Source organism: Pseudomonas sp. B14(2022), assembly GCF_012030485.1.
Taxonomy (GTDB): Bacteria; Pseudomonadota; Gammaproteobacteria; order Pseudomonadales; family Pseudomonadaceae; genus Aquipseudomonas.
On record NZ_JAAUVM010000007.1, the window covers coordinates 170782 to 285675 of the forward strand.

The window sequence follows — 114894 nt, forward strand, 5'->3', positions numbered from 1 at the left end:
CCGCACAATCAATGCTGGTGACCGTGTGGAACCTGGGGATAGCCGGTGGCGGACTGGCAGGAGGCGTGTTGCTTCAGGGCTGGGGCGTCGCGGGCTTTCCATGGGCCGTTATGCTACTGATGCTACTGGCATGGGCCGGCGCATCACAGACAGCGCCCCAACAGCTGGCCCGGCCACCCCGCCAAGTCGAACGTTGAAATGCGCTCGTAGCCACAGGACTCATAAAAACGCACCAGATCCCCTGTCCCGCCGCCATAGCAGTCCACACGCAAACGCGTCACTCCTGCTGCACGGGCCTGGTCATCAGCAAAGGCCATCATGCGCCGGCCAAGGCCGCGAACACGGGGATCACGCGCGGCTATCAACAGGCGTACATACACCTCGGGCTCAGTCGCCGACGGTACATAAGGCATGGGATCGCCCAACACCAGCGCTCCACGGATACGGCCCGCGGGCTCTTCTACCACCCACGCCCCAGGCAATGCGCAGGCTTCAGCCACTTGCGCGACCCGCCGGGGCGACGCCGACCAGGGCTCGGTGCCCCACTGATGGGTATTGCCCATGCCAACGAACCAGGCGACCACCTCGTCGAACACCTGCAGCACGGCAGGAACGTCCGACGCACTGGCGCGGCGGATCAGCAAGCCATCCATTCCTAGAATCAACACGCTTGGAACTCCTGGGTCGACGATACCGAGCACCCAGTCTAGCCCACATAAAAAAGCCCCCGGTCTTTTCAGGCCGGGGGCTTCTTGTTCAAACCAACATCAGTATTTCTTGATATCAGCCTTGGTTTCCAACTGCTTGCGGTACGCCGCGAAGTCCTGCTGGCCAACACGGGAAGCGAGGAAGCGGCGATATTGCGCCTTTTCTTCGTCCGTTGGGGCAGCCGCTTCGTTGACGCCGTTCAAGCGCACGATCACCAGGCTGCCATCAGCCAGGGTCACGGTGGTGAAGGTCGGCTTGTCCTTGGCCGCAGGCTTGGGCATGCGGAACAGGGCTTGCAGCACGGCCGGGTCAATCGCTTCCTGGCTACGGGTAGCCGCTTCAGTGACTTTCCAGGCCTGGCCGTCGACCGGCTGGTTCAGCGGGGTCTTGCCATCACGCAGGCTGGCGATCAGCTCATCAGCGTGAGTCTTGGCAGCCGCGCTGGCGCGCTCCTTGGCCATCTGTGTGCGGATCGCCGCAGCAACGCTTTGCAGCGGCAGTTGCGCAGGTTTGCGGTGCTCTTTGGCACGCAGCACGATGATGGTTTCCGGGTCCAGCTCAATGGCGCTGCTGTTGGCCCCCTCATCCAGCACTTCCGGGCTGAACGCAGCGGTGACCACGGCACGGTTGGCCGCAACACCGTCACCACCTTCACGGCCAAACGGCGCGGAGGTGTGTACGGTCAGCTTCAGGTCAGACGCCGGTTGGGCCAGATCGGAGGCTTCGAATGCCGCATCTTCCAATTGCTTGGTTGCTTCGACAAAACGCTGCTCGACCTGTTGGGTCTTGAGCTCGCGGGTCAGCTTGTCTTTCAGGCTGGCAAACGTCGGCACTTGCGGTGCTTCAACGCCCAACAGCTTGATCAAGTGCCAACCGAAGGTGCTGCGCACCGGCGCCGAAACCTGGTCTTTGTTCAAGGCATACAAGGCGGCTTCGAAGTCCGGGTCGTAGACGCCCGGGCCGGCAAAGCCCAGATCACCGCCACTGTTGGCCGAACCTGGATCCTGGGAGAACTCCTTGGCCAGGGTTTCGAACTTCTCACCCTTGGCCAGGCGCGCCTGGATTTCTTCGATCTTGGCCTTCGCTTGCGCGTCGGTGACCTTGTCGTTGACTTCAATCAGGATGTGCGCGGCACGACGCTGTTCAGCGAGGTTGGCGGTTTCTTTCTGATAGGCAGCCTGCAGTTCATCGTCCTTCACGCTGACCTGGTCGAAGAAGGACGACTTCTTCAGTTCCAGGTAGTCGATGACCACCTGGTCCGGGGTCATGAACTCCTTGGCGTGCTGGTCATAGTAAGCCTTGACCTCGTCGTCGGTGAGTTTCACCGCCGCAGGGTTGGCCTTGATATTGACGGTGGCAAAATCGCGGGTCTGCTTTTCCAGACGGGCGAATGCCAGCACTTCGGCGTCGGTCACGAAACCGCTGCCGGCAATACCAGCGCGAACCTGGCCGATCAGCATTTCCTGGGTCAGCATCTGACGGAACTGCAGACGGCTGTAGCCCAGTTGACGGATCACCTGGTCAAAGCGTTCGGCGTTGAATTTGCCGTCCACCTGGAATTCCGGCGTCTGCAGGATTACCTGGTCCAGTGCAGCTTCAGAGAAGCCAAACTTGGAATCGGCGGCGCCTTGCAGCAGCAGCTTGCGATCGATCAGACCCTTGAGGGCCGCGTCGCGCAGCAGTTTTTCGTCCAGCAGCGAAGCATCGAAATCCTTGCCCAGCTGTTGCATCAGCTGGCGACGTTGCATGTCGACGGCCTGGCTCAGTTCAGTCTGGGTGATTTCTTCACCGTTGACCTTGGCCACGTCCTGCTTGGTGTTGGTCGAAGCCTGGAAAATGGCCTCGATACCGGTGAACGCCATCAATGCGACGATGATCCCGATAATGGTCTTGGCAATCCAGCCTTGTGAATTGTCCCTGATATTTTGCAGCATGCGTCCCCCAGAAACGGTTGAACTTCAAAAATTGGCAACCGTGGAGCGTGGGTAGAGTCCGGATAGAAGAAAGGCGCATCCGAGGATGCGCCTTCTCGTAACTGGCGGAGCGGACGGGGGGTTGAACCTACACCCCCGGCTTGGCGACCCGATGGATACCTGGGTCAGCTTTCGCTCCGCTGCCAGGCCAGACCTGCGTCCGACCCGGGTAGCAAAGGCTTGATCGAAGCTTAGTTAACGGCTTCTTTCAGGGCTTTACCGGCTTTGAAACCTGGTTTCTTGGCAGCAGCGATTTGCAGTGCTTTGCCAGTCTGTGGGTTGCGGCCAGTGCGAGCTGGGCGGTCAGTCACAGAGAAAGTACCGAAGCCTACCAGTACCACGGAGTCGCCGGCCTTCAGAGCGCCAGTGACGGATTCGATTACTGCATCCAGCGCACGGCCAGCAGCAGCTTTCGGGATATCAGCGGATGCAGCGATAGCATCAATCAGTTCCGACTTGTTCACTCTAAGTCCCCTTATATATCTATTGAGTATGATTCTAAGTTTTTTGGTAAACAGCAAAAATCAGTGCTGAATGGCCTACAGACACTTAAGAGCCGCTTTATAACAAGGGCTCTAAAAAGCTGTCAAGGAAGCCTCCAAGCTTATTCACATTAATGCGTGCTAATTCTTTCCTTGGAATCAGACTCTCGTTTTTCGTCCTTTGCAACTATCTCCGGAGCCACATCCGGCAAGGGCTCCGGCGCGTATTGCAGCGCAATTTGCAGGACCTCGTCAATCCATTTAACCGGTTTAATCTGAAGATCCTGCTTGATGTTGTCAGGAATTTCCTTCAAGTCGCGAACATTCTCTTCAGGAATGATCACAGTCTTGATGCCACCCCGGTGTGCAGCCAGCAATTTCTCTTTCAGGCCACCGATGGCCAATACTTGGCCACGCAGGGTGATTTCCCCGGTCATCGCTACATCGGCACGCACCGGTATGCCGGTCAATGCCGATACCAGGGCCGTGCACATGCCTACGCCGGCGCTAGGGCCATCTTTCGGTGTAGCCCCTTCCGGCATGTGGATGTGGGTGTCGTGCTTCTCGTGGAAGTCCAGGGGGATCCCCAGGCTCCTGGCGCGGCTGCGCACCACGGTCTGCGCGGCAGTAATGGATTCGACCATCACGTCACCGAGGGAGCCGGTCTTGATCAACTGGCCTTTGCCAGGGATCACCGCAGCTTCGATGGTCAGTAATTCGCCGCCCACCTGGGTCCACGCCAGACCAGTCACCTGCCCTACCTGATCCTGCTGCTCAGCCAGGCCGTAACGGAATTTACGCACGCCCAGGAAGTGCTCAAGCGCATCGGCAGTGACTTTCACCGAGAAGCGTTTTTCCAGCGCGTGCTCCTTGACCGCCTTGCGGCAAATCTTCGCGATCTGGCGCTCAAGGCCGCGTACACCGGCCTCGCGAGTGTAATAGCGCACGATGTCGCGGATCGACTCGACGTCGAATTCGATCTCGCCCTTCTTCAGGCCGTTGGCCGAAATCTGCTTGGGCGCGAGGTATTTGACGGCGATGTTGATCTTCTCGTCTTCGGTGTAACCCGGCAGACGAATCACCTCCATCCGATCCAGCAATGCCGGCGGAATGTTCATGGAGTTGGAGGTGCACAGGAACATTACGTCGGACAGGTCGTAGTCGACCTCCAGGTAATGGTCGTTGAAATTGTGGTTCTGCTCAGGATCGAGCACTTCCAGCAGGGCCGATGCCGGATCGCCACGCATGTCGCTGCCCATTTTGTCGATTTCATCGAGCAGGAACAGCGGGTTGCGTACGCCCACCTTTGTCATTTTTTGAATCAATCTTCCTGGCATCGAACCGATGTAAGTCCGGCGATGACCACGAATTTCCGCTTCATCGCGCACACCACCGAGGGCCATGCGCACGAATTTACGGTTGGTGGCATTGGCGATGGACTCGGCCAGGGAGGTTTTACCCACGCCAGGCGGGCCAACCAGGCACAACACTGGGCCACGAATCTTCTTCACACGCTTTTGCACGGCGAGGTATTCGAGGATGCGTTCCTTGACTTCTTCGAGGCCATAGTGGTCGGCATCGAGAATGTCTTCAGCACGCGCCAGGTCCAGGCGTACCTTGGTCTGGGCCTTCCACGGCACCTGCACCAGCCAGTCGATGTACGAGCGCACCACGGTGGCCTCGGCGGACATCGGCGACATCTGCTTGAGCTTGTTCAACTCGGCGGTGGCTTTGGTCAGGGCGTCTTTCGGCAGGCCGGCAGCATCGATGCGCTTTTTCAGCTCTTCGATTTCGTTGTGGCCTTCCTCGCTGTCGCCGAGTTCCTTCTGAATGGCCTTCATCTGCTCATTCAGGTAGTACTCGCGCTGGCTGCGCTCCATTTGCTTTTTGACACGACCACGGATGCGCTTCTCAACCTGGAGCAGATCAATTTCGGCATCCAGCAATGCCAGCACGTGTTCGACACGGGCCGACAGGTCAATGATTTCGAGGATGTCTTGCTTCTGCTCGATCTTCAGCGCCATGTGCGCGGCCATGGTATCGACCAGGCGGCTTGGCTCATCAATGCTATTGAGGGAAGACAGGACTTCAGCCGGGACTTTTTTGCCCAACTGCACATACTGCTCAAACTGCGAGAGCAGGCTGCGCACAAACACTTCGGACTCGCGCTCAGGGGCCTCGACTTCGTCGATCAGCACCACTTCAGCGCGCAGGTGGCCATCCACCTCCATGAAACGCTCTACCGCACCACGCTGCTCGCCTTCCACCAACACCTTGACGGTGCCATCGGGCAGCTTGAGCAATTGCAGGACAGTGGCAATGGTACCGACGCGATACAGGGCATCTTCGCCTGGATCATCATCGGCAGGATTTCTCTGGGCCAACAGCAGGATCTGCTTGTCGCCCGTCATCGCGGCCTCGAGGGCTTCGATAGACTTCTCGCGCCCCACGAACAGCGGGATAACCATGTGCGGATAGACGACGACATCACGCAACGGCAGGAGAGGCAATTCGATGGTTGTCTTCATGATTTCGCCTCTATGACAGTTGAAAAATAAGCTTGAAACCAAGATGGGGGCTGCGTGTAAAAAAAACAAGCTCAATGCGGGCAGTTACACGCAGTAAAAATCCTTATGAAAAACAAAGGGGCCCCTAGAGGCCCCTTCGTTTGTACCAAAACTGCGAAACGCTTACGCGTCTGGCGCAGCTTTGGCAGTCGGCTCACTGTTTTCGTAGATATACAGTGGCTTGGACTTACCTTCTATAACGCTTTCGTCGATCACCACTTTACTCACCTCGGACTGCGAGGGGATCTCGTACATGGTGTCGAGCAATACACCTTCGAGGATGGAACGCAGGCCACGTGCACCAGTCTTGCGCTCCAGTGCCCGCTTGGCCACCGATTTGAGCGCATCGGTACGGAACTCGAGGTCTACACCTTCCATCTCGAACAGCTTGGCGTATTGCTTGGTCAGGGCGTTTTTCGGCTCGGTGAGGATCTGAATCAGAGCCGCCTCATCCAACTCGTCCAACGTGGCCAGGACCGGCAGACGGCCAACGAATTCCGGGATCAGACCGAACTTGACCAGATCGTCAGGCTCGACTTCACGCAGGGACTCGCCCACTTTCTTGCCTTCTTCCTTACTGCGCACTTCCGCACTGAAACCGATGCCGCCACGGGTAGACCGTTGCTGAATAACCTTCTCCAGGCCGGAGAATGCACCGCCACAGATAAACAGGATGTTGCGCGTATCAACCTGAAGGAATTCCTGCTGCGGGTGCTTGCGGCCGCCTTGTGGCGGTACGGAAGCTACCGTGCCTTCGATCAGTTTCAACAGGGCCTGCTGCACGCCTTCACCGGAAACATCCCGAGTGATCGACGGGTTGTCGGACTTGCGCGAGATCTTGTCGATTTCGTCGATGTAGACAATACCCATCTGGGCCTTCTCTACGTCGTAGTCGCACTTCTGCAGCAGTTTCTGAATGATGTTCTCGACATCTTCGCCCACGTAGCCAGCCTCGGTGAGGGTGGTGGCGTCGGCGATGGTGAACGGAACGTTCAGCAGGCGAGCGAGGGTTTCCGCAAGCAGGGTCTTACCCGAGCCTGTAGGACCGATCAGCAAGATGTTGCTCTTACCGAGTTCGACTTCGTCGCCTTTCTTGTCACGCTGGTTCAAGCGCTTGTAGTGGTTGTATACCGCTACGGCCAGAACCTTCTTTGCACGCTCTTGACCAATCACATACTGATCAAGGATGCCGCTGATTTCTTTAGGCGAAGGCAATTTATGCGCGCTGCTTTCGGCCTGGGCTTCCTGCACCTCCTCACGGATGATGTCATTGCACAGGTCGACGCACTCGTCGCAGATAAAGACCGAGGGGCCGGCAATCAATTTGCGCACTTCATGCTGGCTTTTGCCACAGAAGGAGCAATAGAGCAGCTTGCCGTTGTCCTCGCCGTTGCGGGTGTCAGTCATTCGTTCGATCCAAATCCGATAGGCTTGCAACACAAGATGAAGGCTTATGCGGGCTTTTTCAAGCCCACAGGTGATCGGAAAACCCGACCAGCCCTATTTTGAGCGGCTTATATTAAGCGGGGCGCTTTTCGATCACTGCGTCGATCAACCCGTATTCACGTGCGGCTTCGGCGCTCATGAAGTTATCGCGGTTGGTGTCGCGCTCGATTTCTTCCAGGGTGTGCCCGCTATGCTTGGCCATCAGCGTGTTGAGACGTTCGCGGATGAAGAGGATTTCCTTGGCGTGGATTTCGATGTCCGACGCCTGGCCCTGGAAACCGCCCAGTGGCTGGTGAATCATCACGCGCGAGTTAGGCAGGCAGTAACGCTTGCCCTCGGCACCTGCGGTCAGCAGGAACGCGCCCATGCTGCAGGCCTGGCCAATGCAGGTAGTCGATACGTTCGGCTTGATGAACTGCATGGTGTCGTAGATCGACATGCCCGCGGTCACCGAACCGCCCGGTGAGTTGATATAGAGATGGATGTCCTTGTCCGGGTTTTCCGCTTCAAGGAACAGCAGTTGCGCACAGATCAGGTTGGCCATGTAGTCCTCTACCGGGCCCACCAGAAAGATCACTCGCTCCTTGAGCAGGCGCGAGTAGATGTCGTAGGCGCGCTCGCCACGGGCGGACTGCTCGACAACCATCGGGACCAGGCCGCCTGCGGCCTGGATATCAGAGTTCTGCTGAATATAGGAATTACGGAACATGCTCTGCAGTTACTCCCAAATAGTCATGTCTTGAAAACGCATAAGCCAGCGCGAGGCTGGCTTATGGTTGAATTTCCAACGAGTTGGACAATCAGTCGGCTTGTGCTGCTTCCGCCGGCTTGACTGCTTCTTCGTAAGAGACCGCTTTATCGGTCACCTTAGCCTTCTGCAGAACAGTATCCACAACTTGTTCTTCCAGCACAACCGAACGTACTTCGTTCAGTTGCTGGTCATTCTTGTAGTACCAAGCCACGACCTGCTCAGGCTCCTGGTAGGCCGAAGCCATTTCCTGAATCATTTCGCGGACGCGGTCTTCGTCAGGCTTGAGGTCGAACTGCTTGACCACTTCAGCCACGATCAGGCCCAGTACCACACGGCGCTTGGCTTGCTCTTCGAACAGCTCGGCCGGCAGTTGGTCTGGCTTGATGTTGCCGCCGAACTGCTGAACAGCCTGTACGCGCAGACGATCCACTTCGTTGGACAGCAGGGCCTTAGGCACTTCGATCGGGTTGGAGGCCAGCAGACCGTCCATGACCTGGTTCTTGACCTTGGACTTGATAGCCTGGCGCAGCTCGCGCTCCATGTTCTTGCGAACTTCGGTGCGGAAGCCTTCGATACCGGTTTCCTTGATGCCGAACTGATTGAAGAATTCTTCGTTCAGCTCTGGCAGCTTAGGCTCGGAAACGCTATTGACGGTCACGGTGAACTCGGCGGCTTTGCCGGCCAGGTCCAGATTCTGATAGTCAGCAGGGAATTCCAGGTTCAGGACCCGCTCTTCGCCAGCCTTGGCGCCAACCAGGCCGTCTTCGAAGCCAGGAATCATGCGATTGGAACCCAGCACCAGCTGAGTACCCTTGGCGGAGCCGCCAGCGAATGCTTCGCCGTCAACCTTGCCAACAAAATCGATGTTCAGCTGGTCTTCGTTCTGGGCAGCACGGTCGGCCACTTCGAAACGGGTGTTCTGCTTGCGCAGGATTTCCAGCATGTTGTCCAGGTCCGAATCAGCCACTTCGGCGCTCAGGCGCTCGATGGCGATACCGTCGAAACCGGCCACTTCGAACTCGGGGAACACTTCGAATACGGCAACGTATTCCAGGTCCTTGCCCGCTTCCAGGGACTTAGGTTCGATCGAAGGCGAACCAGCCGGGTTCAGCTTTTGCTCAACCACTGCTTCGTAGAAAGAAGCCTGGATCACGTCACCGACGGCTTCATTGCGCGCATCAGCACCAAAACGGCGCTTGATTTCGCTCATTGGCACCTTGCCCGGACGGAAACCAGCGATCTTGGCCTTTTGGGCAGTCTGCTGCAGACGCTTGTTGACCGCAGTCTCGATGCGCTCAGCCGGCACGGTGATGCTCATGCGGCGCTCGAGAGCAGTAGTATTTTCAACAGAAACTTGCATGGATATTCCTCGTTGCACAGACGTTAGCCGGCCATTTCCGACCCCAATCAAGGGCATGCATTCTAGTGGGTCAAACTCAAGAAGTCACCCTACTGGAAATACGCCCGTAAACAGCCGGCAATTTATCGGTACGAAGGCACTGTCGCGCCCCGCCCCGGTGACAAATAAAGCCAAACACGCCAGGGCTCTGCGCCGCCCCTCTATATATAGAAGGGATCGTCGCTACCTCCCTGACGCCCCACCCCGCAATAAGGGCAGATAGACAACGCAGCATCATCGAGACACATAAATACGATGAAACGCACCGCCATCGCGACCCAGAACCCGCAGCCACGAAAAACCGAACCGCCAAAACCAAAAAAGGCGCCAGACTGTTAAATCTGGCGCCTTTCGAATATGGGGTGGACGAAGGGGATCGAACCCTCGACAACGGGAGTCACAATCCCGTGCTCTACCAACTGAGCTACGCCCACCATATTGCGTTAACAAAGAAACCAAACTACTTCTTTGTCGAGCCTTACCCTGCGCATAGACCGAGTAAAGCTTTATTTGGTGCGGATGAAGAGACTCGAACTCTTACGCCTCGCGGCGCTGGAACCTAAATCCAGTGTGTCTACCAATTCCACCACATCCGCGCTTGAAGCTCTTAAAGCAAAGGCGCCAGACGATTAATCTGGCGCCTTTCAAAATATGGGGTGGACGAAGGGGATCGAACCCTCGACAACGGGAGTCACAATCCCGTGCTCTACCAACTGAGCTACGCCCACCATATAGCGCTACTTGTGCCAAAGCTGCCTAATGGCGCACCCGGCAGGACTCGAACCTGCGACCATCCGCTTAGAAGGCGGATGCTCTATCCAGCTGAGCTACGGGCGCCTTATTAATCTGTACTCTTGGAGGATTACAAACTAAGTGCTTCCAGCCTTGCAGAACAACGATTCTGCTCGACCTTCTTAACCAGTGCTAGGCTGTGCCCGACAAGTGCGACGAATAGTATAGAGGGCCTGGAAACCCGTCAAATCTTTTTTGAAAAAAATTCATTTTATTTAAGGGGTTAGGCCAATTTGCGGACCAAGCGCCTTTGCCCTCACGCCGTGGCGTGCGAGAATGCGCGCACTTTTCCTCCCCCTCTCGATGGTTAATCACGCGTAATGACTGCACAACTTATCGACGGCAAATCAATCGCCGCCAGCCTGCGCCAGCAGATCGCCAAACGAGTCACCGAGCGCAGCCAGCAAGGCTTGCGCACGCCTGGCCTCGCGGTGATCCTGGTCGGCAGCGATCCTGCCTCTCAGGTTTATGTCTCGCACAAGCGTAAAGACTGTGAAGAGGTCGGCTTTATTTCCAAGGCCTACGACCTGCCTGCCGACACCACCCAGCAGGCCCTGACCGACCTGATCGACAGCCTCAACGACGACCCGGCGATGGATGGCATCCTCCTGCAATTGCCATTGCCCGCGCACCTGGACGCGTCCAAGCTGCTCGAGCGCATCCGCCCTGACAAAGACGTCGACGGTTTCCATCCTTATAACGTCGGCCGCCTGGCCCAGCGTATCCCGCTGCTGCGCCCGTGCACGCCCAAAGGCATCATGACCCTGCTGGAAAGCACCGGTGTCGACCTGTACGGCCTCGATGCCGTCATCGTCGGCGCGTCCAACATCGTGGGCCGCCCCATGGCCATGGAATTGCTGCTGGCCGGTTGCACCGTCACCGTGACCCACCGTTTCACCAAGGATCTGGCCGGCCACGTTGGCCGAGCCGACCTGGTCGTCGTGGCCGCCGGGAAGCCGGGCCTGGTCAAGGGCGAATGGATCAAGGAAGGCGCCATCGTCATTGACGTGGGCATCAACCGCCAGGAAGACGGCAAGCTGGTCGGCGACGTGGTGTACGAGACCGCCCTGCCCCGCGCCGGCTGGATCACCCCGGTGCCGGGTGGCGTTGGCCCGATGACCCGTGCCTGCCTGCTGGAAAACACCCTGTACGCCGCAGAGACCCTGCACGGTTAATAACCAGCCGTACTGAAAAAGCCCTGCCTTATCGCAGGGCTTTTTATTGCCCGGAAGAAAACCTGTTTTTTCTTAGTTTTTAAGCACTTTCGTCTGGTTTTAGAAGAACATTCGACAGTCTCTCGTCCATACTCCTAAAATGTAACGCCATTTGTCACAAAACCCGTTTCCCAACGGTATTTCTTACTTTTTAGCGAGTTCATCCGCGTGAAAATTCGTCTTTCTATTGTCAGCCTATTTTTTGCTTTCACCGGCACCTTTGCACACGCTGCCGAATCCGCCCTGGCGCCGCGGGATCCATCCAAACTCCAGATCGCTTCCGGCAGCGCCATGCTGGTGGACCTGCAAACCAACAAGGTCATCTACGCCAGCAACCCCGACGTGGTGGTGCCTATCGCCTCGGTGAGCAAGCTGATGACGGGCCTGATCGTGCTTGAAGCCAAGCAGAACATGGACGAGTACATCGACATCAACATCACCGACACGCCGGAAATGAAAGGCGTGTTCTCCCGCGTGAAAATCGGCAGCCAGATGCCGCGCAAGGAGATGTTGCTGATCGCCCTGATGTCATCGGAAAACCGTGCCGCCGCGAGCCTGGCGCACCACTATCCGGGCGGCTACGCGGCCTTCATTGCTGCGATGAACGCCAAGGCCAAGGCCCTGGGCATGACCAGCACCCATTATGTCGAGCCCACCGGCCTGTCGATCCACAACGTGTCCACCGCCCGCGACTTGAGCAAGCTGCTGGCCTATGCGCAAAAATTTCCGATGCTGAGCCAGTTGAGCACCACCAAGGAAAAGACCGTGGCGTTCCGCAAGCCCAACTACACACTGGGTTTCTCCAACACCGACCACCTGATCAACCGCGCCAACTGGGATATCAAGCTGACCAAGACCGGCTTTACCAACCAGGCCGGTCATTGCCTGGTGCTGGTCACCCGCATGGGTAACCGTCCAGTATCGCTGGTAATCCTGGATGCTTTCGGCAAATTTACTCACTTTGCCGATGCCAGCCGAATCCGTAGCTGGGTCGAGACCGGCAAGGGTGGCTCGGTGCCGGACGTCGCGTTGCGCTACAAGGCTGACAAGAACCTGAAGAACCGTGCGAATGCGGCCGAAGTCCGCCGTTAAAGAACACCGAGAAACTCATGTGGGAGGCGTTTGCCTGCCCCCCACATTTTTATCTGTGCTCCGCCAACACTTTGAGCGCCTGCGCCGCCGCCCGCTCCTGCCCGGCCTGGGCCGTTGCGTTCGCCGAATCCCGCCAGCGCTGCGCATCCACATTGGCTGGCAATTGGCTCGGGCGCTGGGTGAGGATGGCCCAGTGCCCGGCGCTATTCCACTTCGACTCAAAGTCGCTGAAGCTCATCAGCAGGCGTCGGTCCATGCCTGAGCGCAACAGCACCGTGCTTTTCTGCTGGTTGAAACCCACCACGACCACGTAGTGCGCGTCAGACAACAGGCCGCCGCCAATCCGCGCCATCACCGGGTAACCCGCCGTCACCTGCGCCAATACCGCGGTCAGCTTGGCATCCAGCGGGTACACCATCAGCCCGTACTCACGGGCCAGCACCTGCATGTTGCGCTCCAGGTCCGCTTCACCGCCCGGCAAATGCAACGGCTTATCCAGCAAGCCCGGTGTCATCACAATGCCTTGTTGCGACAGCATGCTGGCTAACGCTGTAGGACCGCTCTGATAAGCCTCGCTGCGAAAGGTCGGCACACCATTGAGTTCGACACGTTCCGGCAGGCCCGGAAGTTTCGACGGGTGCCCGGAACACGCCGCGAGCCCCAGGGCACAGGCCAGCAACAAGGATGTTTTAAGGTTCGACCGTAACCGCAATTTTTTACTCTCTTGATCAACTGCCGGTGAGGGCCCTGATCATAGGACGCTCTGCCACGCGGGTATAGCCCATAGGCTCAGTAAAGCGTCGCGGATAGAGCAAACGAGTTGGACGAACACGACCATTGGTCAATAGCAGGCAACCACCGGGTAGCTAGACTGTCCATTGAGAAGACTGTGTGTGCCCCCTGCGGGGCGAAAGGAGGCCAAAATGAGCCTTGCAACAACGATTTTCCTGTTGATCTGCGGATGGCTGGCGGTAGCCGCCGCCATGTTGTGGGGGGTGTTGCGCATTACCCGTCGGCACCACCACCCCCACGTCAAACCTGCGGCACCTGCCAAGCCCCATAGAGCGGCGGTGCACCACGCCTAGCCGGGCATGCAACTGAAATCCTGAGTCGCTGCAACTTCCTTACCGTGCCCATCCCTCAGGGATGCGCGCACGGTGGTGCCCAGGCTCGACTCCACCAGGGTGTAATGCTCACCTGCCTTGAAATCCTTGTACTCGACCCGGCCCTGGCAGTCCTGCTGGTTGTCGTCGCCCGGCTCTTCCTCGAATAACGTCACGTCCAAGCGGTGATCCCCGGGTGTCACTTCGAAAAAGCGCCCGTCGTCGACACGCTTGCCGTCCACACGTTCAGCCATCAGATCGTTCGGCGCTTCTTCTTTCAAGCCAATCCAGGCTTCGCTGGGGTCCGCCTTGGGAATTGGGCCGGCACAGGCTGACAACAACAAAACAGCACCCAGGGCGGGGATCAACAATAAAGGTTTGAGTGACATGGCAGGGCTCCAAAGAACATCAGTTAAAGGACAAGTCGTCCGATGGGATGCAAGCTTGGGCAGCCACGCCTTGTAGAACAAATGAATCCATATGAAACGATCTTCAGCCCTCACCTAAATGTTCCTTCACCTGGCTGAAAGGCGCGTGTTAGGTGGGTCGGGCAAGACTGCCGGGGTTTGCAATCCTGCTCCCTCGGAGGTTCACGCATGCTCGGGCTGGTAAAGACCGCACTGCAAAAGCCGTACACGTTTATCGTGTTGGCCATATTCATCTGCATCATCGGGCCGATGGCGGCCCTGCGAACCCCCACTGACGTGTTTCCCGATATCGGCATCCCTGTGGTCGCCGTGGTCTGGCAGTACAACGGTCTGTCGCCGGACGCCATGGCCGGTCGGGTGATCTACACCTACGAACGCTCCCTGAGCACTACCGTCAACGACATCGAACATATCGAATCGCAATCCCTGCCCGGCATGGGCATCGTGAAGATTTTCTTCCAGCCCGGCGTCGACATCCGCACCGCCAACGCCCAAGTGACCGCCGTGTCACAAACCGTGCTCAAGCAGATGCCACCGGGTATCACGCCGCCGCTGATCCTCAACTACAGCGCCTCCACGGTGCCGATCCTGCAAATGGCGTTCTCCAGCCCGACGCTGTCGGAAGCCAGGATTCGCGACCTGGTGCAGAACAATATCCGCCTGCCTCTCAGCGCCCTGCCCGGCCTGGCCATGCCCACGCCAATGGGCGGCAAACAGCGGCAGATCACCCTCGACCTCGACCCCCAGGCGTTGGCAGCCAAAGGTTTGTCGGCCCAGGACGTGGGCAATGCCCTGGCGCTGCAGAACCAGATCATCCCGGTGGGCACCGCCAAACTCGGCCCCAACGAATACACGATCCTGCTCAACAACAGTCCCAAGGCCATCGATGAGCTCAACGACCTGCCGATCAAGACCGTCGACGGCGCGCTGATCACCATCGGCCAGGTCGCCCACGTGCGCGACGGCTCGCCGCCGCAGACCAACATCGTGCGCGTCGACGGCCATCGCGCGGTGCTGATGCCGGCGTTGAAAAACGGCAGCATTTCCACCCTGTCGATCATCGACGGTATCCGCCAGATGCTGCCGCGCATCAACGAAACCCTGCCGCCGTCACTGAAGACCTCGCTGCTGGGCGACGCCTCGGTATTCGTCAAGCAATCGGTGGGCAGCGTGGCCCAGGAAGGCATCATCGCCGCGCTGCTGACCAGTGCGATGATCCTGCTGTTCCTCGGCAGCTGGCGCTCCACGCTCATTATCGCGGCGTCAATTCCCCTGGCGGTACTGTCGGCCATTGCGCTGCTGGCGGTCAGCGGGCAAACCCTCAACGTCATGACCCTCGGCGGGCTGGCGTTGGCGGTCGGGATCCTGGTGGACGACGCCACGGTGACCATCGAAAACATCAACTGGCACCTGGAGCAAGGCAAGCCGGTGAAGACCGCGATCCTCGACGGTGCCGCGCAAATTGTCGGCCCGGCGTTCGTCTCGCTGCTGTGCATCTGCATCGTGTTCGTGCCGATGTTCCTGCTGCAAGGCATCGCCGGTTATCTGTTCCGGCCGATGGCGCTGGCGGTGATCTTCGCCATGGCCAGCTCATTCATTCTTTCGCGCACCCTGGTGCCGACGCTGGCGATGTTCCTGCTCAAGCCACATATACCGGAGCCAGGTGCCGGGCATCATCCTGAAGATGCATTCATCAACCACCATGAGGGCGAGCAGCACACGAAACCGCGCAATGCCGCGCTGCAAGCCGTGCTGAATTTCCAGCAAGGTTTCGAGCGCCACTTCTCGAATATCCGCGACACCTACCATGGCTTGCTGACGTTGGCCCTGGGTCATCGCAAGCGCTTTATCGTGGGTTTTCTGGCCTGTGTGCTCGCCTCATTCCTGCTGTTGCCCAGCCTTGGCCAGGACTTCTTCCCGGCAACGGATGCCGGTGCGCTGGCCCTGCATGTGCGCCTGCCGCTGGGCACGCGCATCGAAGAAAGCGCCGCCGCCTTCGACCGCATCGAAGCGCGGATCCGTGAGGTCATCCCTGCCGAGGAACTGGACACCATCGTCGACAACATTGGCATCCCGCTCAGCGGCATCGACATGGCCTACAGCAGCAGCGGCACCATCGGCCCGCAGGATGGCGACATTCAGGTCAGCCTGAAAAAACACCACGCGCCCACCGCCGACTACGTGAAAAAACTGCGTGAAGCGCTGCCGCAAAGCTTCCCCGGCAGCCACTTCGCGTTCCTGCCGGCGGACATCAGCAGCCAGATCCTCAACTTCGGCGCGCCGGCGCCGCTGGACGTGAAAATCTCCGGGCGCAGCGAGGCAGAAAACCGCGCCTATGCCATCGAGCTGGAACGTCGCCTGCAACACGTACCCGGCATCGCCGACCTGCGCATCCAGCAGTCCACCGGCTACCCGTCGCTGCAGGTGAATGTCGACCGCATGCGCGCCAACGGCCTGGGCATTACCGAGCGCGACGTGACCAACAGCATGGTTGCCTCCCTAGCCGGCAGTTCGCAGACCGCGCCGACCTTCTGGCTCAACCCGGCCACTGGCGTGTCCTATTCCATCGTCGCCGCCACCCCGCAATACCGGCTCGACAGCCTGCCGTCACTGGAAGCGCTGCCCGTCACCGGCGCCGATGGCCAGTCGCAGATCCTCGGCGGCGTGGCAACCATCTCCCGCGTGCAAAGCCCGGCAGTGGTGACCCACTACAACATCGAACCGACCCTGGACCTGTACGCCAACGTGCAGGGCCGCGACCTCGGCGGCGTGGCCCGCGACGTGCAAAAAGTGCTGGATGACACCGCGTCCCTACGTCCCAAAGGCGCGGTGATCAGCCTGCATGGGCAGATCGATGCGCTGCATGAAGCCTTCAGCGGCTTGAGCTTTGGCCTGCTCGGTGCGGTGGTGCTGATCTACCTGCTGATCGTGGTCAACTTCCAGTCGTGGGCCGACCCATTCGTAATCATCACCGCGTTGCCGGCGGCGCTCGCAGGCATCGTGTGGATGCTTTTCCTCAGCGGTACCTCATTGTCGGTGCCGGCGCTCACCGGAGCCATCTTGTGCATGGGCGTAGCCACGGCCAACTCGATCCTGGTGGTGAGCTTCTGCCGTGAGCGCCTAGCCGAACATGGTGATGCGTTGAAGGCCGCCATGGAGGCCGGTTACACGCGCTTCCGCCCGGTGTGCATGACCGCCCTGGCGATGATCATCGGCATGTTGCCCCTGGCGATTTCCGAGGAGCAGAACGCCCCGCTCGGGCGCGCCGTTATCGGCGGTTTGATCTTCGCCACTCTCGCCACGTTGTTGTTTGTTCCCGTGGTCTTCAGCCTGGTCCACGGTCGTCACCCTACTCGCGCAGTTGCAGGAGAAACCCCACATGTCGTCTGATCACAAACCCTCGCGCAAGCGTCTGATGCTCATGGGTGTCGGCGGCCTGACCCTGGCCGCCCTGCTGGTCGCCAACGGCCTGCATGCCCGTACGCTGCACGAACAATCGGTCACCGCCTGGACCGAGACCGCCGCCATTCCGCACGTGATGGTGTTCCAGCCCAAGCAGAATGTGGCCGGCGATACCTTGCGCCTGCCGGCGCACCTGGAAGCCTGGAGCAAGGCGCCGATCCACGCCCGGGTCAGCGGTTACCTGAAGGATTGGAAAGTCGATATCGGCAGCCACGTCAGCGCCGGGCAAGTCCTCGCGGAAATCGACAGCCCCGACCTTGATCAACAGCTGGCGCAGACCCATGCACGCCTGGTGCAGGAACAGGCCAACGCACGCCTGGCCGAAACCACCGCCACGCGTTGGCAAAACCTGCTGGCCAGCCATTCGGTATCGCGCCAGGAGGCGGATGAAAAAACCTCCAATGCCGCTGCCGCCAAGGCCAACGCCGAGGCCGCCGCTGCCGACTATGCACGGCTGTCGGCACTGGAAAGCTACAAGACCCTTCGCGCCCCGTTCGCCGGTACCATCACCGCGCGCAACACCGATATCGGCCAGTTGATCAAGGCCGACACCGACAGCGATCCGGAACTGTTCAACATCGCCGACACCCACCAATTGCGCCTCTATGTGCCGGTGCCGCAGAACTACGCGGCGGTCATCCATCCCGGCCTTGAAGCCGAGCTGACCGTGCCCGAGCATCCCGGCAAGCACTTCAAGGCGCGCCTGATCGGTGACTCCACCGCCATCGACCGCCGCTCCGGCACACTGCTCGCCCAGTTCGTCGCCGACAACCCCGACGGAGAACTGCTGCCCGGTGATTATGCCGAAGCCACCCTGCCGATTCCGGCCGATACCCATGGCGTGAGCATCCCGGCCAGCGCGCTGATCTTCCGCGCCCAGGGCACGCAGGTGGCGGTGCTGGATAGGCAGAACCATGTGCACCTGCAAGCCATCCATATCGGCCTCGACCTGGGCGAACGCCTGGTGATAGACCAAGGCTTGAAACCCGCCGACCGCATCGTCGACAACCCGCCCGATGCCCTGCGCGAAGGCGACCCGGTGCAACTGGCCGACGCCGGAGGTGCGCATGCGCCCAAGGCTTAAGGTGCGCATGCGCACAGGGCTTAAACCGCTCGCCGCGTTGATGCTGCTGGCACTGCAAGGCTGCTCGATGGCGCCGACCTACAAGGTGCCGTCGATCGACCTGCCGGCCAACTACCGCGAACAGACCAGCGATGGTCCCTGGCACAGCGCGCAGCCGTCCGACCAACTGGCCCCCGAATGGTGGAAGCTCTACAACGATTCGCGCCTGAATGACCTGCAGCAGCAACTGCTCAAGGCCAACCCGGACCTGGCGGCGGCGCTGGCGCACTTCGATGCTTCCCAGGCGTATGCCAGCCAACTGCACGCAGGCCTGTTCCCGCAGATCACCGCCAGCGCGCAACCGCTGCGCCAGCGGCAATCGGATTCGCGACCGTTGCGGGGGGATACGCAACCGTCGGTGTACAACAGCAACACCGCCGGTTTTTCGTTGAGTTATGACCTGGACCTGTGGGGCAAAATCCGCAACCAGGTCGCGGCCGGTGATGCCCAGGCGCAAGCGTCCGGGGATGACCTGGCGGTGGCGCGCCTGAGTTTGCAACGTCAGTTGGCGACCTTGTACGTGCAGCTCAATGGGCTGGATGCGCAGACCCGGATTCTCACTGGCTCATTGGACGATTTCAGCCAGGCGTTGCAACTGACCCGCAGCCGCTACGAGGGCCAGATAGCCTCGGAGCTGGACCTGACCCGTGCGCAAAATCAACTGGCGCAGGCCAAAGCGCAATTGGACGAGGTGCGCGCGCAACGCAACCTCACCGAGCACGCCATCGGTGAGTTGGTGGGCGTGGCAGCCAGCGACTTTACGCTGCCGCCCGGCCAGCAACTGATCGCCCTGCCGGGGGTTCCGTCGCAGCTGCCAAGCCACTTGCTGCAACGTCGCCCGGATATTGCGGCGGCAGAGCGCCGGGTGTTTGCGGCCAACGCGAATATCGGCGTGGCCAAGGCGGCGTGGTATCCGGACTTCAGCTTGACCGGGTTGATCGGCGGGCAAACGCAGGGCGTGGGGAATTTGCTCTCGGCGGGTAATCGGTATTGGGCGCTGGGGCCGTTGATGAATGTGCCGATCTTTGATGGCGGGCGCCTGAGTGCCAATGAACGCCAGGCCAAGGCCGAGTTTGAAGAGGCGTCCGCGCAGTATCGCAGCCGGGTGCTGAAGGCCGTGCGCGAGGTGGAAGATAACCTCGCGCAACTGCGGGATCTGCAGCAGGAAGCGCAGGATGAGCAAGCGGCGGCGGACGCGGCGCAACACACGCAATCGCTGGCGATGAACAGCTATCAAGCGGGTGCGGTGAGTTACCTGGATGTGGTGACAGCGCAGACGGCGGCGTTGCAAGCGCAGCGGACATTGCAGGCGGTGCAGACGCGGCAGTTGCAGGCCAGTGTAGGACTCGTGACTGCACTCGGCGGCGGCTGGCAACCGGGCGCCTGACATCCCCCCAGGCACAGTTCAGGCTAAATGCAGGAGAGAGCTTGCCCCCGATAGCGGTGGAACAGCCAGTTTATCCGTAGCTGGCCTACCGCAATCGGGGGCAAGCCCCCTCCCACACTGGTCCTGCGTCAGACACATAATGTATAAGCGCCGCTGAGCCAATGTGGGAGGGGGCTTGCCCCCGATTGCGCCATTCCAGACACATGCTGCCAAAAGCCTGCCCATCAACCTCTTGCTCTCCAATCTAGCCTCTCTAAGCACATCTTGAGAGGGCCAGGGAATGGCAGATTTACCCGCTTCACACCGCCTGCACATCGGTCGATTCAGCGAACCCAACCGTATCTACCTCATCACCACCAACACCCACGAACGCATACCGATATTCGACAATTTCCATCTCGCTCGCTTGGTGGTCTGGCAATTTCGGTTGGCGCAGTACCAAGGGCTCGCCAACTCGCTGGCTTGGGTGATTATGCCGGACCATTTCCATTGGCTGCTTGAACTGAAAAAAGGCTCGCTGGCGGACTTGATGTGCCAGGTGAAGTCAAAGAGCACCAGGACCGTCAATGGTGCAAGCGGACGCAAGGGACGGCTCTGGCAAGAAGGCTTCCATGACCGCGCACTGCGCAAGGAAGATGACTTGGTGAAAATGGCCCGGTATGTGGTGGCAAATCCATTGCGGGCGGGCTTGGTCGAGCGGATTGGCGACTACCCACTGTGGGATGCCATCTGGATTTAACGTCAAACACAGTTCAAATGTGGGAGGGGCTTGCTCCCGATTGCGGTAGGTCAGTCAGCTTATCTGTAACTGATACACCGCTATCGGGAGCAAGCCCCCTCCCACATTTTTTACCCGCATTTCAGGCGGCGAGTTTGCCGCTGGCGATGGCTGCCGATGCAGCCACCATGGCCCGCAACAGCACTGCACACCCAGCTGCCAGGTCATCCGGCGCGGCGTTCTCGATTTCGTTATGGCTGATACCCCCCTCACACGGCACAAAGATCATCCCCGCCGGCCCCAACTCGGCGACGAAAATCGCGTCGTGCCCTGCCCCGCTGACGATGTCCATGTTCGACAAGCCCAGCCCATTCGCGGCATCGCGCACGGCGTCAACGCAGCCTTTGTCGAAGTACAGCGGCGGGAAGTCAGCCGTGGGTTCCATTTCAAAACTCAGCCCATGCTTGGCACAGGTCTCGTCAATCACCGTGCGCACCTCGGCAATCATCGAATCCAACCGCGCCGGTTCCAAGTGACGGAAGTCCAGGGTCATGCGCACTTCGCCAGGAATGACGTTGCGTGAACCGGGATACGCCTGCAGGCAACCGACGGTCCCGCAGGCATGCGGCTGATGCCCCAGCGCCGCGGCATTGACCGCCGCCACCACCGCTGCCGCGCCTACCAGGGCGTCCTTGCGCAGGTGCATCGGCGTCGGCCCCGCATGCGCTTCAACGCCGCGCAGTTTCAGGTCGAACCACTTTTGCCCGAGGGCGCCGAGCACCACGCCGATGGTCTTCTTCTCATCCTCCAGAATCGGCCCTTGTTCGATATGCGCCTCGAAATACGCACCGACCTTGTGCCCACTCTCAGGACGGGTTCCCGCGTAGCCAATCGCATTCAGCGCATCACCCACTCTGACCCCGTCCGTATCGACCTTGGCCAAGGTATCCGCCAGGGTGAATTTCTCCGCAAATACCCCCGAGCCCATCATGCACGGTGGGAAGCGCGAGCCTTCCTCGTTGGTCCACACCACCACTTCCAAGGGCGCCTCGGTTTCGATCTTGAGGTCATTGAGCGTACGCAACACTTCCACCCCCGCCAGCACACCGAAGCAACCATCGAACTTGCCGCCCGTAGGCTGAGTGTCGATATGGCTGCCGGTCATCACCGGCGGCAGGTTGGGATTACGACCGGGACGGCGCGCGAAGATATTGCCGATACCGTCGACGGTCACGGTGCAACCGGCGTCTTCGCACCACTGCACAAACAGGTCGCGGGCCTTGCGGTCGAGGTCGGTGAGGGCCAGGCGGCACACGCCGCCCTTGGGGGTGGCACCGAGTTTGGCCAGGTCCATCAGCGACTGCCACAAGCGGTCGCGGTTGATGTGCTGGTGGGTCGATTGCAGAACGTCAAGGGCAGCGTTCATGGGGATCTCCTCAGGCGTGTATTTCTTATGAATTGACAACGACCGGGCTGGCTCCGCGCCTGGCATTCAGGCCGTAATACAACAACCCGCCCAAGGCCGAACCGGTAAACCAGCCGTAGCTGTAGAACCAGCTGAACGCATCACTGCCCAACGACAGCAACGTCAACACCACCGGCACGCCAAAGGCGATAAAGCCGCTCCAGTTCCACGCCGGGTACACGTCGTCGCGGTACAGACCGGCCAGGTCCAGTTGCTGTTTGCGGGTGATGAAGTAGTCCACCACCATGATCCCGGCGATCGGGCCCAGCAGGCTTGAGTAGCCCAGCAGCCAGTTGGAATATACGGTTTCCAGGCTCACATCCGAGACGATCAAGCCAAGTTTTTTCAGCAGTTCATGGCCCATCAGCACCAACCCCACCAAACCGGTGAGGATCACCGCCGTGGTGCGGTTGATCAGCTTGGGCGCGATGTTCTGGAAGTCGTTGGTGGGCGAGACGATGTTCGCGGCGGTGTTGGTGGACAAGGTCGCGACGATGATCAGCGCCATGGCCACGGCCACCCACACCGGGCTCTGGATATGGCCGATCAGGGTCACGGGATCGGACACACTGACGCCCACCAGTTTCACCGAGGCGGCGGTCATGATCACGCCGAGGGCGGCGAACAGGAACATGGTCAGCGGCAGGCCGAAAATCTGCCCGAGGATCTGGTCCTTCTGGCTTTTGGCGTAGCGGCTGAAGTCGGGAATATTCAGCGACAAGGTGGCCCAGAAGCCCACCATCGCGGTCAGGCCGGCCATGAAGTAACCGGTAAGGCTCGCGCCCTCGGGACGCTTGGGCGGGATCGCCATCAGTTCGCTGAGAGACACATTCGGCATCGCCCACACCAGCAGGCCAATACCCACCGCCACCAGCAACGGCGCCGACAGGGTTTCCAGGCGCTTGATCGACTCGGCGCCGCGCAGCACCACCCATAAATTCAGGCACCAGAACATCATGAAGCCGATCACTTCACCAGTGCCGCCGAGGGACTTCCACCCCTCGAAAATCGAGCCCAGGAACAGGTGAATCGCCAGCCCGCCAAACATCGTCTGGATACCAAACCAGCCGCACGCCACCAGCGCGCGGATCAGGCACGGCACGTTGGAGCCGAGGATGCCGAAGGACGAACGCAGCAACACCGGAAACGGAATGCCGTACTTGGTGCCGGGGAACGCGTTGAGGGTCAGCGGGATCAGCACCACGACATTGGCGAGCAAAATCGCCATCAGCGCCTCGCCCACCGACAACCCGAAATACGCGGTGAGCACACCGCCCAGGGTGTACGTGGGCACGCAGATCGACATGCCGACCCACAGCGCGGTGATGTGCCACTTGTTCCAGGTGCGTTCGTGCACCTTGGTCGGTGCCATGTCGTGGTTGTAGCGAGGGCTGTCGAGGACGTCGGGGCCGGCGTCGAGTTCGTACAGGCCGTTGCGCTCAATGACTTGCGATCTGTTCTGTTGCATGGCCGCTCCACGGTTTTTTCGAATTATTGTTGCTCACCCCGCGCTGAACGCTGGGTGGCCGGAGTACCTCGTAAACAACATGACATCACGGGTCCGGCCAGCCGCCACTGCACTCAATAACCGTGCCGACAACCGCTCTCGAACCCGCACCGCTTATATAACTCGCTGATGTTAATCAGCTTTCCGATTGTGCCTGCGGTACTTGCCGCGCTACTCAGGCTAAATAACGCGCTAATTATCCGAACGGTCAGGACTCAATCTGGTGCACCACAATTATTTTTATTTACCGACCCCGTCAAGAGGCATGTCTCAAGCGTCTGATTTGCAATAAGAAATGTTGCTCATATTGAGAACCTGTCAAGTGCGTCAAAATGGTGAGAGACCGCTACATTTTGGTGATTTTGTATTTTTATCCTTATAAATCAATAGATTAAATACTGCATAAGCTTATAAAAAATCTTCTTGCTCAATCGAAAAACTCGGGCTAGTTTCTATTCCTGTCACCGATGACAGGAATTAACCGACCATCGGCGCGTAGCAATACAACACTTAGAACTGGCACAAGCCGGTCAAGCCTGTGAGGAACTCGACATGTCGCTGTTGATCCGTGGCGCCACCGTTATTACCCATGATGAAAGTTACCGCGCCGATGTTTTATGCGCAGGCGGTCTGATTCGCGCTATTGGCACGGACCTGGATATTCCCGCCGGCACTGAACAACTCGACGGCAGCGGACAATATTTGATGCCCGGCGGCATCGACCCCCATACCCATATGCAACTGCCCTTCATGGGCACAGTGGCCAGTGAAGATTTTTTCAGCGGCACGGCGGCGGGTCTGGCCGGGGGCACCACCTCGATCATCGACTTCGTGATTCCCAACCCGCAGCAATCGTTGATGGAAGCGTTCCATCAGTGGCGGGGCTGGGCAGAAAAGTCTGCGTCCGACTACGGCTTTCATGTGGCGATCACCTGGTGGAGCGAACAGGTGCGCGAGGAAATGGCCGAGCTGGTCAGCCACCACGGCATCAACAGCTTCAAGCATTTCATGGCCTACAAGAACGCAATCATGGCGGCCGACGACACCCTGGTGGCCAGCTTCGAACGCTGCCTGGAACTCGGCGCCGTGCCCACCGTGCATGCGGAAAACGGCGAGCTGGTGTACCACCTGCAACGCAAGCTGATGGCCCAGGGCATCACCGGGCCGGAAGCGCACCCGCTGTCGCGCCCTTCCCAGGTGGAAGGCGAAGCGGCCAGCCGCGCAATCCGTATCGCCGAGACCATCGGCACGCCGCTGTACCTGGTGCACGTGTCTACCAAGGAGGCGCTGGATGAAATCACCTACGCCCGGGGCAAGGGCCAGGCGGTCTACGGCGAAGTGCTCGCCGGCCACCTGCTGCTGGACGACAGCGTCTACCAGCACCCCGACTGGCAAACCGCCGCCGGCTATGTGATGAGCCCGCCGTTCCGTCCACGCGGGCATCAGGAAGCGCTGTGGCATGGCCTGCAATCGGGCAACCTGCACACCACCGCCACCGACCACTGCTGCTTCTGCGCCGAGCAAAAAGCCGCCGGGCGTGACGATTTCAGCAAGATCCCCAACGGCACCGCCGGTATCGAAGACCGCATGGCGCTGCTGTGGCACGAAGGGGTCAACACCGGACGCCTGTCGATGCAGGAGTTCGTCGCGCTGACCTCCACCAACACCGCGAAAATCTTCAACCTCTACCCGCGCAAAGGCGCGATCCGCGTGGGTGCGGATGCCGATCTGGTGCTGTGGGACCCCGAAGGTACGCGGACCATTTCCGCCAAGACGCACCATCAGAAGGTCGACTTCAACATCTTCGAAGGCAAGACCGTGCGCGGCGTGCCGAGCCACACCATCAGCCAGGGCAAGCTGGTCTGGGCCGATGGCGACCTGCGCGCCGAGCGCGGCGCCGGGCGCTATGTGGAACGGCCGGCGTATCCGTCGGTGTTTGAGCAGTTGAGCAAGCGGGCGGAGCATTCCAGGCCGGTTGCTGTGAAGCGCTGAGACCGCTATCGGGGTCAAGCCCCCTCCCACACTTGACCGCATTCATTCAGATACAACTCGGTCGAATATGGGAGGGGGCTTGCCCCCGATGAGGCCAGTACAGGCAACAAAAATGCCCACTTAGAGGCAATCCAAAAAAACCGTGAGGCCAACACCGTGATCCAGACCCTGACCCACCTCCCCCATCCCCATGAAGACGGGGCCACCCTCGCCAGCCATTTCACCGACCTGGCGCCGCCTCTCAACGCGCGCCAGGCCCAACTGGAAGCCTCGCGCTGCCTGTATTGCTACGACGCCCCGTGTGTGAACGCGTGCCCCAGCGAAATCGACATCCCGTCGTTCATCCGCAATATCCACACCGACAACGTCCAGGGCGCGGCGCACAAGATTCTCTCGGCCAACATCCTTGGCGGCAGTTGCGCGCGAGTCTGCCCGACAGAGATCCTCTGCCAGCAAGCCTGTGTCCGTAACAACGCCGAAGAATGCGCGCCGGTGCTGATCGGCTTGTTACAGCGCTATGCGGTAGACAACGCACACTTCAGCGAACACCCGTTCCAGCGTGCCGCACCGACCGGCAAACGCATCGCCGTAGTCGGTGCGGGTCCCGCAGGGCTGGCCTGCGCTCATCGCGCAGCCCTGCACGGGCATGACGTGGTGATCTTCGAAGCGCGGGAAAAAGCCGGCGGCCTGAATGAATACGGGATCGCCAAGTACAAGCTGGTGGACGACTTCGCCCAGAAGGAACTGGATTTTCTCCTGCAGATCGGCGGCATCGAAATCCGCCACGGCCAGCGCCTGGGCGACAACCTGACCTTGAGCGAACTGCACCAGCAATTCGACTCGGTGTTCCTCGGCCTGGGCCTGGCTGCGAGCAAGCAACTCGGCTTACCCCATGAGGACGCGCCCGGCCTGCTCGCCGCCACCGACTATATCCGCGAACTGCGCCAGGCCGACGACCTGACCCAGCTGCCCCTGGCCGACCGCTGCATCGTGCTCGGCGCCGGCAATACCGCCATCGACATGGCCGTGCAAATGGCCCGGCTCGGCGCCCGTGATGTGAACCTCGTCTACCGCCGTGGCCTGGCCGACATGGGCGCCACCCACCATGAGCAGGACATCGCCAAGGCCAATCAGGTGCGCCTGTTGACCTGGGCCCAACCCGAAGAAGTCCTGCTCGACGACCAGGGCCACGTACGCGGCATGCGCTTCGCCCGCACCCGCCTGGAAAACGGCCGTCTTCACCCTACCGGAGAGACCTTCGAACTGGCCGCCGATGCCATCTTCAAGGCCATCGGGCAGGGTTTTGACGGCGAGGCCTTGCACGATCCCCTGGCGCAACAGCTGCACCGCGTCGGCGAGCGTATCTTCGTCGATGAACAGCTGCGCACCAGCATCCCTGGGGTCTATGCCGGCGGCGACTGCGTCAGCCTCGGCCAGGACCTCACCGTGCAGGCGGTGCAACACGGCAAGCTGGCCGCCGAAGCCATGCACGCCCAACTCATGCTGAATGTGGAGGCTGCGTAATGGCCGATCTCTCGATTGTGTTCGCCGGTATCAAGGCCCCCAACCCGTTCTGGCTGGCCTCCGCGCCACCCACCGACAAAGCCTACAACGTGGTGCGTGCGTTTGAAGCGGGCTGGGGCGGCGTGGTGTGGAAAACCCTGGGTGAAGACCCGGCGGCGGTCAATGTGTCATCGCGGTACTCGGCGCACTACGGCGCCAACCGTGAAGTGCTGGGCATCAATAATATCGAGCTGATCACCGACCGTTCCCTGGAGATCAACCTGCGGGAAATCACCCAGGTGAAAAAGGATTGGCCCGACCGCGCGCTGATCGTGTCGCTGATGGTGCCCTGCGTTGAGGAATCCTGGAAAAACATCCTGCCCCTGGTGGAAGCCACCGGCTGCGACGGTATCGAGCTGAACTTCGGCTGCCCTCACGGCATGCCCGAACGCGGCATGGGGGCGGCGGTGGGCCAGGTGCCGGAGTACGTGGAACAGGTGACGCGTTGGTGCAAGACCTATTGCTCGCTGCCGGTGATCGTCAAGCTCACGCCGAATATCACCGACATCCGTGTGGCGGCGCGGGCAGCGTATCGCGGCGGTGCGGACGCGGTGTCGCTGATCAACACCATCAACTCCATCACCAGCGTGGACCTGGAACGCATGGTCGCCCTGCCGATGGTCGGCACCCAGAGCACCCACGGCGGTTATTGCGGCTCGGCGGTCAAGCCGATTGCCCTGAACATGGTTGCCGAAATCGCCCGCGACCCGCAGACCCAGGGCCTGCCGATCTGTGGAATCGGCGGCATTGGCAACTGGCGCGACGCCGCTGAATTCGTCGCCCTCGGTTGCGGCGCGGTGCAGGTGTGCACGGCGGCGATGCTGCATGGTTTTCGCATCGTGGAGGAGATGAAGGATGGGCTGTCGCGGTGGATGGACAGCCAGGGCTACACCAGCCTGCAAGAATTTTCCGGGCGGGCGGTGGGCAACACCACGGACTGGAAGTACCTGGACATCAACTACCAGGTGATCGCCAAGATCGACCAAGAGGCGTGCATTGGCTGTGGGCGTTGCCATATTGCCTGTGAGGATACCTCGCACCAGGCCATCGCCAGCCTGAAACAGGCGGACGGCACGCATAAATACGAAGTGATCGATGATGAGTGCGTGGGCTGCAACCTGTGTCAGATCACCTGCCCGGTGGCGGATTGCATCGAGATGGTGCCTATCGACACGGGCAAGCCGTTTTTGAATTGGACGCAGGATCCGAGGAATCCCTATCGAGAGGCGGTGTAGTCCTTCAGGCCACTATCGGGGGCCCCCTCCCACACCACACATCAAATGTGGGAGGGGGCTTGCCCCCGATGAGGCCCTAAGCCCCACCACAATACTCAAGGCTCCAACCCAATCCCACGCAAAATCACACTGGTCACCGTCTGGATCGCCTTCTCGAACTGCATATCCGACAACGGCTGGTGATCATTCAAAATCTTCACCTGGTGGTCAAAGTCGGCATAGTGCTGGGTCGAAGCCCAGATCATGTACAGCAGGCTCGAAGGCTCCACCGGCAGGATGCGTTTGTCTTCCACCCACTGGCGAATTTTCGCTTCCTTCATCTTGGCCCAGTCGTACAGGCTCTCATCCAGGGCCTCACCGAGTGTCGGCGCGCCGTGGATGATCTCGTTGGCCCAGACCTTGGAGCCATAGGGCCGTGTGCGCGAGCGTTGCATCTTGGCGCGGATATAGCTGCTGAGCACCACCCGGGGGTCATCGAAGGTCTCGAAGCTGAGGGCGTCCTGCTTCCACACTTCCAGCAGGTCGAACAGCACCGCGCTGTACAGCTCGCTCTTGGTGGTGAAGTAGTAATGCAGGTTGGAGCGCGGCAGTTGCACTTCTTCGGCAATATCGGCCATGGCGGTGCTGCCGTAGCCCTTTTCGGCGAAGATCTTCTCCGCCGCCAGCAGGATTTTTTCGACGTTGACCCGGCGAATTCCGCTCTTGTGATTGCCCATAAGGGCTCCCTGACAAAGACATGACCCAAAGACTACCACCGCTCTAGATCGGGGCGACAGGCGCAGTCGAAACTTCGTACACTGCCCGCTCCTAACCATTGATGGGTATTGCACAATGTTGATCAAGAAAACCCTGACCACTGTCGCCCTGCTCGCCTCCCTGCTGGGTGCCTCAACAGCATTTGCCCATGCTCATCTCAAAAGCGCCACGCCTGCGGCAGACAGCAGCGTCACTGCGCCCAAAGATCTGCGCCTGACCTTCAGCGAAGGCGTCGAAGCCACCTTCACCAAAGTGTCCTTGAGCAAGGACGGCACCGAAATCGCCATCAAAGGCCTGGAAACCCCGGACGCCGACAAGAAAACCCTGGTGGTGACGCCTGCCGCACCGCTCGCGGCCGGTAACTACAAAGTGGTGTGGAATGCGGTGTCGGTCGACACCCACAAAAGCAACGGTGAATACAGCTTCAAGGTCGGCCAATAACCCATGGCAACGCTGCTGGTGCTGTGCCGGTTCGTGCATTTCATCGTCGTGCTGTTGATGTTCGGGGCCTGTGTATTCAGACCCTGGCTCCTGGGCGCTGAACCGCAGCCGCTGCTGGACCGGCAATTGTTGCGCATCACCCGCGGGCTGGCATGGACGGCCCTCGCGTCGGGGATGATCTGGCTGGGGTTGATTACCGCCAGCATGGCCGGTTCATGGCCGGCGGCGCTGGAACTGTCGACCGTGCAGTTGGTGCTGGGCAAGACTTTTTTTGGTCAGGTGTGGACCTGGCACCTGATGTTGAATGGCTTGCTGGTCATCGCCCTGACGACCGCCTGGAAGGCCCCGCGTCTGCCGTTGATCACGCTGTTGCTGATGACCCTGGCCCCGGTCGGCCATGGCGCCATGCTCGATGGGCTGAGCGGGCAGTTGTTGATCCTCAACCAGGTGGTGCACCTGATGTCCGTTGGCGCATGGTTGGGGGGGTTATTGCTGCTGGTATTGATCCTCAGGCCGCCACACGGTGTTGAGCTGGCGCCGGTCCTGCGTCGTTTCAGCGGCGTGGGTTATGGCCTGGTCACCGGTTTGCTGGTGACCGGCCTGATCAATGTGCGCGTACTCACCGGGCAGCTGTGGCCCACCCCCTTGTTCAGTGGTTTTGCCCTGATTCTGCTGATCAAGGTGATGCTGGTGCTGGGCATGTTGGCGCTTGCATTGTTGAACCGGTTGCGCCTTGACCACTGCGAACAGCGACTGGGCAGCTTGAAGGCCAGCGTAATGGTGGAATGGCTGCTCGGTGTCTGCGCAGTAGCTGCCGTTTCACTCCTTGGCACTTTGCCGCCGATGGTCCTGGCGGGCTGAATGTGGGAGGGGGCGGTGCCCGTTCTAGATCAACCCACACCCAGTCATCGCATAACTTCTGCTTGACACTCCACGAAAACCCCGCAAATATCCGCCCAATGTTGTACGACGACGTATAACAAATAATAAAAACAACAAATGAAAGGGAGCGTCACTGTGAGTCAATTCGCCCGTAATTCCTCGTCGTGTATCAGCCTTATCGGTCTCGGCAGCCTGGCCTTCGCCCTGCCCCTCGTCGCCCACGCCGACGGTTTCGTCGATGACGCCAAGGCCACGCTCAACCTGCGCAACGCCTACTTCAACCGCAACTTCACCAACCCGAGCAACCCCCAGGGCAAGGCCGAAGAGTGGACGCAGAGTTTTATTCTCGACGCCAAGTCCGGCTTCACCCAGGGCACCGTAGGGTTCGGCATTGATGTGCTGGGGCTGTATTCGCAGAAGCTCGATGGCGGCAAAGGCACCGGCGGCACCCAGTTGCTGCCGATCCACGATGACGGCCGCCCCGCCGATAACTTCGGGCGCTTGGGCGTGGCGCTGAAAACCAGGCTGTCGAAGACCGAATTGAAGGTCGGCGAGTGGATGCCGGTGCTGCCGATCCTGCGCTCCGACGATGGCCGCTCGCTGCCCCAGACCTTTCGTGGCGGCCAGGTGACGTCCAACGAAATCGCCGGCCTGACTCTCTACGGCGGCCAGTTTCGCGGCAACAGCCCGCGCAACGACGCGAGCATGGAAGACATGTTCATGAACGGCAAAGCCGCGTTCACCTCTGATCGCTTCAACTTTGGCGGCGGCGAATACACCTTCAACGACAAGCGCACCCAGGTCGGCGTGTGGTACGCCGAGTTGACTGATATCTACCAGCAGCAGTACGTCAACCTAACCCACAGCCAGCCCGTGGGCGACTGGACCCTGGGTGCCAACCTGGGTTTCTTCAACGGCAAGGAAGACGGCAGCGCCCTGGCCGGCGACCTCGACAACAAAACCGTGTTCGCCCTGCTCTCGGCCAAATACGGCGGCAACACCTTTTACGTTGGCTTGCAGAAACTCACCGGCGACAGCGTGTGGATGCGCGTCAACGGCACCAGCGGCGGCACCCTGGCCAACGACAGCTACAACTCCAGTTATGACAATGCCAAGGAAAAATCCTGGCAGGTACGGCATGACTTCAACTTCGTGGTGCTCGGTGTGCCAGGGCTGACCCTGATGAACCGCTATATCAGCGGCAGTAACGTGCACACCGGGGCGATCACCGATGGCAAGGAATGGGGACGCGAATCAGAGCTGGCCTACACCGTGCAGAGCGGTGCGTTGAAGAACCTCAACGTGAAATGGCGCAACGCAACCATGCGCCGGGATTTCAGCACCAACGAGTTCGACGAAAACCGGATCTTTATCAGCTATCCACTCTCCCTGCTGTAGAACCTGGTCTCCCAGCCCCAGAAAATCCCCTGTGGGAGGGGGCTTGCTCCCGATGGCGGTGGGTCAGTAACAGATGCATTCACTGGCATGCCCTCATCGAGGGCAAGCCCTCTCCCACATTTTGCTCCGCACTCTGTCCGCAAGAACGTTGACAACCTGGGGATCCCTACCAATACTTCGGTATAGTCATACGACAACCTACAACAAAAATTTGGAATCCCCATGACCACGACCACCTCCACGCCCTTCAACCGTCTGCTGCTCACCGGTGCCGCCGGCGGCCTCGGCAAAGTCCTGCGCGAGCGCCTGCGTCCTTACGCCCAGGTGCTGCGCCTGTCGGACATCGCCACTATGGCCCCGGCAGCCGATGCTTCGGAAGAAGTCCAGCCCTGCGACCTCGCCGACAAACAAGCGGTGCACCACCTGGTGGAAGGCGTCGACGCCATCCTGCACTTCGGCGGTGTATCGGTGGAGCGTCCGTTTGAAGAGATCCTCGGCGCCAATATCAGCGGTACCTTCCATATCTACGAAGCCGCGCGCCGTCATGGGGTCAAGCGCGTGATCTTCGCCAGTTCCAACCATGTGATCGGTTTCTATAAGCAGACCGAAACCATCGACGCCCACTCTCCACGCCGCCCCGACAGCTACTACGGCCTGTCCAAGTCCTACGGCGAAGACATGGCGAGCTTCTACTTCGACCGCTACGGCATCGAGACCGTGAGCATCCGTATCGGCTCCTCGTTCCCGGAACCGCAGAACCGCCGGATGATGCACACCTGGCTGAGCTTCGACGACCTGACCCAACTGCTCGAACGCGCGCTGTATACGCCGAACGTCGGCCACACCGTGGTCTACGGCATGTCGGATAACCTCGACACCTGGTGGGACAACCGCTACGCCGCACACCTGGGCTACGCCCCGAAAGACAGCTCCGAAGTCTTCCGTGCCCAGGTCGAAGCCCAGCCACCGGTGGCCGCCGATGACCCGGCCAAGGTCTATCAGGGTGGCGCGTTCTGCGCCGCCGGGCCATTCGATGACTGAGTTCACACCCACCCAAGGGAATGAGTTGCCATGACTGCTGAATTGATCGTCGACGCCCGCAATGCCGTGGGCGAATGCCCGGTGTGGGTGCCCGAGGAAAACGCCCTGTACTGGGTGGACATCCCCCACGGCGGCCTGCAACGCTGGAGCGCCGCCACCGGCCACGTTGCCGCTTGGAAAGCCCCGCAGATGCTCGCCTGCATCGCCCGCACCACCGCGGGCAACTGGGTCGCCGGGATGGAAACCGGTTTCTTCCAACTCACGCCGCACAACGACGGCAGCCTCGACACCACGCCGTTGGCCAGCGTCGAGCACCCACGCCCGGACATGCGCCTGAACGACGGCCGCTGTGATCGCCAAGGACGTTTCTGGGCCGGCAGCATGGTGCTGAACATGGGCGCGAATGCGGCCGAAGGCATCCTCTATCGCTATGCATCGGGTTCAGCACCCCATGCCCAGCTGGACGGTTTTATCACCCTGAACGGCCTGGCCTTCAGCCCCGATGGCCGCACGATGTACGCCTCGGATTCGCACCCGCTGGTGCAGCAGATCTGGGCCTTCGACTACGACATGGACACCGGCACGCCGTCCAACCGTCGCGTGTTCGTCGACATGCACAACTTCCACGGCCGCCCCGACGGCGCCGCCGTGGACGCCGATGGCTGCTACTGGATCTGCGCCAACGACGCCGGCCTGATCCACCGTTTTACCCCCGATGGTCGCCTGGACCGCTCCCTGAGCGTACCGGTGAAAAAACCCACCATGTGCGCCTTCGGCGGCAGCCGCCTGGACACCCTGTTTGTCACCTCGATCCGTGACGACCAGAGTGAACAGTCAGTGTCCGGCGGCGTGTTCGCCCTCAACCCCGGCGTCCAAGGACTGCCTGAACCGACGTTTACTCTCTAGCTGCATCGCTGTGCCTTGAATACAACAATAACAACACAGGAGTGACTCCCATGGACTTCAAACGCACCTTGCTCGCCGTCGCAGTCTTTACCCTCAGCAGCGCCGCCCACGCGCTGGAAATCAAATTCGCCGACATCCACCCCGCCGGCTACCCCACCGTTGTTGCCGAAGAAAACATGGGCAAGGCCCTGACCAAGGAAAGCAACGGCGAACTGACCTTCAAATACTTCCCCGGTGGCGTGCTGGGCTCCGAGAAAGAAGTGGTCGAACAGGCCCAGGTCGGCGCCGTGCAGATGACCCGCGTCAGCCTCGGCATCGTCGGGCCAGTGGTGCCGGACGTGAACGTGTTCAACCTGCCGTTCGTGTTCCGCGACCAGGCGCATATGCGCAAGGTCATCGATGGCGAAATCGGCGACGAAATTCTCGCCAAGATCACCGACTCCGAGTTCGGCCTGGTGGCCCTGGCCTGGATGGACGGCGGCACGCGCAACCTCTACACCAAGAAGCCGGTGCGCAAGATCGAAGACCTCAAGGGCATGAAGATCCGTGTGCAAGGCAACCCGCTGTTCATCGATGCCTTCAACGCGATGGGCGCCAACGGCATTGCCATGGACACCGGCGAGATCTTCAGCGCCTTGCAGACCGGAGTGATCGACGGCGCGGAGAACAACCCGCCGACCCTGCTCGAACACAACCACTTCCAGAACGCCAAGTACTACACCCTCACCGAGCACCTGATCCTGCCTGAGCCCATCGTGATGTCGAAAATCACCTGGAACAAGCTCACCCCGGCGCAACAGGTCATGGTCAAAAACGCCGCCAAGGCCGCCCAGGCCGATGAACGCGCGCTGTGGGATGCCAAGTCCGCCAGCAGTGAGGAAAAACTCAAAAAGGCCGGTGTCGAGTTCATCACCGTCGACAAAAAGCCCTTCTATGACGCCACCGCAGCGGTTCGCGCCAAGTACGGCGCGCCTTACGCCGACATCATCGCGCGCATCGACGCCGTTCAATAACCTCTCCTGCCTCTCGCAAAAGGCCCGGCGCGGTCTGCACCGACGCGCCCGGTTACGGTGAACGCCATGAAGAATCTACTGCTGCGCATCAACGACCGCATCTACATGACCTGCATCTGGGTCGCCGGCCTCTCGGTTCTCGGCGTCGCACTGATCATCCCCTGGGGCATCTTCGCCCGCTACATCCTCGGCACCGGCTCCAGCTGGCCGGAACCCACCGCCATCCTGCTGATGCTGGTGTTCACCTTTATCGGCGCCGCCGCCAGCTACCGCGCCGGTGCACATATGTCGGTGGCCATGGTCACGGACCGCCTGCCGCCCGCCCAGCGCCGCATCGTCGGCATCCTTTCGCAACTGCTGATGGGCACCATCTGCCTGTTCATGGCCATCTGGGGCACCAAGCTGTGCCTGTCGACTTGGAACCAGTTCATGAGCGCCATCCCGACCCTGCGCGTGGGCATCACCTATATGCCGATTCCAATTGGCGGGCTGCTGACCCTGATCTTCGTGGTGGAAAAACTCCTGCTCGGTGACCAGAGCAACCGGCGCGTGGTGCGCTTCGACCTGGTGGAAGAAAGCGAAGGGGCTGCCTGATATGGACGCATTGATTCTGCTGGGCAGCTTTATCGCCCTGATCCTGATCGGCATGCCGGTGGCCTACGCCCTGGGTTTGTCGGCGCTGATTGGCGCGTGGTGGATCGACATCCCGTTCCAGGCCCTGATGATTCAGGTCGCAGGCGGGGTGAACAAGTTTTCGCTGATGGCGATTCCGTTCTTCGTGCTGGCGGGGGCGATCATGGCCGAGGGCGGCATGTCGCGCCGGCTGGTGGCGTTTGCCGGGGTGCTGGTGGGCTTTGTGCGCGGCGGCCTGTCGCTGGTGAACATCATGGCCTCGACGTTTTTCGGCGCCATCTCCGGCTCGTCGGTGGCCGACACCGCCTCGGTCGGCTCGGTGCTGATCCCGGAAATGGAGCGCCGTGGCTACCCACGGGAATTTGCCACCGCAGTTACCGTCAGTGGTTCGGTGCAGGCGCTATTGACCCCCCCCAGCCATAACTCGGTGCTCTACTCCCTGGCGGCGGGCGGCACGGTGTCCATCGCCTCGCTGTTCATGGCCGGCGTGGTGCCTGGGTTGTTGATGAGCGCGTGCCTGATGGTGCTGTGCCTGATCTTCGCGAAAAAACGCAACTACCCCAAGGGCGAAGTCATCCCCTTGAAACAGGCCCTGAAAATCTGCGCCGACGCGCTGTGGGGCCTGATGGCCATGGTGATCATCCTCGGCGGCATCCTGTCGGGCATCTTCACCGCCACCGAGTCCGCCGCGATTGCGGTGCTGTGGGCGTTCTTCGTGACCATGTTCATCTACCGCGACTACAAATGGAGCGAGCTGCCCAAGCTGATGCACCGCACGGTGCGCACCATTTCCATCGTGATGATCCTGATCGCCTTCGCCGCCAGCTTCGGCTACATCATGACCTTGATGCAGATCCCGGCGAAGATCACCACCCTGTTCCTGACCCTGTCGGACAACCGCTACGTGATCCTGATGTGCATCAACGCCATGCTGCTGTTGCTCGGCACGGTGATGGACATGGCGCCGCTGATCCTGATCCTCACGCCGATCCTGCTGCCGGTGGTGCTGGGTATCGGCGTCGACCCTGTGCACTTCGGCATGATCATGCTGGTCAACCTCGGCATTGGCTTGATTACGCCGCCGGTGGGTGCGGTGCTGTTCGTGGGTGCGGCGGTGGGCAAGGTGAGTATCGAGAAGACCGTGAAGGCGCTGCTGCCGTTCTACGCGGTGCTGTTCCTGGTGCTGATTGCGGTGACGTACATTCCGGCGCTGTCGCTATGGCTGCCAAGCGTGGTGTTGTGATGATTGAACTTGAAGACAGCCTGACCCACCTCACCTTGAATCCGGCCGTGGGCGGCAGCATCGTCAACTGGTCCGTGCGCGCCACCGGCCAGCCGTTGCTGCGCCATAACGATGAGCAGGCGATCCATACCGGTTTGCCGGGCAAGCTGGGGTGCTATCCATTGGTGCCCTGGTCCAACCGCATTGCCCACGGCGGTTTCGACAACCCCGACGGTTGGCTCGCGCTCACGCCCAACAGCCTGACCGATCCTTTGCCGATTCACGGTTCGGCCTGGCAACAGGCGTGGCAGGTGGTCAGCCAGTCGGCGGATGAAGCAGTGCTGGAAGTACGCTGTGACACGCCGTTTGCCTATCGCGCCGAGCAGCGGATTCGCTTGATCGACGGGGCGTTGAGTATCGAGCTGCGGGTGACGCACCTGGCCGAAACAGCGGCGTGGCATGGCGTGGGCTTGCATCCGTACTTTCCGCGCCGGCCGGGTACCCGGTTGCAGGCCAGGGCTGCGCAGGTGTGGATGAGTGACGCGTCCAAGCTGCCGACCGGGTTGACGCCGGTGCCGGGCGAGTGGGATTTCCAGGTATTGAATACCCTGCCCGAAGGCCTGGTGGACAACGGGTTTTGCCAGTGGGACGGGTATTGCCGGATCGAACAGCCGGACCTGGGCTATGCGCTGGAATGCCAGGCCAGCGGGGCCGACTACTTTCTGCTGTACTGCCCGCCGGGGCTGGGGTTCTTTTGCATCGAGCCGGTGAGTCATCCGGTGAATGCTCATCACCTGACGGGACGGCCGGGCCTGAAACTGCTGGAACACAATCAGTCGGTCCAACTCAATTTCAACCTGAAATACACCCCCCTGTAGGAGCGAGCTTGCTCAAGGTGGGGAGTTTTTCAGGCGCCCAGCCGTATCGATACTCACGACAACCGACAACCCCGGCCGCAACCGTTCACTCTCAGCCTGATCCGGGTCCACCGTAATCCTTACCGGCACGCGCTGGGCAATCTTCACAAAGTTGCCCGTCGCGTTGTCCGCCTGCAACAGGCTGAATTCCGACCCCGTGGCCGGGGAAATATGCTGCACCGTGCCGTGAAACCTGCGGTGGTTCAGCGCATCCACGGTGAAGGTCACCGGCTGGCCGACCTGCACATTGTCCATCTGGGTTTCCTTCATGTTGGCGATCACCCACAGCTGCTTCGGCACCAGCGCCATCAATTGCGCGCCGGAGTTGACGTAGGCTCCCAGACGCACGCCAATCTGCCCCAACTGACCGTCACGCGGCGCGGTGATACGGGTGTTGGACAGGTCGATACGCGCCAACTCCACTGCGGCCTCGGCACTCGCGACCGCCGCTTCCAGGGAGCCGCGATTGACGATCACCGTTTGCAAATCCTGCCGCGCAATTTCCAGGCTGGCCTGGGCCTGGGCCACCGCCGCGATGGTCTGCGCATTGGCGGCGCGGGTCACGTCCAGCTCGCGCTTGGACACCGAACCGTCGCTGATCAGCTCTTCATTGCGGCGCAGGTCGGCGGTGCTTTTGCGCGCCTGGGCCTGGCTATCCACCAGTGCGGCCTGGCGCAGCTTGATGGTGGCTTCGGCACTGTTGCGTTGCTGCACCACATTGGCCAGCGAAGCCTTCTGCACCGCCAGTTGCGCCAGCGCCTGGTCGAGGCGCTGCTTGTAGATGCGGTCATCCAGGCGCACCAGCAGGTCGCCGGCCTTGACGTACTGGAAGTCCTGCACCGGCACCTCGAACACATAGCCGCTGAGCTGCGGGCCGATGATGGTTACCTGGCCACGCACCAGAGCGTTCTCGGTGGTTTCCACCGCGCTGCTGAACGGCGGCAGTTGCCAGGCATACAGCACGATCAGCACCCCGACGATGGCAATCGCGGCGAAACCCAGTGACGAGAGGATGCGCACGCGCAATGAGCGCGGCTCGGTGACCGTGGCACCGGGCGGCGTGGTGCCTTCCGGGGTGGCGGCGATGGCGTTGGTGGTCGTGGTGGTGGGTTCGGTCATGAAGTAGCGCCGCTGGGTTGAACGGGAGTGGCTGCTTTAGTGGTGCTCATCAGCCACAGACTGCGGATAAAGATCCAGATCATGGTCAGGATCGCGATAATCGCGATCAGCATGAACACATCGTTGTAGGCCATGACATTGGCCTCACGGGTCGCCGCGGTGGCCAGGCTGCGGATGCCCATCAGGTTACGCAATTCCGGGTCGGCAACGATGCCGCCATAGGCCGACCCGCCGCTCTGCACCCGCGCGGCCACACGCGGGTCGAGCAAGGTCAGGTGCTCGACGATCATGCTGGAGTGATACTTCTCGCGCACGATCTGGAAGGTGCCGAGCAAGGCCGCGCCGATCAGGCCGCCGAGGTTCTGGCAAATCCCGAACATCACCGAAAAGCTCACCAGGTTACGCGGGTTGGCCAGCACGTTTTTGGTCCCCAGCACCATGGTCGGCCCCAGAAAGAACGTACCGCCGAAGCCTAGCAGGAACTGGCTGATGTACAGGTTCTGCGGACGCGTGAGGTTGCTGGAGAAACTGTCCATCACCGAACCGGTGGCCATCAGCGCCAGGGAAATCACCAGCGGCATCAGCAGGTGCGCCGGGTTGATCGTCAGCGCACTGACCACCAACCCGGCAATCGCCCCCGCCAGCATCACCACGTACAGCGTGTGCATCTGCTGGTAGCTCATGTTCAACATCTGCATGAACCCGACAGCACCGGTGGACTGCTCCGACAGCACCATGCGAATCAGGATCACCGCCAGCGCCAGGCGAATCATGGTGCCGCTGCCCAGCCAGCGCGTCATCAGCAGCGGGTTGGCGCGGTTATGTTCGATGGCCAGGCCGGCCATGATCAGCACCAGGGAACAGGCCGAGGCCACGCCGATCCAAGGGGCTTCCAGCCACCAGTCGATACGCCCCAGGGACAGCACCGCGCACAGCAGGGCCACGCCGCTGGCGAGGATGGCGAAGGTGAGGAAATCAAGTTTTTCAAAGGTCTTGAAGCGGTCGCCGGGGGGCAGCTTGAGCAGGAACACACAGCCCAGGCAGATCAGCGCCATGCCCAGTTCGAACAGGTACAAACCACGCCACTCGGCAATTTGCAGCAGGTCTTCGGAGAACAGTCGCGCCAGCGGCAAGGCCAATTGCGCCGTGCCCAACCCCAGCACCAGGGATTTCAACCGCCACTTCGCCGGGAACGCCTGGATCATGTAGTACAAGCCCAACGAACTCAGCGCCGCGCCGACCATGCCATGGGCCGCCCGCACCGCGATGGCCGAGTTAAGGTCGTTGACGAACAAGTGGCCGAAGGTCACCAGCGCGTACAGCACCAGGAACACCTCGGTAAACGCCCGCAGGCCGAATTGCTGGCGAAACTTCACCAGCAGCAGGTTCATGCACACGTTGGTCATCACATAGGCGGCGGGCAGCCAGGCCATTTCCGCGGTGGTCGCCCCGAGCGCGCCTTGCAGGTATTGCAGGTTGGCGATGACCAGCGCGTTGCCCAGGCCACCGGTGATTGCCACCAGCACGCCGACCAGCGCATACAGCCAGCGCTTGTGGGTGGGGTGCCACGGCGTCGACGGCGAACCGGGCAGGCTCGGGCGCTCGTGGGGTTCCCAGGTGTGGGGGGTGTATTTATCCATTCGATGACCTAGATGACCCGACGGGTGACGTCGGTAAAACCACTACTCAGAGACAGTAAACCTGAGCAGAGTTCATCTTGCCATCTTGGACGTATCAGTCAGCGCCCATCTTGCCACTCATGCGCTGCTTTCTTTACTCGATGGCAGGGATGCCATTATCTCAGCGCGGCACGTTTCCAATATTTCATCCGCCAGGGCCGAGTCATCCGGACACGCCCGCGACAGCATGACCGCACCGATTGCATGGGCCAGCAGGTCGATCATTTTCGCGCGGGCCTCTTGCCTGGTGACATCCACACCCGCCGTGTACTTGTCCTCGAGTGCTGCAAGCGTGTTTTCAACGCCACTGGCAAAGGTCGCCTTCAGATCATCGGACTGACGGGCGGCGTCACCACACAGGGCTGCCAGGGTGCACCCCGCTCCCCTGCCGTCTCGGTGGTCCCTGGACACGTACAGGTTTACAAATTCCGGCACGTCGAGATCGCAGGTACTCGACAGGGATTTGGCCAGGCTGTTTTCGGCCGCTTCGGCCATCAGATCGGCCTTGGAGCCAAAGTGTTTGTAGAAGCCTCCCTGGGTAAAACCCGCAGTAGCCATGAGTTCTGCCACACCCACACCGTCATAGCCACGCTCACGAAACAGCTCTGACGCCGTCTCCACAATATGAGCTCGGTTGGCGAGTGATTGCGTCTTGGTGATCTTCATTTCGCGCCCCTGCGACTCCTGAACAATGGCCTGATCATACTCTGATGTCGTTCATAATCAAAACTATTGACACCTTTGATTATGATCGACATCATAAAACCACCCGCACATGTCTCTACGGCTGTGCGGCGCGGATCGCCGTCTCTGATCATCCTGAACAATCAAGAGCATCTACCTATGAGCACCCCAGAAACCGTACTGATTACCGGCGCCTCAACAGGCATTGGCGCGACCTACGCCGAGCGTTTTGCCCAACGTGGGCACAACCTGGTGCTGGTTGCCCGCGACAAAAGCCGGCTGGACGCATTGGCCTTGCGGCTGCGTGAGAAACACGCGGTTTCCATTGACGTGATCCAGGCCGACCTGACTCAAACCAGCGACCTGACCACCGTCGAAGCTCGCCTGCGTGATGACGCCAGTATCGGCATCCTTGTGAACAATGCGGGCGCCGCCCTGTCCGGCAGCTTCATTGAGCAATCCATCGACAGCGTTACCAACCTGGTTGCGCTCAACACCACCGCCCTGGTGCGACTCGCCAGCGCTATCGCTCCACGCCTGGTACACGCCGGTAACGGCGCGATTATCAACATTGGCTCGGTGGTGGGGCTGGCACCGGAATTCGGCATGAGCGTCTACGGTGCAACCAAGGCGTTCGTGCTGTTTCTATCCCAAGGGCTGAGCCTCGAGCTCTCGTCCAAAGGCGTCTACGTGCAAGCCGTTCTTCCAGCGGCCACCCGCACGGAAATCTGGGATCGTGCAGGCATCGACATCAATACCCTGAGCGAAATCATGAGCGTGGACGAGCTGGTCGATGCTGCGCTGGTCGGTTTTGATCGTCGCGAGCCGGTGACCATTCCGCCATTGCAAGACGCCGCCCGCTGGGATGCTCTGCAGGCCGCCCGTCAAGGTTTGCTGTCAGAGATTCGCCAATCGACCGTCGCCGAGCGCTATCAAGCCAAGGCGTGATAGTCACGCGATCCATGGGAACTGAACGATGAAAGCCTTCCTGATCGACCGTTACGGCAAGAATCAAGGACGCCTTGCCGAGGTACCGGACCCGGAACCAGGCATCCACGACGTGCTGATCAAGGTGCATGCCAGCAGCGTCAACCTGCTGGATTCGAAGATCAGCAAGGGTGAATTCAAACTGATCCTGCCGTACACATTCCCGCTGATCATGGGCAACGACGTGGCCGGCGTCGTCGTTCGCGTAGGGTCAGGCGTGCGCAGCTTCAAGCCCGGTGACGAGGTCTACGCGCGCCCGCCCGACGCGCGCATCGGTGGCTTTGCCGAGCTGATCGCGATTGAGGAAAGTGCCCTCGCACTGAAACCCAAAAACACCAGCATGGAACAAGCCGCCGCCCTGCCCCTGGTTGCACTGACCGCCTGGCAGGTGCTGGTTGAAACAGCCCGCTTGAAGAAGGGACAAAAAGTCTTTATCCAGGCGGGCTCCGGTGGTGTCGGCAGCATTGCCATCCAGCTTGCAAAACACCTGGGGGCTTTCGTTGCCACCACGACCAGCACCCCCAACGTGGAGTGGGTCAAGGCGCTGGGAGCAGACGTCGTCATCGACTACACGCAGCAAAACTTCGAAACCGTGTTGCGTGACTACGACGTCGTATTGAACAGCCTGGGCCCCGCCGAACTGGAAACATCCCTGCGCATTCTCAAGCCGGGTGGGCAGCTCATCTCCATCTCAGGGCCACCAACCGCCGAGTTCGCACGCGAGCAAAAGCTATCCTGGGGACTCGGTTGGATCATGCGCCTGTTAAGCAGCGGCATACGCAGAAAAGCCCGCAGGCAGGGCGTCGACTATGGGTTCGTGTTCATGCGCGCGAGCGGTGCGCAATTGCAGAAAATCACCGTGCTCGTCGAGTCCGGCGCTATCACACCCGTGATCGACCGAACCTTCCCTTTCGAGGCAACGGCTGAGGCATTGAGCTACGTCGAACGGGGCAGAGCCAAGGGGAAGGTGGTCATAAAGATCATATGACCCAGCACACACTCAACAACCGGCGGAGCCTCAAATGAAAACACCTTCCGAAAGAACTGCGATAGTCACCGGTGCGTCGTCCGGTATTGGTCAAGCGACTGCTGAAGCACTGGTGCGTGCAGGGTATAGGGTATTTGGCACAAGTCGGAAAGCGGGGGCCAGCTCAACGCCGGTGTCCATGCTCACCTGCGACGTGACAGACGACGCCTCTGTCAGTGCGCTCGTCTCCACCGTGCTCGCACAGACCGGGCGGATCGATCTGCTGGTCAATAATGCCGGCATCGGCCTGCTGGGCGGCGCTGAAGAATTCTCGCTCCCACAGGTACAGGCACTGTTCGACGTCAATCTGTTCGGCGTCATCCGCATGACCAATGCGGTACTCCCGGCAATGCGAGAGCGTGGCCAGGGGCGCATCATCAATATCGGATCGATTCTAGGGGTAATCCCCGCGCCCTACTCCGCTCATTATTCGGCGGTCAAGCACGCGCTGGAAGGCTATTCCGAATCCCTTGACCACGAGGTGCGTGCCTTCAATATTCGCGTCTCGGTCATCGAGCCCGCATTCGTGCGTACCGTCTTCGATCAAAACGGTATTGAGCCAGACTCGCTGCTGAAGACCTACGATCAGCCCCGAGCCGGGTTCAAGGCACTGCTGGCCGAGGTGATGCCGAAAGCCGACCGGCCAGACGTCGTCGCGGCAGTCGTGGTCAAAGCCGCGACCGACATCCACCCTCAGCCTCGCTACACGGCTGGCAAGGCCGCACGACAAATCAGCCTGCTGCGCCGCTTCGCCCCTGCTGGGTTCTTCGATAAGGCCTTGCGTAAGCAATTTCGCCTGCCGGTTTGAATCACAAGATGTGCAGACTTGTGGCGAGAGGGCTTGTCCCGCGTTGGGCTGCGCAGCAGCCCCAAAACCAGCCACTACGCAATATCGGGTACACCGCATTCGTCCTTCATTGGGGGCGCTTCGCACCCCAACGGGGGACAAGCCCGCTCGCCACAGGGGTTCCAGTTTGCTGTGCGACCAGAAGCGCATTTCAAATCAGATCCAACCGAGCCAGCTCCAGTAAGTCGCCGCAAACACCAACATCAACCCATACCCGATCAACGTCACCAGAATCCCCACCTTGGCAAACTGCCGCGCCGTAAACGTCCCGGTCCCCAGGCACACCATGTTCTGCGGCGCATTGATCGGCAGGATAAACCCGTAGCTCATCACAAACCCCAGCAGCATGGTCATGCCCAAGCGGTTGAACTCCCCCGGCAAGGTCTGCAACACCGCAATCAATATCGGCAACAGCGCCGAGGTCAGCGCCGTGGCGCTGGCAAAGCCCAGATGGATCACGATCAAAAACGCCCCCAGGATCGCAAACACCCCCAGCGGCCCGACCCGATCCAGGCCGGTGTGCGCCACCACCTGGGAGCCCAGCCATTGCCCGGCCTGGGTGGTCAGCAGCGCGGTACCGAGGCTGATGCCCACGCCAAACACAATCACCGTGCCCCATGGAATGCGCGACTGCACATCCTTCCAGGTCATCACCCCAATCCCCGGCAGCAGCAGGAACACCAGCCCGGCGTAGGTGGTCGAGGTGGTGTCGAAAGGGTGCAGGCGCCCTTCCGTCGCCCATGCCAACAGCAACAACACCGACACCGTCAGCAAGCGTTTCTGCGGGCCGGTCATCGGGCCGATGTCCACCAGGGACTGGGCCACGGCTTCCTTGCCACCGGGGATGCTGTCGGTTTCCGGCGGCAGCAGCTTGATCACCAGGAACAGCAACACCGCCGACATGATCACCGCCCACGGCGCCCCGGCGATCAGCCAGTCGATCCACGACACGCGCTGGCCGAGCATCTTGTCCATAAAGCCCACGGTCAGCAGGTTTTGCGCGGCGGCGGTCTGGATGCCGACGTTCCAGATGCTGGTGCCCTGGGCCACCACGATCATCAGGCCGGCGGCGATGTTGGAGCGCTTGTCCACGCCAAACGCGGCGACCACGCCCATCATGATCGGCACCACACAGGCGCTGCGCGCAGTGGCGCTGGGGACGACGAGGCTGAGCAGGATCGTCACCGCAATCGCCCCAAGCAGAATGCCGCGGGTGCTGGTGCCGACGCGGGTCAGGGTCACCAGGGCGATGCGCCGGTCCAGGCCGGTGTGGGTCATGGCCGCCGCAATAAACAACGCGCCCGCCACCAGGGCCAGTGCCGGGTTGGAAAAGCCGGTGAGCGCCATGCTGATGGCCGGGCTGGAGCCGATCAGGTGGGTGGGGTCTTGCAGCGACGGTGCCGTGCCAAGCAAAAACGCCATGAGCGAGGTAATCATGATCGCGCTGGCTTCATAAGACACCGCCTCGGTGATCCACACCACCACGGCAAACGCGAGGATCGCCAGCATGCGCTGCCCAGCCACCGGTAAGTCGACGGGCATCGGCAACAGCAGCACGCCGACCATCACCAGTACACCGATCACCAGGCCCAGGGGCAACTTGAAGGATGCTGCGGTTGTTGCGGGGGCGTTCATGGCGGGCTCCGTCGGGCTCTGAATCAGAGCCCGCAGCATGGGGCAAAGCGCCGCAACGGGTGTTGACGGGTATCAACACCCTAGGTCAATAACTGGCTCAATACCGCCCGCAACTTGCCGGGCTTGAGCGGTTTGTTCAACAACGGCGCGTCCAGGCGACGCAGCACGCGGCGGCACTGGTCGGTGCGGTCGGCGGTGATGATCACGGCGGGGATGTTCTGCGCGAAATGCTCTCGCAGGTGCTTGACCACCGCACAGCCCACCACGCCGTGGTCAAGGTGGTAGTCGGCGAGGATCAATTCCGGTGCCCTGCCCTGCAGCGCCAGCAACGCCCCGGCCTGGTCGGTGGCAGTGATCACCTCACAGCCCCACTGCCCCAGCAGCGCGCGCATGCTGTCGAGGATGCTCACCTCGTTATCGATTACCAGCAAACGCCGCCCCGGCAGCGGGTTGCCCGTGGTCGGCAGCACCGGCAGTTGGCTGATCGCCAGGGGCATCTCTTCGCTGATGGGCACCTCGATACTGAACATCGAGCCACGCCCCGGCCACGAACGGACCGCCACCGGGTAGCCGAGGATCTCGGCGATGCGCTCGACAATCGCCAGGCCCAGCCCTACACCTTTGCGGTCTGAGGCACGGCCGACGTCGAGCTGGTTGAACTCGAGGAAGATCGCATCGAGCCGGTCGGCCGCGATGCCGCGCCCGGTGTCCCACACCTCCAGGCGCAGGCGATCGCCACGGCGGCGCGCGCCGAGCAGGATGCAGCCCTCGTCGGTGTAGCGGCAGGCGTTGCTGAGGAAGTTACGCAGGATCCGCGTCACCAGGCGCAGGTCAGTGCGAATCGCATAATGGCCGGTACGCGCGCGCAGGTTCAGCCCGGCCGCCAACGCCACCGACTGGAACTCCGAGACCAGCGGCGCAAACAGCTCATCCAGGCGATACAGCGCCACATCGGGCTTGACCGCCGCCTGGTCGAGCCGCGAAATATCCAGCAGGTCGGTGAGCAAATCCTCGGCGCCTTCCAGGGCCTGGTGCGTACGTTCCACCAGCACCTGCTCGACGCTGGGCAAGTTGCGTTCGCGCAGGGTCGAGATCAGCAGCCGCGCCGCGTTAAGCGGTTGCAGCAGGTCATGGCTGGCGGCGGCGAGGTATTTGTCCTTGCTGCGGTTGGCAGCTTCGGCGGCGTCGCGCGCATCGCGCAGCTCCTGCTCGACCTGCTCGCGCTGGGCGATCTGTTGTTGCAGGTTGCGGTTGGCTTCCAGCAGCTCATCGGTGCGCGCCGCCACCCGCTGCTCCAGCTCATCGTTGAGGCGGATATAGCGGTTGCGCTCGGCCTCCAGCTCGTCGAGGCGCGCGGTGAGTTCCGGGTAGTGGCTCTTGCGCGCCGAGTGATTACCCAGGCCCAGCAACCCGGCCAGGGCCTGTAGCTGGTCGTCAGAGCGCTTCGCCATATACGACCTCGACATCACGCTGGCTGGACTCGCGCGGGTTGGTGAGGATGCACGGGTCGTGCATCGCATGTTGGGACAGGAACGGAATATCCGCCACGCGCACCCCATGCAAACCGAGGGTTTCGTGAAAGCCGATGGCGTGCTTCAGGGCAATCAGATGCTCCACCAGCCGCCCGCGAATCTGCCGATGGCTGAGGCCCCGGCAATCGATGCCAAAGGTCTCGGCAATTACCTTGAAGCGCTCCGGCGCCGAGTTGTAGTTGAACGCCACCACGTGTTCCACCAGCACCGCGTTGCACAAACCATGGGGCAGGTCGAGAAACCCGCCGAGGCTGTGGGACATGGCATGCACCGCGCCGAGGATCGCATTGGAGAACGCCAGGCCGGCCTGCATGCTGCCGAGCATGATCTTCTCGCGCAGGGCAATGTCACCGGGGTTGGCGATCATCTGCACCAGGTTACCGTTGATCAGGCGCATGGCCTCCAGCGCATGGGGGTCGGTCAGCGGGCCGTGGCCGGTGGACACGAACGCCTCAATGGCATGCACCAGCGCGTCGATGCCGGTACAGGCGGACAGGAACGGGTCCATGCTCGCCGTGGTTTCCGGGTCGATCAGCGACACATCCGGCACCACCGCCTTGCTGACGATGGAGAACTTCATGCGTTCCTGCTGGTTGGAAATGATCACGAACTGCGAGACATCCGCCGACGTGCCGGCGGTGGTGGGGATCAGGATCAACGGCGGGCTCGGCACACGGATGGTGTCCACGCCTTCGAACTCGAGGATGTTGCGCCCATGGGCGACCACAATGCCGATGGCCTTGCCGCAGTCCATGGGGCTACCGCCGCCGATGGCCACGATCACATCGCAATGGTTTTCCCGATACACCTCGGCACCGAGCATCACTTCTTCGACGCGCGGGTTGGGCGACACGGCGCTGTACAGGCAGTAGTCGATACCGATGGCCTGCAGGCTGGCTTCCACATCGGCGACCCAACCGGCAGCGATCACACCGGGGTCGCTGACCACCAGCACCTTGCGCGCACCAAAGGTCTTGGCGTAGTTGCCGACGTTGTGCCGGCAGCCGGCACCGAAGATGATTTCAGGCGAGACGAATTTACGCAGAAGGCTCAGATTGGGGCTCATTGGAAAGCCTGTTCTTATTATTTTTGGGAGATGCGCTTCACACTAACCCATTCCGGGGCGAATGCAATCAGACCAAAGGGTCATTCCCAATACGGCACCGGCCAGCGCGAGGCTGGCCGGAGATGGATCAGCGGCTGGCGAAGTACATGGTCACTTCGAAGCCGATACGCAGGTCGGTGAAGGCGGGTTTGGTCCACATAGGGAGAGTCCTCTTGTTGTGCCGGAAGATTCCGGTAAGGGCATTAATGCATGGGGGGATGGGGGTGCGAATGCTACTTTCGAAGTAAATGCCGCACTGCATTAGTCGCGAATGTACAGGGAGCAAAATGTGGGAGGGGGCTTGCTCCCGATAGCAATGTGTCAGCCACATCACTGTTGACTGACCCACCGCCATCGGGAGCAAGCCCCCTCCCACAGGGGACCGCGTTGCAATCCGAGGGTTAGAAGAAACCCAACGGATTGATGTCGTAGCTCACCAGCAAATTCTTGGTCTGCTGGTAGTGATCGAGCATCATCTTGTGGTTCTCACGCCCCACGCCCGACTTCTTGTAGCCGCCAAACGCCGCATGCGCCGGGTACAGGTGATAACAGTTGGTCCACACGCGACCGGCCTTGATCGCCCGGCCCATGCGGTAGGCGCGGTTGATGTCGCGGGTCCACAGCCCGGCGCCGAGGCCGAATTCGCTGTCGTTGGCAATCGCCAGGGCTTCGGCTTCGTCCTTGAAGGTGGTGATACCCACCACCGGGCCGAAGATTTCTTCCTGGAACACGCGCATCTTGTTGTGGCCCTTGAGCAGGGTCGGCTGGATGTAGTAACCGCTGGACAGGTCGCCCTCCAGGCGCTCGGCCGCGCCGCCGGTGAGCAGCTCGGCGCCCTCTTCCTGGGCGATCTTGAGGTAGGAGAGGATCTTGTCGTATTGCTGTTCGGACGCCTGGGCGCCGACCATGGTCTCGGTGTCCAACGGGTTGCCGCGCTTGATCTTGACGATCTTCTTCATCACCACTTTCATGAAGTCGTCGTAGATCGACTCCTGCACCAGCGCCCGCGACGGGCAGGTGCACACTTCGCCCTGGTTGAAGAACGCCAGCACCAGGCCTTCGGCGGCTTTTTCGATGAACTGCGGCTCGGCCTGCATGATGTCTTCGAAGAAGATGTTCGGCGACTTGCCGCCCAGTTCCACGGTGGAGGGAATGAGGTTCTCGGCGGCCGCATGCATGATGTGCGCGCCGATGGGGGTCGAGCCGGTAAAGGCGATCTTGGCGATGCGCTTGCTGGTGGCCAGTGCCTCCCCGGCTTCGCGGCCAAAGCCCTGGACGATATTCAGCACGCCCGGTGGCAGCAGGTCATTGATCAACTCGGCAAACACCATGATCGACAACGGCGTCTGCTCGGCCGGCTTGAGCACGATGCAGTTACCGGCGGCCAGGGCCGGGGCGAGTTTCCAGGCGGCCATCAGCAGCGGGAAGTTCCACGGAATGATCTGCCCGACCACGCCCAAGGGCTCATGGAAGTGATAGGCCGCGGTGTGTTCGTTGATCTCGGCGGCGCCGCCTTCCTGAGCGCGGATGCAGCCGGCGAAGTAGCGGAAGTGGTCAGCGGCCAGGGGCACGTCAGCGTTGAGGGTTTCGCGCACGGCCTTGCCGTTGTCCCAGCTTTCGGTCACGGCCAGCACTTCGAGGTGCTGCTCGATACGGTCGGCGATTTTCAGCAGCACCAGCGAGCGATCCTGGGGCGAGGTCTTGCCCCAGGCGTCGGCGGCAGCATGGGCAGCGTCGAGGGCCTTGTCGATATCGGCGGCGTTGGAGCGCGGGAATTCGGCGATCACTTCACCGGTCACCGGCGAAGTGTTGGTGAAGTACTCACCGCTCAGCGGGGCGACGAATTCACCGCCGATGTAATTACCGTAGCGCTGCTTGAAGCTGACGATGGCGCCAGGGGTGCCAGGTTGTGCGTAGATCATGTTAAAGCCTCTGTCTGGGTCCGGGCCTGTCGGTCAACAGGCGATGACCCGATAGTAAAGAGCCCCCGTTGCCGGGCGAATGCGCCGTTGGCAGGGGGGCACTTGTCATTTGGTCGTAGATTCAGTGTTTGGCGACCAGCTCTTTGGGCAGCTTGAAGGTCCAGAGCATCCCGCCCTGGTTGAAGTCCTTGATGCGCTTGGCCACTTCACCGCCCCACAACGGCACGGCGCCGCCCCAGCCGGAGAGCACCGAGACGTACTGTTCACCATCCATTTCCCAGGTCACAGGCGAGCCGAGCACGCCGGAGCCGGTCTGGAATTCCCAGACTTTCTCGCCGGTCTTGGCGTTGAACGCCTGCAGGAAGCCTTCCGGCGTGCCGGTGAACACTAGGTTGCCCTTGGTGGTCAGCACCCCGCCCCACAGCGGCGCGAAGTTCTTGTGGCGCCAAACTTCCTTGCCGGTCTTCGGATCGATGGCGCGCAGCACGCCTATGTAGTCTTCGTTCAATGGCTTGATAGTGAAGCCCGCACCGAGGAACGCCGCGCCTTTTTTGTAGGCGATGCCTTCGTTCCACATGTCCATGCCCCACTCGTTGGACGGCACGTAGAACAACCCGGTGTCGCGGTTATAGGCCATCGGCATCCAGTTTTTCGCGCCCAGGAACGCCGGTGCGACGAACACCGAGGTGCCCTTGGCTTCGCTGCCCGGGGCGCCAGGGCGGCTGGCGTCGTTGTAGATCGGCCGACCGTCCTTGTCCAGGCCGGTGGCCCAGGTGATCTTGTCGACAAACGGGAAACCACGGATGAACTTGCCGTTGGTGCGATCAAGCACGTAGAAGAAGCCGTTACGGTCGGCTGTGGCGGCGGCTTTGATCTCTTTGCCACCTTCCGTGTAGTTGAAGGAGACCAGCTCGTTCACGCCGTCATAGTCCCAGCCGTCATGGGGCGTGGTCTGGAAGTGCCACTTGATGGTGCCGTCGTCCGGGTTCAGCGCCAGGCGCGAGGACGAGTAGAGGTTGTCGCCAGGGCGCAGGTGCGAGTTCCACGGCGCCGGGTTGCCGGTGCCGAACAGCAGCAGGTTGGTTTCCGGGTCGTAGTAGCCGCCCAGCCACGGTGCGGCGCCGCCGGTTTTCCACAAGTCCCCGGGCCAGGTCTTGCCCGCCTCGCCACCGGAGATGCCGTTCTCCACCGCCTTGCCGTCCTTGTAGACGTAACCCATATGGCCTTCGACCGTCGGGCGACTCCATAGCAGTTCACCGTTTTTCGGGTCATAGGCTTCGATCTTGCCCACCACGCCGAACTCGCCACCGGCCACACCGGTAATCAGCTTGCCGTTGATCACCAGGGGCGCGGCGCTGATGGAGTAGCCTTCTTTGTGGTCGGCGACTTTCTTGCTCCACACCACTTTACCGGTGTCTTTGTTCAGCGCCACCAGCTTGGCGTCGAGGGTGCCGAAAAACACCAGGTCGCCGTACAGCGCCACGCCACGGTTGATCACGTCACAGCACGGGCGGATGTCATCGGGCAGACGCGCATCGTACTGCCAGAGCTTCTTGCCGGTGCGCGCATCCACCGCGAACACCCGCGAGTAGGAACCGGTGAGGTACATCACCCCATCCTTGATCATCGGCTGCGCCTGTTGCCCACGCTGCTTCTCGCCACCAAAGGAAAACGCCCAGACCGGGCGCAGTTCCTTGACGTTGTCGACGTTCAGGGTGTCGAGGGGGCTGTAGCGCTGGCCCTGCACGCCCAGGCCGTTGGTGACGATCTGCCCGGGGTTTTTCGGGTCCTGGAGGATTTCCTCATCGGTGACCGAGGCCATGGCCTGGCCAGACAACAGGATGGCACCGAGCAACACACTCAAGGCGAAGGGTTGGCGGCGTGCGGGTTGGGTCATGACGGCTACCTCTGCGGTTTTTGTTATACCCGGGAAATTTTCCCGGTCTGGTGCAGATTCTTGGGCGCAGGGGCAGTTGTCACAATTGACCGCAGTATCGAGTTTGCTAGTTCCTTAGTAGCGGGTCAGCGCGCCGAATCCACGCGTTGCATCTGTTCGCGCTCGTATCGCGGGTACAGGTGGCTGACGCTGCGGATCAGTTCATAGCGGCTCAGGCTGATCGCGGCGAAGCGTTCGGGGATGGGGCTGCGGATCATCTCGGCCATGTCGCTGCCGTGGGCCGCGCCGTCACGCAGCAGTTGATCGAGCCAGGTCAGGTAGTCGCGCATCTGCGTGAAGGGTTGCGCGTCGCTGGCCACCGGGCCATGGCCGGGCACGATCAGGGTCCAGGGCAAGGCTTGCAGGGTGCCGAGGTCGGCCAGCCACACCGCCAGCCCCGGGCTGTTGGGGGTGGTGAGCGCGCGCTGGTAAAACACCAGGTCGCCGGCGAACAGCACGCCGGTGCTCTGGTCGAAGACCGCCAGGTCGGCGCCGGTGTGACCGGTGAGCGCGAGCAGGCGCAAGTCGTGGCGGCCGACGCTCAGCACACCGGGTTCCAGCACCTGGGTGGGCAACACCACCTCGGTACCGCGCATCCAGTCGCCGACCATGCGGTAGAGGTTTTCCGCCATGCCGTCGCCCTGCTCGTGCAGCAATCGTGTGGTCTCGGCCAGGGCGCCGATGGGCACGTCCTTGAAGGCCTGATTGCCCAGCGCATGGTCGGGGTGATGGTGGGTAATCAGCACCTGGATCACCGGCTTGGGGGTGACGCGGGCGATGGCCTCGCGCATGGCTTCGCCGTAGCGCCGCGACGGCCCGGTGTCGATCACCACCACGCCAGCCTCGGTGACAATGAAGGCGGTGTTGACGATATTGCCGCCATTGGCCTTGGCAAAATTGTCGGTGCTGCCTTCAAGCAGCCAGGTGTCATCGGCGATCAACCGGGGCTTGAGGGCGTAGTCGAGGTCCGCCAGGACGGGCAGGCTCAGGCCCAGGCATAACAATAGAATCCAGCGCATGCCGCGCTCCTTCTGGTCAGGGGATGGCCGCGTCGAACTCATTGCCGCTGTTGTCGCGCAGCACCAGGCGGGTGGGCCCCGGCGCGTCGATGTCGAAGGCCAGGTTGGGGTTCTCGCTGACCGCCGGGAACAACTCAAGATCAGCCAGCACCTGGCCGTCCTGGCCGCGCAGTTGCGCATGGTTGATAAAAAACTCGGGGATGCCGCTGACCATGCCATTGTCCATGGGGTGCGCCACCTGCACACGTACGCGGCTGAACTCGCCACGCGGGTAACGGGCGCCGAGCACTTCGCCGATGTGCTCTTCCCAGCCCGGCTGGGTGCGCACCACGCTGGGCGCGGTGCAGCCGCCACCGGCCGCGTCGATCAAGGTCGAGCCCACATGCCACAGCCCGTCATCGGTGAGCACCGCCGCCCGCAACGGCGTGGCCTGCTCGATACGAATCCGCAGCGACAGCCACGGCAGCACGCCGGCCTTGGGTTGGAAGTCGACGATTTTCGGCAATGGGTTGAGCTCGGCCCAGGCGAGGATTTTCACCACATGGCCGTTGAAGGCGCGGGCGTCGATTTCCAGCGGCACCTGGCGCGCATCTTCGGCGAACGGCGGCGCGAGCAGCTTGACTCGGTCGTCGAACACGAACGGCGCCTCGGCCAGGAACTGCTTGTGATAGAACGCCCACATCACCGACGGCACCGGGTCGACCTCCACGGCGTGAGCCGCCAGCGGCAGCCAGCACGCCAAAATGCAGCTCAGTCGCCAGTTCATCGCCTGCTCCTATTGATACATCTCGGGGACTTCGTACTGCAGGCCGTAACGGGCATAGATGGCTTGCACCGCACCGTCGCGGATCAGGCCTTCCAGCGCCTCTTCCACCGCATAGGCCAACTGGCGATTGCTCTCGTGCACCGCCATGCCGATCTCCCAGCGTTGCTTGCCCATGTTCGGGTAGGCGTTTTCGGCCAGGGCCAGTTGCGGGTCGTGGGCTTCATGCACCTGCCAATCGACTTCCCCGCGCATCGCCATCACCGCATCGACCTCACCGGCTTTCATCGCCGCAAAGGCCTGGGGAACGTCGGGGTAGTGATGGGTCTTGGCGGCGAGCATGCCGTTGAACACCGAGGTGAGGTAGAACGACGGCACGCTGTCGACTTCGACGCCAATCGGGTGCTGCTCGAACACCGCCACGCTGGCAACCCTGTCCAGGCGCCGACGGTCGTAAGCCACCTGCCATTGTTCGTTCTGGTACGGCCCGAACATCACCACATGGCCGTTTTCCAGTTCGCCCTGGTCGTTGCGCTTCTGTGCGTAATCGTGATCGTAGGGCGCGCGCATCATCAGGTCGGCCAGTTGCTGGTTGTGCAACTGGCTGCCACGCCAGATGTAGTCGCGCAGGTCGTCGTCGAGCTTCTCGCCGGCCGGCGCCCAGATCAACTTGAGCCGTACGCCCAGCGCCGTGGCCAGGGCCTGGGCCAGCTCCACGTCGACCCCGCGCGCGGTGGCGCCGTCTTCGAAACTGTAGGGGGCAAAGTCCTTGTACACCGCCACGTTGATTTCGCCGGCGGCGATCATCTGGTCATAGCTGCGCACCTGCGCCTGTGCCGGCTGGCAACACAGCAGGGCCAGGCCAAGCACATAAGCGAACAGGCGCATGGCTTACTCCTCGACGTGCACGCTGTCCAGGTAGGTGCGCACGGCCCACAAGGCTTCCTGGCTCAGGTAGTCGGCCATTTTCGGCATGTACACGCGGCCGTCACGCACCGCGCCATGGCGCACGCGCTCGACGAACCATTCATCACCGGCTTCGCCCACATCGAGCATGCGCAGGTCGGGGGCGATGCCGCCGGACTTGGCTTCCAGGCCGTGGCAGGCGGCGCAGTTCTGGTTATAGGCGGACGAACCGATTTCCACGGCGCGGTCGTGTTCAGGCGAGGTGCGGTACGGATTGACCGCCGCCCAGCCGTCTTCGTTGACCGGCACGCCGGCATCCTTGATCGAGGTCAGGCCCTTGGTTTCCACCGCTTGCGGGACCACGTTGCCGTGGGCCCAGGCAGAGCCCCCGGCGATCACACCGACCAACAGCCCGGCGACGAGCAAGGCATTGTGTTTTGTTGTCATTATTTTGCCCTCAGGATTGCACGCAAAACCTCATTGCAGAGGTTATGGCAACCATCTTAGAAACCCCGGGGCATGGGCCGTATGCTGCTTTGGTGGCCGCCCTCTCCTCCCTTGGTAGTAGGGCTTGTGGGGCACGCCTAAAACAGCGGCGCCTCGGGAAGTCTTCCCGGCCACAGCAGGACTTTTTCCGTATCCGCCCGGCGCCCCGGCGTTCCACCCTGTGCAGGCCAAAACCTCCACTGGGAACTGCAACCATGACAATAAGATCGCTACCCGCCCGCTCACCTTTAAGCCTTGCCGTGCAAGCCTTTTTGCTGGTGGGCAGCCTGTCCCTCAGTGCCGTAACGTTCGCGGCCGCCGACCCCGCCAAGCCGACGCGCAATGTCTCCTGGGAAGACATCGCCAACGACCACCTGACCACCCAGGACGTACTGCAATACGGCATGGGCACCAATGCCCAGCGCTGGAGCCCGCTGGCCCAGGTCAACGACAAGAACGTGTTCAAGCTCACCCCGGCCTGGTCCTACTCGTTCGGCGATGAGAAGCAACGCGGCCAGGAATCCCAGGCCATCGTCAGCGACGGCGTGGTCTACGTCACCGGCTCCTATTCCCGCGTGTTCGCCCTCGACGCCAAGACCGGCAAGCGCCTGTGGACCTACAACCACCGCCTGCCCGACAACATTCGCCCGTGCTGTGACGTGGTCAACCGTGGTGCGGCGATCTTCGGCGACAAGATCTACTTCGGCACCCTCGACGCGCGCCTGATCGCCCTCGACAAGAACACCGGCAAAGTGGTGTGGAACAAGAAGTTCGGCGACCACGCCGCCGGCTACACCATGACCGGCGCCCCGGTGCTGATCAAAGACAAGGTCAGCGGCAAGGTGCTGCTGATCCACGGCAGCTCCGGCGATGAATTCGGCGTGGTCGGCCAGCTGTTTGCCCGCGACCCCGACACCGGTGAAGAAGTGTGGATGCGCCCGTTCGTGGAAGGCCATATGGGCCGCCTCAACGGCAAGGACAGCACCACCACCGGCGACGTCAAGGCCCCTTCGTGGCCGGATGACCCCACCACCGAAACCGGCAAGGTCGAGGCCTGGAGCCACGGCGGTGGCGCCCCTTGGCAGAGCGCAAGCTTCGATGCCGAGACCAACACGATCATCGTCGGCGCCGGCAACCCCGGCCCGTGGAACACCTGGGCGCGCACCGCCAAGGACGGCAACCCCCACGACTTCGACAGCCTCTACACCTCCGGTCAGGTCGGCGTCGATCCGAGCACCGGCGAAGTGAAGTGGTTCTACCAGCACACCCCGAACGACGCCTGGGACTTCTCCGGCAACAACGAGTTGGTGCTGTTCGACTACAAGGACAAGGACGGCAAGGTGGTCAAGGCCACCGGTCACGCTGACCGCAACGGTTTCTTCTACGTGGTAGACCGCAACAACGGCAAGCTGCAGAACGCCTTCCCCTTCGTCGACAACATCACTTGGGCCAGCCATATCGATCTGAAGACCGGGCGTCCGGTGGAGAACGAAGGCCAGCGTCCGGCCAAGCCATTGCCGGGTGAAACCAAAGGCAAACCGGTGGAAGTCTCGCCGCCGTTCCTGGGTGGCAAGAACTGGAACCCCATGGCCTACAGCCAGGACACCGGCCTGTTCTACATCCCGGGCAACCAGTGGAAAGAGGAATACTGGACCGAAGAGGTCAACTACAAGAAGGGCTCGGCGTACCTGGGCATGGGCTTTCGCATCAAGCGCATGTATGACGACCACGTCGGCACTCTGCGCGCGATGAACCCAACCACCGGCAAGGTAGTGTGGGAGCACAAGGAAGCGTTGCCACTGTGGGCCGGCGTGTTGGCCACCAAGGGCAACCTGGTGTTTACCGGTACAGGCGACGGTTTCTTCAAGGCCTTCGACGCGAAAACCGGCAAGGAGCTGTGGAAGTTCCAGACCGGCAGCGGCATCGTCTCGCCGCCGATCACCTGGGAGCAGGATGGCGAGCAGTATGTCGGCGTGACCGTCGGCTATGGCGGCGCGGTGCCGTTGTGGGGCGGCGACATGGCCGAGCTGACCAAGCCGGTAGCGCAAGGCGGGTCGTTCTGGGTGTTCAAGATCCCGAGTTGGGATCAGAAGACCGCGCAAAAATAACCCCTGCGAGAATGCCGGGCCGCCCTTTGTAGCAAGCGGGTTCCCTTGTGGTGAGCCCGCTCACCACAGGATCCCCAGAGGTTACACGATGAACTACCTGCCCTTGTTACTCCTGCTCTCCCTGCCCCTGGCGCACGCCGACGACGGCGACGACGCCCCGCTGATCATCAACGGCTGCACCATCGCCGAACACAGCCAATGCCCCGGCGCCAACCTCAAGGGCGCCAACCTGCGCAACCAGGACTTGAGCAAGATGAACCTGGCCGGCGCCGACCTGCGCGAGGCGGATCTGCGCCATGCCAACCTCGACCTGGCCAACCTGGAAAAAGCCCAGCTGCAAGGCGCCAACCTGACCCGCGCCAGCCTGCAACAGGCCAACCTGCGCCTGGCCAACTTCAGCGGCGCCACGCTGATGGCGATCCAGGGTTGGGGCCTGTTCGCCCAGGGCGCGCAGTTCGAAAACGCCAACCTCAGTGCGGCCTACCTGCAATTTGCGCGGCTGTCCGGGGCAAAAATGCACAAGGCCAACCTGCGTGCGGCCGACCTGGAGATGACCTGGCTGAGCAAGGCCGACCTGCAAGGCGCCGACCTCAGCGACGCCAACCTGCAGGAAGCCAAGTTCGGCGAGAGCAACCTGGAACAGGCCACCCTCACCGGCAGCCGTCAGCACTATGCGAATTTCCAGGATGCGAATATGGAGGGCTGCCAGGATTGCCCAACGACCTGGAATCGCTGAAACGACGCCATTGAAATGTGGGCTTTGTGCACACCCGGTTATCCAACCACCCGCACCACCCCCATATCGATCCCCAAGTGCACCAGCTCGGCATGGGAACTCACCTGCAATTTGCTCTTGAGCAAGGTCAGGTGATTGGACACAGTCTTGCTGCTGATATTCAGCTGGTCGGCAATCGTTCGGGTGGGCGTGCCCCTGGCCAGCATCAGGAAAATCTCCAGTTCACGTGGGGTCATGCCCTGCAAGCGTTGATCACCGGGGGTATAGGCCAGTTCGGTGGCCAGAGCCTGTTCGATGTAGGCGTGGCCGTCGAGGATGCGCCGCACCGCTTCGATCAACACTTCGGGTGCCGAGGTTTTGGTCAGGTAGCCAGAGGCCCCGGCATCCAGGGCCTGACGCACCAGGGGCAGTTCGTCGTGCATGCTGAAAAACAGCACGCGCAGGTGCGGCAGGCGCTGGCGCAGACGGCGGGTGGTTTCCAGGCCGCTGATGCCCGGCAAGCCGAAGTCCATGATCACCAGGTGCGGCAGCGCTTCCTGGACCCGGCTCAGCGCTTCTTCACCACTGGCCGCCTCGCGCACCTCAACGGCCGGCAGCAGCGCGCGCAGCAGGCTGGCATAGCCCTGGCGCACCACGGCGTGATCATCCACCAACAGAATATTCATGAAGCCTCCAACGGCATGTTCAACGCCAACGCCCAGCCGGCGCCGGGCTGGCTGATGATCTTCAATTCGCCGCCCAGGCAGCGGGCGCGTTCGGCCATCGAATACAGGCCCACACCCGGCCGCTGGGGCGTTTCTGCACCGCGACCGTTATCACGCACCCACAGGCGCAGGCGCGAACCGTGATGTTGCAGGCGCACGTGCACCTGGCTGGCGTCGGCATGCCGCAGGATGTTGGTCAGGGCTTCCTGGAGCAGGCGGTACAGATGGGTCTTGCTGGCGCCGGGCAACAGCGGCAGGTCCGTACTGACTTGCAGGTGGCAGGGAATGCCGTGGCTGGCCTGCCACTGCGTGACCAACATCGAAAACGCCTCGGCCATCGGCAGGTGTTGCAGGGCCACCGGATAGAGGTCGTGGACCAGCGCCCTGAAGCCTTGCTGCAAGTGCTCGCAGTGATCCTCCAATTGCGCCACCGTGGACGCCAGCAGATGCGGCTGGTCGGTAATCAGCCGCAACAGGCAGGCCTGGGCGCGAATGCCGGCCAGGTATTGGCCGAGGTCATCGTGCAGAGTCTGGGCCAGGTGGGTGCGCTCCTGCTCCTGCACTGCCAGCAGGGTCTGGGTGAGCCGGGTGTTATCGGTGCGCGCCTGCTCCAGGGCGTCGGTCATGCGGTTGAAGTGCAGCGCCAATTGCCGTGCTTCCGGCGCGCCTTCACTGCGCAGGCGCACGTTAAGCTGGCCGGCGCACACCTGTTGCAGCGCGCGCAGCAATTCATCCAGCACGCCCATGCCACGGCGCACTGCCCAGCGGATGGTCAACAGGCTCAGCACCAGGGCCAGGGCGCACAGGCCCAGCAGTTGCTGCAGGGAGTCCCAGACCTCGTCGATTTCATCCCGTGGGTCAACGGCGATGGACACGCGCCGACCGTCCGGCAAGTCCAGCACTTGGGCACTGCGTCGCGCCTCGGCAAACAGCAGGCGCCCGAGCCAGGCGTCCAGCCCGTCCGGCGCCGGCGCTTGCGCGGTGTCGCCGCTCGCCAGCCAGTGCACACGTACATGGCGCAAGCTCGCGGTGAGGTGGGGTTGCAGGCTGGCCGGGTCGCGCTCGGCGGTTTCGCTCAGGTAGTGCACCACCGCTTCGGCCGATTGCAGCTCGCGCTCCACATCGGCCAGGGCCTGGTGCAGCAACAGCGCGGTGCAGGCGCAGGTCACCAGGGCGAAGAAGCCGCACACCCACAGGTTGATGCGCCACAGGGCCGACAGGCCGGGCCGGGCGGTGAAAACGCGCATGCTCGTGTCACTCCTGTGAATGAGACCGGTAGGGACCCATGCTAAAACCGCACCCGCTGCGCGTGGCTACTACCTTGGTACTGCCCCAGCGCTACTTTCTGCATATTTGCAGCGACGTTCAGGGTTCCTATGCTGGCGCTACCTGTCATGGAGTGCCTTATGCGCCAGCTCGCCCCCTACGCCGTGATCTGCCTGCTGGCAATCGCCTGGGCCGCCACCGGCCAGGCCGCTGAAGCGCCCTTGCAGGTGCAGATCGGCTACCTGGGTTATCGGCCCGATCCGGGGCCGCTGCTGTCGAATGTGATTCCCGAGCCCGCCGATGCCGGGCAGCGCGGCGCTGAACTGGCGATCATCGACAGCAACAGCACCGGCGCCTTTCTCAACCAGCGCTACAGCCTGACGACCGCCACGGTAGACACCCCAGACGCCCTGCTCGCCGCCGCCCAAGCCCAGCATGCCCAGGGCCTGCGCCTGTTCGTGGTCAACGCGCCCGCCGCCAGCCTGCGCCAACTCAGCGCGGCGTTGCCCGACAGCCTGCTGTTCAATGCCGGCAGCCCGGATGACAGCCTGCGCAGCACCGACTGCCTGGGCAACGTGCTGCATACCCTGCCCAGCCGCGCGATGCTTGCCGATGCGCTGGCGCAGTTCCTGGTAGTGCGCAAATGGCAGAAAGCGCTGTTGATCGTCGGCCCCACCGAGGATGACCAGGCCTACGCCGCCGCCCTGCGTCGCGCCGCCAAACGCTTCGGCGTGCATCTGGTGGCGGAAAAAGCCTGGCGTATCGACAACGACCAACGCCGCAGCGCCCAGGCGGATATGCCGCTGTTCACCCAGACCGCCGAATACGACGTGGTGCTGGTGGCCGACGAGCGCGGCGACTTTGGCGAGTACGTGCCCTACCAGACCTGGTACCCGCGCCCCGTGGCCGGCACCCAGGGTCTGACGCCCACCGGCTGGCACAAAACCGTCGAGACCTACGGCGCCGCCCAATTGCAGAAACGCTTCGAGGCCCTGGCCGAGCGCTGGATGAACGACCGCGACTTCGCCGCCTGGATGGCCGTGCGCAGCATCGCCAGTGCAGTGAGCAAGTTGCGTCAGGTCGAGCCCATGGCGATCCGTCAACTGGAAATCAGCGAGCAACTGCCCCTGGATGGTTTCAAGGGCCGCAAGCTCAGCTACCGCCCCTGGAACGGCCAATTGCGCCAACCGATTCCCATCGTGCAACCCCGCGCGTTGGTCAGCACCTCGCCCCAGGACGGTTTCCTGCACCCCACCAACGAAATGGACAGCCTGGGCTATGACAAACCCGAGGTGACCTGCCGCTTCCCTTGATCACCTACCCACAATAATAAGGAATCCGCCATGCGCCGCACCCTGCTCTCATGCGCCCTGCTGCTTGCCGCCGGGCACGCCGTGGCCAATACCGCCTGGGTCTCCAACGAGAAAGACAACAGCCTGAGCCTGATCGACATGCAGACCCTGCAGGTCACCGACACCCTCAAGGTCGGCCAGCGTCCGCGAGGCTTGCTGCTGTCCCATGACAATAAGCTGCTGTACATCTGCGCCAGCGACTCGGACCGCGTGCAGGTGATGGACGTGGCCACGCGCAAGATCATCAAGGAACTGCCCTCCGGCAAAGACCCCGAGCAGTTCGCCCTGCACCCCAATAACCGCTGGCTGTACGTGTCCAACGAAGACGACGCGCTGGTCACCGTGATCGACACCGAAACCGCCAAGGTGCTCGGCCAGATCAACGTCGGCGTCGAACCCGAAGGCATGGCCGTGAGCCCGGATGGCAAGTGGGCGGTAAACACCAGCGAAACCACCAACATGCTGCACTGGATCGACACCAGCACCCAGACCCTGGCCGACAGCACCCTGGTGGACCAGCGCCCGCGCTTCGTCGAGTTCAACCACGATGGCTCGCAGCTGTGGGCCTCGGCGGAAATCGGCGGCACCGTGACCATCCTCGACGTAGCCAGCCGCGCGATCCTCAAGACCCTGACCTTCAAGATCAAGGGCGTGCACGCGGACAAAGTCCAGCCGGTCGGCATCAAGCTCAGCGCCGACGGCAAGTACGGCTTTGTCGCCCTCGGTCCGGCCAACCATGTGGCGGTGGTCGACGCCAAGACCTTCGAGGTCCTCGACTACCTGTTGGTGGGCCGCCGCGTGTGGCAGATGGCATTTACCCCGGACGAGAAACAGTTGCTGGCCACCAACGGCGTGAGCGGTGATGTGTCGGTGATCGATGTGGACAGCCTCAAGGTGATCAAGTCGGTGAAGGTCGGGCGTTATCCGTGGGGCGTGGTGGTCACGCCATGAACGCCCTGGAGGTGCGCGATGTGAGCTTCGCCTACGGCGCACGGCAGGCCTTGTGCGAGGTGAGTTTCAGCCTCGCACCGGGGCGCTTTGCGGCGCTGCTGGGGCCCAATGGCGCCGGTAAATCCACCTTGATCGCCCTGCTCACGCGGCTGTATGACCTGCAAAGCGGCGACATTCGCGTGGGCGGTCATTCCCTGCGTGAGGCGCCGCGTGCAGCCCTCACCCAGCTGGGTGTGGTGTTCCAGCAAAGCACCCTGGACCTGGATTTGAGCGTGGAACAGAACCTGCGCTACCACGCCGCGCTGCACGGTTTATCACGGCGCCAGACCGACCTGCGCGTAGCCGCCGAACTGGCACGCCAGGCCCTCACCGAACGGCGCCGCGAAAAAGTCCGCGAGCTCAACGGCGGGCATCGGCGCCGGGTGGAAATCGCCCGGGCGTTGCTGCATGAACCGCGCTTGCTGCTGTTGGATGAAGCCAGTGTCGGCCTCGACCCGGCCAGCCGCCTGGCGCTTAACCAGCACGTGCGCAGCCTGTGCCTCGAACAGGGCATCAGCGTGCTGTGGACCACCCACCTGCTCGACGAAGTACAGGCCGACGATGCGTTGATGATCCTGCATCAGGGCCGTCTGGTGGCCAGTGGGCAAGTCGATGCCTTGATCGCGCAACAAGGCGGCGACCTCGGCAGCGTGTTCGCGCGCTTGACGCGCCCCACCACGACGGGAGCTGCGGCATGAACGCTTACTGGCAATGCCTGCGCGGCATCGTCCTGCGCGAGTGGCTGCGCTTTGTGTTGCAGCGCACGCGGTTTCTCAGTGCGCTGGTGCGGCCATTGCTGTGGCTGCTGGTGTTCGCCGCCGGGTTCCGCGCCGCGTTGGGCATCTCGGTGATCGAACCCTACGACACCTACATCCCCTACGAGGTGTACATCATCCCGGGGCTGGCCTGCATGATCCTGCTGTTCAACGGCATGCAAGGCTCGCTGTCGATGGTCTACGACCGCGAGATGGGCAGCATGCGCGTGCTGCTGACCAGCCCGTTGCCGCGCACGTTTTTGCTGTGCAGCAAGCTGTTGGCCACCGCGCTGATTTCGCTGTTGCAGGTGTATGGGTTCCTGGCGATCGCCTGGGTGTACGGCGTGCAACCGCCGCCCATGGGACTGTTGATCGCCCTGCCGGCGTTGCTGCTGGTGGCCTTGATGTTGAGCGCCCTGGGCCTGTTGCTGTCGAACGCGATTCGCCAGTTGGAGAACTTTGCCGGGGTGATGAACTTCGTGATCTTCCCGCTGTTTTTCCTGTCGTCGGCGCTGTACCCGTTGTGGAAGATGCGCGACTCCAGCGAATGGCTGTACTGGCTGTGCGCGGTCAACCCGTTTACCCACGCCGTGGAGCTGGTGCGCTTTGCCCTGTACGAACGCTTCGCCGGCCCGGCCTTGGCAGTGTGCCTGGGCTTGACCGTGCTGTTCGCGGTGTTGGCGGTGCTGACGTTCAATCCCCAGCATGCGGCGTTGCGCAAAAAGGGCTGAAGGCGGCAAAAACTACTACTTTAGTACTGGTTTTCCTGTCTATCGTCGCATTCCCAAGGGCTCGGGACTCACGTGTAATGCGCGCATAACGATAAGGATCGCCCTGCCATGCTGTACGCCCGACTGCCTCTGTTGGCACTGCTGTGCCTGTTCGTCGCTAACGTTCAGGCCGACACTCCACTGTTTTCCGCCGACGGCTACCGCATCAGCCTGTACCGCAGCCCCACGCCCGACCACCTGCCAGGCGCCACGATTGTCGACACTGCGGCCCTGCAAACCCTGCTCAGCCAAACACCCGCGCCCGTGCTGATCGACGTGTACCGCCGCCAGTGGCTGCAAGGGCGCTTCATCGAAGACCAGCCCCACGCCAACCTGCCCGGCAGCCACTGGCTGGCCAATACCGGCGACGGCGACCTGACGCCGGAGTGGCAAAGCTATTTCGTGCGCCACTTGTATACCTACAGCGGCGGCGACCTCAAGCGACCGTTGGTCTTCTATTGCCGCGCCGATTGCTGGCTGAGTTGGAACGCGGTAAAACGTGCCGCCAACCTCGGCTATACCTCTGTGTACTGGTATCGCGACGGCCTGGATGCCTGGGAAGCGGCGAAGCTGCCGGTGACGGTCGCCCAACCCGAGCCATTTCAAACATCACAATAAGAAAGGTGAACGGCCATGTACAAAATCCTGATTGCCGACGATCACCCACTGTTTCGCGAAGCGATCCATAACGTCATCAGCGACGGCTTTCCCGGCAGCGAAGTGATGGAAACCGCCGACCTCGACAGCGCCCTGGCGCTGACCCAGGAACACGACGACCTCGACCTGATCCTGCTCGACCTGAACATGCCCGGCATGCACGGCCTCAATGGCCTGATCAACCTGCGCAACGAGGCGCCGACCATTCCGGTGGTGATCGTCTCGGCCGAGCAGGACAAGCAGGTCGTGCTGCAAGCCATCACCTATGGCGCCGTGGGTTTTATCACCAAATCCTCGCCGCGCCTGCAAATGACCGAGGCGATCCAGCAGATTCTCAACGGCAACGTGTACCTGCCGCCGGACATCATCCGCACCCAGAAGCCCGGCACCCACCGGCGCCTCAACGAAAACCCCGGCTTCGCCCCCGAACTGCTGCAAGCCCTGACACGCAAGCAATTGCTGGTGCTGGAACGCATGACCAAGGGCGAGTCGAACAAACAGATCGCGTACACCCTGGAAATTGCCGAGACCACGGTAAAGGCCCACGTGTCGGCGATCCTGCGCAAGTTGAACGTGCATAACCGGGTGCAGGCGATCCTCAGTGCCGGGGATATCGATTTCGGCTCGTACCTGCGCCGCTGACCCGTCTGACACAACACAAATCAAATGTGGGAGGGGGCTTGCTCCCGATGGCGGTGCATCAGTCAGTTATGATGTCGACTGACCCACCGCTATCGGGGGCAAGCCCCCTCCCACACTGGATCTCCGTTTGTCAGGGCCGGCCGAGTAAGTGGCTCATGGCAGTCTTGAGCTTGATCAGACGTACCTGCGCCGCCAATCTTCCAGGCACAACACTGGTCAAATGTGGGAGGGGGCTTGCCCCCGATAGCAGTGGACCAGTCGACATCTGCTTGGCTGAAACACCGCCATCGGGGGCAAGCCCCCTCCCACATTGGTTCTCCGTTTATCAGGGCCGGCCGAGTAAGTGGCTCATGGCAGTCTTGAGCTTGATCAGGCGTACCTGCGCCGCCAATCTTCCAGGCACAACACTGGTCAAATGTGGGAGGGGGCTTGCTCCCGATAGCAGTGGACCAGTCGACATCTGCTTGGCTGAAACACCGCCATCGGGGGCAAGCCCCTCCCACATTGGTTCTCCGTTTATCAGGGCCGGCCGAGTAAGTGGCTCATGGCAGTCTTGAGCTTGATCAGACGTACCTGCGCCACCAATCTTCCAGGCACAACACTGGTCAAATGTGGGAGGGGGCTTGCTCCCGATGGCGGTGCATCAGTCAGTTATGATGTCGACTGACCCACCGCTATCGGGGGCAAGCCCCCTCCGACATTTTGATATCCACTTGTGGGTATTTCGCCGTTCATTTGCCGAGCAGGTGGCTCATGGCGGTCTTGAGTTTCATTGGGCGTACCGGCTTGTGCATCAAGGTGTGCCCCAACTCACGGATCTGCAGCTTCAACTCGTTGCTGTAGTTGGCGGTGATCATCAGCGCCGGTATCGCGCGGCCGCGGCGTCCATTGATGCGGGCGACGGCGTCGACGCCGTTCTGGTCGTCGTCGAGGTGGTAGTCGGCGATCAGCAAGTCGGCTTCGGCATGGTAGTTGTCCACCTGCCGTGCCAGGTCTTGCTCCGACAACGCCGTGATCACCTGGCAGCCCCAGCCTTCCAGCAAGGTGCGCATGCCCGCGCAGATCGCCGCGTCGTTATCCAGCACCCACACCCGTGCGCCTTGCAGGCGTTCGAGCATCGGTTCGCTCATGGCCAGCATTGGCAGCGACTTGGGCGCCGTGGCGCTCAACGGCACCTCCACCGAGAACATCGAGCCCTTGCCCGGCCAGGATTTGACGCTGATGCGATGACCCAGGATCCCGGCGATCTTTTCCACAATCGCCAGCCCCAGGCCCAACCCACGGTCCTGGTCGGGCCGCTGCACATCGCCGCGCTTGAACTCCTGGAAAATCTCCTCCAACCGCTCCTCGGCGATGCCCATGCCGCTGTCCCATACCTGGATCAACAAACGCTGATGCTGACGGCGACAGCCCAGCACCACACGGCCCTTGTAGGTGTAGCGAATCGCGTTGCTCAACAGGTTGCGCAGAATCCGCGCCAGCAACTGAATATCGCTGCGCACCAGCGCCGAACAGCCGACAAAATGCAATTCGAGGCCCTCGCTGCGGGCCAATTCGGTGTACTCGGCGGCCAGGTTGTCGAGCAGTTCACTCAGGGCAAACGGCGCGATGTCGGCCTTGATCACCCCGGCATCCAGCTTGGAGATATCCACCAGGGTGCCCAGCAGGTTTTCCACGTCTTCCAGGGAGTTGCTCACGTTGCGCACCAACGTTTCGCTGGGCCGCTCCAGCAGCGCGCTGGTAAACAGGCGCGCCGCATTCAAAGGTTGCAGCAGGTCATGGCTGACGGCGGCGAGGAATTTGGTTTTTGACAGGTTGGCCTGCTCGGCCTCGAGCTTGGCTTCACGCAGGCGCGCCTCCACGCGGCGGCGCTCGTCGATCTCCTGCAATAACTGGTCGTTGAGCGCGGTCAGTTCCGAGGTGCGCTGGGCCACGCGTTGCTCCAGGTGCTGATAGGCCTGGTGCAGGGCTTCGGCGGTGCGGCGGCGTTCGGTGATGTCGCGGATCAGCACGAAGATCCCCACCACTTCGCCGCTGGCCAGCATATTCGGCACATAGGAACGCAGCATGTAGCGCTCCTGGTTATTGATGTTGGTCTCGGCGAATTCAAAGGTCACGCTCTCCCCCGCCAGGGCGCGGGCGACGTAGGCATCCAGGCGCTGGCAGTGCTGCTCGCTGTGGACTTCGCGCAGGCTCTGGCCGAGCATCATGCCGCGCGGCCAGCAATACCATTCTTCATAGACTTTGTTGGTGAACTCGTAGACCAGGTCGGCATTCAGGTAGCCGATCAGGGCCGGGACGTTATCGGTGATCAGGCGAATCCAGCGTTCGCTTTCCTGGGCCTTTTGCGCCGCCGCCTGTTCGCCGCGCAGGGTTTCGGCGCGCAGCCGCGCGTTGATCAGCAAATGGTTGCTGGCCTTGAGTTCGGCCATCGCCTGGTTCAGCGCGTCGGTGCGTTCGCGCACTTGCTCGGCCAGCACCACCGAATGCTGAAAGGTGGTGTAAGGGTTATTGCCCTGGACCATGCCGGACTCGATGCGCTCGATCAGCGCCGCGTTGATCCGCGCCAGCTTGTGGTTGTCCTGTTGCAGCTGGGCAACCTGGGCGAGCAGTTCAGCGCCGACCTCGGGCAATGGCGACTCCAGTGAAGGTCTGGTTGATATGCATGCCATTGAACTGTTCTCCGTAGGTGTTGAAGCCCATCACCCGCTGGTCACGCAGGAAACCGCCGATCTGTTCCAGATTGTCGCTGTCTTCCAACTCCAGGCGGCGCAGGAAGCAGTCGCAGCCGATGGTCAACAGCAGGTCGCCCAGGCGCGCTTGCAGGCCGTCGAACAGGGTTTGCAGGTTTGGCAGGATCGGCCCGGGTTTCATCACGGTGAGGACAATGCCGTTTTCCACCGCGCAGTAGAAACTCAGGCTCAGATCGTCGTGCACTTGCTGGATCGCCCGCACGTAGTACTGGTCGTGGATGCGCACTGCCAACGGGTGCGCCGCGAAGACGCGGTGATCGAGGTCGGCCACGGCCACGCCGATATGCCGCGCGTACTCTTCGGCGGCGGGTTCGGCGTTGAGCTCGAAGACCCGGCGCGACGGGCTGTCGGCGCCGGTCACCACCAGTTTTTCGCTGCGCGGCAGGATGTGGTGGGTGGTGAACACCTCGAAATCCAGCCAGGTATTGACCAGCACCACCACCGCCGCGCCGCTGTGGAAGGCGCCGTTGAAGTACACGTGGGTGTGGGTGAGGAAGTTGTCGTCACCGGCCGAACCGCCGAAATGCGGAATGTCGCCGAGCGCCGCGCTGAGGGCGGCGAGCACCACCTCTTCACGGCTGGACAGGCCATCGAGCAGGGTCAGGGCGAAGGTGTTGCCCTTGATCGGCGCCAGGGTATTGCTGCGGCAACCGCCGACCAGACGTTCGACCATCTGCTGGGCGTCGATCAGGCTGAAGTGTTCCACCTGGTCGATCAGCTCCGTGGCGATGGAAAAGTGCGCGTGGTTAAAGCCCATTGCCGTCACGCAATTGCGGCCGTAGCCCTGGGGCGTGATCTCGCCGGCGCTGGTGCAGCCCACTACGCGCACGTTGCCGAAACATTCTTGCAGGGCGTGGCCCAGGGCCTGCAGGTCGTAGGAGGCCGAGCAGAAAAACAGCACGAAGCCCAGGTACGGATGCAACAGTTGCCGCGCCAACTCCTCGGCGGCCTGTCCGGCATCGGTGGCCTGGGACATGGCACTGACTACGCCTTCACTGTTATGCATCGTTACCTCCCCCTCTGAGGCATGAGTGTACGAAGGGCGGAGGGTGGGACCTATGCTACTTGGGTACTGGGTGGGGGGATGCGATGGGATGAATCGCTCAAAAACAAGGGAGATTCAAATGTGGGAGGGGGCTTGCCCCCGATGCAGTGGGTCAGCCAAAAATAAGCTGACTGGCCCACCGCTATCGGGGGCAAGCCCCCTCCCACATTTGGATTGCATTTCAGGTTCAAAGCACGGCGTTGACCAGCATGCCAATCGCCACCAGCACACACAGGCTGGCAAACCCCACCTGCAAGGTGCGTGCGGCAATCACCGAGCACAGGCGCCGGCCGATCAGCATGCCGACGATACTCGCCGCGATGAACACCCAGCCCACGGGTTCGATGCGCACCCCGGCATGGAACGCGCCGGCCACGCCGATCAGCGAAATCAGGCTGATCACCATCAGCGACGTGGCGACGATGCCACGCATCTGCACGTCGGTGAGTTGCTTGAACGCCGGCACGATCAAAAAGCCGCCGCCCACCCCGAGCAAACCCGAGACCGCCCCCGTCACCGCGCCCAGTGCAGCCAGGGTGGCGCTGCATTTGGCGGTCCAGGCCAGGCGCCCGGTCTGTTGATTGAGCATGCAGTTCTTCTGGCCCCAGGACGCCGCGCCATGGTCACTCGGCCCGGCCTCGAGCTTTTCGCGCTGCAACATGCGCCAGGCCACCAGCACCATCAATGCACTGAACAGCCCCATCAGCACCGGCTCCGGCAACTGGTGGGCGAGAAACACCCCCAGCGGCGAAAACAGCGCGCCGAGCAAAGCGATCAACAGCGCGGCGCGGTAACGCACCAGGCCGTGGCGTAACCCGTCAATCGCCCCGACGGCCGCTGCCGCGCCCACCGCCAGCAACGACACCGGCGCGGCCTGGGTCATCGTCAAGCCCAACCCCAGCACCAACGCCGGCACCCCGAGGATGCCGCCGCCCGCGCCGGTCAGGCCCATGACCAGGCCCATCAACATCCCCAACACACTGGCCAGCAGCATTTAATCCACCTTGCTCAGACGGGTCAGCCACTCGCGGCCCTTGAGCATGCCGTTCCAGTAGAACCACGGCAGCCAGGTCGCCTTGAGAAACCACATCGAACGGCGCGCCCGGGTCGGGTCGAGGGGAAAGGTCGGCAGCAACTTGCCGCCGTAGCCGAACTCGGCCAATACCACCTTGCCCTTCTCCACCGTCAGCGGGCACGAGCCATAGCCGTCGTACTTGAGCGGCAGCGGCGCCTGTCTGCGCAGGGCCAGCAGGTTTTCGGCGACCACCACGATTTGCTTGCGCACGGCGGCGGCGGTCTTGGCGTTGCTGGTGCCGCACACATCGCCCAGGCCGAAGATCTGCGGATAGCGCAGGTGCTGCAGGCTGTGGGGGTTCACCTCGCACCAGCCGGCAGCGTCGGCCAGCGGGCTTTGGCGGATAAACTCCGGGGCAACTTGCGGCGGCACCACGTGCAGCAGGTCGAAGGATTTTTCCTCGAGCGTGACGTTGCCCTCGGCATCCTTCACCTCGAACCAGGCCTTGCGCGCCGGGCCGTCGACCTTGACCAGGTTGGCGTTGAACGCCAGGCGCGCGTTGTATTTCTCCACGTATTTCATCAACGGCGGCACAAAGGTCGCCACGCCGAACAGCGCCGCGCCGGCCAGGTTGAACTCGACGTCGATGTGTTTAAGGTCGCCCTGCCTGAGCCAGTGATCGCAGGACAGGTACATGGCCTTTTGCGGCGCACCCGCGCATTTGATCGGCATGGCCGGCTGGGTAAAGATCGCCTTGCCGCCCTTGAGTTGCTGCACCAGTTGCCAGGTGTAGGCGGCGCTTTCGTAGCTGTAATTGGAGGTGACGCCGTGCTGGCCAAGGGTCTCTTCCAGGCCTTCGACCTTCTCCCAGGCAAGGCGCAGGCCCGGGCAGACGATCAGGTTGTTCCAAGTGACGCGCTGGCCGCTGTCGAGCACCAGGGTGCGCTCGTCCGGCGACAGTTCGGTGACGGCGGCCTGCACCCAGGTGACGCCATTGGGCAGCACATCGGCCAGGGGGCGTCGGGTCTTTTTCAGGTCGTAGGCACCGCCGCCGACCAGGGTCCAGGCCGGCTGGTAGCAGTGATGGTCGCTGGGTTCGATGAGGGTGATGTTCAGGTCGGGGTCGCGCTTGAGCAGGCTGGCCAGCAGGCCGATGCCTGCCGAACCGCCGCCGATGACGACGATATCGCCACTGATGGTTGGCCCCCAGTGTTGGTCGGTCATGGTCTATTGCCTTTTATCGTCAATGCACACAAGGGTCGCTGCCGTATGGCATCACGCCCAGCGATGGGTCGATGCTTTGCCTCGAATCGTTTTTTTGCCTTAAGCTCGCAAGCCTATGTGGAAAACATCTCGAATGTAACCCGCAATTCGCTACCAAGGACCGCCGCCAATGCCAGCGTTGATTCAAGCCTTTCTGGACGAGGCATCGTCGACCTACACCTATGTCCTGCATGAGGGCGATGATGGCCCCTGCGCCATTGTCGACTCGGTGCTCAACTACGATCCGGCATCAGGGCGCACCGACACCCGTCAGGCGGACAAAGTGATTGCCTATGTGCGCGAACATCGTCTGCAAGTGCAATGGCTGCTGGAGACCCACGCCCATGCCGACCACCTGTCGGCAGCGCCGTACCTGCGCCGCACCCTGGGCGGCAAGATCGCCATCGGCCAAAGCATCAGCAAGGTGCAGGACGTATTCAAGAATCTTTTCAACCTGGAGCCGGAATTTCGCGTCGATGGCTCGCAGTTCGACCACCTGTTCGCGCCGGATGAAATCTTCCACATCGGCACCATCAAGGCCCAGGCCCTGCACGTGCCGGGGCATACCCCGGCGGACATGGCCTACTTGATCGACGACCGCTTGATCCTGGTCGGCGACACCCTGTTCATGCCCGATGTCGGCACCGCTCGCTGCGACTTCCCCGGCGGCGATGCGCGGCAGTTGTATGCGTCGATGCGCAAGCTCTTGGCCTTTGCCCCCGATACCCAACTGTACGTGTGCCACGACTACCCGCCCGAAGGCCGCGAGGCCAAATGCCTGACTACGGTGGCCGAACAGCGGGCGGGAAATATCCATGTGCATGACGGGGTGGATGAAGCGACGTTCGTGGCGATGCGCACCCAACGCGATGCCGGGCTGGGGATGCCCACGCTGTTGTTGCCGGCGATCCAGGTGAATGTGCGAGCGGGGAATATGCCGCCGGCGGAAGAGAATGGGGTTACTTACTTGAAGATACCCCTCAACCAACTCTGAGATGCGGGAACAATGTGGGAGGGGACCTGCCCCCTCCCACATTGGTAATCTGTTGCATCAGCTACCGAGGCTGATGCCATTGGCAGGCAACGGCAACGCTGTTTTGTAGCGCACTTGCTTGAGGGCAAAGCTGGAACGAATATTCGCCACCCCCGGCACCTTGGTCAAAAAGTCCATCATGAACCGCTCCAGCGACTGGATCGTCGGCACCAACACCCGGATCAAATAGTCCGGATCGCCGGCCATCAAATAGCACTCCATCACCTCGGGCCGGTCGGAAATCGCGCCTTCAAACTGCTGCAACGCCAACTCGTTCTGTTTTTCCAGGCTCACATGGATAAACACGTTGACGTGCAGCCCCAGCAAATCGGCGTCGAGCAGGGTGACCTGCTCGCGAATCAGGCCCAGTTCTTCCATCGCCTTGACCCGGTTGAAACAGGGTGTAGGCGACAGGTTGACCGAGCGGGCCAGGTCGGCGTTGGTGATCCGCGCATTCTCCTGAAGGGCGTTGAGAATGCCGATATCGGTACGGTCCAGTTTGCGCATGAGACAAAATCACCTGTTTATTATGTTTATGCAGGTTTTTTATCCGCAATTGATCGCGGGCGCAACGAAACAGAGATAAATATTCTTCTACGCCACGCCTATGATTGTTGTAGGACAAGATTTCTCTTACCCGGAGACTGACTGTCAGCTAGCGCGCCCACTACAAGAAATTCACAAGATCGAGCGTAGAAAGCCATGAATCAGCCGTATGCCCCACTGCGCCTGCACGTTCCCGAACCGTCGGGTCGCCCAGGCGGCAAGACCGACTTTGCCTACCTGCGCCTGACCGACGCAGGCACCGTGCGCAAACCCGCCATCGACGTAGAACCCGCCGACACCGCCGACCTGGCCAAGGGCCTGATCCGCGTGCTCGACGACCAGGGCCAGGCCCTGGGCCCGTGGGCTGAAGGGGTTCCGGTAGAGATCCTGCGCAAAGGCATGCGCGCCATGCTCAAGACGCGGATCTTCGACAACCGCATGGTGGTCGCCCAGCGTCAGAAAAAAATGTCGTTCTACATGCAAAGTCTTGGCGAAGAAGCCATCGGCAGCGCCCAGGCCCTGGCCTTGAACATCGACGACATGTGCTTCCCCACCTACCGCCAGCAAAGCATCCTGATGGCCCGCGACGTGCCGCTGGTGGACCTGATCTGTCAGTTGCTGTCCAACGAGCGCGACCCGCTCAAGGGCCGTCAGCTGCCGATCATGTATTCGGTCAAGGATGCAGGCTTCTTCACCATTTCCGGCAACCTCGCCACCCAATTCGTACAGGGTGTAGGCTGGGGCATGGCCTCGGCGATCAAGGGCGATACCAAGATCGCCTCGGCCTGGATCGGCGACGGCGCCACCGCCGAATCCGACTTCCACACCGCCCTCACCTTTGCCCACGTGTACCGCGCGCCGGTGATTCTCAACGTGGTCAACAACCAATGGGCGATTTCCACCTTCCAGGCCATCGCCGGTGGTGAAGCCACCACCTTCGCCGGACGCGGCGTCGGCTGCGGCATCGCCTCCCTGCGCGTGGACGGCAACGACTTTATCGCGGTGTACGCCGCCTCCGCCTGGGCCGCCGAACGCGCGCGCCGCAACCTCGGCCCAACCCTGATCGAATGGGTCACCTACCGCGCCGGTCCGCACTCCACCTCGGACGATCCGTCCAAATACCGTCCCGCCGACGACTGGAGCCACTTCCCGTTGGGCGACCCGATTGCCCGCCTCAAGCAGCACCTGATCAGGATTGGCCAGTGGTCCGAAGAGGAACACGCGGCGGTCAGTGCCGAACTGGAAGCCGAGGTGATCGCCGCGCAGAAACAAGCCGAACAGTACGGCACCCTGGCCGGTGGTCAGATTCCAAGCGCCGCGACCATGTTCGAAGACGTCTATAAAGAGATGCCGGAGCACTTGAAGCGCCAGCGTCAAGAGTTGGGGATCTGACATGAACGATCACAACAACAGCATCGAATTGGAAACCGCCATGACCACCACCACCATGACCATGATCCAGGCCCTGCGCTCGGCCATGGATGTGATGCTTGAACGTGATGACAACGTGGTGGTGTTCGGCCAGGACGTCGGTTACTTCGGCGGTGTGTTCCGTTGCACCGAAGGCTTGCAGACCAAGTACGGCAGCTCGCGGGTCTTCGACGCACCGATCTCCGAGAGCGGCATTATCGGCGTGGCCGTGGGCATGGGTGCCTATGGCCTGCGCCCGGTTGCCGAGATCCAGTTCGCCGACTACGTCTACCCCGCCACCGACCAGATCATCTCCGAAGCGGCGCGCCTGCGTTATCGCTCGGCCGGCCAGTTCACTGCACCGCTGACCATGCGCATGCCCTGCGGCGGCGGCATCTACGGCGGCCAGACCCACAGCCAGAGCATCGAAGCGGTGTTCACCCAGGTCTGCGGCTTGCGCACGGTGATGCCGTCCAATCCCTATGACGCCAAGGGCCTGCTGATCGCCTCGATCGAAAACGATGACCCGGTGATCTTCCTCGAGCCCAAACGCCTGTACAACGGCCCGTTCGACGGCCACCACGACCGCCCGGTAACGCCGTGGTCGAAACACCCGCAGGCGCAAGTGCCGGACGGTTACTACACCGTGCCGCTGGACGTGGCCGCCATCGTGCGTCCGGGCTCGGCCGTCACTGTGCTGACCTACGGCACCACCGTGTATGTGTCGCAGGTCGCCGCCGAAGAAACCGGCATCGACGCCGAAGTCATCGACCTGCGCAGCCTGTGGCCGCTGGACCTGGAAACCATCGTCAAATCCGTGAAGAAGACCGGCCGTTGCGTGGTGGTGCACGAAGCCACCCGCACCTGCGGCTTTGGTGCTGAATTGGTGGCGCTGGTGCAGGAGCATTGCTTCCACCACCTGGAAGCGCCGATCGAACGCGTCACCGGTTGGGACACCCCCTACCCGCACGCGCAGGAGTGGGCGTATTTCCCAGGCCCGTCCCGAGTGGGCGCGGCGTTGAAACGGGTCATGGAGGTCTGAATGGGCACGCACGTTATCAAGATGCCGGACATTGGCGAAGGCATCGCGGAAGTTGAACTGTCGCAGTGGCATGTGAAGGTCGGCGACCTGGTCGTCGAAGACCAGGTGTTGGCGGATGTGATGACCGACAAGGCGATGGTGGACATTCCCTCTCCGGTCCATGGCAAGGTGATTTCCCTCGGCGGCGAGCCGGGTGAAGTCATGGCAGTGGGCAGTATTCTGATCAGCATTGAAGTGGAAGGTGCGGGCAACGCCAAGGAGGCGCCCGTGGTGGCGGAGCCGGTGAAAGCGGCTCCCGTTGTCGAGGCCAAACCGGCACCGGTGATTGAAAGCCAGCCCGCGCCGGTCGTGACCGCACAGACCCCTGTGGCCCGCGATGTCGACGAACGCCCCCTGGCCTCCCCCGCCGTGCGCAAGCACGCGCTGGATGCCGGGATTCAACTGCGTCTGGTACAGGGCTCCGGCCCCGCCGGGCGGATCCTGCACGAAGACCTTGACGCCTACCTGCAACAAGGGCCGTCAAAAGCTTCGACGGCAGCCAACCCTTACGCCGAACGCAACGACGAAGAACAGATCCCGGTGATCGGCATGCGCCGCAAGATCGCCCAGCGTATGCAGGAAGCCACCCGGCGTGCCGCGCATTTCAGCTATGTGGAAGAGATCGACGTCACCGCCCTCGACGAGCTGCGCGTGCACCTCAATGAGAAGCACGGCGCCACGCGCGGCAAGCTGACGTTGCTGCCGTTTATCGTGCGCGCCATGGTCGTGGCGTTGCGGGATTTCCCGCAGATCAACGCGCGTTACGACGACGAAGCCCAGGTCATCACCCGCCTCGGCGCGGTGCATGTGGGCGTCGCCACCCAGAGCGACGTGGGCCTGATGGTGCCGGTGGTGCGTCACGCCGAGGCACGCAGCCTGTGGGGCAACGCCGAGGAAATCGCGCGCTTGGCCAGCGCCGCGCGCAATGGCAAGGCCAGTCGCGATGAACTGTCGGGATCGACCATTACCCTGACCAGCCTGGGCGCCCTGGGCGGTATCGTCAGCACCCCGGTGCTGAACCTGCCGGAGGTGGCCATCGTTGGCGTCAACCGTATCGTTGAGCGGCCGATGGTGATCAAGGGCCAGATCGTGATTCGCAAAATGATGAACCTCTCCAGCTCCTTCGATCACCGCGTGGTCGATGGCATGGACGCGGCGCAATTCATCCAGGCCATTCGCGGCCTGCTCGAACAACCCGCCAGCCTGTTCCTGGAGTAAGGGCATGACTCAGACATTGCATACCACGCTGCTGATTATCGGCGGCGGCCCTGGCGGTTATGTGGCCGCCATTCGTGCCGGCCAACTGGGCATCCCGACGATCCTGGTGGAAGGCCAGGCGTTGGGCGGCACCTGCCTGAACATCGGCTGCATTCCGTCCAAGGCCTTGATTCACGTAGCCGAGCAGTTCCAGCAAACCGTGCACCACAGCCAGGGTTCCCAGTTGGGAATCGAGGTGGATGTGCCGACCCTGGACATCCGCAAAAGCGTGGAATGGAAAGACGGCATCGTCGACCGCCTGACCACGGGCGTCGCTGCACTGCTTAAAAAGCACAAAGTGCAGGTGATCCACGGCTGGGCCACGGTGGTGGACGGCAAGACCGTCGACGTCGGCGACCAGCGCATCCAGTGCGAACACCTGCTGCTGGCCACCGGTTCGACAAGCGTCAACCTGCCGATGCTGCCGATTGGCGGGCCGATCATCTCCTCCACCGAAGCCCTGGCGCCGACCCGCGTGCCCAAGCGCCTGATTGTGGTGGGCGGCGGCTACATCGGCCTGGAGTTGGGGATTGCCTACCGCAAGCTCGGCGCCGAGGTCAGTGTGGTCGAGGCGCAGGACCGCATCCTGCCGGCCTACGACGCCGAGCTGACGCAACCGGTGAACGAATCGCTCAAACAGTTGGGCGTGAAGCTGTACCTCAAGCACAGCGTCACCGGTTTCGAGCACAACAGCCTGCAGGTGCGCGACCCGAATGGCGACACGTTGTCGCTGGCGACGGACCAGGTGCTGGTGGCCGTTGGTCGTAAACCCAATACCCAGGGCTGGAACCTCGAAGCGCTGAACCTGGAGATGAACGGCGCGGCGATCAAGATCGACAGCCGCTGCCAGACCAGCATGCGCAATGTGTATGCCATCGGCGACCTGAGCGGCGAGCCGATGCTGGCGCACCGGGCCATGGCCCAGGGCGAAATGGTTGCCGAACTGATCAGCGGTCAACACCGCGAATTCAACCCGGCCGCGATCCCGGCGGTATGCTTTACCGACCCGGAACTGGTGGTGGTCGGCAAGACGCCCGATGATGCCAAGGCCGCCGGCCTGGACTGCATCGTGTCGAGTTTCCCATTTGCCGCCAACGGCCGCGCGATGACCCTGGAGTCGAAAACCGGCTTCGTACGGGTGGTGGCACGCCGCGACAATCATCTGATTGTCGGCTGGCAAGCGGTCGGCGCCGGCGTGTCCGAGCTGTCCACCGCCTTCGGCCTCAGCCTGGAAATGGGCGCACGCCTGGAAGACGTGGCCGGCACCATCCACGCCCATCCGACGCTCGGCGAAGCGGTGCAGGAAGCTGCGCTCAGGGCGCTGGGGCATGCGCTGCACCTGTAAATAACCCCCCCCCTGCAGGAGCGAGCTTGCTCGCGAAGAACCTGAGGGCGCCGCGTTCATTCTGGTTTCACGCGTTATCGTTGACGATTTTCGCGAGCAAGCTCGCTCCTGCAAGGGACGCGGGGGATGCGAACGGGCCTGCGAATGAAGTATTGTTGCGCCCATTCAGAAAAAAACCGACTTGACCAAAGATAGAGGGTGTCATGGGTAACGAAAGCATCAATTGGGACAAGCTGGGTTTTGACTACATCAAGACCGACAAGCGGTTTCTCCAAGTCTGGAAAAACGGCGAATGGCAAGCCGGCACCCTGACCGACGACAACCAGCTGCACATCAGCGAGGGCTCTACCGCCCTGCACTACGGCCAGCAGTGCTTCGAAGGCCTCAAGGCCTACCGCTGCAAGGACGGTTCGATCAACCTGTTCCGTCCGGACCAGAACGCCGCGCGCATGCAGCGCAGCTGCGCCCGCCTGCTGATGCCGCACGTCCCGACCGACGCGTTCATCGACGCATGCAAACAAGTGGTCAAGGCCAACGAGCGGTTCATCCCGCCGTACGGCAGCGGCGGCGCGCTGTACCTGCGCCCGTTCGTGATCGGCACCGGTGACAACATCGGCGTGCGTACCGCGCCGGAGTTCATCTTCTCGGTGTTCTGCATCCCGGTCGGCGCCTACTTCAAGGGCGGCCTGGTGCCCCACAACTTCCAGATCTCCACCTTCGACCGCGCCGCGCCACAGGGCACCGGTGCCGCCAAGGTCGGTGGCAACTACGCCGCCAGCCTGATGCCGGGCTCGGAAGCGAAGAAATCCGGTTTCGCCGATGCGATCTACCTGGACCCGATGACCCACTCGAAAATCGAAGAAGTCGGCTCGGCCAACTTCTTCGGGATCACCCACGACAACAAGTTCATCACACCGAAGTCGCCTTCGGTGCTGCCAGGCATCACCCGCCTGTCGCTGATCGAACTGGCCCAGACCCGCCTGGGCCTGGAAGTGGTCGAAGGCGAAGTGTTCATCGACAAGCTGGATCAGTTCAAGGAAGCCGGCGCCTGCGGCACTGCCGCGGTGATCTCGCCGATCGGCGGTATCCAGTACAACGGCCAACTGCATGTGTTCCACAGCGAGACCGAAGTCGGCCCAATCACCCAGAAGCTCTACAAAGAGCTGACCGGCGTGCAGACCGGCGACGTCGAAGCGCCAGCGGGTTGGATCGTAAAAGTCTAAACCCGCAACACCGCACATCAAATGTGGGAGAGGGCTTGCCCCCTCCCACATTTGTTTTGCAGTGTTCTTAGGATTGAGTCGGAATATTCTCGGCAACCTTCTTGCCCATGCTGATCCTCGCCTCCACCCCATACCCCAGCGCCTCGTAGAACCCCGCCACCGCCTCATTGCCACTGGTGATCTGCAGGTTGATCTTCATGCAGCCCAGGGCCGTCAATGCCTGTTCCGCATGCCGCACCAGCGAGGAACCCAGGCCATGACGCCGATAGTCGGCGTGCACGGCCACCGAATACAGCCAGCCGCGATGGCCGTCGTAGCCGGCAAGAATCGTCCCGATCACGGTTTTCTTGTCCGTCGCTACAAAAAACAGCCCGTCATTGACCGCCAGTTTCTTATCGATCGCCAAGGTCGGCAGGTTATGCGCCGTGTCATAACCAAAAGCCTCCTGCCATAACGCCACCACTTGCGCCCGGTGCTGACGGTCGCGGTACGGCCCGATGGGATGGCGCGACAACAGCGCCTTTTCCATCACCAGCGTGCGCTCATTGCCGTGGTAGACGTCGCGTACCGTGTGAAACCCCAGTTTGGTGTAGAACGGCTCGGCGGTCAGCGAAGACGGCACACTCAGCGTCGTCACCCCCGCTTCCCGCGCGCGCAGTTCGATTTCAATCATCAGCAACCGGCCAACGCCCTGCCCTTGCGCCGCCGGATTGACGAATACCGAGCGCACCACATTGGTATCCAGGGCCGCCGTGGCGACGATCACCCGGTCCTGGACCGCCACCAGCACCACACGCCGCTTGAGCAGCTCCAGCACCGCGTCCGGCGTGAAGTTGCTGGCCACCCGGGCAATCACATCCGCCGGATAATCCCGCGCATTGCTGCTGTGCAAGGCCGCCAGGATGACCTGGCTGATCCCTTCGGCATCGGCGGATTGGGCGAGACGTACGACGGTAGACATGATTCCTCCTGGCTGAGACAGCTATGGCAAATACCACAATACCCTCTCCCGCCTTTTGATCCCATTACAGACCTCACAGCCGATTCGGCTGCATCACCCACCTTTTCAGCTTTACCCGCTGGGCGCGCCCCTTGTTTCAGCCGGGATTCATCGGCCCGAACGCAGACAATAGCCCGGCTGCCCACGCTTGCTGCGCCGAGCTACGCACAGCAGAAAACGCTCGCCGCGTTCACCGCAGCCCCTCTCGAACAACAAGGAGCCTCTCCATGACCCGCTACATCGACGTCAACGACCTCAGCTATCTGGTCGCGCAAAAAGGCTTGCAAACCTGCATCATCGAAATGGCCGAGTACATTCGCGCCGACTACCTGCGCTGGCAGGATTTCGAGAAGTGCGCACGCCTGGCCAATCACTCCCCGGAGGGTGTGATCGAACTGATGCCGGTGTCCGACGCCTCGCTGTATGCCTTCAAGTACGTCAATGGCCACCCGAAAAACACGCTGGCGGGCATGCTCACGGTCATGGCATTCGGCGCCCTGGGCGATGTGGACACCGGCAAACCGTTGCTGCTGGCCGAAATGACCCTGACCACCGCCATCCGCACTGCCGCCACCTCGGCACTGGTGGCGCGCTACCTGGCCCGTGACAACAGCCGCAGCATGGCGTTGATCGGCAACGGCTCCCAGAGTGAGTTCCAGGCCCTGGCCTTCCACGCGATGCTCGGCATCGACGAGATTCGCCTGTTCGATATCGACACCAAGGCCACCGCCAAGCTCGCAGCCAACCTCAAAGCGTTCCCGGCGATCAAGGTGATCCTCGCCGCCAGCGTGGCAGACGCCGTGAAAGGCGCGGATATCGTCACCACCGTTACCGCCGACAAAGCCTACGCCACCATTCTGACCGACGAGATGATTGAGCCGGGCATGCACCTCAACGCCGTGGGCGGCGACTGCCCGGGCAAAACCGAACTGGACCGACGCATCGTCGAGCGCGCCCGTGTGATCGTCGAGTACGAACCCCAAAGCCGCATCGAAGGTGAGATCCAGCACATGCCGCACGACTCACCAGTGACCGAACTGTGGCAGGTGATCAACGGCCAGCTCCCTGGCCGCGAACACGCGCAACAGATCACGCTGTTCGACTCAGTCGGGTTTGCCATCGAGGACTATTCGGCCCTTCGTTATGTGTTGGATGCAGCCAAGGCACTGGACCTGGGCAGCGACTTGGAACTGGTGCCCGTGTTGGACGACCCCAAGGACCTATTTGCCCGCCTGACCCTGCAGCCTGCCGCGCAACAGAAGAAACGCGCCTGACACCTGCAGGCCCAGTGGCAAAGTCATGCAGACGTTGGCCAGGGAAGGCCGTACCATACTTGTCACGCAACCGTTGAACGCTTGCTCACCCTTCTTCCCAACCGTTTGAAGTGAACCCCATGGATACCAAGGCCAACGGACCCCACTCCGCCCCTGCGCTGGATCGCATCGATGAGGCGATCATCGAAGTGCTGCGCCATCAGGGGCGTATCACCTACGAAAAGCTCTCGTCACTGGTGCACCTCACCCCCAGGCCCTGCCTGGAGCGGGTGCGAAAGCTGGAGCGACGCGGGGTGATTCGTGGGTATGGGGCAATCATCGATGTGCAGATGGTCTCGCCAGGGCTGTCGCTGCTGGTGCTGGTGGCCTTGTCCAACCAGAGCGGGCGCTCGGCGCAAAAGGCCTTCGAAGCGTGTATGAAGGCCTGCCCCCAGGTGTTCGAATGCCAGCTGATCAGCGGGCCGTTCGACTACAGCCTGCGCATGCGCTGCCGGGATATGGAGCACTACCGGGTGGTATCGGAGATCTGGCTGAACAACGATGAGTTGCACATCGATAAGTTGGTGGCGCATCCGGAGTTGGCGGTGGTGAAGAATACCGCCATCGAACTGGCCTGAGCCCCACTCGCCAAGCCAATGAGGATCGAATGTGGGAGCAAGTCGAATCGTCGCACCGCCCCTCCCACATTTTTAACCATGCCCGCTTAAGATTTTCTTACCTTGGCGCGCCCCCACCAGCTTCGCCTGCCCATCCTTCTGCTTGCCCGTGCGCGCCTCGCTGATCAACCCCGGTATCAACTTGCCCTCCGGCAGATTCTTCCAGAACCGGCTCGGCAAGTGCCCTTCCATCACTTTGGGGTTCAACCGCGCCGGGTTGAAGATGTGGCTGTAGTACGTCAGCCACATCGCGCTGTGGGGATCCTCGACGTTCTGCGCCAGCTGCCGCCACGCCTCGGGGCACTCACGCTGGTGGAGTAACTGTTCGCCGTCGTAGTACACCCCGTCCAACGGCGTGGCGATCATCCAGCGATGGCGCCCCATGCGCCCGACAAAATGCTGGCTGGCCGACTTGAGAATGTCATGGGCCGGTTCATGCCAGGCCACGTACTCCGGCAGCTCAGGCCCCGCCCCTGCCGGCAAGGCGATAAAGCGCACAAACGCATGCAGGTGATGGGCCTCACGGCTGACCTGCTTGATGCGCCGCTGCAACTCGCTGCCGAGCTTATCCCCCGCCAGCATCGCGGTGCGGTCGCCATGGCTGACGCGCCACAACACCTCATACAACAGACTCCAACGCTGATCACCTTGGTAGCAGGCGGCCGACTCCAGCAATTCCAGCAGCGCCTTGGGAATTCGCGCCTGGAACGGACCCAAGCCTTCGGGGATCGGCTCATCGGTCGCAAACAGGTCCGCCGCCTGCACCTCGCCCCAGCTCACCTGGCTCGGGTCGACCTGATGGCTGAGCAGCCAGCGCGCCTGTTCGCGCCAGGTGCTGAAAAGGTTGTCGCATTCCAGGCTGATCATCCCCACAACCCCATCTGCTGCGGCTGCGGGCGGTCACGCAGTTGTTCGCGCAGCAGCACGCTGGTGCTGTCGGCCTGTTGCGGGTGGTAGTCACTGGTGATGAAAAACGGCTTGGCCTTGGCTAGCACGCAACGCATGCGTGCCAGGTCTTCAAAGCGGATCTTGCGTTCGCGGCGCAGGTCCACCAGGCGCTGGGTGGTGCGCAGGCCGATCCCTGGGATGCGGGCGATCAAGGTCGGCTCGGCGCGGTTCAGGTCCAGGGGGAACACCTCGCGGTGTTCCAGGGCCCAGGCCAGCTTGGGATCAATGTCCAGGGCCTTCAAAGAGTTCGTTGGCGCTGAAGCCGTAGCTGCGCAGCAGGAAGTCGGCCTGGTACAAGCGATGCTCGCGCATCAACGGCGGCGCGGCCAGGGGTACGCTTTTCGGGCTGTTGGGGATGGGGCTGAAGGCCGAGTAGTACACGCGGCGCAGCTTGTAGTTGCCATACAGCGCCTCGGCACTGTGGAGGATGGTGCTGTCGTCGGTCTCGTCGGCGCCGACGATCATCTGGGTGCTCTGACCCGCCGGGGCGAAACGCGGCGCGCGGGGTTCGTTCAGGACCGTCTGCTCGCCGGTATAGATGGTCTGCATGGCCTGCTTGATCGAGACGATCTGTTTTTCCGGCGCCAGGGTTTGCAGGCTGGCATCGGTGGGCAGTTCGATATTCACGCTGAGGCGGTCGGCGTAGCGCCCGGCCTCGGCAATCAGCGCCGAGTCGGCTTCGGGGATGGTCTTGAGGTGGATGTAACCGCGAAAGTCATGCTCTTCGCGCAGCAGTTTGGCCACCCGCACCAACTGCTCCATGGTGTAGTCGGCCGAACGAATGATGCCCGAGCTGAGGAACAGCCCGCTGACGCAGTTGCGCTTGTAGAAATCCAGGGTCAGGGTGACCACCTCCTCCGGGCTGAAGCGTGCGCGGGGCACGTCGCTGGAGCGGCGGTTGACGCAGTATTGGCAGTCGTAGAGACAGAAGTTCGTGAGCAGTACCTTGAGCAAAGATACGCAGCGACCGTCCGGCGTGTAGCTGTGGCAGATGCCCATGCCATCGGTTGAGCCCAGCCCCGCCTTGCCTTCCGAACTGCGCTTGGGCGCGCCACTGCTGGCGCAGGAGGCGTCGTACTTGGCGGCGTCGGCGAGGATGCTGAGTTTTTCGATCAACTGCATGGAGGGCTACCGATACTGGTTTTTTGTACAGTATCAGCCAGCCCCCCGTGTCACAAGTGCAGCTTGTCAGCTGGCGGTGGCGAGGAGCAGATCCTGCACCGAACGCGCCTTGCCGCGGCTACGGTCGTTTTCAAACAGCGACGCTGCAATCTCATCCGCACGAATCGGCAGTACCGACAGCAGCGTATCGCTCAAGCCATGACTGGCCTGGCTGAAGCCCTGGATGTAGATGCCGGCCTTGCAGCGCTCATCGGTGACGATGCGGTAGTCGCGCGCCACTTCAAAATCACCCAGATACTCCTCCAGCGGCGCCAGCAGTGCGCGATGCGTCTCGCGCTCGTAGCCGGTGGCAAGGATCACCGCGTCGTAATGGTTGACGCTGGTTTCGCCGTTGGCGTTGTTGCGCAGGGCCAGTTCGATGCCCAGGGGGCCGGGGGTGACCTTCTCGACCACGGTCATGGTGCGGAAGGCCTGGCGGGCGATGCCGGAGACTTTCTGGCGGTAGAAAATCCCGTAGATGCGCTCAATCAGGTCGAGGTCGACCACCGAATAGTTGGTGTTCTGGTACTCGGCGACCAGGCGCTCGCGCTCGGCACCGACTTGCTGGAACACCAGGTCGGTAAAGGCCGGCGAGAACACTTCGTTGACGAACGGGCTGTCATCGGCCGGCTTGAGTGCCGAACCGCGCAGGATCATGTCGACCTGCACCGAGGGGAAGCTGTCGTTCAGGTCGATAAAGGCTTCGGCCGCACTCTGGCCACCGCCGATGATTGCGACGCGCATCGCCTTGCCGTCCACGCAAGGCTGGGTGGCCATGCGCTCCAGGTACTGGGAATGGTGGAACACCCGGCTGTCGCCCTTGAGGGCCTTGAACGCTTCGGGAATACGCGGTGTGCCGCCGGCGCTGACCACCACCGAACGGGTGGTACGCACATGCTGCTCGCCCAGCGCATCGCGGGAAATCACGCGCAGCGCCTCCACCTGCTGCTGGTGCAGGATCGGCTCGATGGCCAGCACTTCCTCGCCGTAGCGGGCCTGGGCCTGGAACTGCCCGGCAACCCAGCGCAGGTAGTCGTTGTACTCCATGCGGCACGGGTAGAAGGTGCCCAGGTTGATGAAGTCCACCAGGCGGTCATGGGCTTTCAGGTAATTGACGAAGGAGTACGGGCTGGTGGGGTTGCGCAGGGTCACCAGGTCCTTGAGGAACGAAATCTGCAATTCGCTCTGGGTCACCAGGGTATTGCCGTGCCAGCGATAGTCGGCCTGTTTGTCGAGAAACAGCACGTCCAGTTTGCCCTGCGCCTTTTCGCGCTCCTGCAGGGCGATGGCCAGCGCCAGGTTCGAAGGGCCAAAACCGATACCGATCAGGTCGTGAACCGCGGGCGAAGCAATTGCCTGTGTCATTCCAGTGTCCTCTGGATAAGCCCCTTGGCGGTGGGGCGGGAATACCTTCGAGACCTGCACAACAGGTCATGTGTTGATAGGAAACGAGGACAATGAAATAAAATTTACCTGATCAGTGATCAGTGCGCGTCCCACTCGCGTATCCGCACCCGGCAGTGCTTCATGGCATTGACAATGTGTTTTTCCACCAGGGTGCGGGAAATACCCAGGCGCTCGGCGATTTGCAGGTGGCTCAGGCCCTCGAGTTTGCGCAGCAGGAAGCTGTCGCGACAGGCCGCCGGCAGCTCGGCCAGGGCGCGTTCGAGCATAGCCAGGCGTTGGCCGTAGTCGTGGGTGGCATGGGGCGAACCGGCGGCGAAGCGCTCCTCGCTGTCGAGTACATCCAGGGGTTCGACCTGGCGCAAGGCGTTACGCCGGTGACCATCGATCACCAGGTTCAGCGCGGTGCGATACAAAAACGCACGGGGCTGTTCGATGGGCGTCTCGCTGGAACGTTCCAGCACCCGGACATAAGCGTCATGCACCACATCCTCGGCCACCTGGCGGTTGCCCAGCTTGGCGTTGAGGAAGCACACCAGCTCGCGATAGTAGTTTTCCAACATGACTCCTGGCCCCCGGGCGGCGGCATTTGGTCCTGCAGGAGCGAGCTTGCTCGCGAAGTACCTCAACGATAACGCGGGAAACCAGAGTGAACGCGGCGTCCCTGAGCTCTTCGCGAGCAAGCTCGCTCCTACAACAAATACAGGCCATTCAGTAATGGCAGTTTGGGTAGGTGCAATTTATAGTAATTCTCATCTACTTTTAAACAAGACTTGCATCTACAGGCCGATTTTTTTCTGCACACGACCTGTAACCGCTTATGTATCAGCCTAAATCTTTGGGCAATTCTCTCGTTTAACTGTCAGCTCTGCGCAACTGCGCTCCGAACTTTCCTGGCTGGAACCTAAGCATGAAACGCCCTCGCCCTGCCCGACGCGCCTTGCTAGCTATTGCGTGCCTGATTCCCATCATCGCCGTCGCCGCCTGGCAGGTATTGCCGACGGGGGGTGAGACCCTGACCACCGTTACCGTCACCCGCGGCAATATCGAAAACAGCGTCACGGCCCTGGGCACCCTGCAACCGCGCCGGTATGTCGACGTGGGCGCCCAGGCGTCCGGACAGATTCGCAAGATCCACGTCGAAGCCGGCGACCAGGTCCAGGAAGGCCAATTGCTGGTGGAGATCGACCCCTCGACGCAAAAAGCCAAGCTCGACGCCAGCCGCTATGCCATCGAAAACCTCAAGGCGCAGCTGCAGGAGCAGAAAGCCCAGCACGCACTGGCGCGCCAGAAGTACCAGCGCCAACAGCGCCTGGCCGCCGGCAACGCCACCCGCGAGGAGGATGTGCAAACCGCCAAGGCCGAATTGAGCGCCACCCAGGCCCGAGTCGATATGTTCCAGGCGCAGATTCTCCAGGCCCAGGCCAGCCTGCGCAGCGATGAAGCGGAGCTGGGCTATACGCGCATCTACGCACCGATGACCGGCACCGTGGTGGCGGTGGATGCGCGGGTCGGCCAGACCCTTAACGCCCAGCAGCAGACCCCGCTGATCCTGCGGATCGCCAAGTTGTCGCCGATGACCGTGTGGGCGGAAGTCTCGGAAGCCGACATCGGCCACGTCAAACCCGGCATGACCGCCTATTTCACCACCCTCAGCGGCGGCAACCGGCGCTGGTCCAGTACCGTGCGGCAGATCCTGCCGATCCCGCCCAAGCCGCTGAATGAAACCCAGGGCAGCGGCAGCCCCAACAGTTCCAGCAAGAGCGGCAGCGGGCGCGTGGTGCTGTACACCGTGCTGCTGGACGTGGACAACAGCGACAACGCGCTGATGGCCGAAATGACCACCCAGGTATTCTTCGTCGCCAGCCAGGTCAAGGATGTCCTCACCGCACCGGTGGCCGCGCTGCTGGGCACCTCAAGTGCCGACAAACAGATCGCCCGCGTGGTCGCCACCAACGGCCGCATCGAAGAACGTGAAGTGCACCTGGGCATCAGCGATCGCCTGCGGGTCGAAGTGCTCGACGGCCTGCACGAAGGCGATCACCTGCTGATCGGCCCGGCCGACGGCAACGGGGGTTGAGGTGACCACACCCCTGATCGAACTCAAGAACATCCGCAAATCCTACGGCGGTGGCGACAGCCCGCAGGTTGACGTGTTGCGCGGCATCGACCTGTCGATCCATGCCGGGGAATTCGTCGCCATCGTCGGCGCTTCCGGTTCCGGCAAGTCCACGCTGATGAATATCCTCGGTTGCCTCGACCGCCCAAGCACAGGCGAGTACCTGTTCGCGGGGGAAAACGTCGCCCACCTGGACAGCGACGAACTGGCCTGGCTGCGCCGCGAGGCGTTCGGCTTTGTGTTCCAGGGCTACCACCTGATCCCCTCGGGCTCGGCCCAGGAGAACGTCGAGATGCCGGCGATCTATGCCGGCATCAGCGCTACCGAGCGCCATGCCCGCGCCCACGCCCTGCTCACCCGCCTGGGCCTGGCCGAGCGCACCGGCAACCGTCCGCACCAGTTGTCCGGCGGTCAGCAACAGCGCGTCTCGATTGCCCGCGCGCTGATGAACGGCGGCCACATCATCCTGGCGGATGAACCCACCGGCGCCCTCGACAGCCACAGCGGCGCCGAGGTGATGACCCTGCTCGATGAACTCGCGAGCCAGGGCCATGTGGTGATCCTGATCACCCACGACCGTGAAGTGGCGGCGCGGGCCAACCGCATTATCGAGATTCGCGATGGCCTGATCATCAGTGACTCGGCCGATGACGGTACCGCGCCCCCACCGACCACCGGCGGCGCGTTGCAAGCCGTGGACCTGCGCCAGCGCTTGGCCGACGGCACCGAACACAACGGTGCCTGGAGGGCCGAACTGGTGGACGCCGTCCAGGCTGCGTGGCGGGTGATGTGGATCAACCGCTTCCGCACCTCACTGACCCTGCTGGGGATCATCATCGGCGTGGCCTCGGTGGTGGTGATGCTGGCGGTCGGGGAAGGCAGCAAGCGCCAGGTCATGGCGCAGATGGGGGCGTTCGGCTCCAACATTATCTACCTCAGTGGGTCATCGCCCAACCCGCGCACGCCGCTGGGTATCGTGACCCTCGACGACGTCCACGCACTGGCGGCATTACCCCAGGTCCAGCGCATCATGCCGGTCAACGGCAGTGAGGCCGGGGTGCGCTTCGGCAACGTCGACTACATGGCCTATGTGGGTGGCAATGACACCAACTTCCCGGTGATTTTCAACTGGCCGGTGGTCGAGGGCAGTTACTTCACCGCGGCCGACGAGCGCGCCGCCGCCACCGTGGCGGTGATCGGTCACCGTGTGCGTGAAAAGCTGTTCAAGGGTGAGGTCGACCCCATCGGCCAATACATCCTGATTGAGAACGTCCCGTTCCAGGTGATCGGCGTGCTGGCGGAAAAAGGCGCCAGCTCCGGCAACAAGGACAGTGATGACCGTATCGCCATCCCCTACACCGCCGCCAGCGTGCGCCTGTTCGGCAGCTACAACCCCGAATACGTGGTGATTGCCGCCGCCGATGCGCGCAAGGTCCGCGAGGCCGAGGTGGCCATCGACCAGTTGATGCAAAAGCTGCACAACGGCAAGCGCGACTACGAGCTGACCAACAACGCGGCGATGATCCAGGCCGAGGCGCGCACCCAGAACACCCTCTCGCTGATGCTCGGCTCGATTGCCGCGATTTCCCTGCTGGTAGGCGGCATTGGCGTGATGAACATCATGCTGATGACCGTGCGCGAACGCACCCGCGAGATCGGCATCCGCATGGCCACCGGGGCGCGCCAGCGCGACATCCTGCGCCAGTTCCTGACCGAGGCGGTGATGCTGTCGGTGGTCGGCGGACTGTGTGGCATTGCCCTGGCCCTGCTGGTGGGCGGCGTGCTGGTGCTGGCCCAGGTGGCGGTGCAGTTTTCCCTGGTGGCGGTGCTTGGCGCATTCGGTTGCGCATTGGTCACCGGCGTCGTATTCGGCTTCATGCCGGCCCGTAAAGCTGCCCGGCTCGATCCGGTTAAGGCGTTGACCAGTGAATAAACGATCCATCCCCGCGCACCTGCCCGCACTCGGCCTGTGCCTGCTGCTCACGGCCTGCGCCGGTGACCCGCCCGCCGTGGACAGCGGTATCGCGCCGCCGGCCGCCTGGCAGTTCGCCGAACGCGACGCCGCCCAGGCCACCAACCAGCGCTGGTGGACACAGTTCGGCAGCCCGCAGTTGAACCGCCTGGTCGACCAGGCCCGACGTGACAGCTTCGACGTGGCCGCCGCCATGGCACGCGTGCGCCAGGCCCAGGCCACGGCGGTGATTGCTGGGGCGCCACTGTTACCCGAGGTGACGTTCAACCTCGCCACCAGCCACCAGAAACTGCTGCACGGCCCGGGCGGACCAGACCTGGACGCTTCGCAAAGCGATGACGCCGTCGACAATTTCGGTGTCAACCTTACCGCCAGTTATGAGGTGGACTTCTGGGGCGGCCGCGCCGCTGCCCGTGACAGCGCCCTGCACAGCCTGCGCGCCAGCGAGTTCGACCAGGCCACCGTGGAGCTGACCTTGCTCAGCAGCGTAGCCGACCGCTACGCGCAAACCCTCGCGGCCCGCCAGCGCCAGCAGATCGCCGAGTTGAACCTGGCCAATGCGCGTAACGTGCTCGACCTGGTGCAGACCCGCTACGACGCAGGCTCCGCCACGGCCCTGGAACTGGCCCAGCAGAAAAGCCTGGTGGCCAGCCAGCAACGCCAACTGCCGTTGATTCAACAACTGGCCGAAGAATCCCAGATCACCCTTGCCGCCCTCCTCGGCCAGCCGGTTCAGGCCCTGGACCTGGGCGCCGAACCTTTCCAGGACCTGACCTGGCCAACCATCGGTGCCGGCATGCCCAGCCAGCTGCTCAGCCGCCGGCCGGACATCGCCAAGGCCGAGGCCCAACTGGCGGCAGCGCAGGCGGACGTCACCGTGGCCCGCGCCGCCATGCTGCCGGCCCTGACCCTCGGCGCCACACTCGGCTCCGACGCCTACAAGGCCCTGGACGTCCTGCGCAGCCCCTACTACACACTGACGGCCGGCCTGGTCGGGCCGATCTTCAACAACGGCCGTTTAAGCGCCGAGCGCGACAAGGCGCGCGCCCGCCAGGATGAGCTGTTGCAAACCTACCGAGGCGCGATCATCAATGGCTTTGCCGATGTGGAAAAAGCCCTCAGCAGCATCACGCGCCTGGACCAGCAGCGCCAATGGCAAACGGAAGAACTGCAACAGGCCCAAACCGCCTTCCAGATCGCCGAAAGCCGCTACCAGGCGGGGGCCGAAGACTTGCTCACGGTGCTGGAAACCCAGCGCACCCTGTATGCCGCCCAGGACTTGAACGTGCAATTGCGACTGTCGCGCCTGCAGGCCAGCATCGCGCTGTACAAGGCATTGGGCGGCGGTTGGAAAACCAAAATCTGATAAACAAAACTCCAATTTCGTACACGAGTCGTCTACCGCCCCTACATTCCTCGCCCCAGGTTCCTTGGTAAAAAATGCCGCTATCACACGGCTGCCAGGGACCACTGGATGAATGTTGCAAAATACCTCGCGTGCGGCTGTTTCTGGTTGATGGCAAACCTTGGCCAGGCAGAGCCACTGATCAAACCCACCGCCATTGATTGGCTGCTCGACTGCCCCCTTCCCGCCGCCGAACGGCTGGACCCCGAGGTGCTGTCGCGCACCCAGTGTGGCATCGTGACCGTACCGCGCAATTACGCGGCGCCGCGTCAAGGCAGCATCCGTCTCAACCTGACCCGTGTGGGCGCCCGCGAGCCGCTGAACCGCGCCGGCCTGGTCTTTGCCCAGGCCGGCAACGCCTCGAGAAGCAACACCGGCGGCACCTTCGCCATTAAGTTGGCCAGCCGCTGGAGCGACTACTCCACTCAGGCTTACCGCAGGCTGCTCAATTACTATGACGTCATCGAACTCAGCCCCCGCGACCTCAAGCACGACAAAAGCGTCGAACAGGCCGCACGGGACATGGAGTTCGTACGTGCCCAACTGGGCGATGCGCAACTGCTTTACCTGGGCAATGCTGACGCCTCGCGGCTGGGCAACCGCTACGGGACGCTGTATCCGGAACGCGTCGCGCGCATGGTGCTGGTCAATGCCCCATACGGAGAAAAGGCCGCACCCTTGGTCGAACAGCTGCACCTCAAGGAGGCGGCTCAGACGGGGACCAGCGGCTGCGTCAGCCAGTGGGTCGGCGACTTCCTGGCCTATGGCAAGCAACCACCCCCTTCTACGCGCTGCCTGGATTCGGGTAATTGGGAGTAGGGCGTCATTTACGACCTGTTGCCGCCGAAAACGACACCCTGCGTTGACGCTCCGTCTCAATCGTTATTAAGTGCTATTTATCCGCATTAATACGATAAATCGACCCTATGCTGACTCGCCCGCTACGCCGCAAACGCCAGAAGCTGTCCGACGTGATTGTCGAGTCGGTCAAGCGCTCCATTGTCACCGATGCCTTGAAGCCCGGCGACCGCCTGCCCACCGAGCGTGAGCTGATGGAAAGCTTCCAGTGCTCCAAGGGCTCGGCCCGTGAAGCGCTCAAGGCCCTGGAGGTCGAGGGGCTGGTGAGTACCCGCACCGGCCCCAGCGGCGGCGCCTACCTGAACCAGGCCGGCACTGAACCCGCCAGCCGTGCGCTGCGTAACTACCTGCACTTCCAGCACCTGGATGGCGAGCAGGTGTACCAATTGCGCAAGGTCATCGAAGTGGAACTGGCGGTGTCGGTGCTCGGGCGCCTGAGTGAAGACGACTACCAGGCCCTGCAGGACAACGTGGATTTCTGCAGCGCTCCCGAAGACAGCGAAGCCGGCCAGCGCGAGCAACGCCTGGCGGAACTGGAGTTTCATAACCTGCTGGCCAAGGCCTGCCCCAACCCGTTGCTGAGCTTTATGGCGCAGTTTCTCAACGATCTGCTGCGCGACCTGGTGGTGCTGAAAAAAGCCTACAAGCCCAAGCGCAAGCAGTTCGACGCCGCCAACCTCGACTATCACAAGCAACTGCTGAGCGCCTTTCGCGCCGGGGATGAAGGCGCGGTACGCAGCCTGATGCATGAACATATGTGCGACGCCGAACACCATATGACCGCGCTGGAAGGCCAGGTCAGCCCGCACTTTCTACTGGAGTTCGATCACTCTTAAGACCCCCCCCTCCCACAGTTGACTGCATTACAAACCGCACATTGCGTTACCCCAATAACAGGCCTGCCCACAGGCCCTGCTCCACCGTATCGCCATTGCTACTCCTGCCAATAACTAAACCAGGGAGTCACCCCATGCAGCGTCGTACGTTATTAAAAGCCAGTCTTACTGCGGCCGCCGCCCTCAGCCTTCCGCTGAGCGTACGGTCCGCATTCGCCGCCGAGCCCTTTACCTTTTACGGCCTCAAGTCCATGTCCGGCGCCTTTGCCAGCTATGGCAAGTTTGCCGACATGGGTTCGCGCCTGGCGGTGGCACAACACACCGAGCTCCTGGGCCGCCCATTGAACTACAAGGTCATCGACACCGAGGGCAACGCCGGCAAAGCCGTACGCAAGGTACAGGAGGCAATCCAGCAGGACGGCGCGCGGTTCTTCCAAGGCTGCACGCTGTCGTCGTCGGCGCTGGCGGTGGCCAAGGAAGTCGACAAGGTCGGCGGTGTATTCATGACCCCGGTCGGGGCCGATGAAGTCACCGGCAAAGACTGCAACCACGCCACGTTCCGCTGGTCGGTGCCTACCTACGGCGCCATCCGCGAAACCATGGTGCCGCTGATCAAACTGCTGCCGGACGCCAAGCGCTGGTACACCATCACGCCACAATATGTGTTCGGCGAAGCGCTGCTCGAAGGCGCCAGAAACGTGCTCAAGGAACACGGCCTGGAACACGTCGGCAACAGCTACCACTCGCTGCAGGAACAGGAATTCTCCGGCTACCTCACCAATGCCATTTCCACCAAGCCGGATGTGCTGGTGTTGCTCAACTTTGGCAGCCAATCGTCCAACACCCTGCGCCAGGCGGTGAACTTCGGCATCAAGGAACGCATGAAAGTGCTGTTGGTGTGGTCCGCCGGACTCGACCAGTTCCAGGAACTGGGCAGCGACATCCTCGAAGGCGTGTACCTCGGCGCGCAGTACTGGCATCAGGTCGACACCCCGCTCAACCGCGAGCTGGTCAAGCTGACCCAGGCCAAGTACGGCATCAACCCCACCTACCCGTTGGCCGCCGACTACATCAGCACCAAAGTCATGCTCGACACCATCATCGCCACCGGCAGCTTCGACGGGCCGACCGTGGCCAAGGCCATGCAGGGCCTGAGTTTCGAAGGCCCCACCGGCAAGGAGTCGATTCGCGCCGGCGACCACCAGGTGATCAAGGACTACTACCTGCTGGTCGGCAAGGCCGCCGGCGACATGGCCGACAAGGATGACCTGGCCAAGGTGCTCAACGCCGGCCAGTCATTCCCGCCGCTGGAAGCCACGGGCTGCACGCTCGCCTGATCCGCTAAAACTTCACCGGTTGTAAACGGCAGGGCCGCCCCGGCGGCCACCTGTTCGAGGGTTCCTGCATGCTTAATCTTTACCTGTTCCAGATACTCAACGGCCTTGGATTGGGGATGATCTACTTCCTGATCGCGGTCGGCCTGACGATCATTTTCGGCCTGCTCAACTTCGTCAACTTCGCCCACGGCGCGTTCTTCCTGCTGGGCGCCTACATCTGCTACACCGCCGTGAGCCTCACCGGCAACTTCTGGCTGGCGCTGCTGATTGCGCCGCTGGTGGTGGCCGCGTTGGCCTGGGTGATCGAGCGTGTGTTGATCCAGCGGATCTATCACTTGCCGCACATGTTCCAGATCCTGGTCACGCTGGGCATCGCGCTGATCATCCAGGAAGCCAGCGTGATGATCTGGGGCCCGGTGGGCAAAAGCGTCGCCGTGCCGGAACTGCTGCGCGGCGTGCTGGTGGTGGGTGATTTCGTCTACCCCTACTACCGCCTGTTCCTGATTGTGTTTTCCGGGTTGGTTGGCCTGGGCCTGTGGCTGCTGCTGGAGCGCACGCGCTTTGGCGCCCTGGTGCGCGCCGGCAGTGAAAGCACCGAGACCGTGTCGCTGCTCGGCACGAACATCTTCCGCCTGTTCTCCATGACCTTCGCCCTCGGCGTCGGCCTGGCCGGCATGGCCGGTGTGCTGTTCGCGCCGTTGCGCGGCGCCCAGCCGTTCGTGGGCCCGGAGATTCTCGGCATCGCCTTCGTGGTGGTGGTGATCGGCGGCATGGGCTCGTTCAGCGGTGCACTGGTCGGCGGTTTACTGGTGGGCGTGGTGCAAAGCCTGATGACCACACTCTGGCCCCAAGGCGCGAGCCTGATGATCTACGGCGCCATGGCCGTGGTGATTCTGGTGCGTCCTTACGGCCTGTTTGGGAGAGCCTGACATGAGCGAGAAAAATCCCCTGCCGTTTGCCAAAACGCAATCGCGCGCCATGTTGCTGTGGGTAGTGGCGGTGCTGATCGGCCTGCCCTTGATATTGCCCTCGGCGACCCTGGCCACCGAGATCCTGATCTTCGCCATGGCCGCCCTGGCCTGCAACCTGTTGCTGGGCTACACCGGGCTGCTGTCATTCGGCCAAGGCATCTTCTTTGGTGCCGGCGCCTACTGCGCGGCGCTGCTGATGATCCACCTGCAACTGGGCCTGTTCACCGCGCTGCTGGGTGCCGCCATCGCTGGTGGCTTCCTGGCCTTGCTGGTGGGTGCCCTGGCAATCCGACGCACCGGCATCTACTTCGTGATGCTCACGTTGGCGTTCAGCCAGATGGCCTACTTCGTCGCCTACACCTTGAGCGACTGGACCGGCGGCGACAACGGCCTGCTCAGCGTGCCACGCCCCGAGATTCGCCTCGGTGACACCGTGCTGCTGTCCCTGGCCGACGCCCGTGCGTTCTATGGCTTTGTCGCGGTGCTGTTCCTGTTGATCTTCGTTGGTGCACGCCGGGTGATCGCCTCGCCGTTCGGCAGCACGCTGATGGCGATCCGCGAAAACGAAACCCGCGCCTCGGCCATCGGCTACGACACGCGGCACTTCAAGATCCTGGTGTTCGTGCTGTCCGGCGCGGTCACCGGCATCGCCGGGGCGCTGTACGCCATGCTGCTGCACTTTGTGCCGCTGTCGAATATCGACCTGGCGATGTCCGAGAACATCCTGATCATGACCATTATCGGCGGCACCGGCTCACTGTTCGGCTCGTTGCTGGGCGCCGGTTCCATCGTACTGCTGGGGGATTTTCTCTCCGACCTGTGGCCGCGCTGGCTGATGTTGCTGGGGGTGATTTTGATCCTGGTGGTGATCTTCATGCGCGGCGGTTTGTGGGGCGGCCTGGCCGCGTTGTTCGAGCGCGTGCGCGGCAGTCGCAAGGCAGACGTCGTCGCCAAGGAGGAAGGGCTATGAGCATCCTGCTGGAAACCCAAGACCTGGAACTGGCCTATGGCGCGTTCTGGGCAGTGAACGGCGTGAACCTCAAGGTCGAAGCCGGCACCATCCACACCATCATCGGTCCCAACGGCGCGGGCAAGACCAGCCTGTTCCACTGCCTGACCGGTGAACGCCAGGCCACGGCCGGGGCGATTCATTTCGACGGCAGGAACCTGATGCGCAAGCCGGCCCACGGCCGCGTCGGCCTGGGCATGGCGCGCTCGTTCCAGCTCACCAGCCTGTTCCAGAACCTCAGCGTGCGCGAGAACCTGCGCCTCGCTGCCCAGGGCCGCGACGGTGCACGTGCGCTGAATTTCTGGCGCCGCGTGGACAGCAAGCGCGAACATCTGGAGATGGCCGACCAGGTGCTCGAACGCCTGCAACTTACCGCCCGCGCCGAGACCCTGGCCGGCGAGTTGTCCCACGGCCAGCAACGGGTGCTGGAGGTGGGCATGTCGATCTGCTCCAAGCCGAAACTGTTGATGCTCGACGAGCCCACCTCGGGCATGGGCATCGATGACATCCCGATCATGACCCAACTGATCAGCGACCTCGGCCGCGACCACACGGTGCTGTTGATCGAACACAACATGAGCATCGTCATGTCCATCAGCCAACGCATCACGGTGATGAGCCACGGGCAGATCCTGGTGGAAGGCACGCCGGAGTTCGTGCGTGCCGATGAACGCGTGCGCAGTGCTTACCTTGGGGAGGCCGCCTGATGCTGATCGTCGAGAATATCCATTCCTACTACGACAAGAGCCACGTGCTTGAAGGCGTGTCGCTGAGCGTCAACCCCGGCGAACTGGTGACCCTGCTCGGGCGCAACGGTGCCGGCAAGACCACCACCCTGCGCAGCATCCTCGGCATCATCTGCCCGCGCCAGGGCCAGATCCACTTCAACGGCCAGGCACTGGTGGGTCGGAAGATTTTTGAGATCGCCCGCCAGGGCCTGGCGCTGGTGCCGGAGAATCGCGGGATCTTCCGCCTGCTGAGCGTCGAGGAAAACCTGCGCATCGCCGTCCGCAAGACCAGCCGCTGGCAGCTCCAAGACGTGTACGGCATGTTCCCGCGCCTCAAGGAGCGGCGCAAGAACGCCGGCCATGCGCTCTCCGGCGGCGAGCAACAGATGCTCGCCATCGCCCGCGCCCTGCTCAATGATCCAAAACTGCTGATCCTCGACGAACCCACCGAAGGCCTGGCCCCGGTGATCGTCGACGAGCTGGTGAAGATCCTGCGCAAGGTCAAGGACGACGGCCTGCCGGTGCTGCTGGTGGAACAGAACCTGATGGTCTGCGACAAGCTCGCCGACCGCCATTACGTCCTCGAACAGGGCCGCGTGGTCTACGAGGGCAGCGCCGCCGCCTTCCGCGCCGACCCGACGATCAAGAACCGCTACCTGGCGCTGAGCGCCTGACGGGAGATTGCAGATGAACAGTTTTGCGCAACCGCTCCAGAGCAACGCCCCGCTGATCAACCGCGACCGCCTGTGGCAATCGCTGATGGACCTGGCGCAACTGGGCGCCACGGTCAAGGGCGGCGTGTGCCGCCTGGCCCTCACCGACCTGGACCGCCAGGCCCGTGATCTGTTTGTACAGTGGTGCGAGGCCGCCGGGTGCAGCGTCAGTGTCGACGCTATCGGCAATATTTTCGCCCGTCGCCCTGGGCGCAACCCGGCCCTGCCGCCGGTGATGACCGGCAGCCATATCGACACCCAGCCCACCGGTGGCAAGTTCGATGGTTGCTACGGCGTGATGGCCGGGCTGGAAGTGATACGGACCCTCAATGACTTGAAGATCGAGACCGAAGCGCCGCTCGAAGTGGTGGTGTGGACCAACGAAGAAGGCTCGCGTTTCCCGCCGTGCATGATGGGCTCCGGGGTATTTGCCGGTAAGTTCGACTTGCAGGATACCCTCGACAAACGCGACGACCAGGGCCTGTCGGTGGGCGCTGAATTGCAGCGCATCGGCTATGCCGGTTCGCGCGCGGTGTTGGGCCACCCGGTCGGCGCGTATTTCGAAGCGCATATCGAACAAGGCCCGGTGCTGGAAGACCAGGCCACCACCATTGGCGTGGTGATGGGTTGCCTGGGCCAGAAGTGGTTCGACCTGACCCTCACCGGCGTGGAAGCCCACGCCGGCCCGACGCCCATGCACCTGCGCAAGGACGCCCTGGTCGGCGCCGCCGAGGTGGTCAGCGCGGTCAACCGCATCGCTCATCAGCAACAACCTCACGCCTGCGGCACCGTCGGCTGCCTGAGCCTGCACCCGGGCTCGCGCAATGTGATTCCCGGCCAGGTGCACATGACCATCGACCTGCGCCACCTGCATGCCGATAAGCTGCAAGCCATGGTCGATGAAGTGTGCGACGTGATCGAAACCACAGCCGCCCGGCACGGGTTGATCTTCGAACTGACGCCCACCGCCGATTTCCCACCGCTGGATTTCAACCCGGCCTGCGTCACTGCCGTGCGCGAGGGTGCCCAGGCCTTGGGTTTGAGCCATATGGACATCGTCAGCGGCGCCGGGCATGACGCGATTTTCGTCGCCGAACTGGGCCCGGCCGGGATGATCTTTGTGCCGTGCGAAGGCGGCATCAGCCACAACGAAATCGAGAACGCCGCGCCGGATGACCTGGCGGCCGGTTGCGCGGTATTGCTGCGCGCCATGGTCAATGCGGCGCAGGGAGACAGGGCATGAGTGAGATGGGCCAACTGACAGCGGTGCAACTGCTGGAGCATTTCCGTAACAAGACCTTATCGCCGGTGGACGTCGCCGAAGATGCGCTGCTGCGTATCGAGCGCTACAACCCGGTGGTCAACGCCTACTGCCATGTGGACCCCGAGGGTGCGCTGCGCGCCGCGCGGGCGTCGGAGCAACGCTGGTTGAAAGGGGAGCCCTGCGGTGCCCTGGATGGCGTGCCCGCATCGATCAAAGACCTGACGCTGACGATCGGCATGCCCACCCGCAAGGGCTCACGCACCTCGTCGGCCGAGGGGCCGTGGGACGTCGACGCGCCCTTCCCGGCCTTTATGCGCAAGGCCGGCGCGGTGCTGCTGGGCAAGACCACCACCCCGGAGTTCGGCTGGAAAGGCGTCACCGACAACCCGCTGTACGGCATCACGCGCAACCCGTGGGACACCCGCACCACCGCGGGCGGCTCATCCGGCGGTGCGGGCGCGGCAGCCGCGTTGAACCTGGGTGTGCTGCACCAGGGCAGCGATGCCGGCGGCTCGATCCGCATCCCCTGCGCGTTTACCGGCACCTTCGGGATCAAGCCGACGTTCGGCTACGTGCCGCAATGGCCGGCCAGTTCGATGACCATCCTCTCGCACCTGGGGCCGATGACCCGCACCGTGGAAGACAGCGTGTTGATGCTGCAAGCCGTCGCACAACCGGATGCGCGGGATGGCCTGATCGGTGCGCCGAGGACCACCCCATGGCTCACGCCGCAGACGGATTTGAAAGGCCTGCGCGTGGCATACAGCCCAACGTTTGGCTACGTGGATGTCGACCCGCAGGTGGCCAGGGTAGTCGCCCAGGCAGTCGAAGGCCTGGTGCAGTTGGGTGCCCATGTCGAGCAGATCGACCCTGGTTTCAGCGACCCGCTGGAGGTGTTCAGCATCTTGTGGGCGGCGGGCGCGGCACGCCTGACCGGATCCATGAGCGACGCGCAGAAACAGCTGCTGGACCCTGGACTGCTGCGCATTGCCCAGCGTGGCGAGCGGTTGAGCCTGGATGACTTCAACGCGGCCCTCGAAGCCCGCGCTGCACTGGTGGCACGGATGGCGGCGTTCCACGAACACTACGATGTGCTGGTGTCGCCGATGATGCCGATCACCGCGTTCGAGGCCGGGCACAACGTACCGCCCGGTTCCGGGATGCAGGAATGGACCGAGTGGACGCCGTTCACCTACCCCTTCAATCTCACCCAGCAGCCGGCAGCGTCGGTGCCGTGCGGCTTGGCGGCGAATGGTTTGCCGGTGGGGTTGCATGTGGTGGGCGCGCGGTTTGCCGATGAGCACGTGTTGCGAGTGTGCCGGGTGTATGCCAAGGCGTTTCCGACCCGGCACTTACAGAGACCGATCACCCCAACACCGTAGATCCAAATGTGGGGAGGAGCTTGCCCCTTCCCACATTTTCTGACCGCATTCCAACCCCTGCCTCTACAATGTCCCCATTCATCCCCGGGGGCTTCATGGACATCGAACTGGCACGCACCTTCCTGGAAATTTCCCGCTGCGGCAGCCTGGCCGCCGCCGCCGAGAAATTGCACGTCACCCAGACCGCCATCACCGCACGCGTCAAAAACCTGGAAAACCAGCTGGGCTGTACGCTGTTCGTGCGCAACCGCGCTGGTGCGCGCCTGACCGCCGATGGCGAGGCATTTGTGGCGTACGCCAACCAGTTGCTGCAAACCTGGGAAGCCGCGCGCCGCGACCTGCCGTTGCCCGATGGTTATCGCAATGTGCTGCATATCGGCGGTGAAGTCAGCCTGTGCAACCCGCTGATGCTCGGTTGGGCCCGGGCCCTGCGCGAACAGATTCCCGGGCATGCCCTGCGTACCGAAGTGCGTGAAGGTGAATACCTGCTGCGGCAACTGGAGCTCGGCGTACTCGATGCGGCGCTGGTGTTCCAGCCGCAGTACTGGCCGGGGTTGCAGGTGGAGCAGGTGCTGGAAGAAAAGCTGATCCTGGTGCAGTTGGTGAGCAAACCGGACCCGTACGTCTACATCGACTGGGGCCCGGGTTTCCGCCAGCAGCACGACGCCGCCCTGCCCGACAGGGCTCGCGCTGCGGTGAGTTTCAACCTCGGGCCGCTGGCGTTGCAGTACATCCTCGAACAGGGCGGTGCGGGCTATTTCCGCACACGCGTGGTGCAAAGCTACCTGGACAGCGGCGTGATGCAGCGCGTGCCCAAGGCCCCTGAGTTCAGTTTCCCGACGTTCCTGGTGTACTCACGGGCGCGGGATTCGGCGGTGTTGCAACAGGCGCTGGGGCTGCTGCGTGAGGTGGTCAAGGCCGAGAGTGACTGGTCGCAGCGCTGGGACCCGCTGATTTGATTCGCCGCCCCTCGTCTGTGGGTGTGTTCTTGCGCAGCCTTATCGATGAGCAAGAGGGCGTATTTCAATAGCGTCTCACCGCTGATGAAGGCCCTGTTCGGTAACCTGCAATGAGCCCCCCACACACGCAAAAAAAGGGGCAGCCCCATGGACTGCCCCTGCCTCACTCAGATGAATCGATCAGCGCACGATACGCTGGCTGCAGATATGACCCAGGCTGACGGTCCGCACGATGTTGCCGCCCACGCCCACACCCGGGAACTCCTTGAGCTCGATGCGCCAGCCGCCCTCGTTGAACCAGGTTTCCCAGTTATACGTCTGGCCGGACGCACTGTCCGGGTAGACCACACGGTAATCACCGGAGCAGGTGCCCAGGTCGACATTGCCTGAGGCGGCTCCGGTGATGCCGGTCTTGGCCTCGTAGTTGACCCAGTTGTAATTGATGCTGCCATCGTAGTGCTTGTCGACCTTGAGTACCGGAGTGACACCGCGCAATGGCTCGCCGGTGCTATCGGACCATTGGGTGCTCCAACTCAAGCTCCTGGCCGCCTGCGTGGCCAGTTGGAAGATCGAGCTGGGGATACGCACCACGTTGTCGCCGTTCACGTTGTTCTGGTTCAGGCGTGGCAGCGAGCCCAGGCTCAACGTGTATTGCGCCTGTGGATTCAGGGCCACTCCTGGGTTCGCCCGCACACGCACCTTGACGGTGTAGCCCGGGGTCAGGTTCGAGTAGATCGAGGTGTTTTCCGGCTGGATCACCACCCAGTTGCTGCCATCGAACCGCTCGAAGATCCACTGGTTGCGCGTGTCCGCCCCTTCATCGGTCAGGTAAATGCCCACACCCTGGCCACGCAGCGAGGTGAAGTCGAAGTAATCGACATCGTTGACGCTGTCGAGGTTGCCCCTCACCTGGTTCATCGCATCCGGCAATGCAAATGCGGTTTGCGCAGTGTCGTTGGGCTCAAAGGCATCGATATTGCTGTTCACCGCCACGCCGAAACTGAATTGCGCGTTGCTCGCGGTATTGGCCACCATGAACCAGTAGTAATCGCCAGCCGGCAGCACACCGTCGAGGTATTCATCGGCGTTGCCACTGTTGTCGGAAGTGCCCAGGGGGGTCAGGTTCCCCTGGCCGTCATCGTGGAACAGGGTCAGCGACATGTCGGTCCCCGCGCTCTGGTTCAGCAGTTGGACCTGGATACGCGCGTTTTTCGGCAGGTTGAAGTGGTAGGCGATTTGCGCGCCGGTCTCCACCCCGGTGAGGGTGTAAAGCGTATTGATGTCCAGGGTGGGAAACAGGGGTGTGAACGCCGCAACCGCAGCCTCTTGACCTTGCGCCTGGTCAGGCTTTTTCAGCTCGCCCACCGCAGTGTCGACCGCCATGTTGCTGACGGCCGCCTTGCTCGCCGGCGCCTTGGCCTTGCCGGCCTTAGCCGCGTTGAATTTTTGCTTGAGCGCATCCGAGACCGGCAGCGCTTGCAGCGTGCCGCCGGGGTTCAGCGCCTTTTCCACGGCCTGCTTGAGCGTGCCCGTGCTGAGTTTCGGAAGGGTTGGCTCGGCCAGGGCAAAGGCCGAAACGAAGCAGGAGGCCGCCATGGCCGCGCCCAGCATAAATGCTTTTTTCGATTTCATTTTTTATCCATCCATAGTTAAAAACTGAAGGTCAGGTGACATCCGGTCACCTGGGATGGAATGTAGGATAATACTGGATTGATGTACAGTATTTTTTCAGGGGAATGTGGCTTTAAGGAAAAATACGTGTAGGAAAAAGCTGGCTTCCTCTAGAGCCAAGTACCCCAAAAGCCCCAGCTGACAGGCCAAAACATCACACGGGTGTAGACGAAAAAATAATCCATCGTTAAGTCCACTCTGGCCACCAATTGAACCAGACGTACCAAACGCAGGAGGCGACAAACCAAATGGAAGCAACACGATAAGGCCACAATGCCCATCGCTTAAGCGCTAAAGGAACAGATGCCAGTTCGGCCTCAGTCACGAGGCCTGCTTTCAGGAAGGCCTTGGGCATTGACAAAATATCGATCATCAACCCCATACGATGAAAACGGTCGAGTCGCTGATTTTTTTTCCAAAAACGCTTATGCCTACAGACCTTTTCATTTTCACTGAAGTAACTTTCCAGCTCGTCGAGTTTCGTATATTCGGCAAATAGCATCAGTCCCACGAGAACCAACATTCCAACAAACCACACAATGGTGTAAGCCAGAAAAAAATTCATGGCTAAGCCCCCTCTGGCTGGAATATCAAATCACCATTGACCTCTAGGATCTGCCCACCCAGAAACGCGCCGCCATCGCCGAACAAATTGCCCCCTGCATCCCCTCCCGCAGCACCTCCGATAACGCTACAGATCAGCTCACCACGCCCTTTAGCCGCAATGCCTAATAAGATATTGCATGCCCGTCGACTTAGTTTAGCGCCGAAATTCGCACCTCCGGCCGCCCCAGCCACTCCCCCCACCAACCTCCCCGTCTCCACATACTTCGCCCTCCTGCACTGCGCCTCCCGTCCCGTCACACACGCCTCCTTGATCTCCAGCCCGGTCACGCCCACATCCAGCGCGATCCCCATGAAAGTCCCGTTTCCCAACCACTTGGACATCTGCGCAATCTCGCGCATGCGCTTTGCATACCCCGCGATCTCGCCTTTATGCAGATAGCTTTTGGTCGAAATCCCCAGCACCTTCTTCAACGACTCACTGCCCTGCAACCCCGTGCCGAACCGTGCGGCGCCTTGCAGTTGCAGATCCAGGCGCCGGAACAGGGCCTGGCGCTGTTTGATAAAGCCATCCCGGTCCAACGCACCGTCCTTCAAGCGCTGATGCAACCGCTCGATTTCCTCCAGGGTCTGCGCCACCTCATTCAGATGCCGCGACCAAGCCGATGTCGCACTGCCGATCCCAATAGAACCGTAGGCCATGAAGCTCTGCAGTAAGTCATAGTTGCCGATCAACTCCGTGCCCGCCGAGGTATTCATTTCCAGGTTGCGACGAACTGTTTCGGCATGGCGCATTAACCAGGCTTCCTCGCCGGAACAGCTCACGCTGTAGGCATCGGGAATAATCACCAGTTGCCCCGGCGCGACCAGGCCGGGGCGCAGGTGCCGGTTCAGCACATCAAAATGGTCAGAACGTTGTCGGCTCGGGGCAGCGCCCATCAGGCGGGATTTCAAGCTGTTGTAGTCCGTTGCGCGGTCGTTGATATAGCTCTGCGCCATGCCTTACATCCGGGATGCAATGAAGATGGCGTCGAAATATAAGCAAGCACCTACGCCCCGAACACAAGCGCAGGTGGGCTGAATTGCATTTGGGAAGTTGCCTACTTCACGAAGAAACTGGGCCTACAGAAACAACCCTAATAACCGGTCATCTCCAGGTAACCCACCCCACCCTCAAACCGCACCGGTCCTTCCCAATACGGAATACTCAGGTTCATCCAGGCGTTGGGGTTGACGGCCTGGGTGGTGATATCCAGCTGCTTGCTGGGAATCTTCAGCGACCAGCGTGTGGGAATCTGGCGTCCGTCGATGGCTGTTGTGTCCAGCGGTGCCAGTTGGATATCGGCGTTGTGCAGGGTCTGGGTGTGGCCTTCGCGGTCGATCCAGGTGCCGGTCAGGTAGGACGCGCCGTCGGTTTGCCGCACACGAAACAGCATCAACTGCTCGCCACGGTCCAGGTGCAGGGAGAACCAGTCCCAACCGGTCTGACTGGCGGTCAACGGTTGGCTGCTCCATTCGCGGTCGAGCCACGCCGGGCCGCTGACCTGATACGTCTTGCCGTCGATGCTGACGCTGCCATCGGCGGTAAAAAAGGGTTGGCTGTAGTAGTACGACGCCTGGCCCTGGTCGGATTTGCGGCTGTAGCCGTTGTCGCCCTGCAGCACCAGCGGGCGGCTGGAGGTCAGGCGCAGGTCGTAGGCAAATTGCGCACCGCTGGCCTTGAGCTGCATGTCCGCCAACGCGCTCGCGGCGCCGGGCTGGCTGGCGAAATTCCAGTCGTCGATCCACGCGTTGAACGGCACTGCCTGCGCCCCGGCCTGGCCGACGCCGCCGCGGGCGAAGCGTTCGGCGGCGTAGTGGTGGGTGGCGGAAGTGACGGCGGCGTGGCCAAGCCATACGGTCGAGTCGTGCCAGCCGGCTTGCGTCGGCTCGGCCTTGAGGGCGTTGCGAAACAGCGTCCATTGCACGCCGAACACATTGCCTTGTGCGTCCTTGAGGTTGGCGGTGACGTACCACCACTCGATACGAAAACCATCGTGGGGGCCGTGGTCCTCGGGAAAGCTGAAGACCTTGCCGGGCAGCACCTGGGCAAAGTCGGCCGCGTCACTGCCCAGGCCGGCGAAGCTTTCCTGTGGCGCAGGGACTTTGTCACAGGCCACCAGCAGTAATACGGCGCACATCAACGACTTAATCTTCATGGGCAAACGTCCTCAACAAATCCACCGGACGACTGCGGTACAGCTGCCACAGCGGCCAGGCCGATGCCAGCAGCGTGGCCAGCAGCGCCAGCCCCAGCAATTGAGCGAGCTGCCACGGGAACACTTGCAACGGCAGGCGCCAGCCAAAGGCCTGCACGTTGATCACCGCATCCAGGCACCACGCCAGCAACAGGCCCAAGGGCAATGCCAACACCAGCGTAAGCACCGCCAGCAACCAGGTTTGCCCCAGGTTCAGCAGCATCAATTGCCTGCGCGTCACCCCCAATGCCCACAGCGGAGCGAGTTGGCCGAGGCGGCTCTGGCTCTGGGTCAGCAGGCTGATGAACAGCGCCACACCGGCCACGCCCAAGGTCAGGCTGTTGAGCGCGGCGGTGGCGGCGAAGGTGCGTTCGAACACCTGGCTCGACCAACCCTTGAGTTGCTGTTGATCGACGATACGGCTGTCTTCCAGGGCAAAGGCGCGCTGCACTTCACCCACCAGCGGCGCCACGTTTTCCGGCAATACCCGCAGGTTGAAACGCGCCGGCGTCAGTGTCGGCCAGTGGGCCAGCAGGTGGCGGGAATTGACCAGCACGTGGCCCTTGGGATTGCCGTAATCGGCGTACACCCCCACCACGGTCGGCGACCACACACCCTGCGGCGTGGGAATGCTCACCGTATCACCCAGCGTCACCCCCAGCCGCCGCGCCAGTTGCTCGCTGAGCATCAGGGTCTCGCCTTGCTGCAACTGGTCCCACGGCGCGCTCGCCGCTTCCAGCAGCGGCCAATGCTGACGGTAGGTCGGGTCGTCGACCACGCCAAACAGATCCGCCGGCCAGCCCTGCAATTGCACCGCGACCTGCCAGGTGGGCAACACGGTTTGTACCAACGGTTGCTGCGCCAGCCAGGCACCGAGGTGTTCTGCCTGGGCCGGGTTTTGCGGGTTGAGGTACAGCTCGGCGATAAGGCGTTGCTCCAGCCAGTTATTGAAAGTGTGGCGAAAGCCCGAGGTCATGGAGCCCGCGCCGATATTCGCGGCCAGGGCCAACAGCAGCGCCATCAATGCGAGGCTCAGGGCCGGCAGTTGTTGACGGCAGTCAGCCAGGAACCACTGGCCGAGTACCGAACGGCTGCGCCCCAATACGACCTTCAACAGCCCATTGAGCACGACCGGCAACCCCAGGGCGGCGCCGAGCAACAACCCCGCCATCAACACAAAGCCCGCCGCCAGGCTATCGCCCAACCATAACGCCAACAACGCGATCAGTAAGGCCGTAGCCGCGACCCAGCCCTGGCGCCGCAACCAGCGCCCATGGGCCTCGTGCCAGGCCTGGGCATTGGCCAGCGCCAGCAACGGCAAACGTGCCGCGCGCCACAGGCTGCTGGCGCCGGCAAGCAAGGCACCGAGCAAACTCAAGCCCAGCCCCGCTGCCCACCACCCTGGGTTCAAGCTCAATTGGCCCGGTACCTCGGCGCCATACAGGCCGCGCAGGCTGGCGGCCACATCCGGCAGCAACAGGCTGGCCAGCAGGTAACCGCTGGCGACGCCGAGCACGCCCCCCAGCAGCGACAACGCCCCCAACTCCACCCCCAGGCCGAGGATCAACATCCGCGCACTCACCCCACAGGCGCGCAACGTGCGCAACAACCCCCGCCGCTGCTCCAGGGCCAGGCCGATGGCCGCGTGCACAATGAACAGCCCCACCACAAACGACAGGAAGCCCAACGCATCAAGGTTCAGGTGAAAGCTCTCGGTCAACCGCGCGAGGTTATTCTCCTCGCCCTGCTTGAGTTGCAGCCCGGCGGGCGGTGTGGGATGGCGAGCGGCGAAGGCCTTGTCCACCAGCAGGCGCGAGAGCTGGCCGGGCATCTCCAGCAGCGGCTGGGCAAAACCGATATCGGTGAGCAACAGGCCGGGCGCCATATCCGCCTGGACCTGCAACGGTGGCAGGCGCTGCCCATTCAGTGTGAGCGGTTGCTGGCCTGCGCGCAGCCCCAGGGCCTGCAAGGTGTGCGGCGCAATCCAGGTACGCCCCGGCGGTTCAAAGAAGGCCAGCATCTGCGCCTGGCTCAAGCGCTGCCCCGCCACCGCGCCGCTGCCGGGCAACGACAGCGGCTCAATGCCCATCAACTGCAGGCGCACATCCTCATGCCCTTTGAGTTGCAGCCGCCCCTGCACCACCGGCGACACCGGCCACCCGGCGCGGCGCAGTTGGGCAAACAGCGTTTGCGGGAAACTGGCGGCGTCCGGCGCACTGAGGCTGGCCTGGGGTTCGCCGCCGATCAATTGGCTGGCGCGCGCGTAACTGTCACGGGCCTGGCTGTTGAGGGCCTGCACCCCGGTCAGCAGCGCGGTGGCCAGCCACAGGCCGGTAAGTACGCTGAAAAACTGCACCGGATGGCGTCGCCAATGGCTGAGCAAGGCGCGCATGGTCCAGTAAAACACGCTCACGTCGGCAGGACCTTTCCATGATGCAGCACCACTTGCCGGTCCAGGCGGGCGGCGATGCGTGGGCTGTGAGTGACCATCAACAGGCTGGTGGGACTGTCGCGCAGCAGGTCCAGCAGCAGTTGCAGCACCTCGTCGCTGGTGGCTTCGTCGAGGTTGCCGGTGGGTTCGTCGGCCAACAGCAAACCCGGGCGCGAGGCCAACGCCCGTCCGACCGCCACCCGTTGCTGCTGGCCGCCCGAGAGTTGTTCCGGATAGCGCTTGAGCAAGTCCCCCAGGCCCAGGCGTTCGACCAATTGCGCCTGCCACTGCGGATCAAAACGCCCCGCCAGGCGGGCCTGGAATGCCAGGTTGTCGTCGACACGCAAGCTGCCGATCAGGTTGAACTGCTGGAACACCAGGCCGATCTCGGTACGCCGCCAGTGGGCCAGTTGCGCCTCGCTGAGCTGGTCGAGGCGCTGCTCGCCCACCTGGATAGTGCCGCCGTCCACCCGATCGAGCCCGGCCACCAGGTGCAGCAAGGTGCTCTTGCCGCTGCCGGACTCGCCCATCAAGGCCAGGCTGCTGCGCTCGCTCAGATGCAAATCGACCCCCGCCAACACCGGCAGCGGGCCTTGGGGAGTGGCGTAGCTTTTAAAGACACCTTGCACCTGCAACATGGCAACACTCGTCTGATGGCTGGCAATCGAGAATAACGGCTAAGGATTCACGTCACGCAAATTTTTCACATTGATTTCACCGGTTGCCCACCCACCGCCCTTTAAATTACCGGCCAAACGTCATTCGTCGGCAACTTGTTAGTTACCACGCCTGGCAACTTTTAACTGCAGCATGTTCAGCGAAAAGACAGCCGCCCTGTGACAGCCTCCCGCTTCACTTCGGGCACTCGCCGACAAGTTGCGCCTCATGAATACAATATTGCCGACAGTGACCATGGTGAATGAAGTGGTTGACCTTACCCTGACCAAACCACGCTCACGCCGGGCCTTTCTGAAGCGTTGGCAAACCCTCTGGCTGGGGATCGTGGTGGTCGCCTTGCTCATTACCGGCAGCCTGTTCTGGCCTTCATCACCACAAGACCTGGGCGTGGGCAATCGCTTGTTGAGTTCCCAGGTGCTGCCGCTCTGGCGCGATGGCGACCTGATCGTGCTGGTACGCCATGAAGAGCGTTGCGATCGCTCGTCCAATCCATGCCTGGGGCCGGTGGAAGGCTTGACGATCAATGGCAGCCAACACGCTGAAAAACTTGGGAAAGCCTTTAAAACACTGGGTATGGATGGCAGCGACGTGCTCGCAAGTCCAGCCATTCGCACCGCCCAGACCTTACGTTTCATGTTCGGCAAAAACGAGCTGACCTCCGGCCAGCAGGCCGTGTGCGGCACGGCCATGGGCGAAGAATTACTCAGCCACAAAGCACCCGGGCGCAACCTCGTCTTCGTCACCCACAGCGGTTGCATTGCCGACTTCGAAACCGCCCTGGGCTTCCCCCACGCCAAGTTTTCCGAGTACGGCAGCGCGCTGTTCGTACAGGTGCTGGCCAACGGCAAGTTCAAGGCCCTGGGCATCATGAAAAACCAGGATTGGCCAGCCGCACTTAAACAAATCTAAGTCATTCCCTTCCCGCCCCTACGGCCTATGTTCAGCAAAAAGACAGCCCTGTTCTGGCATGTTTAGTTGCGCCCTTTAATTAAGGTCGTTATGACTATTTCCTGTTACTTAGTGAACGCTGTGACGACTTTCGCCATTACTTCATTAGTTGAAAAAACTACCATCAGGCGTCAGGGAGCGACGTTTTCATGACCCGCCTGAAACCCCTGCCGGTGTTATTACTGGCCTTCGTCGCGTTTTATCTATTGCCCCTGGGCCTGCACGGTTTGTGGATACCGGATGAAACCCGCTACGCCCAGATCAGCCAGGAGATGCTCCTGAGCGGCAACTGGGTGGCGCCGCACTTCATGGGCATCCGTTATTTCGAAAAACCCGCTGCCGGTTACTGGCTGATCGCCCTGGGCCAGGCCGTGTTTGGCCAGAACCTGTTAGGTGTACGCATCGCCTCGGCCCTGACCACTGGGTTGAGCGTGCTGCTTGCGTACCTGATCGCCCGCCGCCTGTGGAACGACCCACGCAAGAGTTTCGCCTGCGCCCTGCTCTACCTGAGCTTTGGCCTGGTGGCCGGGCAAGCGGGGTACTCCAACCTCGATCCGCAATTCACCTTGTGGGTCAACCTGAGCCTGGTGGCGCTGTGGTTTGCCCTCGACAGCAGCCTCCTGCGCAGCCGTCTGGGCGCCTGGGCCGTGCTGGGATTCGCCTGTGCCATGGGGTTCATGACCAAGGGTTTCCTGGCGTGGGCGCTGCCGGTACTGATTGCCGTGCCTTATATGCTCTGGCAACGGCGCCTGGGCGAGCTGCTGCGGTATGGCCCGTTGGCAATCGGCGTGGCCGTGCTGGTGTGTTTGCCCTGGGTGCTGGCGGTCCACACTCAGGAACCGGATTTCTGGCGCTTCTTTTTCTGGAATGAACACATCCGCCGCTTCAGTGCCGATAACGCGCAACACGTGCGGCCCTGGTGGTTCTTCCTGCCGATCATGGCGGTGGCTTGCCTGCCGTGGGCCGGGCTGCTGCCCAACACCCTGCACCAGGCCTGGAAAGAAAAGCGCCACCCGGCGATCGCCTTCCTGGCCCTGTGGCTGCTGTTGCCCCTGGGCTTGTTCAGCCTGAGCAACGGCAAGCTGCCGACCTACATCATGCCGTGCCTGCTGCCCCTGGCGTTGCTGATGGGGCATACCTTGAGCGACCTGGTCAGCCAAGGCAAAACCCAAGCCCTGTGCCTCAATGGCCTGTTCAACTTCGTGATCGGCATGGCCGCCATGGTCGGCCTGATCTACCTGCAAATCGCCAGGCCGCTGTACAGCAACAGCCATGCCGAGATGTTCAGCCTGTCGCTGGCGTTTATCGTGCTGCTGGGCTGGATCCTTGCCAACCTGCTGCAGGCCTTGCGTCCGCTGACGTTGTGGGCGATGCCGGCCCTGGGCATCGGCCTGCTGGTGATCCTGCTGCCGGCGAGCATGCCGGCGCAGATCGCGGATAACGAAATGCCCGACCAATTTGTGCTGGAGCATCTGGATGAGTTGCAGCACACCCACGCGCTGCTGAGCAATGAACTGGAGAGCGCCAGCGCATTGGCCTGGCGCCTGCAACGCGCCGACGTGGTGCTGTATGACACCGAAGGCGAGTTGCGCTACGGCTTGCAGTACGCTGGTGCCGTAAAACGCAAAGTGGGGTTGGAACAGGTTCAGGGCTGGCTCAAAGAAGCACGCCAGCACGGCTCGGTCGGCGTGCTGCTGCGGGTCAACAGCACCAGTGAAATGCGCGAGGCCGGGCAATTGCCGCCCGGAGGCAAACGCTATCACAAGGGCTACCTGGAACTTATCCTCTACCCGCAGGCGCCATGATGCCGGGTTATTTCAAGACCGAACGCGGCGCCCTGCTGCTGTTGCTGGGCGTCTCGGCCCTGCTGCTGCTCACCGGCCTGGGCGCGCGTGACCTGTGGGGCCCGGAAACCCGCTGGGCGAATATCGCCTTGCAGATGCTGCAGAGCGGTGACTATTTCGACCCGTACCTCAAGGGCCTGCCGTATTACGACAAACCCCTGCCCTCCTACTGGCTGATCACCGGCGCGGCCCACCTGATGGGGGGCCTTGGTCCCTGGTCGTTGCGCCTGCCGTCGGTGATCGGCGCGTGGTTGAGTGTGTGGCTGGTGTACCTGATCGGCGAACGCCTGTTCCGCAAGGGCACGGGGCTGATCGCCGGCTGGATGCTCGCCACCACGTTCTACTTCCTGTTCTGGGCACGCGTGGCCACGGCGGATGTGCTCACCGTGTGCGGCGTGCTGGCGGCCGTCGCCTGGTATTGGCGTGGCCCCGACGACACGCGGCTGTGGCGCTACACGGTGTTTTTCCTGTTGCTGGCCCTGACGTCTTTGTTCAAGGGCCTGATCGGCTTTGTGCTGCCCGGCCTCGTGCTGTTGCCGCACCTGCTCGGCGAGCAACGCTACAAGCGCCACCTCAATCTGCGCCTGGTGCTGGCCGTGCTGATCGCCGCCGCAGTGTATGCGGTGCCGTTCGTGCTGTCGCACGTCTACGGCGCACCGACCTATGGCGCGAGCGGCCTGGCGTTGGTGTTCCGGGAAAACGTGGTGCGTTTCTTCGACCCGTTCGACCATATGGGGCCGATCTACACCTACCTGATCTACCTGCCCGCCTACACGCTGCCCTGGACTCCGTGCTGGTTGCTCGGCCTGTGGCTGGCCGTGCGGCACTGGCGCCACACCGCGCCGAACGCGCGCTGGCTGATGTGGGGCCTGGGCCTGCTGTTTGTGTTCTTCACCGCCAGCGGCAGCCGGCGCAGCTACTACGTGCTGCCGCTGGTGCCCTTTGCCCAATTGCTGGCGGCGTGGTGGCTGAGCGAGCGCGTGTTGAAAAAGCCCGCCATCTGGCCGCGCTGGCAGAAGGGTCTGGGGATCGCTGCCGCACTCATGCTGTTGATACTCGGCGTGGCCTATCCCTGGTCTAACGGCAACGGCGGCGTGACCCGCTTCGCCGAAGATGTGCAAGCCGAGGCCGTGAAAAGCGCGCCCTGGAACCAATGGCAGATGGTGCTGGTGGAAGTCGACAACAAGGTCCCGATGTACCTGCAAAATGGCGGCAAGCCGTTCTACTACATCGCCGAGACCCAGGACTTTCCCCGCCAGGGTGACACAGCCGCCTTCATGGCCTGGCTGGAAAAAACCAGCGGCCAAGGCTTTGACCCGCAACGTACGATCATCGTCGCGCAGTTCTCCAAGGACGATCCGACGCCGCTGGCGTATTTGGGTGCGGATCATCAGGTGATCACGACCCGGCCGGACAATGGCGAGCGGCTGTTTCACAAGCGTGACGAGGGCAGTGTCGCGTTTATCCCTGCGTCACGCTGATAGCTGCGTATCAGGTGTGCTTGTACCGCGCTGGGCGGGGCGTGGGGACAGTGAGCCGCTTGATCATGGCAAACAGGTTTTGGGGTGAACAGGCTTTTTGTGGCCTTATTTCGGTGGAACCACCGCCTCCGCCTCTATTTCGATCAACCACTCCGGCAACGAAAGCCCACTGACAATAATCCAGGACTACTGCGGCGGGTTATGGGGGAAGCGCTCACGGAGCGCCCGGGCTATGAGTTCCTGCTGATCACGCGCGGATTCGACGATATACAGCCGCAGCATCACCACATGGGACAAGTCACCCTCGACCTCGGCCAGGATCCTTTCGATATTGTCCAACGCCGTAGCGGTTTGCTCGGCCATGCCTGGACCCACGGTACGCTCCTGGGCGTCCACACCTACCTGGCCGGAAAGCAGAATACGCCGGCCATCAGGCACTTCGATGGCTTGGCTGAAGCCGTATTGCAAGGAGTTGAATACGCTCTTGGGATTGATGACCTTGGGTTGCATGACGCGTCCTTGTTGTCGGTAGGAGTGCAAGGCTAACGTTAAAAGTTTTACGTCTCCAGGAGAGGGCTTTGGGTGATGAAGATGAGCAGGTCCATCGGACCGCTCTTACGCAACTTTCGGGTTGCGTCTGATCCACCTCGCCGCTAACCTTCGCGGGTCGCTGCAAATTCAGCGAATGGGTGTGGTAGCCCAGTTCTTTCATAGACCCCAAAACGCTCAAGGGCGTTTTTTTGTGCGGGCTGCTTTGTGGCGGCTGTGCATGGGAGGCTTCGGCCTGCCGGGTTTCTATGACCGGTCTACCACCCCGTGTACAGTCGCCTCCTGACTTCGTGTGGTAGCGAAATGGAGGTGCTCATTCATAGGAGCTTCGCCATGAAGAAAGTCACACCCAATCCCCCGACATCCACCTCGGATGACAATCCGCAAATACCCCCCGATGTCATCTTCACCGTCCGTCCCGGCCTGAGTACGGAAGCCGCCTTGAGTAACGCCAGCGAGATGCTTGAATCGGCCACGGTCTGCGCGTACGACTGCGCCGAACGTCTTGACAGTCACAACCGCAGGCAGGTGCTGGCAGTGGTGCAGATGATCGAGATTGCGCCGTTATTGGTGGATGAAGCCCTTAACCGGGAATGCCCGGCGGCCTGATCACACAGCGCAAACTCAAGCAGCACAGCAGAGCCCCAGTGGGAGTTGTCGAGCTAAAGCTCGACAGCTCTTAACTTCAAATAACTTACTGATTTAAAAGGGTTAAAATTTCACCCTGACGTCGTGAGTCTTGCATACACAATTTCAGGCGACCGCATTCCTGTGGCGAGCGGGCTTGTCCCGCGCTGGGCTGCGCAGCAGCCCCAAAACCAGGCGCAGAGGCGTACCTGACACACCGCATTCGTCTTCATCAGGGCCGCTTCGCAGCCCAACGCGGGACAAGCCCGCTCGCCACAGAGGTCCCCGTTTGCTGCGCCACAGCGCTACGTCGAGCAGGATAAATACGCTGACGCTACCAACCTCCCATCGCCAGGCTGAACGGCGAAAACGCCTCGAACTGCCACCGTAACGCCAACGCCGCCGGGCGGCGGACCACGTGGTCCACGGTCACCGTCCATAGCCGCTGCGCGCCTTCGAAGCGGGCGACTTCAGGTCCGTCGAGGATCAACGAAGTACGCCCGGCGATCTGCAGCACGTCGCCCGATTCAAAGTCGATAAACAACAACCCCGCCACCGGGTTGGCCGCCAGGTTGCCCAGGGTGTTGAAGAACAGGTTGCCGGCAAAATCCGGGATGGTCAGCACATTGCCCTCCACGCGCACAAAGCCGGTGT

Annotated in this window: 99 protein-coding genes, 4 tRNA genes and 2 pseudogenes (2 of these 105 cut by a window edge); 56 read left to right on the forward strand and 49 right to left on the reverse strand. The window is 62.1% G+C overall.

The window, feature by feature from the left end; translation table 11 throughout:
• Window positions 1–197: the 3' portion of an MFS transporter gene (locus HCF10_RS13245; protein WP_167655706.1), read on the forward strand. The gene continues 1009 nt to the left of window position 1, outside the view; 197 of the gene's 1206 nt are visible here — the last part of the coding sequence; the start codon falls outside the window, past its left edge; its stop codon occupies window positions 195–197.
• Here HCF10_RS13245 and HCF10_RS13250 read toward each other — a convergent pair.
• From HCF10_RS13250 to HCF10_RS13300, 11 genes are all read right to left on the reverse strand, one after another.
• On the reverse strand, window positions 144–668 hold the full coding sequence (locus HCF10_RS13250; protein WP_145337606.1) for a GNAT family N-acetyltransferase: 525 nt from the start codon (window positions 666–668) through the stop codon (window positions 144–146). The two genes, HCF10_RS13245 and HCF10_RS13250, sit on opposite strands and share 54 nt — an antisense overlap.
• A 99-nt stretch (window positions 669–767) precedes the next feature.
• Entirely contained in the window at window positions 768–2642 is a 1875-nt protein-coding gene (locus HCF10_RS13255; RefSeq protein WP_167655707.1) for a SurA N-terminal domain-containing protein, read from the reverse strand.
• Between the two features lie 230 nt (window positions 2643–2872).
• Window positions 2873–3145, reverse strand: a complete 273-nt coding sequence (locus HCF10_RS13260; RefSeq protein ID WP_003174819.1) for an HU family DNA-binding protein — start codon at window positions 3143–3145, stop codon at window positions 2873–2875.
• Between the two features lie 149 nt (window positions 3146–3294).
• Window positions 3295–5691, reverse strand: a complete 2397-nt coding sequence (gene lon / locus HCF10_RS13265; RefSeq protein ID WP_053138469.1) for an endopeptidase La — start codon at window positions 5689–5691, stop codon at window positions 3295–3297.
• 162 nt (window positions 5692–5853) lie between these two features.
• The gene (gene clpX / locus HCF10_RS13270; RefSeq protein ID WP_003238279.1) at window positions 5854–7137 is read right to left on the reverse strand and encodes an ATP-dependent Clp protease ATP-binding subunit ClpX; all 1284 of its coding nucleotides are present in this window, start codon (window positions 7135–7137) and stop codon (window positions 5854–5856) included.
• Window positions 7138–7249: 112 nt separating this feature from the next.
• Entirely contained in the window at window positions 7250–7885 is a 636-nt protein-coding gene (gene clpP, locus HCF10_RS13275) for an ATP-dependent Clp endopeptidase proteolytic subunit ClpP (protein ID WP_003174822.1), read from the reverse strand.
• 91 nt (window positions 7886–7976) lie between these two features.
• Window positions 7977–9287 carry a trigger factor gene (tig, locus tag HCF10_RS13280; protein ID WP_131698139.1) on the reverse strand — a complete coding sequence of 437 codons (1311 nt, stop codon included), beginning with the start codon at window positions 9285–9287 and terminating at the stop codon, window positions 7977–7979.
• A gap of 397 nt (window positions 9288–9684) precedes the next feature.
• Window positions 9685–9760: transfer RNA gene (locus tag HCF10_RS13285), tRNA-His, on the reverse strand.
• A 77-nt stretch (window positions 9761–9837) separates the two neighbouring features.
• Window positions 9838–9922: transfer RNA gene (locus HCF10_RS13290), tRNA-Leu, on the reverse strand.
• A gap of 56 nt (window positions 9923–9978) precedes the next feature.
• Window positions 9979–10054, reverse strand: a tRNA-His gene (locus tag HCF10_RS13295).
• A 32-nt stretch (window positions 10055–10086) separates the two neighbouring features.
• Window positions 10087–10163 (reverse strand) — tRNA-Arg (locus tag HCF10_RS13300).
• Window positions 10164–10438: 275 nt separating this feature from the next.
• Here HCF10_RS13300 and folD point away from each other — a divergent pair.
• Window positions 10439–11293: a bifunctional methylenetetrahydrofolate dehydrogenase/methenyltetrahydrofolate cyclohydrolase FolD gene (folD, locus tag HCF10_RS13305; RefSeq protein ID WP_090402619.1), complete on the forward strand. Its 855-nt coding sequence runs from the start codon at window positions 10439–10441 to the stop codon at window positions 11291–11293.
• A 207-nt stretch (window positions 11294–11500) separates the two neighbouring features.
• Window positions 11501–12424, forward strand: coding sequence for a D-alanyl-D-alanine endopeptidase (pbpG, locus tag HCF10_RS13310; protein WP_167655708.1), 924 nt, complete (start codon window positions 11501–11503; stop codon window positions 12422–12424).
• A gap of 49 nt (window positions 12425–12473) precedes the next feature.
• Here pbpG and HCF10_RS13315 read toward each other — a convergent pair whose 3' ends face one another.
• Complete coding sequence (locus HCF10_RS13315) at window positions 12474–13136, reverse strand: C39 family peptidase (RefSeq protein ID WP_131698141.1); 663 nt, start codon at window positions 13134–13136, stop codon at window positions 12474–12476.
• A 211-nt stretch (window positions 13137–13347) separates the two neighbouring features.
• Here HCF10_RS13315 and HCF10_RS13320 point away from each other — a divergent pair, with 211 nt between their 5' ends.
• Window positions 13348–13509, forward strand: coding sequence for a hypothetical protein (locus tag HCF10_RS13320; protein ID WP_167655709.1), 162 nt, complete (start codon window positions 13348–13350; stop codon window positions 13507–13509).
• On the opposite strand, the gene HCF10_RS13325 is transcribed toward HCF10_RS13320, so the two are convergent.
• Window positions 13506–13916 carry a PA0061/PA0062 family lipoprotein gene (locus HCF10_RS13325; RefSeq protein ID WP_131698142.1) on the reverse strand — a complete coding sequence of 137 codons (411 nt, stop codon included), beginning with the start codon at window positions 13914–13916 and terminating at the stop codon, window positions 13506–13508. The two genes, HCF10_RS13320 and HCF10_RS13325, sit on opposite strands and share 4 nt — an antisense overlap.
• A gap of 207 nt (window positions 13917–14123) precedes the next feature.
• On the opposite strand from HCF10_RS13325, the gene HCF10_RS13330 reads away from it, so the two are divergent.
• The 4 genes from HCF10_RS13330 (at window position 14124) to HCF10_RS13345 (ending at window position 20666) form a co-directional block, all read left to right on the forward strand.
• Complete coding sequence (locus tag HCF10_RS13330; RefSeq protein ID WP_167655710.1) at window positions 14124–17345, forward strand: efflux RND transporter permease subunit; 3222 nt, start codon at window positions 14124–14126, stop codon at window positions 17343–17345.
• Window positions 17335–18501 (forward strand): efflux RND transporter periplasmic adaptor subunit, encoded by a 1167-nt coding sequence (locus HCF10_RS13335; protein WP_145337603.1) that lies wholly within the window; start codon window positions 17335–17337, stop codon window positions 18499–18501. The genes HCF10_RS13330 and HCF10_RS13335 overlap by 11 nt, the downstream gene beginning before the upstream one ends.
• Window positions 18502–18508: 7 nt before the next feature.
• A complete protein-coding gene (locus HCF10_RS13340) occupies window positions 18509–19927 on the forward strand; it encodes an efflux transporter outer membrane subunit (RefSeq protein ID WP_167655762.1) in 1419 nt (472 codons plus the stop codon).
• Between the two features lie 280 nt (window positions 19928–20207).
• The gene (locus HCF10_RS13345) at window positions 20208–20666 is read left to right on the forward strand and encodes an REP-associated tyrosine transposase (protein ID WP_145336136.1); all 459 of its coding nucleotides are present in this window, start codon (window positions 20208–20210) and stop codon (window positions 20664–20666) included.
• Window positions 20667–20787: 121 nt separating this feature from the next.
• On the opposite strand, the gene HCF10_RS13350 is transcribed toward HCF10_RS13345, so the two are convergent.
• Together HCF10_RS13350 and HCF10_RS13355 are read right to left on the reverse strand one after the other, a co-directional pair.
• Window positions 20788–22071 carry a Zn-dependent hydrolase gene (locus HCF10_RS13350; RefSeq protein ID WP_167655711.1) on the reverse strand — a complete coding sequence of 428 codons (1284 nt, stop codon included), beginning with the start codon at window positions 22069–22071 and terminating at the stop codon, window positions 20788–20790.
• Between the two features lie 25 nt (window positions 22072–22096).
• Window positions 22097–23578 (reverse strand): NCS1 family nucleobase:cation symporter-1, encoded by a 1482-nt coding sequence (locus HCF10_RS13355; RefSeq protein WP_167655712.1) that lies wholly within the window; start codon window positions 23576–23578, stop codon window positions 22097–22099.
• Between the two features lie 591 nt (window positions 23579–24169).
• Between HCF10_RS13355 and hydA the strand changes: the two genes are divergently transcribed.
• The 3 genes from hydA to preA all read left to right on the forward strand — a co-directional run bounded on the left by hydA (window position 24170) and on the right by preA (window position 28407).
• Window positions 24170–25609, forward strand: coding sequence for a dihydropyrimidinase (gene hydA / locus HCF10_RS13360; RefSeq protein ID WP_131698148.1), 1440 nt, complete (start codon window positions 24170–24172; stop codon window positions 25607–25609).
• A 156-nt stretch (window positions 25610–25765) separates the two neighbouring features.
• The gene (locus HCF10_RS13365; protein ID WP_145336138.1) at window positions 25766–27133 is read left to right on the forward strand and encodes an NAD(P)-dependent oxidoreductase; all 1368 of its coding nucleotides are present in this window, start codon (window positions 25766–25768) and stop codon (window positions 27131–27133) included.
• On the forward strand, window positions 27133–28407 hold the full coding sequence (gene preA / locus HCF10_RS13370) for an NAD-dependent dihydropyrimidine dehydrogenase subunit PreA (protein WP_115488543.1): 1275 nt from the start codon (window positions 27133–27135) through the stop codon (window positions 28405–28407). Before HCF10_RS13365 ends, preA begins: the two co-directional genes overlap by 1 nt.
• A 95-nt stretch (window positions 28408–28502) precedes the next feature.
• On the opposite strand, the gene HCF10_RS13375 is transcribed toward preA, so the two are convergent.
• Window positions 28503–29123, reverse strand: a complete 621-nt coding sequence (locus HCF10_RS13375) for a TetR/AcrR family transcriptional regulator (RefSeq protein ID WP_027606227.1) — start codon at window positions 29121–29123, stop codon at window positions 28503–28505.
• A 115-nt stretch (window positions 29124–29238) separates the two neighbouring features.
• Between HCF10_RS13375 and copC the strand changes: the two genes are divergently transcribed.
• From copC to HCF10_RS13420, 9 genes are all read left to right on the forward strand, one after another.
• Complete coding sequence (copC, locus tag HCF10_RS13380) at window positions 29239–29604, forward strand: copper homeostasis periplasmic binding protein CopC (RefSeq protein ID WP_167655713.1); 366 nt, start codon at window positions 29239–29241, stop codon at window positions 29602–29604.
• Window positions 29605–29607: 3 nt separating this feature from the next.
• Window positions 29608–30465, forward strand: coding sequence for a copper homeostasis membrane protein CopD (gene copD / locus HCF10_RS13385; protein WP_167655714.1), 858 nt, complete (start codon window positions 29608–29610; stop codon window positions 30463–30465).
• Window positions 30466–30621: 156 nt separating this feature from the next.
• Complete coding sequence (locus HCF10_RS13390) at window positions 30622–31884, forward strand: OprD family outer membrane porin (RefSeq protein ID WP_167655715.1); 1263 nt, start codon at window positions 30622–30624, stop codon at window positions 31882–31884.
• A gap of 222 nt (window positions 31885–32106) precedes the next feature.
• Window positions 32107–32925, forward strand: coding sequence for an NAD-dependent epimerase/dehydratase family protein (locus tag HCF10_RS13395; protein WP_131698152.1), 819 nt, complete (start codon window positions 32107–32109; stop codon window positions 32923–32925).
• Between the two features lie 30 nt (window positions 32926–32955).
• Window positions 32956–33831 (forward strand): SMP-30/gluconolactonase/LRE family protein, encoded by an 876-nt coding sequence (locus HCF10_RS13400; RefSeq protein WP_167655716.1) that lies wholly within the window; start codon window positions 32956–32958, stop codon window positions 33829–33831.
• Between the two features lie 50 nt (window positions 33832–33881).
• Complete coding sequence (locus HCF10_RS13405; protein ID WP_167655717.1) at window positions 33882–34844, forward strand: TRAP transporter substrate-binding protein; 963 nt, start codon at window positions 33882–33884, stop codon at window positions 34842–34844.
• A 66-nt stretch (window positions 34845–34910) separates the two neighbouring features.
• On the forward strand, window positions 34911–35438 hold the full coding sequence (locus tag HCF10_RS13410) for a TRAP transporter small permease (RefSeq protein ID WP_090402566.1): 528 nt from the start codon (window positions 34911–34913) through the stop codon (window positions 35436–35438).
• A gap of 1 nt (window position 35439) precedes the next feature.
• The gene (locus tag HCF10_RS13415) at window positions 35440–36720 is read left to right on the forward strand and encodes a TRAP transporter large permease (RefSeq protein ID WP_065927003.1); all 1281 of its coding nucleotides are present in this window, start codon (window positions 35440–35442) and stop codon (window positions 36718–36720) included.
• The gene (locus HCF10_RS13420) at window positions 36720–37577 is read left to right on the forward strand and encodes an aldose 1-epimerase (protein WP_237683115.1); all 858 of its coding nucleotides are present in this window, start codon (window positions 36720–36722) and stop codon (window positions 37575–37577) included. Before HCF10_RS13415 ends, HCF10_RS13420 begins: the two co-directional genes overlap by 1 nt.
• Window positions 37578–37589: 12 nt before the next feature.
• On the opposite strand, the gene HCF10_RS13425 is transcribed toward HCF10_RS13420, so the two are convergent.
• The 3 genes from HCF10_RS13425 to HCF10_RS13435 all read right to left on the reverse strand — a co-directional run bounded on the left by HCF10_RS13425 (window position 37590) and on the right by HCF10_RS13435 (window position 41080).
• A complete protein-coding gene (locus tag HCF10_RS13425; protein ID WP_053138529.1) occupies window positions 37590–38735 on the reverse strand; it encodes an HlyD family secretion protein in 1146 nt (381 codons plus the stop codon).
• Window positions 38732–40375 (reverse strand): MFS transporter, encoded by a 1644-nt coding sequence (locus tag HCF10_RS13430; RefSeq protein WP_131698156.1) that lies wholly within the window; start codon window positions 40373–40375, stop codon window positions 38732–38734. The genes HCF10_RS13425 and HCF10_RS13430 overlap by 4 nt, the downstream gene beginning before the upstream one ends.
• A 117-nt stretch (window positions 40376–40492) precedes the next feature.
• On the reverse strand, window positions 40493–41080 hold the full coding sequence (locus HCF10_RS13435) for a TetR/AcrR family transcriptional regulator (protein WP_131698157.1): 588 nt from the start codon (window positions 41078–41080) through the stop codon (window positions 40493–40495).
• A 177-nt stretch (window positions 41081–41257) separates the two neighbouring features.
• Here HCF10_RS13435 and HCF10_RS13440 point away from each other — a divergent pair, with 177 nt between their 5' ends.
• The 3 genes from HCF10_RS13440 to HCF10_RS13450 are packed head-to-tail and all read left to right on the forward strand — an operon-like array spanning window position 41258 to window position 43920.
• Window positions 41258–42046 (forward strand): SDR family NAD(P)-dependent oxidoreductase, encoded by a 789-nt coding sequence (locus HCF10_RS13440; RefSeq protein ID WP_167655718.1) that lies wholly within the window; start codon window positions 41258–41260, stop codon window positions 42044–42046.
• Between the two features lie 28 nt (window positions 42047–42074).
• A complete protein-coding gene (locus HCF10_RS13445; protein ID WP_167655719.1) occupies window positions 42075–43073 on the forward strand; it encodes an NADP-dependent oxidoreductase in 999 nt (332 codons plus the stop codon).
• Window positions 43074–43107: 34 nt separating this feature from the next.
• Window positions 43108–43920: an oxidoreductase gene (locus tag HCF10_RS13450; RefSeq protein WP_131698160.1), complete on the forward strand. Its 813-nt coding sequence runs from the start codon at window positions 43108–43110 to the stop codon at window positions 43918–43920.
• Between the two features lie 195 nt (window positions 43921–44115).
• On the opposite strand, the gene HCF10_RS13455 is transcribed toward HCF10_RS13450, so the two are convergent.
• The 10 genes from HCF10_RS13455 to pedF form a co-directional block, all read right to left on the reverse strand.
• The gene (locus tag HCF10_RS13455; protein WP_167655720.1) at window positions 44116–45594 is read right to left on the reverse strand and encodes a DASS family sodium-coupled anion symporter; all 1479 of its coding nucleotides are present in this window, start codon (window positions 45592–45594) and stop codon (window positions 44116–44118) included.
• 80 nt (window positions 45595–45674) lie between these two features.
• Window positions 45675–47045, reverse strand: coding sequence for an ATP-binding response regulator (locus HCF10_RS13460; RefSeq protein WP_167655721.1), 1371 nt, complete (start codon window positions 47043–47045; stop codon window positions 45675–45677).
• Window positions 47029–48192: an alcohol dehydrogenase-like regulatory protein ErcA gene (gene ercA / locus HCF10_RS13465; protein WP_167655722.1), complete on the reverse strand. Its 1164-nt coding sequence runs from the start codon at window positions 48190–48192 to the stop codon at window positions 47029–47031. The genes HCF10_RS13460 and ercA overlap by 17 nt, the downstream gene beginning before the upstream one ends.
• Window positions 48193–48319: 127 nt before the next feature.
• Window positions 48320–48391, reverse strand: coding sequence for a pyrroloquinoline quinone precursor peptide PqqA (gene pqqA / locus HCF10_RS13470; RefSeq protein ID WP_010209364.1), 72 nt, complete (start codon window positions 48389–48391; stop codon window positions 48320–48322).
• Window positions 48392–48632: 241 nt separating this feature from the next.
• Window positions 48633–50153 carry an acetaldehyde dehydrogenase ExaC gene (exaC, locus tag HCF10_RS13475; protein ID WP_010209363.1) on the reverse strand — a complete coding sequence of 507 codons (1521 nt, stop codon included), beginning with the start codon at window positions 50151–50153 and terminating at the stop codon, window positions 48633–48635.
• 121 nt (window positions 50154–50274) lie between these two features.
• Entirely contained in the window at window positions 50275–52050 is a 1776-nt protein-coding gene (locus HCF10_RS13480; protein ID WP_010209362.1) for a PQQ-dependent methanol/ethanol family dehydrogenase, read from the reverse strand.
• Window positions 52051–52175: 125 nt separating this feature from the next.
• Window positions 52176–53108 (reverse strand): quinoprotein relay system zinc metallohydrolase 1, encoded by a 933-nt coding sequence (locus tag HCF10_RS13485; RefSeq protein WP_167655723.1) that lies wholly within the window; start codon window positions 53106–53108, stop codon window positions 52176–52178.
• Between the two features lie 16 nt (window positions 53109–53124).
• Window positions 53125–53874, reverse strand: coding sequence for a quinoprotein dehydrogenase-associated SoxYZ-like carrier (locus HCF10_RS13490; protein ID WP_167655724.1), 750 nt, complete (start codon window positions 53872–53874; stop codon window positions 53125–53127).
• 9 nt (window positions 53875–53883) lie between these two features.
• Window positions 53884–54759 carry a substrate-binding periplasmic protein gene (locus HCF10_RS13495; protein WP_167655725.1) on the reverse strand — a complete coding sequence of 292 codons (876 nt, stop codon included), beginning with the start codon at window positions 54757–54759 and terminating at the stop codon, window positions 53884–53886.
• 3 nt (window positions 54760–54762) lie between these two features.
• A complete protein-coding gene (pedF, locus tag HCF10_RS13500; RefSeq protein ID WP_027606205.1) occupies window positions 54763–55224 on the reverse strand; it encodes a cytochrome c-550 PedF in 462 nt (153 codons plus the stop codon).
• 254 nt (window positions 55225–55478) lie between these two features.
• On the opposite strand from pedF, the gene exaA reads away from it, so the two are divergent.
• Window positions 55479–57371 (forward strand): quinoprotein ethanol dehydrogenase, encoded by a 1893-nt coding sequence (exaA, locus tag HCF10_RS13505; protein WP_167655726.1) that lies wholly within the window; start codon window positions 55479–55481, stop codon window positions 57369–57371.
• Window positions 57372–57459: 88 nt separating this feature from the next.
• Window positions 57460–58107, forward strand: coding sequence for a pentapeptide repeat-containing protein (locus tag HCF10_RS13510; RefSeq protein ID WP_131698167.1), 648 nt, complete (start codon window positions 57460–57462; stop codon window positions 58105–58107).
• A 38-nt stretch (window positions 58108–58145) separates the two neighbouring features.
• Here HCF10_RS13510 and HCF10_RS13515 read toward each other — a convergent pair whose 3' ends face one another.
• Window positions 58146–58772: a response regulator transcription factor gene (locus tag HCF10_RS13515; protein WP_145336167.1), complete on the reverse strand. Its 627-nt coding sequence runs from the start codon at window positions 58770–58772 to the stop codon at window positions 58146–58148.
• Window positions 58769–60031, reverse strand: a complete 1263-nt coding sequence (locus HCF10_RS13520) for a sensor histidine kinase (protein WP_131698281.1) — start codon at window positions 60029–60031, stop codon at window positions 58769–58771. Before HCF10_RS13520 ends, HCF10_RS13515 begins: the two co-directional genes overlap by 4 nt.
• Before the next feature lie 186 nt (window positions 60032–60217).
• Here HCF10_RS13520 and HCF10_RS13525 point away from each other — a divergent pair, with 186 nt between their 5' ends.
• The 6 genes from HCF10_RS13525 to HCF10_RS13550 all read left to right on the forward strand — a co-directional run bounded on the left by HCF10_RS13525 (window position 60218) and on the right by HCF10_RS13550 (window position 65243).
• Window positions 60218–61390: an ABC transporter substrate-binding protein gene (locus tag HCF10_RS13525; RefSeq protein WP_167655727.1), complete on the forward strand. Its 1173-nt coding sequence runs from the start codon at window positions 60218–60220 to the stop codon at window positions 61388–61390.
• 30 nt (window positions 61391–61420) lie between these two features.
• Window positions 61421–62380 (forward strand): YVTN family beta-propeller repeat protein, encoded by a 960-nt coding sequence (locus HCF10_RS13530; RefSeq protein WP_167655728.1) that lies wholly within the window; start codon window positions 61421–61423, stop codon window positions 62378–62380.
• Entirely contained in the window at window positions 62377–63117 is a 741-nt protein-coding gene (locus HCF10_RS13535) for an ABC transporter ATP-binding protein (RefSeq protein WP_167655729.1), read from the forward strand. The genes HCF10_RS13530 and HCF10_RS13535 overlap by 4 nt, the downstream gene beginning before the upstream one ends.
• On the forward strand, window positions 63114–63905 hold the full coding sequence (locus HCF10_RS13540; protein WP_167655730.1) for an ABC transporter permease: 792 nt from the start codon (window positions 63114–63116) through the stop codon (window positions 63903–63905). The genes HCF10_RS13535 and HCF10_RS13540 overlap by 4 nt, the downstream gene beginning before the upstream one ends.
• A 108-nt stretch (window positions 63906–64013) precedes the next feature.
• Window positions 64014–64562, forward strand: a complete 549-nt coding sequence (locus HCF10_RS13545; protein WP_131698171.1) for a PQQ-dependent catabolism-associated CXXCW motif protein — start codon at window positions 64014–64016, stop codon at window positions 64560–64562.
• 15 nt (window positions 64563–64577) lie between these two features.
• Complete coding sequence (locus HCF10_RS13550; protein ID WP_010209341.1) at window positions 64578–65243, forward strand: response regulator transcription factor; 666 nt, start codon at window positions 64578–64580, stop codon at window positions 65241–65243.
• A 731-nt stretch (window positions 65244–65974) separates the two neighbouring features.
• Here HCF10_RS13550 and HCF10_RS13555 read toward each other — a convergent pair.
• The 4 genes from HCF10_RS13555 to HCF10_RS13570 form a co-directional block, all read right to left on the reverse strand.
• The gene (locus HCF10_RS13555; protein ID WP_131698172.1) at window positions 65975–67915 is read right to left on the reverse strand and encodes a PAS domain-containing hybrid sensor histidine kinase/response regulator; all 1941 of its coding nucleotides are present in this window, start codon (window positions 67913–67915) and stop codon (window positions 65975–65977) included.
• Window positions 67857–69002: a nitric oxide-sensing protein NosP gene (gene nosP, locus HCF10_RS13560; protein WP_131698173.1), complete on the reverse strand. Its 1146-nt coding sequence runs from the start codon at window positions 69000–69002 to the stop codon at window positions 67857–67859. The genes HCF10_RS13555 and nosP overlap by 59 nt, the downstream gene beginning before the upstream one ends.
• Before the next feature lie 226 nt (window positions 69003–69228).
• On the reverse strand, window positions 69229–70035 hold the full coding sequence (locus HCF10_RS13565) for a sulfite exporter TauE/SafE family protein (RefSeq protein ID WP_131698174.1): 807 nt from the start codon (window positions 70033–70035) through the stop codon (window positions 69229–69231).
• The gene (locus tag HCF10_RS13570) at window positions 70036–71280 is read right to left on the reverse strand and encodes an NAD(P)/FAD-dependent oxidoreductase (RefSeq protein WP_167655731.1); all 1245 of its coding nucleotides are present in this window, start codon (window positions 71278–71280) and stop codon (window positions 70036–70038) included.
• Window positions 71281–71449: 169 nt separating this feature from the next.
• Here HCF10_RS13570 and HCF10_RS13575 point away from each other — a divergent pair, with 169 nt between their 5' ends.
• Window positions 71450–72313, forward strand: a complete 864-nt coding sequence (locus tag HCF10_RS13575; RefSeq protein WP_131698176.1) for an MBL fold metallo-hydrolase — start codon at window positions 71450–71452, stop codon at window positions 72311–72313.
• 57 nt (window positions 72314–72370) lie between these two features.
• On the opposite strand, the gene bkdR is transcribed toward HCF10_RS13575, so the two are convergent.
• The gene (gene bkdR / locus HCF10_RS13580; RefSeq protein ID WP_003174877.1) at window positions 72371–72859 is read right to left on the reverse strand and encodes a Bkd operon transcriptional regulator BkdR; all 489 of its coding nucleotides are present in this window, start codon (window positions 72857–72859) and stop codon (window positions 72371–72373) included.
• Window positions 72860–73054: 195 nt separating this feature from the next.
• Here bkdR and HCF10_RS13585 point away from each other — a divergent pair, with 195 nt between their 5' ends.
• The 5 genes from HCF10_RS13585 (at window position 73055) to HCF10_RS13605 (ending at window position 79214) form a co-directional block, all read left to right on the forward strand.
• Window positions 73055–74290, forward strand: coding sequence for a 3-methyl-2-oxobutanoate dehydrogenase (2-methylpropanoyl-transferring) subunit alpha (locus tag HCF10_RS13585; RefSeq protein WP_167655732.1), 1236 nt, complete (start codon window positions 73055–73057; stop codon window positions 74288–74290).
• A 1-nt stretch (window position 74291) separates the two neighbouring features.
• Window positions 74292–75350 carry an alpha-ketoacid dehydrogenase subunit beta gene (locus tag HCF10_RS13590; RefSeq protein ID WP_032888135.1) on the forward strand — a complete coding sequence of 353 codons (1059 nt, stop codon included), beginning with the start codon at window positions 74292–74294 and terminating at the stop codon, window positions 75348–75350.
• The gene (locus HCF10_RS13595) at window positions 75351–76607 is read left to right on the forward strand and encodes a dihydrolipoamide acetyltransferase family protein (protein ID WP_167655733.1); all 1257 of its coding nucleotides are present in this window, start codon (window positions 75351–75353) and stop codon (window positions 76605–76607) included. It begins immediately after the preceding gene.
• 4 nt (window positions 76608–76611) lie between these two features.
• Window positions 76612–77991: a dihydrolipoyl dehydrogenase gene (lpdA, locus tag HCF10_RS13600; RefSeq protein WP_131698179.1), complete on the forward strand. Its 1380-nt coding sequence runs from the start codon at window positions 76612–76614 to the stop codon at window positions 77989–77991.
• Window positions 77992–78194: 203 nt separating this feature from the next.
• On the forward strand, window positions 78195–79214 hold the full coding sequence (locus tag HCF10_RS13605; RefSeq protein WP_167655734.1) for a branched-chain amino acid aminotransferase: 1020 nt from the start codon (window positions 78195–78197) through the stop codon (window positions 79212–79214).
• Between the two features lie 67 nt (window positions 79215–79281).
• On the opposite strand, the gene HCF10_RS13610 is transcribed toward HCF10_RS13605, so the two are convergent.
• Window positions 79282–80175, reverse strand: coding sequence for a GNAT family acetyltransferase (locus HCF10_RS13610; RefSeq protein ID WP_167655735.1), 894 nt, complete (start codon window positions 80173–80175; stop codon window positions 79282–79284).
• 266 nt (window positions 80176–80441) lie between these two features.
• Here HCF10_RS13610 and HCF10_RS13615 point away from each other — a divergent pair, with 266 nt between their 5' ends.
• Both HCF10_RS13615 and HCF10_RS13620 read left to right on the forward strand, forming a co-directional pair.
• Entirely contained in the window at window positions 80442–81488 is a 1047-nt protein-coding gene (locus HCF10_RS13615; RefSeq protein ID WP_145336190.1) for an ornithine cyclodeaminase, read from the forward strand.
• A 119-nt stretch (window positions 81489–81607) separates the two neighbouring features.
• On the forward strand, window positions 81608–82105 hold the full coding sequence (locus HCF10_RS13620; protein ID WP_090406061.1) for an Lrp/AsnC family transcriptional regulator: 498 nt from the start codon (window positions 81608–81610) through the stop codon (window positions 82103–82105).
• 72 nt (window positions 82106–82177) lie between these two features.
• Here HCF10_RS13620 and HCF10_RS13625 read toward each other — a convergent pair whose 3' ends face one another.
• From HCF10_RS13625 to HCF10_RS13640, 4 genes and pseudogenes are all read right to left on the reverse strand, one after another.
• A complete protein-coding gene (locus tag HCF10_RS13625; RefSeq protein ID WP_167655736.1) occupies window positions 82178–83011 on the reverse strand; it encodes a TIGR03915 family putative DNA repair protein in 834 nt (277 codons plus the stop codon).
• A pseudogene (locus HCF10_RS13630) lies at window positions 83008–84214 on the reverse strand (putative DNA modification/repair radical SAM protein). The gene HCF10_RS13625 and the pseudogene HCF10_RS13630 overlap by 4 nt, the downstream one beginning before the upstream one ends.
• Before the next feature lie 66 nt (window positions 84215–84280).
• Window positions 84281–85618 (reverse strand): lysine N(6)-hydroxylase/L-ornithine N(5)-oxygenase family protein, encoded by a 1338-nt coding sequence (locus HCF10_RS13635; RefSeq protein WP_131698185.1) that lies wholly within the window; start codon window positions 85616–85618, stop codon window positions 84281–84283.
• A 119-nt stretch (window positions 85619–85737) separates the two neighbouring features.
• The gene (locus tag HCF10_RS13640; protein WP_131698186.1) at window positions 85738–86220 is read right to left on the reverse strand and encodes a sigma-70 family RNA polymerase sigma factor; all 483 of its coding nucleotides are present in this window, start codon (window positions 86218–86220) and stop codon (window positions 85738–85740) included.
• Window positions 86221–86567: 347 nt separating this feature from the next.
• Between HCF10_RS13640 and HCF10_RS13645 the strand changes: the two genes are divergently transcribed.
• The 13 genes from HCF10_RS13645 (at window position 86568) to HCF10_RS13705 (ending at window position 101210) form a co-directional block, all read left to right on the forward strand.
• A complete protein-coding gene (locus HCF10_RS13645; protein ID WP_131698187.1) occupies window positions 86568–87737 on the forward strand; it encodes an efflux RND transporter periplasmic adaptor subunit in 1170 nt (389 codons plus the stop codon).
• 1 nt (window position 87738) lies between these two features.
• Window positions 87739–89709 (forward strand): MacB family efflux pump subunit, encoded by a 1971-nt coding sequence (locus HCF10_RS13650; RefSeq protein ID WP_167655737.1) that lies wholly within the window; start codon window positions 87739–87741, stop codon window positions 89707–89709.
• A complete protein-coding gene (locus tag HCF10_RS13655; RefSeq protein ID WP_167655738.1) occupies window positions 89702–91114 on the forward strand; it encodes an efflux transporter outer membrane subunit in 1413 nt (470 codons plus the stop codon). Before HCF10_RS13650 ends, HCF10_RS13655 begins: the two co-directional genes overlap by 8 nt.
• 108 nt (window positions 91115–91222) lie before the next feature.
• The gene (locus tag HCF10_RS13660; protein ID WP_167655739.1) at window positions 91223–91972 is read left to right on the forward strand and encodes an alpha/beta fold hydrolase; all 750 of its coding nucleotides are present in this window, start codon (window positions 91223–91225) and stop codon (window positions 91970–91972) included.
• Window positions 91973–92079: 107 nt separating this feature from the next.
• Window positions 92080–92847 carry a FadR/GntR family transcriptional regulator gene (locus tag HCF10_RS13665; protein WP_131698191.1) on the forward strand — a complete coding sequence of 256 codons (768 nt, stop codon included), beginning with the start codon at window positions 92080–92082 and terminating at the stop codon, window positions 92845–92847.
• A 134-nt stretch (window positions 92848–92981) separates the two neighbouring features.
• The gene (locus HCF10_RS13670; RefSeq protein ID WP_167655740.1) at window positions 92982–94184 is read left to right on the forward strand and encodes an ABC transporter substrate-binding protein; all 1203 of its coding nucleotides are present in this window, start codon (window positions 92982–92984) and stop codon (window positions 94182–94184) included.
• A 68-nt stretch (window positions 94185–94252) separates the two neighbouring features.
• The gene (locus HCF10_RS13675) at window positions 94253–95113 is read left to right on the forward strand and encodes a branched-chain amino acid ABC transporter permease (RefSeq protein ID WP_141606794.1); all 861 of its coding nucleotides are present in this window, start codon (window positions 94253–94255) and stop codon (window positions 95111–95113) included.
• Between the two features lies 1 nt (window position 95114).
• A complete protein-coding gene (locus HCF10_RS13680; RefSeq protein WP_167655741.1) occupies window positions 95115–96125 on the forward strand; it encodes a branched-chain amino acid ABC transporter permease in 1011 nt (336 codons plus the stop codon).
• Window positions 96122–96871 (forward strand): ABC transporter ATP-binding protein, encoded by a 750-nt coding sequence (locus HCF10_RS13685; RefSeq protein ID WP_167655742.1) that lies wholly within the window; start codon window positions 96122–96124, stop codon window positions 96869–96871. Before HCF10_RS13680 ends, HCF10_RS13685 begins: the two co-directional genes overlap by 4 nt.
• Window positions 96871–97566, forward strand: coding sequence for an ABC transporter ATP-binding protein (locus tag HCF10_RS13690; protein ID WP_145336203.1), 696 nt, complete (start codon window positions 96871–96873; stop codon window positions 97564–97566). Before HCF10_RS13685 ends, HCF10_RS13690 begins: the two co-directional genes overlap by 1 nt.
• A gap of 13 nt (window positions 97567–97579) precedes the next feature.
• Complete coding sequence (locus HCF10_RS13695) at window positions 97580–98848, forward strand: Zn-dependent hydrolase (RefSeq protein WP_145336205.1); 1269 nt, start codon at window positions 97580–97582, stop codon at window positions 98846–98848.
• Entirely contained in the window at window positions 98845–100251 is a 1407-nt protein-coding gene (locus tag HCF10_RS13700; RefSeq protein WP_167655743.1) for an amidase, read from the forward strand. The genes HCF10_RS13695 and HCF10_RS13700 overlap by 4 nt, the downstream gene beginning before the upstream one ends.
• A gap of 95 nt (window positions 100252–100346) precedes the next feature.
• Window positions 100347–101210 (forward strand): LysR family transcriptional regulator, encoded by an 864-nt coding sequence (locus HCF10_RS13705; RefSeq protein ID WP_131698199.1) that lies wholly within the window; start codon window positions 100347–100349, stop codon window positions 101208–101210.
• 180 nt (window positions 101211–101390) lie between these two features.
• Here the strand turns inward: HCF10_RS13705 and HCF10_RS13710 are convergent, their stop codons facing one another.
• The 6 genes from HCF10_RS13710 to HCF10_RS13735 all read right to left on the reverse strand — a co-directional run bounded on the left by HCF10_RS13710 (window position 101391) and on the right by HCF10_RS13735 (window position 108751).
• The gene (locus HCF10_RS13710; RefSeq protein WP_167655744.1) at window positions 101391–102842 is read right to left on the reverse strand and encodes a hypothetical protein; all 1452 of its coding nucleotides are present in this window, start codon (window positions 102840–102842) and stop codon (window positions 101391–101393) included.
• A gap of 226 nt (window positions 102843–103068) precedes the next feature.
• Window positions 103069–103446: a hypothetical protein gene (locus tag HCF10_RS13715; protein ID WP_167655745.1), complete on the reverse strand. Its 378-nt coding sequence runs from the start codon at window positions 103444–103446 to the stop codon at window positions 103069–103071.
• A 2-nt stretch (window positions 103447–103448) separates the two neighbouring features.
• A complete protein-coding gene (locus tag HCF10_RS13720) occupies window positions 103449–104444 on the reverse strand; it encodes a hypothetical protein (RefSeq protein ID WP_167655746.1) in 996 nt (331 codons plus the stop codon).
• Window positions 104445–104581: 137 nt separating this feature from the next.
• On the reverse strand, window positions 104582–105643 hold the full coding sequence (locus HCF10_RS13725) for a lipocalin-like domain-containing protein (protein WP_131698208.1): 1062 nt from the start codon (window positions 105641–105643) through the stop codon (window positions 104582–104584).
• A complete protein-coding gene (locus HCF10_RS13730) occupies window positions 105633–108095 on the reverse strand; it encodes an FtsX-like permease family protein (protein ID WP_167655747.1) in 2463 nt (820 codons plus the stop codon). Before HCF10_RS13730 ends, HCF10_RS13725 begins: the two co-directional genes overlap by 11 nt.
• Window positions 108092–108751: an ABC transporter ATP-binding protein gene (locus HCF10_RS13735; RefSeq protein ID WP_131698210.1), complete on the reverse strand. Its 660-nt coding sequence runs from the start codon at window positions 108749–108751 to the stop codon at window positions 108092–108094. Before HCF10_RS13735 ends, HCF10_RS13730 begins: the two co-directional genes overlap by 4 nt.
• Window positions 108752–109025: 274 nt before the next feature.
• On the opposite strand from HCF10_RS13735, the gene HCF10_RS13740 reads away from it, so the two are divergent.
• The 3 genes from HCF10_RS13740 to HCF10_RS13750 all read left to right on the forward strand — a co-directional run bounded on the left by HCF10_RS13740 (window position 109026) and on the right by HCF10_RS13750 (window position 113064).
• Window positions 109026–109700, forward strand: a complete 675-nt coding sequence (locus HCF10_RS13740) for a histidine phosphatase family protein (RefSeq protein ID WP_131698282.1) — start codon at window positions 109026–109028, stop codon at window positions 109698–109700.
• 188 nt (window positions 109701–109888) lie between these two features.
• Entirely contained in the window at window positions 109889–111544 is a 1656-nt protein-coding gene (gene arnT / locus HCF10_RS13745; RefSeq protein WP_167655748.1) for a lipid IV(A) 4-amino-4-deoxy-L-arabinosyltransferase, read from the forward strand.
• Window positions 111544–113064 carry an ArnT family glycosyltransferase gene (locus HCF10_RS13750; RefSeq protein ID WP_167655749.1) on the forward strand — a complete coding sequence of 507 codons (1521 nt, stop codon included), beginning with the start codon at window positions 111544–111546 and terminating at the stop codon, window positions 113062–113064. Before arnT ends, HCF10_RS13750 begins: the two co-directional genes overlap by 1 nt.
• Window positions 113065–113169: 105 nt before the next feature.
• Here HCF10_RS13750 and HCF10_RS13755 read toward each other — a convergent pair.
• A pseudogene (locus tag HCF10_RS13755) lies at window positions 113170–113574 on the reverse strand (RidA family protein).
• A gap of 372 nt (window positions 113575–113946) precedes the next feature.
• On the opposite strand from HCF10_RS13755, the gene HCF10_RS13760 reads away from it, so the two are divergent.
• Window positions 113947–114222, forward strand: coding sequence for a DUF6124 family protein (locus HCF10_RS13760; protein WP_167655750.1), 276 nt, complete (start codon window positions 113947–113949; stop codon window positions 114220–114222).
• Between the two features lie 352 nt (window positions 114223–114574).
• On the opposite strand, the gene HCF10_RS13765 is transcribed toward HCF10_RS13760, so the two are convergent.
• On the reverse strand, window positions 114575–114894 hold the end of the coding sequence (locus HCF10_RS13765) for a pyridoxamine 5'-phosphate oxidase family protein (protein WP_167655751.1). Its footprint extends 613 nt past the window's final position; 320 of the gene's 933 nt are visible here — the last part of the coding sequence; the start codon falls outside the window, past its right edge — the gene reads right to left on this strand; its stop codon occupies window positions 114575–114577.

What these genes read in the sequence shown, in the direction of transcription:
- HCF10_RS13430 (WP_131698156.1), bottom strand. Translation starts at nt 40,375, where the DNA reads ATGGATAAATACACCCCCCACACCTGGGAACCCCACGAGCGCCCGAGC.
- HCF10_RS13570 (WP_167655731.1), bottom strand. Translation starts at nt 71,280, where the DNA reads ATGACCGACCAACACTGGGGGCCAACCATCAGTGGCGATATCGTCGTC.
- HCF10_RS13700 (WP_167655743.1), top strand. Translation starts at nt 98,845, where the DNA reads ATGAGTGAGATGGGCCAACTGACAGCGGTGCAACTGCTGGAGCATTTC.
- copD (WP_167655714.1), top strand. Translation starts at nt 29,608, where the DNA reads ATGGCAACGCTGCTGGTGCTGTGCCGGTTCGTGCATTTCATCGTCGTG.
- HCF10_RS13460 (WP_167655721.1), bottom strand. Translation starts at nt 47,045, where the DNA reads ATGGCGAAGCGCTCTGACGACCAGCTACAGGCCCTGGCCGGGTTGCTG.
- lpdA (WP_131698179.1), top strand. Translation starts at nt 76,612, where the DNA reads ATGACTCAGACATTGCATACCACGCTGCTGATTATCGGCGGCGGCCCT.
- HCF10_RS13720 (WP_167655746.1), bottom strand. Translation starts at nt 104,444, where the DNA reads ATGGCGCAGAGCTATATCAACGACCGCGCAACGGACTACAACAGCTTG.
- HCF10_RS13695 (WP_145336205.1), top strand. Translation starts at nt 97,580, where the DNA reads ATGAACAGTTTTGCGCAACCGCTCCAGAGCAACGCCCCGCTGATCAAC.
- HCF10_RS13645 (WP_131698187.1), top strand. Translation starts at nt 86,568, where the DNA reads ATGAAACGCCCTCGCCCTGCCCGACGCGCCTTGCTAGCTATTGCGTGC.
- HCF10_RS13325 (WP_131698142.1), bottom strand. Translation starts at nt 13,916, where the DNA reads ATGTCACTCAAACCTTTATTGTTGATCCCCGCCCTGGGTGCTGTTTTG.
- HCF10_RS13715 (WP_167655745.1), bottom strand. Translation starts at nt 103,446, where the DNA reads ATGAATTTTTTTCTGGCTTACACCATTGTGTGGTTTGTTGGAATGTTG.
- HCF10_RS13635 (WP_131698185.1), bottom strand. Translation starts at nt 85,618, where the DNA reads ATGACACAGGCAATTGCTTCGCCCGCGGTTCACGACCTGATCGGTATC.
- HCF10_RS13640 (WP_131698186.1), bottom strand. Translation starts at nt 86,220, where the DNA reads ATGTTGGAAAACTACTATCGCGAGCTGGTGTGCTTCCTCAACGCCAAG.
- HCF10_RS13530 (WP_167655728.1), top strand. Translation starts at nt 61,421, where the DNA reads ATGCGCCGCACCCTGCTCTCATGCGCCCTGCTGCTTGCCGCCGGGCAC.
- HCF10_RS13350 (WP_167655711.1), bottom strand. Translation starts at nt 22,071, where the DNA reads ATGAACGCTGCCCTTGACGTTCTGCAATCGACCCACCAGCACATCAAC.
- HCF10_RS13610 (WP_167655735.1), bottom strand. Translation starts at nt 80,175, where the DNA reads ATGTCTACCGTCGTACGTCTCGCCCAATCCGCCGATGCCGAAGGGATC.
- arnT (WP_167655748.1), top strand. Translation starts at nt 109,889, where the DNA reads ATGACCCGCCTGAAACCCCTGCCGGTGTTATTACTGGCCTTCGTCGCG.
- HCF10_RS13535 (WP_167655729.1), top strand. Translation starts at nt 62,377, where the DNA reads ATGAACGCCCTGGAGGTGCGCGATGTGAGCTTCGCCTACGGCGCACGG.
- HCF10_RS13595 (WP_167655733.1), top strand. Translation starts at nt 75,351, where the DNA reads ATGGGCACGCACGTTATCAAGATGCCGGACATTGGCGAAGGCATCGCG.
- HCF10_RS13455 (WP_167655720.1), bottom strand. Translation starts at nt 45,594, where the DNA reads ATGAACGCCCCCGCAACAACCGCAGCATCCTTCAAGTTGCCCCTGGGC.
- HCF10_RS13545 (WP_131698171.1), top strand. Translation starts at nt 64,014, where the DNA reads ATGCTGTACGCCCGACTGCCTCTGTTGGCACTGCTGTGCCTGTTCGTC.
- HCF10_RS13615 (WP_145336190.1), top strand. Translation starts at nt 80,442, where the DNA reads ATGACCCGCTACATCGACGTCAACGACCTCAGCTATCTGGTCGCGCAA.
- HCF10_RS13710 (WP_167655744.1), bottom strand. Translation starts at nt 102,842, where the DNA reads ATGAAATCGAAAAAAGCATTTATGCTGGGCGCGGCCATGGCGGCCTCC.
- HCF10_RS13395 (WP_131698152.1), top strand. Translation starts at nt 32,107, where the DNA reads ATGACCACGACCACCTCCACGCCCTTCAACCGTCTGCTGCTCACCGGT.
- HCF10_RS13345 (WP_145336136.1), top strand. Translation starts at nt 20,208, where the DNA reads ATGGCAGATTTACCCGCTTCACACCGCCTGCACATCGGTCGATTCAGC.
- HCF10_RS13340 (WP_167655762.1), top strand. Translation starts at nt 18,509, where the DNA reads ATGCGCACAGGGCTTAAACCGCTCGCCGCGTTGATGCTGCTGGCACTG.
- HCF10_RS13665 (WP_131698191.1), top strand. Translation starts at nt 92,080, where the DNA reads ATGCTGACTCGCCCGCTACGCCGCAAACGCCAGAAGCTGTCCGACGTG.
- HCF10_RS13760 (WP_167655750.1), top strand. Translation starts at nt 113,947, where the DNA reads ATGAAGAAAGTCACACCCAATCCCCCGACATCCACCTCGGATGACAAT.
- HCF10_RS13690 (WP_145336203.1), top strand. Translation starts at nt 96,871, where the DNA reads ATGCTGATCGTCGAGAATATCCATTCCTACTACGACAAGAGCCACGTG.
- ercA (WP_167655722.1), bottom strand. Translation starts at nt 48,192, where the DNA reads ATGAGCCCCAATCTGAGCCTTCTGCGTAAATTCGTCTCGCCTGAAATC.
- HCF10_RS13705 (WP_131698199.1), top strand. Translation starts at nt 100,347, where the DNA reads ATGGACATCGAACTGGCACGCACCTTCCTGGAAATTTCCCGCTGCGGC.
- HCF10_RS13605 (WP_167655734.1), top strand. Translation starts at nt 78,195, where the DNA reads ATGGGTAACGAAAGCATCAATTGGGACAAGCTGGGTTTTGACTACATC.
- clpX (WP_003238279.1), bottom strand. Translation starts at nt 7,137, where the DNA reads ATGACTGACACCCGCAACGGCGAGGACAACGGCAAGCTGCTCTATTGC.
- HCF10_RS13540 (WP_167655730.1), top strand. Translation starts at nt 63,114, where the DNA reads ATGAACGCTTACTGGCAATGCCTGCGCGGCATCGTCCTGCGCGAGTGG.
- HCF10_RS13320 (WP_167655709.1), top strand. Translation starts at nt 13,348, where the DNA reads ATGAGCCTTGCAACAACGATTTTCCTGTTGATCTGCGGATGGCTGGCG.
- HCF10_RS13445 (WP_167655719.1), top strand. Translation starts at nt 42,075, where the DNA reads ATGAAAGCCTTCCTGATCGACCGTTACGGCAAGAATCAAGGACGCCTT.
- HCF10_RS13565 (WP_131698174.1), bottom strand. Translation starts at nt 70,035, where the DNA reads ATGCTGCTGGCCAGTGTGTTGGGGATGTTGATGGGCCTGGTCATGGGC.
- HCF10_RS13680 (WP_167655741.1), top strand. Translation starts at nt 95,115, where the DNA reads ATGAGCGAGAAAAATCCCCTGCCGTTTGCCAAAACGCAATCGCGCGCC.
- HCF10_RS13410 (WP_090402566.1), top strand. Translation starts at nt 34,911, where the DNA reads ATGAAGAATCTACTGCTGCGCATCAACGACCGCATCTACATGACCTGC.
- HCF10_RS13480 (WP_010209362.1), bottom strand. Translation starts at nt 52,050, where the DNA reads ATGACCCAACCCGCACGCCGCCAACCCTTCGCCTTGAGTGTGTTGCTC.
- HCF10_RS13440 (WP_167655718.1), top strand. Translation starts at nt 41,258, where the DNA reads ATGAGCACCCCAGAAACCGTACTGATTACCGGCGCCTCAACAGGCATT.
- HCF10_RS13335 (WP_145337603.1), top strand. Translation starts at nt 17,335, where the DNA reads ATGTCGTCTGATCACAAACCCTCGCGCAAGCGTCTGATGCTCATGGGT.
- bkdR (WP_003174877.1), bottom strand. Translation starts at nt 72,859, where the DNA reads ATGCGCAAACTGGACCGTACCGATATCGGCATTCTCAACGCCCTTCAG.
- HCF10_RS13450 (WP_131698160.1), top strand. Translation starts at nt 43,108, where the DNA reads ATGAAAACACCTTCCGAAAGAACTGCGATAGTCACCGGTGCGTCGTCC.
- HCF10_RS13255 (WP_167655707.1), bottom strand. Translation starts at nt 2,642, where the DNA reads ATGCTGCAAAATATCAGGGACAATTCACAAGGCTGGATTGCCAAGACC.
- HCF10_RS13405 (WP_167655717.1), top strand. Translation starts at nt 33,882, where the DNA reads ATGGACTTCAAACGCACCTTGCTCGCCGTCGCAGTCTTTACCCTCAGC.
- HCF10_RS13625 (WP_167655736.1), bottom strand. Translation starts at nt 83,011, where the DNA reads ATGATCAGCCTGGAATGCGACAACCTTTTCAGCACCTGGCGCGAACAG.
- HCF10_RS13355 (WP_167655712.1), bottom strand. Translation starts at nt 23,578, where the DNA reads ATGCAACAGAACAGATCGCAAGTCATTGAGCGCAACGGCCTGTACGAA.
- HCF10_RS13725 (WP_131698208.1), bottom strand. Translation starts at nt 105,643, where the DNA reads ATGAAGATTAAGTCGTTGATGTGCGCCGTATTACTGCTGGTGGCCTGT.
- pedF (WP_027606205.1), bottom strand. Translation starts at nt 55,224, where the DNA reads ATGACAACAAAACACAATGCCTTGCTCGTCGCCGGGCTGTTGGTCGGT.
- preA (WP_115488543.1), top strand. Translation starts at nt 27,133, where the DNA reads ATGGCCGATCTCTCGATTGTGTTCGCCGGTATCAAGGCCCCCAACCCG.
- HCF10_RS13575 (WP_131698176.1), top strand. Translation starts at nt 71,450, where the DNA reads ATGCCAGCGTTGATTCAAGCCTTTCTGGACGAGGCATCGTCGACCTAC.
- HCF10_RS13415 (WP_065927003.1), top strand. Translation starts at nt 35,440, where the DNA reads ATGGACGCATTGATTCTGCTGGGCAGCTTTATCGCCCTGATCCTGATC.
- clpP (WP_003174822.1), bottom strand. Translation starts at nt 7,885, where the DNA reads ATGTTCCGTAATTCCTATATTCAGCAGAACTCTGATATCCAGGCCGCA.
- HCF10_RS13435 (WP_131698157.1), bottom strand. Translation starts at nt 41,080, where the DNA reads ATGAAGATCACCAAGACGCAATCACTCGCCAACCGAGCTCATATTGTG.
- copC (WP_167655713.1), top strand. Translation starts at nt 29,239, where the DNA reads ATGTTGATCAAGAAAACCCTGACCACTGTCGCCCTGCTCGCCTCCCTG.
- HCF10_RS13490 (WP_167655724.1), bottom strand. Translation starts at nt 53,874, where the DNA reads ATGAACTGGCGACTGAGCTGCATTTTGGCGTGCTGGCTGCCGCTGGCG.
- exaA (WP_167655726.1), top strand. Translation starts at nt 55,479, where the DNA reads ATGACAATAAGATCGCTACCCGCCCGCTCACCTTTAAGCCTTGCCGTG.
- HCF10_RS13485 (WP_167655723.1), bottom strand. Translation starts at nt 53,108, where the DNA reads ATGCGCTGGATTCTATTGTTATGCCTGGGCCTGAGCCTGCCCGTCCTG.
- HCF10_RS13675 (WP_141606794.1), top strand. Translation starts at nt 94,253, where the DNA reads ATGCTTAATCTTTACCTGTTCCAGATACTCAACGGCCTTGGATTGGGG.
- tig (WP_131698139.1), bottom strand. Translation starts at nt 9,287, where the DNA reads ATGCAAGTTTCTGTTGAAAATACTACTGCTCTCGAGCGCCGCATGAGC.
- HCF10_RS13375 (WP_027606227.1), bottom strand. Translation starts at nt 29,123, where the DNA reads ATGGGCAATCACAAGAGCGGAATTCGCCGGGTCAACGTCGAAAAAATC.
- HCF10_RS13420 (WP_237683115.1), top strand. Translation starts at nt 36,720, where the DNA reads ATGATTGAACTTGAAGACAGCCTGACCCACCTCACCTTGAATCCGGCC.
- HCF10_RS13510 (WP_131698167.1), top strand. Translation starts at nt 57,460, where the DNA reads ATGAACTACCTGCCCTTGTTACTCCTGCTCTCCCTGCCCCTGGCGCAC.
- HCF10_RS13550 (WP_010209341.1), top strand. Translation starts at nt 64,578, where the DNA reads ATGTACAAAATCCTGATTGCCGACGATCACCCACTGTTTCGCGAAGCG.
- HCF10_RS13750 (WP_167655749.1), top strand. Translation starts at nt 111,544, where the DNA reads ATGCCGGGTTATTTCAAGACCGAACGCGGCGCCCTGCTGCTGTTGCTG.
- exaC (WP_010209363.1), bottom strand. Translation starts at nt 50,153, where the DNA reads ATGATCTACGCACAACCTGGCACCCCTGGCGCCATCGTCAGCTTCAAG.
- HCF10_RS13590 (WP_032888135.1), top strand. Translation starts at nt 74,292, where the DNA reads ATGAACGATCACAACAACAGCATCGAATTGGAAACCGCCATGACCACC.
- HCF10_RS13400 (WP_167655716.1), top strand. Translation starts at nt 32,956, where the DNA reads ATGACTGCTGAATTGATCGTCGACGCCCGCAATGCCGTGGGCGAATGC.
- HCF10_RS13330 (WP_167655710.1), top strand. Translation starts at nt 14,124, where the DNA reads ATGCTCGGGCTGGTAAAGACCGCACTGCAAAAGCCGTACACGTTTATC.
- HCF10_RS13515 (WP_145336167.1), bottom strand. Translation starts at nt 58,772, where the DNA reads ATGAATATTCTGTTGGTGGATGATCACGCCGTGGTGCGCCAGGGCTAT.
- folD (WP_090402619.1), top strand. Translation starts at nt 10,439, where the DNA reads ATGACTGCACAACTTATCGACGGCAAATCAATCGCCGCCAGCCTGCGC.
- HCF10_RS13555 (WP_131698172.1), bottom strand. Translation starts at nt 67,915, where the DNA reads ATGGCATGCATATCAACCAGACCTTCACTGGAGTCGCCATTGCCCGAG.
- HCF10_RS13585 (WP_167655732.1), top strand. Translation starts at nt 73,055, where the DNA reads ATGAATCAGCCGTATGCCCCACTGCGCCTGCACGTTCCCGAACCGTCG.
- nosP (WP_131698173.1), bottom strand. Translation starts at nt 69,002, where the DNA reads ATGCATAACAGTGAAGGCGTAGTCAGTGCCATGTCCCAGGCCACCGAT.
- lon (WP_053138469.1), bottom strand. Translation starts at nt 5,691, where the DNA reads ATGAAGACAACCATCGAATTGCCTCTCCTGCCGTTGCGTGATGTCGTC.
- HCF10_RS13660 (WP_167655739.1), top strand. Translation starts at nt 91,223, where the DNA reads ATGAATGTTGCAAAATACCTCGCGTGCGGCTGTTTCTGGTTGATGGCA.
- HCF10_RS13525 (WP_167655727.1), top strand. Translation starts at nt 60,218, where the DNA reads ATGCGCCAGCTCGCCCCCTACGCCGTGATCTGCCTGCTGGCAATCGCC.
- HCF10_RS13425 (WP_053138529.1), bottom strand. Translation starts at nt 38,735, where the DNA reads ATGACCGAACCCACCACCACGACCACCAACGCCATCGCCGCCACCCCG.
- hydA (WP_131698148.1), top strand. Translation starts at nt 24,170, where the DNA reads ATGTCGCTGTTGATCCGTGGCGCCACCGTTATTACCCATGATGAAAGT.
- HCF10_RS13670 (WP_167655740.1), top strand. Translation starts at nt 92,982, where the DNA reads ATGCAGCGTCGTACGTTATTAAAAGCCAGTCTTACTGCGGCCGCCGCC.
- HCF10_RS13495 (WP_167655725.1), bottom strand. Translation starts at nt 54,759, where the DNA reads ATGCGCCTGTTCGCTTATGTGCTTGGCCTGGCCCTGCTGTGTTGCCAG.
- HCF10_RS13735 (WP_131698210.1), bottom strand. Translation starts at nt 108,751, where the DNA reads ATGTTGCAGGTGCAAGGTGTCTTTAAAAGCTACGCCACTCCCCAAGGC.
- HCF10_RS13685 (WP_167655742.1), top strand. Translation starts at nt 96,122, where the DNA reads ATGAGCATCCTGCTGGAAACCCAAGACCTGGAACTGGCCTATGGCGCG.
- HCF10_RS13740 (WP_131698282.1), top strand. Translation starts at nt 109,026, where the DNA reads ATGGTGAATGAAGTGGTTGACCTTACCCTGACCAAACCACGCTCACGC.
- HCF10_RS13620 (WP_090406061.1), top strand. Translation starts at nt 81,608, where the DNA reads ATGGATACCAAGGCCAACGGACCCCACTCCGCCCCTGCGCTGGATCGC.